Origin of the sequence: Nonomuraea sp. NPDC003560 (assembly GCF_042878785.1) — a bacterium.
In the GTDB taxonomy this organism is placed as follows: Bacteria; Actinomycetota; Actinomycetes; order Streptosporangiales; family Streptosporangiaceae; genus Nonomuraea.
Genome location: NZ_JBIAOF010000016.1, coordinates 1 through 111,328, shown reverse-complemented (window position 1 = coordinate 111,328; position 111,328 = coordinate 1). Strand labels below are relative to the sequence as shown.

Sequence of the window (111,328 nt, the reverse complement as noted above, 5' to 3'; positions counted from 1 at the left end):
ATCTACTGCCTGACCGGGGTGCCGCGACACCGGCTGATGAACGTCCCGCCGATGCCGTCGGGACACCTGTTCGTCAACCTGGGCGACCCCGCCCGCCTGTGGGACTCCGACCCTTCCGTGCCGCCCGCGGTGTTCGCCGACGGCTGGTTCATGGGGATGTGGACCAGACGGTTCCGCTACGAGTACCCCGCCCGGGTGCGGCTGGTCGGGGTGCACTTCAAGCCGTGGGGGATGACGCCGTTCGTCGGCGTGCCGGCGGGCGAGCTGCGCGACCGGTGGGTGCCGGCCGACGCCCTCTGGCAGCGGTCCCTGGACCGGATCCGCGACCGGGCCGGCGACCTCGCCTCGGCCGCCGGTGTCCTGCGGGTGGTGGAGGAGGAGCTGCGGGCGCGGTTCGAGGGGACATCGTCGCGCAATCTCGACCTGGTCCGGCACGCGGGCGGCCGCCTGGCGGCCACGTACGGCGCGGTCCCGGTCGGCGCGCTGGCCGACGCCGCCGGGGTGAGCGGCAACCACCTGGCCGCGCAGTTCAAGTCCCATGTCGGCGTCACCCCGAAGCGGGTGGCCCGGATCTACCGCTTCGCCCGGCTGATCCTGTCCGTGGACGCGTCGCGCCCGGTCGACTGGACGGCGCTCGCCCACACGGCGGGCTACTTCGACCAGGCCCACTTCAGCAGGGAGTTCAAGGACTTCACCGGCCACACCCCGACCGGGTACCTGGCCCTGCGGCGCCGGTTCCCCGCCGAGCCGGGCTTCCCGCCGGACGACGGCCCGATGCCCGCCGATTGATTTTCTACAAGCCCGGCAGCCCTCCGGGACGGCAGGATCGCAGGCGTACTTCTGACGAGGACCGAGGAGACCCCGTGGGCGCAGTGATCATGAACAGCGCGGTGTCGGTGGACGGCTTCATCGCCGACGGCAACGACGACGTCGGCCCCCTGCACGACTGGTACTGGAACGGCGACACCCCGCTCACGCCGGGCGACGACCCGGACTACGACCATTCCGGCGCCGGCGGCCGCTTCAGGGTGTCCAAGGCGTCGGCGGAGTACGTCCGGCCGATCTGGGAGTCGGTCGGCGTGATCATCATGGGCCGCACGCTGTTCGACCTGGTGAACGGCTGGGAAGGACGGCCGCCGGCGGGGGAGCACGTGGTCGTGGTGTCCCACCGGCCCAAGCCCGAGGGCTGGCACCCCGAGGCGTCCTACCATTTCGCCGCCGACGTGACGGCCGCCGTCGCCCGGGCCCAGGAGCTGGCCGGGGACCGGGTCGTCAGCGTGAACGCCGGCGACGTCGGCGGCCAGCTGCTCGCGGCCGGTCTGGTGGACGAGGTGGCGATGGACGTCGTGCCGGTGGTGTTCGGCTCCGGCAAGCCCTACTTCGGCCGCGTCGCCGGGCAGCACCTCCTGGCGGACCCGCACATGGTCGTCCAGGGCGAGGGGGTGCTGCACGTGCGGTACAAGGTGCGCCGCTAGTCGCGGCCGACGATCCGCGCGAGGTCCCTCCGGAACGCCGACCCGTCCAGCGACGGGTGGCTCATCCGCCGGTCGGCCAGGATCGCGGCCGAGCCGCGGAAGCTAGCCTGACGCCGTGAGCTCCGTTCTGCTGTGGTGCGCGCTCGTCGGCGTCGCCCTCCTGTACGGCGCGGCCGTCCGCGGCACGGCCGGGGTCACGATCGCGGCCGTCGCGGCCCTGGTGGCGGCGGCGACGGCCGTCGCGGCGGCCCGCGGCTGGCCGCCGCAGGCGCTGGCGGGCGTGGCGCTGGTGGCGGGCGGCGTGGGCGCGGTCGTCTGGGCGTTCGGGCGGGCGCACCGGCGGGGCCGGACGCGGCGGGCGGCCCTGGCCGAGCACCGGGCGGCGCGATCGCGGGCGGCCGCGGCCGTGGCGGACACCGTGCGCCTCAGGATGGCCGCCGAACTGCACGACACCGCTGCCCACCGGCTCACCGGCATCGCGGTGGCCGCGGCGTCCGCGCTGCACGTGGCCGACCCGGCGATGCGGGAGTCCGCCCTGCGCCACGCCGGGGACGCCGCCCGTCTGGCCCGCGCCGAACTGGCGGGCGCGCGGGAGGCCGTCTGCGACCTGCCGGCGATCGACGCCCTGGTCGCCGGCCGGCCCGGCCCCGGCGCGGACCCCGGCCGGGTCGGCTACCGCAGGACGGCCGCCGCCGCCCCGCCCGAGGTCGCGGCGGCCGCCTACCGGGTGGTCCAGGAGGGCCTCACCAACGCCGCGCGGTACGCGGGCGGCGCCCGGGTGGACGTCGCCGTCCTCGGCGAACCCGGCCGGCTGACCGTCGAGGTGCGCGACACCGGCGGCGCGCGGGAGCACGACGACCTGGGCACCGGCCACGGCCTGTCCGGGCTGGCCACGACCGTGGCGGCCTGCGGCGGCACGCTCACGGCGGGCCCGGACGCCGGCGGCTGGACGGTCCGGGCCGCCTTCCCCGCCCCCGCCGGGCCGCCCCCGTTCCGGCGGGCGTGGTGGCGCGGGCGGCGGGCCTGGGACGCGGCGCTGGCCGGGCTCGCCGTCGCGTTGACGATGGGGGCGAGCCTGCTGCCGGGAGGCACTCCGGCGCCGCGCGAGTTCCTCGTGCTCGGCCCCCTCTTCGTCCTGCACGCCCTGCCTCTGTGGTGGCGGGTGCGGCGGCCCGCGTGGAGCCTGGCCGCGATGTTGTCGATCCATCCGGTGGCGATGGCCGGCCTGACCCCGACCCCCGCGGGCGACCTGTTCCTCTGGGCGTGGTGGGTGGAGCTGGCCCAGCTCTACGCCTTCGGCGCCCACCACCCCAGGCGCCGGGGCGTGCTCGCGATCCTCGCCGTCGGCCTGGTGGGCGGCCTCGCGCTGGCCCTCGGGCCGGGCATCGCCGGCGACCGGACGGCCGCCTGGGCGGTGCTCGCCACGGCCGTGGCGCTCCTGTCGGCTCCGGCGTGGGCGGCGGGCGTCCTGGTCGGCCGGGCGCGGGCGCGGCGGCGGGCGGCCGCGACCGCCGAACGCGACCTGCTGGCCGGCCGGCTGGCGGACGTGGCGCGCGGCGAACGCGAGCGGATCGTCGAGGGCCTGCGCACCACGGCCGCCCGGCACGCGGACGCGGTCGTCGCGGCGGCCGGGAAGGGCGACCTGGCGGCGGTGCGCGACGCCGCCCGCGCCGCGATCGACGCGCTCCGGCGGCTGCTGGACGAGCTGCGCCGCCCCGCCGGATCCGACGGCCCGCCGCCGACGCTCGCCGGGCTGGAGCTGCTGGCCGCCCGGCGTCAGGCGGGCGTCCGCCATGTCGGCGACCCTGACGGCCTGACGCCGGAGCTGGAGGTCGGCGTGTTCCGGGCCGTCGAGGAGCTGGCCGGGGACCGGATCACCGTGTCGTACCTGCCCGACGGCGTGCTCGTCGAGGGCACGGCGGCCCGGCGCGCCCGCCGCCGGCTGCACACCCTGGCCGACGGGTACGGCGGGACGCTGGCCACCGGCGGCCCGGACGACGTGCGGGTATGGTTGCCCGGATGATCAGGGTGATCGTCGTCGACGACCAGGCGGTGGTCCGGGTCGGGATCGCCGCGGTGCTGGCCGCCGAACCCGACCTCGACGTGGTCGGGCAGGCCGCCGACGGCGAGTCCGCCGTGGCGCTCGCCGCCGAGCTGCGCCCGGACGTGGCGCTCATGGACGTCCGGATGCCCGGCCTCGACGGGCTCGCCGCCACCGCCCGGATCACCGCCGGCACGCCGGGCACCCGGATCGTCGTGCTGACCACGTTCGGCCTGGAGGAGTACGTGTTCGGCGCGCTGCGCGCGGGCGCGTCCGGGTTCCTGCTCAAGGACGCCGAGCCGGCGCGGGTCGTGGACGCGGTGCGGGTGATCGCGCGAGGCGACGCGCTGCTCGACCCGGTGATCACCCGGCGGCTGCTCGAACGCTTCGCCGCGGCCGCCGACCCCGGCCCGCCCGCGCGGCCCGACGGGCTCACCGCCCGCGAGCGCGAGGTGCTCGGGCACGTCGCGCGCGGGCTGTCCAACGCCGAGATCGCCGCCGTCCTGGCGCTCAGCCCGGCCACGGTCAAGGATCACGTGGCGGCGATCCTGGCCAAGCTGGGCGTGCGCGACCGGCTGCACGCGACCATCCACGCCTACGAGTCCGGCCTGATCCGTCCCGGGGCCGGCTGACCCCCGCCGCGTGGCGGGGGCACGGTTCGGTCGCCGGCAGGAGGAGACGCGGCGCGCGCGTTCCTAACGTTGTGGCACATGAAACGTGTGTCAGGCGCGATCCTGCTGGTGGTCGCCGAGATCGCCGCGGTCGCCGCCGGGGCTGTGGTCTTCCTGCTCGTGGCGGCCGTGACGGCCGCCGTGCCGCTGTTCGCGGGGGCGGGGGTGCTCGCCGTCGCCGCCGTCTCCTGGCTGCTCGGACGTCCCGCGCTCCGCCTGCTGGGGCTGCCCCGGCTGGTGCCGCCCTACGTGGTGGTGAACACCGTGGCGGTTACCGCCCTCGCCGGGCTGGCGGTCTTCCGGCCCTTCCCCGTCCCGCCGCCGGCCGCGACGCCCGCCGGGGTCGCGTACTGGCAGCTCCCGACGGGCTCCCGGCTCGCCTACGTCAAGCTCGCCGGATCCGGCACGGCCGGCCGCCCGCCCGTGATCTTCCTGCACGGCGGCCCGGGCACGCCAGGGGAGGGGCTGCCGGAGGGCGGCGAGGAGCTGGCCGCCGCCGGGTTCGACGTCTACGCCTACGACCAGCTCGGCGCCGGCCGCTCGACCCGGCTGGCCGACCCGTCCGGGTACACGGTCGCCCGCCACGTCGCCGACCTGGAGGCCGTCCGCCAGGCCATCGGCGCCCCGAAGATCGTCCTGGTGGGCAGGTCGTGGGGCGGCACCCTGTCGGCCGCCTACCTCGCCGCCCACCCCGACCGGGTGGCCAAGGCCGTGCTCACCTCGCCGGGCGCGATCTGGGAGCCCGCCTTCCCCGGCGGCGTCGGCAGCCCGTGGGACGGCCTGCCCGCCCCCCTCCAGGCCCAGGCCGACGCGCTGACGAGCTCCCCGCGCATGCTGGTCCAGTCGTTGCTCCTGGGGGTGAACCCGGCCGCGGCGCGGGCGCTGGTGCCCGACGCCGAGGCCGACGCCCGGATGCGCGCGCTGCTGCTGGTGGCCAAGGACGCCACGGGCTGCGCGGACGCGAAACCCGCCCCCGTGCACGGGAACCTGCCCGGCTTCTACAGCAACCAGGTCACCGCCGAGGACGCCGCCGCCGTGCCCGACCCGCGGCCCCGGTTGCGCGGGGTACGGGTGCCGGTGCTCATCATGCGCGGGCAGTGCGACTACCTCAAGTGGGAGGTCACCTACGACTACCGGCGCACCCTGCCGGACTCGACCCTGGTGTACGTCCCGGGCGCCGGCCACTCGATCGCCAACGGCCGTCCCGACCTCTACCGCGGCCTGATCCGCGCCTTCCTCCTCGACCGCCCGCTGCCCGTCCCCGCCTACACCGGCGCCACGGATCCCGCCCGCTCCTAGACGCCGCCGCGCGTTCCGGGATCGGTGATCTTAGGATGCGGGTGACTTCAGGGGCTCCGCCGGGCGGCGGGGCGGGAGAGGAGAGCGCGTGGAGCCGGACGAACGGCTACGTCACAGCTCGTCATTCGGAGCCGCGGCGGCCGCGTACGCCGAGCACCGGCCGGACTACGCGCACGCCGCCGTGCGCTGGGCGCTGGAGACGGCGCCCGGGCTTCGGGTGCTCGACCTCGGGGCCGGCACCGGCAAGCTGACCGCGACGCTGGTCGAGCTGGGCGTCGAGGTCGTCGCGGTCGAGCCCGACCCGGCGATGCTGGCCGAGCTGCGCCGGGCGCTGCCGGACGTCCGCGCCCTGCCGGGCAGTGCCGAGGCGATCCCGCTGCCGGCCGCGTCCGTCGACGCGGTGCTGGCCGGCAACGCCATGCACTGGTTCGACATGGCCGTCGCGGGGCCCGAGATCGCCAGGGTCCTGGCTCCCGGCGGCGTCCTGGCCGGCCTGTGGAACGTGCTCGACGACGGCGTCGACTGGGTGGCCGGGCTCGCGCGGGCCGGCGGCGGCGAGGCGGTCGGCCCGCGCGACACGCCCGCCGCCTGGCGCGTAGAGACGGCCGGGATGCACCTGCCCAGGTCGGGCGCGCCGCGGTTCGGGACGCCGGAGCAGGACCAGTTCCCGCACGGCCAGCGCCGCACCGCGGACTCCCTCGCCGAGACGCTCGCGACCAGGGCGGGCATGCTCGTCATGCCCGAAGGGGAACGCGCGGCCCGGCTCGGCCGGATCCGCGCCTACCTCGCCGGCCGGCCCGAGACCGCCGACGGCGAGTTCACCCTGCCGATGCTGACCGCCGTGTTGCGCGTCCGGCGGTTGTGAGGGCGTCCGAGCCAGGGCCGTGAAGAGGTTTCACCTGCCGATAGATGCGAAAACAACGATCAAGCGGCCTCCCGTCGGACGGTGACGGCCGGGAAGGCGGTGCCGAATGTCCGGAGCGCCGTTGTACGACACCATCGGAGCGGCCTACACCACGACGCGGCGCACCGATCCGCGCATCGCCGCGCGCATCTGGGCCGCGCTCGGCGACGCCCGGACCGTGCTGAACGTCGGCGCGGGCACCGGGTCCTACGAGCCGCCCGATCGTTACGTCCTGGCCGTGGAGCCGTCGGCGCTCATGCGCTCGCAGCGCCCGGCGGAGGCGGCGCCGTGCCTGGCCGGGTCCGCCGAGCGCCTGCCGTTCGACGACCGGTCCTTCGACGCCGCCATGGCCGTCTCGTCGGTCCACCACTGGCCGGACGTGCTCGGCGGGCTGCGCGAGATGCGGCGGGTCGCCCGGCGCGTGGTGGTGTTCACCCACGACACCGGCGACGCCGGCTGGCGCGACCGGTTCTGGCTGTCCCGCGACTACCTGCCCGAGGTCGCCGGCCTCGTGGCAGGCCGGCCCTCGGTGACCGAGCTGGCGGCGGCGATCGGGGCCCGGCTGGAAGCCGTGCCCATCCCGTGGGACTGCGCCGACGGCCTGTTCGAGGCCTTCTGGCGCCGGCCGGAGGCGTACCTGGAGGAGGACGTCCGCCGCGGGATGTCGGTCTGGGCCAGGCTCGGGCCGGACGTCGAGCGGCGCGCGGTGCGCGACCTGCGTGCCGACCTCGCCTCCGGCCGGTGGGCCGCACGCAACCGGGACCTGCTCGAACTCGACGAGGCCGAGCTCGGCCTGCGCCTGCTGATCGCGTAGCCCGGACCGGCGGCCTTCCTCGGCGGTCGCGGAATGCGTGAGAGGTCTTCGTCCGTTGTCGCCGCCGTGGACGATCTCACCCCCGCGGAACTGCGCGTCCTGGTCGCCGTCGACGGCGAGGGCAGCGTCACGGCGGCCGGCGTACGGCTGGGGCTGACCCAGTCGGCCGTCTCGCACGCCCTGCGCGCCGCCGAGCGGAAGATGGGAGCCGTGCTGTTCCGGCGGGGCCGCGCCGGCGCGCGGGCCACCGCGGCGGGGCGGGCCGCGGTCGGGCACGCCCGGCACATCCTGCGGCTCATGGAGGTCATGCGGGCCGACACGCGCACCGCCGCCCGCGGCGAGGCCACCGGGACCATCCGGCTGGCCGCCTTCCGCAGCGCCGCCTTCCACCTGCTGCCGCGCGTGCTGGTCCGGTTCGGCCGGCGGCACCCCAAGGTCACCGTGGACGTGCGCGTCGTCCCGGACCTGGGCAGGGGCATCGCCGGCGAGGTGGCCGACGGCCGGGCCGACGTGGGCGTCCTGACCCTGCCGATGTACGTGGACGGCCTGGTCTGCAAGGAGCTGTACGAGGAGCCGTACGTGCTGGCCCATCCGCTGGGGCATCCGGACCCGCGGTCGCTCCCCATGATCGACTGGCACGAGAACTGCTCGGGCGAGACCCGGCGCTGGCTGGCCGCGCAGGAGTGGATCCCGCCCGGCGACATCACGGTCGAGGACGACGGCGTCGTCATGTCGATGGTCGGGCACGGGCTCGGCGCGGCGATCGTGCCCCGCCTGTCCACGGTGGACGCCCCGGCCAGGGTCGCCACGGCCGGGCTCGGCGAGGGCGCCCCCCGCCGCCGGGTGGGCTACGTCACCACCCGCGAACTGGCCGGTTCCGCGCTGATCCGCGACCTGCTCGGGGAGCTGCGCACCCTCCGGACGCCCGCCGCCCCGGCGGCGGCCACCCATCCATGAGCCGCTGCTGACGACCGTTTGGCGGTGCGCTGCCCTGGTCCGGGTACGGTCCCTGGCATGGAAGAGGTGCCGTCGCCGACGGACGACATCGTGCGCCGGCTGATCGGCGCCGCCAACGCGCACGACGTCGAGGCGGTGTCGCGGTGTTACGCGCCGGACGCGGTCGTCGTGAGCCCCGAGATGGAGGCGGGCGGTCATGAGGAGATCGCCTCCTATTTCACCCAGATCTGGGACGGCTTTCCCGACCTGCACTTCACGCTGTGGGAGACCGTCGCCCTGGGCGACACGATCGCCACCGAGCTGACGGCGACCGGGACGCACTCCGGCCCCTACCTGACGGTCGGGGGCGAGGTGCTGGCCGCGACCGGCCGCCAGATCACCGTGCGGGCCTGCTGGTTCTGGGACCTGCGCGACGGGCTCGTCTCCAGCCAGCGCCTCTACTACGACCAGCTGGAGATCTACTCCCAGATCGGCCTGTGCCTGCCCCTGGCCTTCGAGCCCCCGGACACCGGGGCCACGGAGGAGGCCGGGGACGCCAGGTGACCCGCCGGACAATGGCGCAGGCCCTCACGGCCTGATGCGGCTGTGAGGGCCTGCGCACGTCCGGACGGGCGTCAGCCGGAGCGGTGTCCGCCCACCTGGCGGGCCTGCTCGCGGGCCTGGTCGGCGGTGGCGGCGGCCGCCTCCGACGCGCTGTCCTTGACCTGCTGGACGGCCTGCCCCGCCAGCTCCTTGGCGTCCTGGCCGAGCTGCTGCGCCGACTCGCGGCCGGCTTCCACGACCGGCTCCAGCACGTCGCCGACCTGCTCGCGGAGCTGGCCGACGGCCTGCTCCTCCGCCTCGGTGGCGGGGATGAGCGTGGCGGCCAGCAGACCGGCGCCGAAGGCGATCAGTCCGGCCGCCAGGGGGTTGCCCTGGGTGCTCCGCCTGGCCTGCTCCGGCGCGGCCCGTACGGTCTCGGCCGCGACGTGGGCGCCGTGCCGCACGGTGCCGGCCGCCTGGTGGGCGCCCTCCATCACCGCGTGGCCGGCCTGGTGCGCCCCCTCGCCCACCGAGCCGGCGGTGGCGGCGACGCTGTGCCGCGCCCGTCCGGCGGCATGGGACGCGCCGTGGGAGGGGGTTCCCATCACCCGCTCCCGCAACGAGCGCGCCGCCTCCCGCACCCGTTCGGTACGGCGGCGCGCGATCCGCGCCGGGCTGGTCCGGTCGGCCAGCCGGTCCACGTCGGCCGCGAGTTCGGCCCTCGTGGCGGCGATCTCGTTTCTCACTTCCTCAGGTCGCGTGCCCATTGCGCGTCCTCCTTGAGCGTCTCGATGGTCTGCTCGGGTCTGGGGTTGATCTCGCGCAGCCGGTTGCGCCCGTTGACGTACAGCACTCCGCCGATGACCGCCCAGACGACCGCGAGAACGAGCGCGGCCCAGCCCAGGCCCATCACCTCGCCCAGGCCGAACATGACGGCCAGGGTCACCAGCAGCGCGATCATGTAGCCGGCGAAGCCGGCGCCGCCGAGCATCCCGGCCGCCTTGCCCGCCTTGGTCGCCTCCTGGCGGAGCTCGATCTTGGCCAGCTCCACCTCCTGGCGGAACAGTTTGGAGATGTCCTCGCCGATCTCGCCGACCAGCTGGCCGAGCGTCGGTTCCTCGGGCTGCGCGGTCATGGCAGGTCACTCCCGGCGCCGTAGGCGGGAGCGGCCGGGGCGGCCGGTGGCGTGGTGAGCGGCGGCACCGGGCGGGTGTCGTCCTGCCCGAGGGGGTCGCCGAGCGGCCGGTGCAGCGGTTGCGGCGGCGCCGTGCCGGGTTGCGCGACGCTCGGCAGGGTGGGGTCGGCGGGCGGCGGTGGGACCGCGGGCTGGGAGGCCGTCCCTGAGCCGTCGCCGGAGGCCTTGATGACGCGGCCCACCAGGAAGCCCGCGGCCAGGGCGCCGGCCAGGAACGCGGCCGGGCGGCGGCGGGCGAAGCTCTGCACCTCGCCGACCACCCCGGCCAGGCCGTGCCTGTCGAGGTAGTCGGCCGCGCGCCTGCCCTGGTCGGCGGCCTGGCGTACGACGTTGGTCACCGGCGAGTCGGGCTTGGCCTGCTCGTGCATGGCCGACAGGTCCTCCGACCACTCCCGCAGGCTCTGCGCGGCACGCCTGCTCTGCTGCTCGGACTGGGCGCGCACCCGGTCGCGCAGCTCGTCGACGGCGTTCCTGGCCTGGGCCCTGGCCTCGCCGGCCACCTGGACGCCGGCCTCCCTGGCGGTCCCGGCGACCTCCTGCGCGGCGGCCTTGCCCTGATGGAGCGTTCCCTCCTGGCCGGTCCCCGTCGGGTATTCACTCATGGGTGCCCTCCTCGTGGGATTGATGCCGCCTGTGGCTACCCGGACGGCCTTCGCCAAACCAAAAACACCCCAACGCAGGGCAAAGAACGTGAAAAGGGGATCGGCGTCCCGCGCTGCTCCGATGGCGCTCCGAGCGTGTTCGTGCGGGGTCGCGAACCGCCCTGAAGTGCGACTATTCGCGTTACACGGCTGAGCATGGGTAGGGAGGCGCCAGACCTGGTCAATCCGTTGTGGCCCTTCCTAAGGAACCAAGCATGAACGAGTCGCACCCGCTCAAGTCCGCCGTGGAGAAGGTCGTCGGCGCCGTCACCGATCACGGCGCGGTGCAGCCGGCCGAGATCCCCGGCGTGCCCAACAGCCTGCCGCCCGAGCTTGAGGAGCCGACCGAACCGCGGGAGCCGCTGCCGCCCAAGCCGGACCAGACCGGGCCCGAGACCGTCTCGCCCACCGGGCAGCCGACCGGCGCCTCGCAGGACCAGATGGCGCAGGGTGGCGAGTACCTGACCACCGCCCAGGGGCTGCGGCTGCGTGACACCGACCACTCGCTGAAGGCCGGCCCGCGCGGCCCGGTGCTGCTGCAGGACCACCACCTGCGCGAGAAGGTCATGCACTTCGACCACGAGCGCATCCCCGAGCGGGTGGTGCACGCCCGCGGCGCCGCCGCGCACGGCGTGTTCCAGGCGTACGGCACCGCCTCGAACATCACCAAGGCGGCCTTCCTCGCCGAGGGCGCCAAGACCCAGGTCTTCGTCCGCTTCTCCACCGTGCTCGGCTCGCGCGGCTCGGCCGACACCGTCCGCGACACCCGCGGCTTCGCCACCAAGTTCTACACCGCCGAGGGCGTGTTCGACCTGGTCGGCAACAACATCCCGGTCTTCTTCATCCAGGACGGCATCAAGTTCCCCGACGTCATCCACGCCGGCAAGCCGCATCCCGACCGGGAGATCCCGCAGGCGCAGAGCGCGCACGACACGTTCTGGGACTTCGTCTCCCTGCACACCGAGGCCACCTTCCACACGATGTGGAACATGTCCGACCGCGGCATCCCGCGCTCGTTCCGCATGATGGAAGGCTTCGGCGTGCACACCTTCCGCCTGGTCAACGCGGCGGGGGAGACGACGCTGGCCAAGTGGCACTGGAAGCCCAAGCTCGGCGTGCACTCGCTGACCTGGGAGGAGGCCCAGATCGCCGGCGGCGTCGACCCCGACTTCCACCGGCGCGACCTCGCCGACGCCATCGAGGCCGGCGCGCACCCGCAGTGGGAGCTGGGCATCCAGGTCTTCCCGGACACGCCGGAGCAGATGTTCGAGGGCATCGACCTGCTGGACCCGACGAAGATCGTGCCCGAGGAGCTGGCCCCCGTGCACCCGGTCGGCCTGATGACGCTCAACGCCAACCCGTCGAACTTCTTCGCCGAGACCGAGCAGGTCGCCTTCCACGTCGGGCACCTCGTGCCGGGCATCGACATCACCGACGACCCGCTGCTGGCGGCGCGGCTGTTCTCCTACCTCGACACGCAGATCACCCGCCTGGGCGGCCCGAACTTCGCGCAGATCCCCATCAACCGGCCGCACGCGCCGGTCAACGACATGCTGCGCGACGGCTTCCACCAGACGGCCGTCCACCGCGGGGTGGCCCCGTACCGGCCGAACTCCCTGGACGGCGGCTGCCCCTTCCAGGCCGGCGCCGAGCAGGGCGCCTACGTCGAGGTGCCGCTGGAGGTCGCCGGACGCAAGGTGCGCGAGGCGCCCGCGACCTTCTCCGACCACTACAGCCAGCCGCGGCTGTTCTGGCTGAGCCTGTCCCCGGTCGAGCGCGAGCACCTGATCAGCGCCTACACCTTCGAGCTGGGCAAGTGTTACGAGCAGGCGGTCAAGGAACGCCAGCTCCGGGTGCTGGCCAACATCGACCCGGTCCTGTGCCGGGAGGTCGCCGACGGCCTCGGGCTGCCCGCCCCCGAGCCCACCGTGCCGCTCGCCGACCCGGCGCCGAGCCCGGCGCTGTCGCAGGTCGGCCGGGAGTGGCCGCTGGACGGCCGGATCATCGGCATCGTCGCGGACGAGACCAGCGACCTCGGCGTCGTGGGCGCCGTCCGCCAGGCCGTGCTCGACGGCGGGATGACGCCGCTCGTCATCGCGCCCAAGGGCGGCATGCTGGGCGGCACGCTGGCCGTCCAGCGCACCTTCGCCACGGCCCGCTCCGTCGAGTTCGACGCCGTGCTGCTGGCCGGGGCGCCCGCCCCGGGCGACGACGCGTACGGCGCCCGCGACGCCAAGGCCGGCGACGGCGGCACCCCGGTCGACCCGCGCGTGCTGCTCCTGGTCGGCGAGGCGTACCGGCACGCCAAGGCGGTGGGCGGCTGGGGCACGGCCGCGCAGGCGCTGCAGGCCGCCGGGATCCCCGCGCAGGCGCCGGGCGTCGTCACCGGCCAGGACGGCGAGGGGGTGCTGCGCGACGTGCTCGCCCTGCTGCCCCTGCACCGGGTCTGGGACCGCTTCCGCGTCCACCCCGACGTGGCCTGAGCCGGCAGAACCGCCCTCCCATCGCGCGCCGCGACGCCAGGTCGCGGCGCGCGACGCGTGTTCCGGCCGGGCGCGATGCCGCCGCCCCGGCCGTGAAAGCAGATCGCCCCACCGGTGGAGTAGGGGTGTGACTGCCCATTCGACGGCCCGTCCGACGGTCCGGAACCGCACCGGCCCGCCGGCGGCGATCAGCGACGAGGCCCTGCTGGAGCTCTCGCGCCGCCGCCCCGAGCGGTTCGGCGAGCTCTACGACCGGTACGTCGGCGAGATCCACGCCTACCTGGGCCGCCGGCTCGACCGGCAGGCCGCCGACGACCTGACCGCCGAGGTCTTCCTGGCCGCCTTCAGCAAACGCGCGACGTTCGACCCCCGGCGCGGCATGGTCCGCCCCTGGCTGTACGGCTTCGCCGGCAACCTGATCGCCCTGCACCGGCGCACCGAGGCCCGGCGGCTGGCCGCGTTGCAACGCAGCGCGGGCGCGCACGAGGAGCCCGAGCACGGCCACGAGGAGCGCGTCGTCATCCGCGTGGACGCCCAGAGCGAACAGGGCCGGCTCGCCGCCGAGCTGCGCGCGCTGCCCGACGGCGACCGGGACGTGCTGCTGCTCAGCGCGCTGGCCGAGCTGAGCCATGAAGAGGTCGCCCAGGCCCTCGACATCCCGTACGGAACCGTCGGCTCGCGCCTGTCGCGGGTGCGCAGAAAACTTCGGGCCGCCCTCGGCGGCGTCAACCCTTTGCACGGAGGCTCGGATGGATGACTACCGGGCGGTCCGGGACCTGCTGCCCGCACCGCCGCTGCGACCCGAGATCGAGCGGGCCGGCCGCGCCCGGCTGGACGCCGCCGTCGCCCGGGAACGCCGCCGTCCGGCGGGCCGGACCACGAGGCGGCGCGCGTGGGCGGTGCTCCTGGCCGCGGCCGCCGCCGCGATCGCCGTCCCGCGGCTCATGCCCCCGCCGGACGGGCCCGCCCGCCCGGCCGCGCTCACCCAGGCGGACGGCAAAAGGTTCCTGCTGGTCGCGGCGGACTCGGTCGCCGCGCTGCCGGACGCGGGCGCCTGGTGGGGCGGCACGGAGGTGCGCGGCCGCCTGTTCCGCGAGCCCGGCGGCCGGTACGTGCTGCGGGAGAGCGAGTCGGTCGAGACGTGGATCCCGGCCGACCCCGAGGGCCTGACCTGGCACCGGAAGGTCCCGCAGGGCATCGTGCCGGCGACACCGCAGGACGAGGCCGCCTGGGCCGCCGACGGCTCGCCCACGTCCTGGACCTTCGACCAGCCGGCGGAGGACGGCCGGACCGGGGTCGTGCGGGCCCGGCCCGGCCCGCCGCGCACCTGGTCCACCGAGGACTGGGACTTCCGCGTCCTGACCGCGGGCAGGCCGCTGACCAAGGCCGGCGAGGTGCCCGACACGCCGGAGGCGCTGCGGGCCTACCTCGGTTCCGACGACCGCGCGACCATCGACGCGGCGGCGCGGCTGCTGCTGTTCGCGCCGGTGACGAGCCGGACCAGGGCCGCCGCCTACCGGCTGCTCGCCTCCCTGCCCGGCGTCACCGCCGTCGGGCCGGTGACCGACGTGCTGGGCCGCGCCGGTCAGGCGGTCGAGTACGACGCCGGCGAGTTCGCCCCGACCGCCCGGCCGGGCGCGGCCAGGACCCGGCTGGTGATCGACCCGGTCTCCGGCAGCCCGCTTTCCGTCGAAACCCGTTCCGCCGCCGACGGCCTGCTCCTGACGTACATCGCGATCAAGGACAGCCGCTGGGCGGACGTCAACCCCTTGAAGGAGAACCGATGAGACACACCCGTGCCCTCGCCGCCGCCGGTCTGGCGCTGGCCGCCGGCATCGCCGGCATCGCCGGTACCGCCGCCACCGCCGTCCCGGCCTCGGCCGACGCGCCCGAGGGGGCGTACTGGCGGGTCGAGTCGATCCGCACCAGCGTCCATCCCCGCGCGGTCGGCAGCGGCTACCACCTGACCCAGCGCAACGTCAGCACCCACTGGTCGTCGCCCGATGGCAAGGGCTGGAGCGGGTACCGCGACCTGGGCGCCAGGCCCGCGACCGCGAAGGACGAGGCGGCCTGGCGCGCCGACGGCTCGCCGACGAGCTGGGCGTACCGGACGGAGGGCATGAAGATCCGCCTGTCCACCGCCCCCGGCAAGGGCACCCTCGTGGCCGAGAAGCGCCCGCCCGGCTTCCGGCTGGGCGACGAGAAGTACGTGAGCCCCCAGCAGCTCCAGTCCCTGCCCGCGGACGCCGACGGGCTGCGCACGTACCTCACCGCCGACGTCGACGCCTGGATCGACAAGGCGGCGCGGGAGGCCACGACCACCGACCCGAAGGCGCGCAAGCAGGACTGGCTGGACCGTCGCGACCGGTACGTCGCCGAGGAGGCCGTCACCCTGCTGTACGCGGTCCCGGCTCCCGACAAGGTCAGGGCCGCCGCCTACCAGGTGCTCAGGACCACCAAGGGCGTGGACGACCTCGGCGACGCCAAGGACCCGCTCGGCCGCTCCGGCCGGAAGCTGGCGCTGCCGGTCCTCGCGGGCAAGGGCGCCGTGCTGCGGCAGCAGTACGTCGTGGACACCACGGCCATGACGGTGCTGGCTGAGTACACCGACCTCAAGGACGGCGGCAAGCCCGTGCTCGGCAAGACCGGCGTCACGACGATCACGGCGGCCTGGACCGACGACCGGCTCGCGGCCCCGCGGATTCCCTAGCCGCCCTGCCGGCCCGCGGGAAATCCGGATGCGGACGGCGGGCGGGGTGGTGTGTGATCGGGGGATGACGATCGAGACGGGCAGGCCGGGAATCGACGGACTCGGCGACGTGGTGCGGCTGCTGGGGGAGTGGCAGCGCGAAGGAGAGCCCGTGCAACTGCATCCGGGCGACCTGGGATGGTTCTGGCGGTTCGGCCCGGGGCGCACGGCGGCGGCCACCCTGACCTGGAGCCGGGCCGGGCAGGTCGTCGCGGCCGGTCTGCTGGACGGCGCCGACCTGCTGCGGCTGGCGTTCGCGCCGGGGGCGGCGCAGGACGAGGAGCTGGCCCGCCGGGTGGCCGGCGACGTGTCGGAGCCCGCACGCGGGGTGCTGCCCGAGGGGCGGGCGTACGTCGAGTCGCCGCCGGGCGCGCTGGTGCGGGACCTGTTGCTGAAGGACGGCTGGGCGGCCGACGACCCGTGGACGGTGCTCGGGCGCGACCTCGGCGCGCCTGTCCCGGATCCCGGCGTGCACGTCGAGGCGGTGGGGCCGGAGCAGGCGCCCGAGTGGGCCGCCGTCATCCGGGCGTCGTTCGACGGCTCGACCTTCACCGAGGAGCGCTGGCACGCGATGGCGGCGGGCGTCCCGTACGCCGGCGCGCGGTGCCTGCTCGCCCGCGACGACCAGGGCGCGGCGGTGGCGGCCGTGGCGGTCTGGTCGGCCGGTGCGGGCAGGCCGGGGCTGATCGAGCCGATGGGGGTGCACCGGGACCACCGGGGGCGCGGGCACGGCCGGGCGATCACGGTCGCCGCGGCGCGCGCGCTGCGGGAGGCCGGCTCGTCCAGCGTGCTCGTGTGCTGCCCGAGCTCCAACGCCGGTGCCGTCGCCACCTACCGGTCGGCCGGCCTCGAACGGCTGACGGAGAGGCACGACGTGTCCCGCCACCCCTCCTGAGGCGTCCCGCGCGGCGGTCAGGCGGTGTGCAGGGTGCGGAAGCGCGCCGGGTTCGCCGGGTCGCGGTCGGCGACCTGGATCGGGGGCCAGGCCCACTGCCAGACGCCGATGCCCGGCGCGCGGGAGAACCGGATCGGCCCCCGGGTGCCCTCGACCGCGACGTGCGGCCAGGATCCGGCGACGGCCACCCGGTCCACGCCGTGCGACCGCAGTGCCTCGGCCACCACGGTGACCGTGTCGTAGCCCTCGAAGGCGACGAACGACGGCGTCGCGGCCAGCCGCTCGCGAAGGGCCGCCGCCACCCGCACGCCCAGAGGGCTCAGGCTCTCGGGCAGGTAGCGCAGGAACGGGATCGCGGCGCCGTCGTCGCCCAGCGACTCGGCCCACCCCGGGAACTCCGGCTGCCCGGCCGGGGCGCCGATCAGGGTCCCGGCCAGACGCCGGTCGCGGCGCACGGCCCGCACGATCGGCACCGCCGGCTCCGGGTGGCCGACCAGGAGAAGCAGCGCCGTCGCGCCGTCGCGGGCGAGTTCGTCGCACACGGCCGCGGGGGTGAGCGCGGTCAGGTCCAGCTCGGTGACCGTGCCGCCGCGGGCGGCGAGGTGGTCGCGCAGGACGCCGAGCCCCGACGCCCAGTAGACGCTCGGCTGCGTCGCCACCGCGACGCGCTCGTGGCCCGCGCCGAGGAGGAAGTCGGCGAAGATCCGCCACCCGCGCGACTGCGCGGGGGCCAGGCGCGCGACCCACGTCGCGGGCTCTTCGGTGAGCGCGTCGAGGACCGCCGAGGAGCAGAGGAACGGCAGGCCGACGGCCTCGGCGCGGGCGGCGGCGGTCCGGGCGACCACGCTGTGGTACTCGCCGGTCAGCGCGGCCACCCCGAGCCGGGCCAGCTCGTCCACGGCCGCCGCCGCCTTCTGCGGGTCGGCGGCGGTGTCCCGGACCACCAGCTCCAAAGGCCGGCCGCCGATGCCGCCGGCGTCGTTGACGTCCCGCACGGCCAGCTCCAGCCCGGCGAGCAGGTGGCGGCCCGCCTCGACCCAGCCGGGCGGGGTGAGCGGGACGAGCGCGCCGATCCGGACGGACGGCCCGCCGGCCCGCTCGGCCCCCGGCTGCGACGACGGCGTGCTCATGCGCATGATCTCCCTGAACGTGATGATCCGATGGCCCAGTATGCCGGGATCGCGGCGTCGCGACGACGCCGGGGCCGGGGTGCGGGCCGTCCCCGGCCGGAGTACGGCGATCTTGAACCGCCCGACGCGCGTGGCGTCGTCCCTCTACGGTGACTCTCCGTTATTTTGCGAGATGGATGAGGGGGATCCGTAGTGACTGATTCGCGTGGGACCGTGTCCCGCAGGTTGTTCGTCAGCGGCATGTTCGCCGCCCTGGGCGCCGTTCCGTCGGCCGCCGCCGGAGCGTCCGCGGGGCCGTCCGCGGGGCCGTCGGCGGGGAGGGCCGCCGAGACGGCCGGCAGGAGGGTGCTGCGGGCCGCGCCCGCCACCGTGTCCCTCGGCGGACGGACGGTGTCCACCTGGGCCTACGACGGCCTGCTGCCCGGCCCGACCATCCGCGCCACGGCCGGCGGCACCGTACGGGCCAGGCTCGTCAACGACCTGCCCGCGCCGACCACCGTGCACTGGCACGGCATCAGGATCGCCGCCGACATGGACGGCGCGCCCGGCCTCTCGCAACGGCCGACCCGGCCCGGCGGGACGTTCGACTACGTGTTCACCGTCCCCGACCCGGGCACCTACTTCTACCACTCCCACGTGGGCATGCAGAGCGACCGCGGCCTGTACGGCCCGCTGATCGTGGAGGACCCGTACGAGCCGCTCGGGTACGACCAGGAGTTCACCGTCGTCCTCGACGACTGGCAGGACGGCGTCGACGGCACGCCCGACGACACGCTGCGCGCGCTGAGCACCACCCCGCACGACGACACCCTGAGCAGCCACGTCCTCGGCGGCACGTCCGGGCACGCGCGCTACCCGTACTACCTGGTCAACGGCCGTACCGCCGACGAGCCCACCATCTTCATGAGCCGTCCCCGCGTGCGCGCCAGGTTCCGGGTGATCAACGCGGCCGCCGACACCGCCTTCCGGGTGGCGCTCGGCGGCCACCGCCTGACCATCACCCACACCGACGGTTTCCCGGTCAAGCCGGTCACCGTGGACACGGTCGTGATCGGCATGGGGGAGCGCTACGACTTCGTCGTCACGCTCGACGCGGGGGCGTTCCCGCTGATGGCGATGGCGGAGGGCAAGGCCGGGCGGGCGTTCGCGGTGGTGCGCACCTCGCCCGGCGCCCGCACGCCGTCACCGGACGGCGCCGTGCCGGAGCTCCAGCGGCGGCAGCTCGCCTACCAGGACCTCCAGGCGCGCCGCCGCGACCAGCTGCGCCCGCCGTCCAGGACGGTCACCGTCACGCTCGGCTGGCGTCAGGGCACCTCGGGCAGCGAGTGGCCGCTCAACGGGCACCTCGCCGACGACCCGCTGCGCCTGCGGGTCGAGCGGGGCGAGACGATCAGGATCGTCATGCACAACGACACGCACATGTGGCACCCGATGCACCTGCACGGCCACACCTTCCAGGTCCGGACCACCGAGCGCGGCGGACCGCGGAAGGACACCGTGAACGTCATGCCGTACAAGCGGATCAGCATCGACGTGCACGCCGACAACCCCGGCGAGTGGATGTTCCACTGCCACAACCTCTACCACCAGGAGCAGGGCATGATGGGCCTGCTCGGCTACGGCAGGCCCCCGAAGCGCCGGCACGTCATGAGCCACTGACCGGCGTCCGCGCGGTCGTGTGCAGGTATCCGGCGGCGGCGGCCAGCAGCGAGGTCCCCCAGAGCAGGAAGACCGGGTAGGTCCCGGCGAATCCCCAGCTCCCGTCCAGGACCTCGGCGCCGCCGCCGGGCGCGCACCCGCGGGTGACGCCGAACGCGAGGCAGCTCGTCATCATCGCGCCGTACTGGCCGACCAGCATGCCCACGGCCGCCGCCGGGACCGCCGCGAGCGCGCGCGGCACCCGCCGTCCTCCCGCCAGGGGCACCCAGCGCGGGACGATCTGTCCCCATCGGGCGATCAGTCCCAGGGTGAGCAGGCCCCCGGCCACCGGCCCGGCGACGAGCAGCACCCAGAACACCGCCGAGCCGCCCAGCTCCGCCAGGCCCGCGCGGGAGCCCTCCGCCACGCCCAGCGGCAGGCCCAGCCCCCACAGCAGGTGCGGCACCGAGAAGCCCAGCATCGGCAGGACGGCCGCCGTCCAGGTCGCCGCCCTGGCCCAGCGGGCGGGCCGGACCGTCCCGTCGGCCCGCCGCCGGTGCGGCCGCGCGGCGGTACGCGTCCCGAAGCGGACGGCCGCCAGCGCCAGCAGCACCCCCAGCGCGGCGGACAGCGACTGCCGGGCCAGCGCGGGGTCGTCGAGCTTGCCGAACGCCAGCCGCATGACCAGGTTCCCCGGCGCCACCAGCACGAGCGCGGCCGCCGCCGTCCAGCCTGCGGCCAGCAGCGCGGGCCGTGTGAGTGATCTCATGGCCGCCCACGGTAGGCCGCGCGGCCCGCCCCCGATCTCCCTCCCGAGGGGGAACCGCCTCCCCCTCGCGGGCCGGCGCCCGGCGGATCAGCCGGCGCCCTCCTGCGGGGCGCCGGAGGCGCGCAGGCGCTCGCTGTTCTCCTGGAGCTCGTCGATCAACCGGGACGCCTCGGCCTTGCTCAGCCCGCCGGGCACCTCCCTGCCCACCTCCCTGGCCAGGGTGTGCAGGTAGGACTCCTGCGGGCCGGTCATGGGCTCGTCGCCGGTCGTCCACTCGTCGGGGTCCTTCTCCGCCGGTCCGTGACTCATGCTGACTCTCCTCGAACTCACGTTCTCCTGGGTCAGCACGCCATGCCCGAACAAGCGCGCCGCAAACGCGAGGTCGCCCGCCGGTGGTCCGGCGGCTCTGTCCGGGCAGTGCGGGCACTCACCTGACCGCGCGGCGGAAATGCCCGGGTCCGGGAAGTTCCTGCCATACTGGCGGGCGTGATGCGCAGGGTCGCGGCCGTGGTCGGGGACCTGGTCGCCGCGTTCGAGCTCGGGATCGTCTGCCAGGTGTTCGGGCTGGACCGCACCGACGACGGGCTGCCCGTGCACGACTTCGCGGTCTGCGCGGCGGAGCCCGGCGCCATCCCCACGACCTCGGGGTTCGCCGTCCACGTCGAGCACGGGCTCGACCGGCTCGCCGAGGCGGACCTGGTGGCCGTCCCGGCCTGGCCGCGGCTCGACGCGCCCGTCCCCGCCGCCCTGCTGGCGGCGCTGCGGGAGGCGGTCGGGCGCGGCGCCAGGGTGCTGACCGTCTGCACCGGCGCGTTCCTGCCGGCCGCCGCCGGGCTGCTCGACGGCCGGCGCGCCACCACCCACTGGCAGTTCGCCGACCTGCTCGCCCGCCGCCATCCCCGGATCACCGTCGAGCCCGGCATCCTGTACGTCGAGGACGGCCCCGTGCTCAGCAGCGCCGGAGCCGCGGCCGGGATCGACGCCTGCCTGCACCTCATCCGGCTGGAGTACGGAGCCGCCATGGCCAACGCCCTGGCCCGGCGCCTGGTCGTGCCGGCCCATCGCGCCGGCGGGCAGGCCCAGTACGTCGAGGCGCCCATGCCGCCGCGGCGCACCCCGTACGAACTGGCGGAGCTGCTCGACTGGATCCAGGAGCACCTCGACCGGCCACTGACGGTGGAGGCGCTCGCGACGCGCGCGGCCATGTCGCCGCGCACGTTCGCCCGGCGGTTCAAGGACCTGACCGGCACCACCCCGCACCGCTGGCTGCTCGAACGCCGCCTCCAGCTGGCCGAGGAGCTGCTGGAGACCACCGATCTGAGCGTGGACGCCGTGGCCGTCCGAGCCGGGTTCGGTGGCGCCGACACCCTGCGCCACCATTTCGCCGCCCGGCGCCGCGTCGCCCCCGCCGCCTACCGCCGCGCCTTCCGCCGCCTTCCGTGACGCCGGTCCCTACAGGCGCGCCACGGGCCCGTCCGGCGCGCGGGCGGGGGAGAAGGGGCCGCTCAACGCCGCCCACTGCAGCAGCATGATGGTTTTGGCGTCGGCGATCTCGCCCCGCTCGATCAGGTCGAGGGCGTGGTCGAAGTCGAGCTCCACGACCTCGATGTCCTCGCCCTCCGCCGCGACCCCGCCGCCCGCCGAGGTGCGGGTCGCGGCGCTGTACGGCGCGGCGTAGAAGTGCAGGCGTTCGGTCACCGACCCCGGGCTCATGTAGACGGAGAAGACCAGCTCGACCTCGCCGACGGTGTGGCCGGTCTCCTCGGCGGCCTCGCGCCGGATCGCCTCCTCCGGCGCGTCGTCGTCCAGCAGCCCGGCCGCGGTCTCCAGGAGCATCCCGTCGGGGTGCCCGTTGACGTAGGCGGGGTAGCGGAACTGCCGGGTCAGCAGGACGGTGCGGCGGGCGGGGTCGTACAGCAGCACGGTGGCGCCGTTGCCGCGGTCGTAGGTCTCCCGCTGCTGGGTGCTCCAGCGGCCGTCGGCGTGCTGGTAGTCGAAGGTGGTGGTGCGCAGGACGTACCAGTCGCAGGCCAGCAGCCGCACGTCGCGCACCCGCACCCGGGGGTTGCCGGTCAGGTCGCGTCCCGCCTGGTCCAGGCCGGTACGGCCACGCCGGTCGGGCGCGTCGAGGCCCGCGGTCACGACGACCGTCCGCGCCGGGCGGACGCGCCCGCCGTGGGGAGGTGGCAGCCGGGCGGAACCGGCCTGTCCGCCGCTCTGCCCGCGCAGGCCGGAGCGGGCTGTCGTGCCGATCGTGCCGTCATGTCGCCCTTTCGTCAGGGGTGCCGGATCCCGGTCACCGAGTATGGCAGGAAATTCCCGTATATGAGCAGTACTGCCACTGCCTCGCGATCCCCCTCCCGCGCAGACTCGGACCATGACCGCAAGCACGTACCCCCGTTCCCCGCTCGTGCCCTCCTTCCCGCTGCCCGGCCAGGGGAAGGAGCGTCACGCCGTCGCCGTTCCGGCGCCCGGCCGCGGGCCGCAGCACTGGGCCGGCGCGCCGAGCGCCACGCTCGACGCCGACGGCACGTACGTCCTGGCCTACCGCGTACGCGCCGGCGGCGAGGACCACAACGCGGTGGCCCGCTCCGCGGACGGCGAACGGTTCACCACGGTCGCCGTCCTGCCGCGCGGCCGCTTCGGCGCCGCGATGGTGGAGCGCCCCGCCCTGGTACGCCTGCCGTCCGGCCGGTGGCGGTTGTACGTCAGCTGCGCCACGCCGGGGACCAGGCACTGGTGGATCGGCGTCGTCGAGGCGGCGTCCCCGGAGGGCCTGGCCGGGGCGGACGTCCGGCCGGTGCTCACCGGCGACGCCCGCACCGGCGTCAAGGACCCGGTGATCCGGTACGACGGCACCGGATGGCGGGCCTGGATCTGCTGCCACCCGCTGGAGACGCCCGGCGGGGAGGACCGGATGAGCACCGCGTACGCCACCAGCCACGACGGGCTGAACTGGCGGCCGCACGGCACCGTCCTCACCGGCCGCCCCGGCTCGTGGGACGCCCGCGGCGCCCGGCTGACCAGCGTCCTGCCCGACGGCCGGGCCTGCTACGACGGGCGGGCCTCGGCGGCGGAGAACTGGCGCGAACGCACCGGCCTCGCCACGCCCGCCGGCGCGACCGGGGCCGGCGGAGCGCCGCTGCTGACGCCGGTGGACGGGCCGCCGGTGGCCGACGTCCGCTACCTCGACGTGCTCCCGCTCCCCGACGGCGCCCACCGCGTCTTCTACGAGGCCCGGCTCCCCGACGACAGCCACGAACTGCGCACCGAACTCGTGACGTGACAGGCCCGGCCGTCGCCCCGGCGGCCGCTCCCTACAATGGCCGGGTGAATCTGGATCGGGCCGTGTGCGGCACGTGCTGAGCGCGGCGGGGCTGGGCGCGGAGGAGGAGGCCGCCTACCGGCTGCTGGTCAGGACCACCGAGGTGGAGTCCGACGCCCTGGCCGAGGAGCTGGGCGTGCCGGTCGAGGTGGCGCGGCAGGCGCTCGGCTCACTGCTGGCCAAGGGCCTGGCGCGCGCCGTTCCCGGCGAGCCCGGCCGGTTCACGGCGGTCGCCCCCGACGTCGCGCTCGCGGCCCGGCTGCACCGGCGGCAGGCCGAGGTCGACCGGGCGCGGCACGCCATGGAGCAGCTCACGGGGGAGTACCTGGCGCACGCCAGGCGGCGCGAGGCCGCGCAGCTCATCGAGGTGATCACCAGCCGGGCGGCGCTGCGCGAGCAGCTCCGGCTGCTCCAGGACGGCGCCCGGCACGAGGTGCTCAGCCTCTGCCGGGCCGGGCACGTGGCGATGAGCTCGCAGGAGAACGGCGAGGAGCTCGCGGCGCTGCGGCGTGGCGTCGGCTACCGCGTCATCTACGAAGGGGCGTTGCTGGAGGAACCCGGCATGCTGGTCAACCTCGCCGACGGCATCACGCTGGGGGAGCAGGCCCGCGCGCTGCCCGTCCTGCCGGTACGGATGATCATCGCGGACGGCGAGCTCGGCGTGCTCCCGCTCATCCAGCACACCGACGGCCTGACCCAGCTCACCGCCGCGCTGATCCGGCCCAGCAGCCTGCTCGACGCCCTCAAGGCCCTGTTCGAGAGCCTGTGGGAGCGGGCCACCCCGGTCAGCATCACCAACCCGGGCAGCCCGCTCGACGCCGACCATCTCTACCTGCTGTCGCTGCTGGTCGCCGGCGTTCCGGACAAGTCGATCGCCACCCAGCTCAAGATCTCCCAGCGGACGGTGCAGCGCAGGATCGCCTACCTGATGGAGCGGGCGGGTGCGCAGACCCGGATGCAACTGGCCTGGCACGCCGCCCGCGAGAACTGGCTCTGACCGATCAGTAGGCCCTGATCACCGTCTGCTGGACCGTGTTGCCGGCCGAGTCGGTGGCGGTGACCCGCAGCGACGGGTGCGGGCGCAGCACGATCGCGTCGTAGCGGCCGCCGCCGAGCGGGATCACCGGCTGCCGCCGCCACGTCGCGCCGTCGTCGTAGGACAGCTCCAGCTTCAGGTCCTTCGCGCGCACCCCGGTCACGCCCTCCTGATGCCGTACGGCGAAGCCCACCAGACCGGGACGCTCCGGGCGCACGTCATAGTCGACCTGGAGCAGCGGCAGCACCCGGTCACCCGGCTTGGAGCGGAACGTCCAGGCCGTCTCGGTCGCGGTGGCCGTGGTCCACTCCTCCGAGGTGCGCCTGGTGGACAGCTCCAGCCGGTAGGCGGCCTCCTGCGGCGCCGCGGGGAACGCGCCCCAGGCGGCGTCGCGCTCGGCCACCAGCGTGCCGTCGCGGAAGAACCGGGCCGAGGCGGTGTCGTTGTCGACGCCCGCACGGGAGACGTGCCCGGAGGAGTCCACGAACTCGGGGACGCGGATCTCCATCGTGTCGCCCTCCCGGGTGGACGGCTTGAGCCAGCCGGGGATCGCCGGGCGGACCACCGGGGCGTGCCAGCTCTCGCTGATCCGCGCGCCGGGCTGGTAGGTGCGCGGCTGCTCGGTCATGCCGTCGAGCAGCCGGCCCATCTCGTCCCAGACGTACTGGTGGTTGACGAGGTGCTGCCAGTAGGAGCCGTCGGCGCTGACGTACTCGGTGCGGCGCAGCGGCGTCCTGACGATCCGCTGGGTCTCCATCTGCTGGCCCAGCGCGTACGACTGCCAGGGACGCCAGCCGAAGCGCTGCTCCTTGGCCCAGCCGAAACCGCCGTTGTCGGCATAGGTCGTGGTGACCCGGGCGGTGTTGCCGTCGTTCACCTCATGCACGATCTTGTCCGGCACCCGGCCGTCGGAGACCTGCATGACGTCGTAGAGGTAGGGCGAGTCCATCTGCCCCGTGACCTCCAGCTTGGCGTTGCCCTTCTGCATCCGCTCCAGCATCCGCTGCCCGTCGTCGCCGGCGACCACCAGCGCCGGGATCGGCAGGTCGGCGCCGACCGGCTTCCAGTCGTGGCCGAACGCGTCGTCGGGGGAGAGCACCAGGATCACGGCGACCGCGCCCGCCCTGATCGCGGCCCCGGACGGGTCGGACCAGTCGATGTCCTGGCTGCGGATGACCGCGGCCTTGCCCTTGGACCCGGCGGCCCCGTCGGCGAGCCGCCACATGTGCCGCCCGTCCACGCCCGGCGACCGGCCCAGGAAGCCCATCGGGTACGGCTCGCCCGAGCCGGGCACGCGGGCGGTGAGCTTCGGCGCGACGAGCTGCCAGCGCGAGGCGAACTCGAACGAGCCGTCCCGCACGGGCTGGGTCGGCGAGACGTTGAGCCCCTCGATGACGTCGAAGTTCATGACGCCCTGGGAGATCTTGCGCGAGCCGAACGCGCGATGGGTGAAGTAGGTGTAGATGCCCACCTGTTCGGCGGGTTCCTTGGTCCTGATGGTCACCGGGGTGGTCCTGCGGAAGTCGAGCACCACGTCCAGGTCGCGGTCGACCTTGAGCTCGGGGATGACGACCATGCCGTCCCGCGGGTGGGTGCGGCCCCAGCCGCCGCCCAGGTTGAGCGACTGCGTCATGTAGGTGCCCTCGGACACCTCCACGGTCAGCCCTTCCTGGGGCAGCCAGGTGAACAGGTCGTCCTGCTGGGAGGCGCCGAACATCGACAGCGTGTCGGCGCCGGTCGGCCTGCCCGCGGCGTCGACGGCGGTGAAGCGGACCTTGTGCTGCGGTCCCTTCCAGGTCAGCGCCAGCGTGGTGTGCACCTGCTCCGTGCCCGCCGTGGCGGTGACCAGCCCGCCGTACCGGCCGAAGGAGAGCTCGGCCAGGTCCACCGTGACCTTGACGTCGGCGGTGCCGCCCGCCGGGACCGTCACGGACGCGGCGCTGAGCTCGGCCTTGTCCAGGGTGGTGGCCAGCTGCAGCGTGACCGGGGCGGCCGTGCCGTTGGCGTAGGTGATGGTGCCCTCGGCCGTGGCCGGGCCCTGGTCCTTCTGATGCTTGCCGAGGTCGACCACGCCGGTCGCGGTCACGCCCTGGCGCACCGCGCGGGCCACGTCCAGGCGGCCGGCGCCGGCGTCGTCGATCTGCTGGCCGGGGATGGGCTTGGCCGAGCCGATCAGCGCGTCCTTGATCTGCCTGGCCGTCCAGGCGGGGTGGCGCTGCTTGACGATCGCGGCGGCCCCGGCCACGTGCGGCGTGGCCATCGAGGTGCCGGAGGCGGCCGTGTAACGCTCGTCCACCGGCTCGCCCATGCTGGTGCCCGCCGCGCGGGCCGCGACGATGGCCACGCCGGGCGCGGTCAGGTCGGGCTTGGGCGCGTCGTCCAGGCGCGGGCCGCGGCTGGAGAACTCCGCGAGGGCGTCCTTGCCGTCGACCGCGCCGACGGTCAGCGCCGAGGTCGCCGCGCCGGGCGTGCCGATGGAGTAGGCCGCGCCGTCGTTGCCCGCCGCCACCACGAACAGGGCGCCGGTGCGCTCGGTGAGGGTGTTCACGGCCTCGCTGAGCGGGTCGGTGCCGTCGGTCGGGCTGCCGCCGAGGCTCATGCTGATCACCGACGCGCCTTCGGCGGCGGCCCACTCCATGCCCTCGATGACGCCGGACAGGGTGCCCGAGCCGTCGTCGCCGAGCACCTTGCCGACCATCAGCTCGGCGCCGGGGGCGACGCCCTTCCTGCCGTCGCCGCCGGCGATGGTGGCGGCGACGTGGGTGCCGTGCCCGTTGCCGTCCTGGACGCTCGGCTCGCCGGTGAACACCTTGCTCTGCTTGACGCGTCCGGCCAGGTCGGGGTGGGTGGCGTCGACGCCGGTGTCCAGCACGGCGACCTTGACGCCCTTGCCGTCGAACCCAGCCTGCCACGCCTCCGGCGCGCCCACCTGCGGGACGCTGTGGTCGAGGGTGGCCTTGACCTTGGCGTCCAGCCAGATCTTCGACACGCCCTGAGACAGCGTGGCCCGCTGCCCGTCGAGCGACTTCCACAACCCGCCGATCGTGCGTTTGTCGGCGGCGACCACCCGGCCGTTGACGCTCTTCAGCTCGGGCGCGGACGCGCTCTTCGGCGCGGCGCCGTCGTAGAGGAACAGCAGCGGCAGCTTGTCCGACCTGGCGTCGTCGTACCCCTGGGCGATCAGCCGGGTGACCGAGAACAGGGCCGGGTCCAGCCGCCTGGCCGCCAGGAGGGGCACGACGTCCTTGGGCAGGACGCGCAGCTCGCCGTTCTCCTCGGTGGTGCTGAACGCCATCCGCTCACGGCCCGGCCCCGGCTTCACCTCCACCGCCTGCCTGCCCGGCTCGGCCTGCCTGACGGTCACCACGTCCCCGGTGATCAGTGTGACGCGGTGGACGCTCCCGCCGGCGGGCTCGGCCGCGGCCGTGGCCGCCGATAACGGGGAGCTCAACAGGGCGGCGGTGGTGACTCCTGCCACCGTCACATGGGCGGACCAGTGCATGGGGGTGAAACCTCTCGTAGCAACAACCAGTGCACACGAGAGTGGGTGATCGGACACGCGGCGCGCCAGGTGTCACCCGTGCCGTTTGTCTGCCATGTCGTGATTACGACACAGCGCCGGCGGTGCGGTTAGCATGGAACGGGATCGGGGATCGTGGCGACACTCGGCGACGAAGCGAGATCTGTGCATGCCTACGCCCCCGCGCAAGCTCCGCAACACCCTGAGCTGGTACGCCTTCGGCCTCTCCTGCGCGGTGACGCTGCTCGCCGCGGTCCTCATGGTGTTCCCCGACCCGGCCCTCACCAGGGCGGCGGTGCTCTCCTCGATCGGCCTCAACCTGATCGCGTCCGTCGCCTTCGCCGTCGTGTTCTCCGTCCTGAGCTCCCAGGTGCAGCAGCGCGGCATGGAGGAGAACATCGCCCAGCACCTGGGCGACCTGGCCACGGGGCTGCGCGCCGAGGTGGCCTCGATGCACAAGGGGTTCATGCCGACGGCCGTCTACCCGTCCTTCGACCCGGTGGACGGCACGTACGGGGACGCCTTCAACAAGGACGTGACCGCGAGCCTGGAGGCCACCGGGTTCTACGCCTTCTGCGGCCCGAGCGCCCGCTACGTGTCGGCCCGGCTGGCCAGGTCCCGCCACTTCCCCCACCAGGTCCGGGTCGCGATGCTCAACCCCGGCGACAAGCTGGCCATCTCGCGCCGCGCCACCGACCGCACCAGCTGGGCCAGGCTGGCGGGCAAGGACAACTCCACCCTGTCGGAGGAGCTGCGCGAGGAGCTCGTCATGAGCACGGTCGCGCTGTTCGACTACCGGCACATCTGCCCGGTGGACCTGGCCTACATCGAGGACACCGCGACCTACCGGTTCGAGATCTTCGACGACGCCATCTACCTGTCCTGGTACCACGGCCCGCAGTCGATCTCCAAGGAGATGCCGGAGTCGCTCAGGTTCGCCGCCGAGTCCTTCCTCTACCAGTTGCTCCGCCTCGACCTCATGCGCAGGTTCGAGATCGTCGAGAGCCGGGTGCGGTTCGAGGCGGGCCAGGACGACACCTTCCTCATCGCCCACCTGACGGCGGTGCTCGGCTCCTCGGTGTCGGCCGCCGACCTGGAGCGCTGGCGGAGACGGTACCGGGAGTACACGGCGGACTTCACCGGCTACCTCGACACCGTCTACGCCGAGCTCAGGATCTGACAGGGCTCACAGGGCTCAAAGGGCTCACAGGGCTCCGGCGCGGGCCGCGGCCAGCGCCGCCGCGGCGGCCCGGTCGGCGGCGGCCTCGTCGAGGGCCTCCCCGGTGTTGAGCAGCGCGTAGTACAGGGGCGCGGACACGGCGGCGATCACCCGGCGCGGGTCGGTGCCGGGCGGCAGCTCGCCGCGCCCGATCGCGTCGGTGACGCAGCCGGCCCACTCCTCGATGCGGACGGCGTAGAAGCAGTGCAGCGCCCGGGCGGCCTCCCCGTCGCAGAGCGAGGCGGCGATCAGCGCCTTGAACAGGCGTCCCTGGCGGGGGTCGGTGAGGGTCTTGACGACCAGGCGGGCGTTGTCGCGCAGGTCCGCCCGCACGTCGCCGTTGCGGGCGCGGGGCAGCGAGGTCTCCGCCATGTCCTTGAGGAGGTCGGCGGCGAGCGCGCCGGGCGTGCCCCAGCGGCGGTAGACGGTGGTCTTGCCGACCTCCGCGAGGCGGGCGATGTCGGCGAGGTCGAGCCCGGCGAAGCCCTTCTCGACCAGGGTGTCGCCGGCGGCCCGCAGAACGGCCTCGCGGACGCGGGCGGTACGCCCACCAGGACGGACGGCACCCGGCGGTGGCACGGCGGCCATACGGACTCCTCCTCGTTCGAACCCTTATCGGAACCGTAGTTCCCTTAACGCTGATTCCGGTGCTACTGTTCTCGCATCTTAACGGAACTAAAGAACCGTTTGCGGCGGCATGTCCGACCGGCACGCCCGAGAGAAAGCCCTGCCATGACCACCACCACACCCCTGCCCACGTCCGCCGCCCAGGCCCCGCCACGGCGCCTGACCGGCCGCCTGCGCCTCGTCCTCGCGGTGCTCCTGGTCGCCCAGTTCATGCTGGCCGTCGACTTCTCGATCCTCAACGTGGCCCTGCCCGCCATCGGCGACGACCTCGGCTTCTCCCTGTCCGGCCTCCAGTGGATCGCCACCGCCTTCGCCCTGTGCGCGGCCGGCTTCACGCTCTTCTTCGGCCGCATCGGCGACCTGGTCGGCCGCAAGCGCATCTTCCTCGGCAGCCTGGCGCTGCTCGGCGCGGCCTCGCTCGCCGGCGGGCTCGCCCCCACCCCCGACGTCCTCATCGTGGCCCGCATCGCCCAGGGCCTCGCGACGGCCGCGGCCACCCCGGCCGGGCTCGCCCTGCTCACCACGTCCTTCCCCGAAGGGCCGCTGCGGCAGAAGGCGCTCGGCCTCAACGGAGCCCTGATGTCCGCCGGGTTCACCGCGGGGGCCGTGCTCGGCGGCGTCCTGACCGACCTGCTCTCCTGGCGCTGGGCGTTCTTCGTCAACGTGCCCGTCGCCCTCGCCGTGCTCATCGTCGCGCCCGCGGTCATCGCCGAGTCCCGGCCCGCCGACCGTCCCCGGCTCGACCTGCCCGGCGCGCTCAGCGTGACCCTGGGGCTGCTCGGCGTCGTCTACGGCCTGACGCAGGCCGGCGAGCACGGCTGGACCCACCCCCTCGCCCTGGCCGGGCTGCTGGGCGGAGCCGTCCTGCTCGGCCTGTTCCACCTGGTCGAGCGGCGCGCCGCCGCGCCGCTCGTGCCGCTGCACGTGCTGCGCAAGCCGACCGTGGCCTGGGGCAACCTGCTCGGCCTGCTGGCCTTCGTCACCGAGACGTCCCTGGTGTACCTGCTCACCCTCTACCTGCAGAAGACCCTCGGCTTCACCGCCCTGGCGGCCGGGCTGTCGTTCGGCGTGCTCGGTCTCGGCACCGTGGCCGGCGGCCTGCTCGCCCCCAAGGCGATCGCCCGCACCTCCACCGTGACCGTGCTGGTCGGCGGCGGGCTGCTGCAGGCGGTCAGCACCGGCGCGCTGCTGCTCCTCGGCGGCACCTCGGGCTCGATGGCGTTGCTGCTGCCCGCCACCTTCCTGGGCGGCGTGGGGAACATGCTGGTCATCGTCGGCTTCATGGTCACCGCCACCACCGGCCTGCCCGACCGCGAGCAGGGCCTGGCCACCGGTCTGGCCTCGATGTCCCAGCAGATCGGCATCACCATGGGCACCCCGATCATGTCCGCGATCGTCACCGCCGCGACGGCCGGGGCCGTGACGGGCGCGGCCGTCCTGCACGGCGTCACCGTCGCGATCGCGGTCAACGCCGCGCTCGTGCTGCTCGGCGTCCTGGTCGCGGTGATCTTCCTGCGCGGCCGGCGCGACCGCGCGCACGCCTGACCCGCCCTCCCTCTCTCGTCGCGGAGCACCTCATGGATCCTCAGCCCAGTGGCGCGGTGATCGCCGTGACCGGCGGACGCCGGGAGCCGTCGTTCGCCGTGACCGGCGGACGCCGGGAGCCGTCGTGGTCACGTCTCGTCCTGCCCGGCTCGCCTCCCGTGCCGGTCCGCGTCCATCGGCCGCGGGGCCTGCCGCCCGCCGGGCTGCTGGTCTGGGCGCACGGCGGCAGCTGGCAGCGCGGCTCGGCCGCCGGCTGGCACGACGCCACCGCGGCCCTGGCCGCCTGGTCCGGCTGGGCGGTGATCAGCGTCGACTACCGGCTCGCGCCGCGCCACCGCCATCCCGGCGCCGTGCGGGACGTCCTCGCCGCCCTCGCCTGGGCCCACGGCCGGGCGGCCGGGATGCCGCTCGCGGTGGGCGGCGACAGCGCGGGCGGCACGCTCGCCGCCGTCGCCGCCCTGGCCGCCCGCGACCGCGGGCTGCCGCTGGCCGCGCAGGTGCTGGCCTACCCGCCGTTCGACCCGGCCTGCGCCGGCGCCTCCTACCACCGCTCGCCGTCGGCGTTCCCGCAGGCGGAGCCGCTGCGCCGGGCCTGGCGCGCCTGGCGCGGCGACCGGCCGGCCGCCGTCCGCGACGCCGACGGCACCCGCCTGTACACCACGCACTGGGAGGCGCCCACCCTGGCCGGGGCGGCCCCCGCCGTGCTCGCCGTCGGCCGCGACGACCCCGTGCACGACGACGTCGAGTCCTACGCGCGGCGGCTGCGCGCCGACGGCGTCCCGGCGCGGCTGCTCCGCCCGCCGGGCGCCGTCCACGGCGACGTGCTGCGCCCCGGCCGTCCCCTTCTCCGGCTGCTCGCGCGGGCCCTGCGCGGGCCGGACCCGTCCGACCATCGAGAGGACCACCGATGAACGTTCCCCCCGCCCCCCTTGAGGCGCTCGTCCGCCACTTCGCCGACCTGCGCGACGGCACCCACGCCGGGCACGTCACCCGCCGTGGCAAGCAGGACGCCTTCCGGCGGGCCTCGCGCCGATCACCCTGACCGCCCACTATGGCGCCGGATTCCACCATCCGCACCTGCGGGGCGCCGTCCCCGCCGTCCACCCCTGACGTACCCCGTGCCGCCGTCAGGGCCGCATGTCCCCGCGCCCGGCCTCCCGTACGGCGTCCATGAAGGCGTCGTACGGCATGCCCCCCGCGCCGCTCCACATCTTCTGGGCCAGCACGGCGAAGGTGGGCTCGACCAGGTCGCGCACGTCGTCCTCGGTGTAGGGCGCCGCGGTGATGTCGTTCCACACCGCCGACATGGCGCCCAGCAGCCGCGGATCGCCGGGGGCCACGCTCTGGCCGTCGGGGAAGACGTGCGGCGCCCAGTGGTCGTACAGGTACTCGCCGTCCAGGCCGTCGGGGTGGTAGTAGGTGGCGGCCGGGACGATGTAGAGCAGGGAGTCGCTGGTGTTGACGAAGGAGTAGCCGTCCCGCCCGGCCTCGTGCGGGCCGTACCAGACGGTGGCCCAGCAGTTGATCACCACGTCCCGGTCGTAGCCCTCGGGGACGCCGCCCGCCATCCTGGTCAGGCTGCCCCACGCGCGCGGACGTTTGCCCAGCGCCCGCAGGTGGGCCGCCATCGCGTTGAAGAACTCCCGGTAGCGCGGCTCGTCGGCCAGGTACTCGTCGGCGCCGAAGTGCGCGTGCGGGCCGCGGAACCAGGGGACGAACTCGGTGAACACGTCCTTGACGAACTGCGTGGCCGCCGGCTTCGACAGGTCCAGGTGGTCGTCGCCCAGCCCGAGCGAGGGACGGAACCGGACGAACGCCAGAGAGTGGGCGGGCGCGTCGATCTCGGGGACCAGGGTGACGCCCTCGGCCGCCGCTGCCTCCTCGAAGGAGTCCCAGTCGCCTCGGTCGTAGGCGCCGTCGGCCGAGGCCAGCCCGGCCAGCGCGGGGTCTTCCGGCACCAGGCGGAAGCCCGCCTGCACCTCCGCCCAGGTTCCGTCCGGGGCCAGGAAGCCGTTGTCGTTGAGGTGGAGCTGCAGCTCGTTGAGCTTGAACCAGCCCATGACGGCCAGCTGCTCGCGGATGAAGCCCGGCGTGAAGAAGCGGCGGCCCACGTCCAGCATGAAGCCGCGCACCGGGTAGTCGGGCCAGTCGGCGGCGGCGCCCACCGGCAGCTCGACGGTGGTGCGCAGGATCTGCAGCAGGCTGCGCGTGCCGTAGAACAGGCCGGTGGGCGTGGGCGCGGAGATCCGGACCTGCTCGCCGGTGACGGTGAGCAGGTAGCCCTCCTCGGCGAAGCGGGCGCCGCCCGCCTCGCACGTCAGCGCCGGGTCGAGGGTCAGGACGACGTCACCGGCGCCCGCCGGCCCGCCGGCCGCGGCCAGGGTCAGGCCGGTGACCTGCCCGATCTCCCGGACGAGCCGGTCACGCAGGGCGTTCTCGCCGCTCACGACCCTGGCCAGCGCGGTGCGGGGGAGCACGCCGGCGCCGCCGTCCCACTGCTGCAGGCGGGGCACGACGACCGGGCACGGGTTAGCCAAGGCCGGCCTCCTCGCGGATCTCCACGACCGGCTCCCGGCAGCCGTCCAGTTCGAGGACGACGAGCTCGTTGCCGCCCGCCCGCAGCAGCGGCCACGGCAGGTAGAGGGTGCGCTGGGGGCCCCGGTCCCAGTAGCGGCCCAGGCAGAACCCGTTGACCCAGACGTACCCCTTGGTCCAGCCGGGCAGGGCCAGGTAGGCGTCGCGCGGCTCGGCCACGGTGAGCGTGCCGCGGTGGAAGACCGGCCCGGTCGTCGCGCCGGTACGGCCCCACGGCAGCCCGGACACGTCGTCCAGCGGGATGGGCACGGCCTCCCAGTCGTGCACGTACTGCCGCTCGTGCCGCACGCCGCCGACGATGCCCTTGCGGTCGCCCAGCCGGGGGCCGTAGTTGACCCGGCCCATCGACTCGACCAGCAGCTCCACCACCGCCGACGGGCCGGGCACCGCGACGGGCACGCCGGTCAGCCGGTCCCGTTCGAGCACCGCCACCGGCTCGCCGTCCACGAACAGGTGGGCCCGGTCGGCCAGACCGTCGACGTGCAGCTCGTACGGCCCCCGCGGCCCGTGCACGGTGGCCCGGTACAGCACCAGGCCGTGGGCCAGCCCGAGCTCCTCGAACGTCGGCGGGCGCGCCGAGCGGGCCGCGACCGGCGGGAGCGCGTCGAACAGCCGCAACGACTGCGTCAGCTCGACGGCGCCGGGCGGCAGCGTCGGCGGCAGCGGCTCCGGCTCGGGCACCTGGCCCTCCCGGTGGGCGGCCAGCACCTTCCTGAAGGCCCAGAACTTCTCGGTCGGCGCGCCCCGCTCGTCGATCGGGGCGTCGTAGTCGTAGGAGGTGACGGTCGGCTGGTACTCGCCGTCCTGCAGGTCGCCGCCCAGGTTGGCGCCGGCCCAGGTGCCGAAGTTGGTGCCGCCGTGGGCCATGTAGAGGTTGACCGACGCGCCCGCGGCGAGCATGCGTTCCAGGATGCCGGCCACCTCGGCGGCGTCCCGGGTGGTGTGGGTGTCGCCCCAGTGGTCGAACCAGCCGTTCCAGAACTCCATGCACGCCGGCGGGTCCTCGGGCCGGAAGCGGGCCAGCTCGGCGAAGGAGCCTTCGGGGTCGGAGCCGAAGTTCACCGTCGCCCGCACGCCCGGCAGGGTGCCGCCGGTGAGCATGTGGTCGATCGCGCCGTCGGAGGTGAACAGCGGGACGTCCAGGCCGCGCTCGCGCAGCCCGTCGGCCAGCCAGGCCAGGTAGCGCCGGTCGGAGCCGTAGGAGCCGTACTCGTTCTCGACCTGGACCATGATCACGTTGCCGCCGCGGGTGGCCTGCCGGGCGGCGACGATCGGGATCACCTCGTCGAAGAAGCGCCCGACGTGGCCGAGGAAGGTCTCGTCGTGGCAGCGCAGCGCGGCGTCCCGGTCGGCGAGCAGCCACCAGGGCAGGCCGCCGTTGTCCCATTCCGCGCAGATGTAGGGCCCCGGCCGCACGATCGCCCGCAGCCCCTCCTCGGCCGCCAGGTCCAGGAAGCGGCCCAGGTCGGCCCGGCCGGTGAAGTCGAAGTGGCCGGGCCGCGGCTCGTGCAGGTTCCAGGCCGCGTACGTCTCGACGGTGTCCAGGCCCATGGCCCGCAGCATGGCCAGGCGCTGCCGCCACTGCTCCGGAAGGACCCGGAAGTAATGCATCGCTCCCGACAGCACCTGAGTCATGCCTTCATTCTCCTGATCCGGTCAGCGGGTGACGATCTCGTAGAGGGCGAGGTTGCCCCATTCGAGGTTCGCCTTGTGGACGATCAGCCGGATCTTCTGCGTGGACACCGGCGCGGGCAGCCGCATCGTGCTGGTCTCGACGGTGGCGCTGCTGGACGGCCAGTCGATGAGATGGTGGTCGACCCGGGTGACCCAGGAGTCGCCGTCCCAGGTCTGGAGCGAGACGTCCGTGATGCCCTGGCCCCCCGCCCAGGCGGTGTGCAGGGTGACCTCGGAGAAGGTCCGCGGCGTGCGGTAGTCGACGGTGATGTCGCCGGGGAAGGTCACCCCGGTCGAGGCCGAGGCCCACGGCGTGCCGGGGTCGCCGTCGATCAGGTTCTCCAGCGCGGACGCCGACACGAACGACGAGGTGGCCACCGGCACGCCGCCGGGCGGCAGGTACGGCTCGGCGGCGGCGGGCACGCTCAGCCGCACCTCGCCGATCCGGAAGCGGCCCTCGCCGGTGACGACCAGCCGCACCCGGCGCGTGGTGACCTCCTCGGGCAGCGTCACCGCCTGCTTGGCGCCGCTCGCCCTGGTCTGCCAGGTACGGCCGTCCGCGGAGGTCTGGACGTCGAACACGATGTCCGGCGAGCCGCTCACCTCGACGCGGCCGAAGGTGCGCGGCACGGCGTAGGTCAGGTCGACAGTGCCGGGGAACCGCGGCTTGGGCACGCTCTGCCAGAAGGTGTCCGGGTCACGGTCGGCCAGCCGCTCCAGCTGGCCCTTGGGCGTGAACGTGCTGCTCACCTCGGGGAGCGGGACGGCCCGCTGGTAGGCCCCGAGGTCGGGCGCCGCGTCCGGGACGGGCGTGCCGGCCAGGTCGGAGACGGCGGGCACGCTCACGCCCGCGTCGAACACCGGTGAGCCGTCGAGCGGGCGGTATCCGGCCAGGCCGCCGGAGCCGGGCGAGGCCAGCCGGGGGTCGGCCACGATCGCCTTGTGGTCGGGCCCCGTCGGCGGCTGCGGCGTGCCCCAGTACAGGTTGTGGTCGTAGATCGCGCCGTTCTTGCCGTCGAACCCGGCGCCGGCCGCGTTGAGGAACACGTTGTCGCGCACCGTGACGCCCGCGGCGTCGTTGTAGATCCGCACGACCTTGCCCAGGGGGTACTTGCCGGCCCCGGCCAGCGGCGGCTTCACCTCGACCACCCGGCCGTCGGCGTAGACGGTGTTGTGGTGGATGTCGGTGCCGTGGGTGGCCGTGGACAGCCCGAACACCTCGTAGCCGTCGCTCTCGCTGACGTTGTAGCGGACCACGGTGTCGCGGGTGGGCGCGCCGGCGAAGGACACCGCGATGAAGAAGCCGCCGTCGTTGTGGTGGCTGTAGTTGTACTGCACGATGCTGCGGTTGTTGTCGGCGTCGGAGTCGAAGCCGTGCCCGTCGGAGCCCGGCCCGTTGAACCCGGTGCCGCTGACCTCGTTGCGCTGGACGACGAGGTCGTCGTTGCCCTGCCACCAGATGCCGACGTTGCCGCCGGTCGGCTTGGTGCGGCCGGTCACCGCCCGCTCGACCTTGTTGCCCTCGACCAGCGCGCCCTTGGTGTGCATCGGGGTGATGCCGCCGCCGGTCACGTCATGGACGTGGTTGCCGCGGATGGCGACGCCCGTGCTCGGCGTCCAGGCGACCACCTCGCTGTCGGGGATGCCGGTCTCGACCGGGTAGAGGCTGGTCATGCCGTTGCGGCGGGACCAGGTGGACCACATGATGATCCCGTAGGAGCCGATCTCGGAGATCTCGTTGTCCTCGATGACCAGCCGGTCGAACCAGGTCGGCGTGCGGTTGCCCCTGATCGAGATCAGCAGCCCGGCGGTGGCGACGCTGTGGCCGCCGGCGCCGTCCACGTCGTGGATGTCGAGGTTGCGCAGGGTGACGTTCGCCAGCTTGCCGGAGTCCTTGGCGTACAGGTTGACGCCGGTGCGGTAGACGGCCCGGCCGTCGCTGTTGGTCACCTGGAGGCCGTCCACGACGAAGTCGTGCACGTCGGCGATCGTGACGGCGGCGCCGTCGAGCCCGCCGCCCTCGATCAGCGGCTTGGCGCCCTGGCCGTAGGAGCCGACCGTCGCCGGGTCGCCGGGCGCGCCGGCGCCCTTCAGGGTGAGCCGGCCGGTCCAGCGCTGCCCGGCCCGGAACAGCAGCCGGTCGCCGGGGCCGAGCCGCAGCTCGCTCGCCTTGTCCAGGCTCCGCCAGGCGGTGGCCGGGCTCGACCCGTCGGCGGCGTCGTCGCCGGCCGAGGCGTCGACGTAGTAGGTGGTGCCGGTCGCGGCCTGCGCGGGGGTGGCGGCCAGGAGTCCGGCGAACAGCGTTAAAGCGGTGACGATGACGCGCAAGAGCGGGCGTCCTTTCCAGGTCATTTGCCGATACCGGCCGTCATGCCTTCGACGACCCGCCGGCCGAGCCAGATGTAGAGGATGACCATCGGATAGATGAGGATCACGATCCCGGCGAACAGGCCGCCCCAGTCGGAGCTGTACTGCATGGTCGAGTACAGGTTGAGCAGGGCCGCCGGGAGCGTGCGCTCCTCGGGCAGCGGGGTGATGAGCAGGACCAGCAGGGTGGAGTTCCACAGGCCGATCACGTTGAGCACGAGCACGGTGGTCAGGCCCGGCCGGGCCAGCGGCGCGATCACGCGGACGAACGCCGTCAGCGGCCCGGCGCCGTCGAGCTCGGCGGCCTCCTCGACCTCCCTGGGCAGCGACCGGAAGTAGCCGGTCAGGACGAACACCGCGAACGGCAGCGACAGGACGACCTCGAACACCAGCAGCGTGATGCGGTTGTCCCACCAGCCGGTGACCCAGTCCTCCATGAACGTGTAGACCGACAGCTTGGCCACCACGATCGGGATCGCCATGGTCTGCAGCGGGATGCTCAGCCCGACGGCGAAGAACCCGGTGATCGGCCCGGCGATCCGCCGCGACGACCGTGACAGCGCGTAGGCGGCGGGCGCCGCGATGGCGACGATGAGGAACGCGCCGAGCGCGGTCAGCACGACGCTGTTGAGCGCGGCGATCGAGAACTGGCCGGCCTGCCAGGCCGAGTCGTAGTTCTCCCAGGCGGGGGAGTCGGGCAGCGCGAACGGGTGCAGCCACACCTCGCCGGAGGACTTCAGCGACTGCAGGCCGACCCAGGCGACCAGGGCCAGGTTGAAGACCACCCACGCCCACAGGGCGACGGCGGTCAGCCGGGGCAGCAGCAGGTCGCCCAGCAGCCGGGCCAGCGGACGCCTCACCGGGACGGTCGTCATGACAGCTCCACGCTCTCTCGGCGGGTGATGCGGCGCACCAGGACGATCAGCACGATGGTGATCAGGGTCACCACCACCCCCATCGCGGCGCCGGACCCCAGTTCGGGCACGCCGCCCCCGGTGATCACCGTGTACTGCTGCACGGCCACGGTCCTGGCCTGCAGCGGCGGGGCGCCGGGCGTGCCGCCGGTGGTGAAGGCGATCACGATCTCGAACACCTTGAGGCTGTTGACCACCCACAACACGGCGGCGACCGCGAACACGTCCCAGGTGAGCGGCAGCGTGATGTGGCGGAACTGCTCCCACTTGGTCGCGCCGCCGAGCACCGCGTCCTCGTACAGGTGGGGCGGGATGCCGTCCACGGCGGACATCATCAGCGCGATGTAGAAGCCGGTGGAGGACCAGACCAGCCCGCCGATGACGCACCGGAAGACCAGGTCGGGGCCGAGCCAGGGGAGCCCGTCGATGCCCGCCCAGCCCAGCACCTGGTTGACGACGCCGCCGGGGTTGAGCAGGAACCCGACCGCGGCGCCGACCGCGATCGCCGAGATGATCATCGGGAGGAAGACGACGGACCGGATGAAGGCCCGTCCCTTCAGGTGGCGCAGCGCCATCATCGACAGGAACGTGATCCCGAAGACCAGCGCGCCGCCCGCGACCGCCAGCAGGAAGGTGTTGGCGAACGACTGCAGGAACGCGTCGTTGCGCAGCAGCGCCTGGTAGTTGCGCAGGCCGCGCCACTCCATCTCGGCGCCCGGCCCGGCCCAGCGGTACAGGCTGACCCACACGCCGTAGAAGGAGGGCAGCACGAACAGCAGCGTGTAGAGCGCGAGCGCGGGCAGCAGGAAGGGCCAGAAGGCCCGTTCCCGCGCCGGCCGCAGGATCTTGCCGCGGTACGGATCCCGCGACGGGAGCGCCGTCTCCGCAACGAGGGAGCCGTATGCCATGTCAGCCCTTGTTCGCGAGGTAGTCGGCGGTCTTCTTCTTGCCCTGCGCGACGAACTCGGCGGCGTCGATCTTGCCCGCGAGGAGCTGGTCGTCCAGGGGCAGCAGGAGGTCCACCCAGTACGCCTTGTCGGCGGCCAGGGTGTCGTAGGTCTTGTGCACGGCGGGCGCCTCGGCGATCGCCTTCTGCACGTCGGCGAGGAAGTCGGGGGCGGGGATGTCGGGGCGCGAGGGGATGTTGAGCGCCTCGGTGGAGATACGGCTCAGGTACTTGCTCTGCAGCGCGAAGGCCAGGAACTCCTTGGCCGTCTCGACGTTCTTGCCCTTGACGTTGACGCCCCAGCCGAGCGCGCCGACCTCGACGGAGTCCTTGCCGCCGGCCGGGAGCTGGAAGGAACGGATCTTGGCGCCGGCCGGGGTCTTCGCCTTGACCTCGCTGGCCAGCCAGGTGCCGTTGATGTTCAGGGCCGAGTTGCCCTGGGCCCAGTCGTCCTGCGCGGCCGGGTACTTCGTGGCCATGTGGTCCTTCTGGAAGTAGCCGCCCTTGGTGAGCTGCTCGACCTGCTTGGCGGCGGCCAGCACCTCGGGCTTGTCCCAGGCGGCGGCGTCCTTCGACAGCGCCAGCAGGCTGCCGGCGCCGTTGGCGCGGACCAGGGCCGAGTAGAACCAGTAGACGTTGTAGAAGGGGATGGTGCCGTCCTGGCCGATGCCGGTCCGGCCGGCGGCCTTCTCCTTGTCGAGGAAGGCGATCAGGTCCGCCCAGCTGCGCGGCGGGTTGGCGGCCAGCTCGGGGCGCTTGGCGGCGTCGTACCAGACGGCGGTGGAGATCACGGTGTGCGGGAGGAAGCCCAGCCCCTTGTCGTCGGAGGCGGCCTGCCGGACCGAGTCGGGCAGCACGTCGCCGACGGTCTTGCCCTCGCCGGGCACCTGCTTGGTGAGCAGGTCGTCCAGCGGGGCGTTCAGGTTCTGGGCCCGCCAGCCGGGCAGGTTGTCGGTCGCGACGTCGAACAGGTCGGGGCCCTGGCCGGCGGCCATCTCGGTGGGCAGGTTCTCGGTGCCCTTGCGGCCGACGAACTTCGCGTCCACCTTGACGTTGTTCTGCTTGGCGAAGTCGTCCAGAATCGCCTTGAAGATCTTGGCCTGCGGCTCCTGCTCGCCCCAGGAGGAGCGGTAGACGAGGGACTTCTGCTCGGCCTGCCCGGCCGGGCCGCCGCTGTTCTTGTTGCCGCACGCGGTCACACCGAACGCGAGCGCGCCGACCGCCACCAGCGCGGCCGTCCGGGAGAGGACGTTGGTCATGGTTGTCACCTTTCAAGGGGGGAGGGCTCGGCGAGAGTGATCACCGTGCCGGACAGGCGGGCGCGCTCGGCCGCCCAGACCACGCGGTGCGTGGCCAAACTCTCGTGACCGCTGGAACGGATCATCGCCGGGTCGCCGCAGGCCACGGCGTCGAGGAAGGCGTCCATCAGGCCGTCGTCGCCGCCTCCGTGGCCGCCGGCCATCGAGGCCCCGGCGCCGGTCCGGGTGTCGATCTCGGTGATCCGGTCGGTGAGGAAGTCGTGCAGGCGCAGTCGCACGCCGTCGCCCTCGATGGAGCCGTGCGTGCCGAAGATCCGGGTCTTGCGGTGCTCCAGGGCGGCGAAGGCGGTGACGGTGAACGAGGCGGTCGCGCCGTCGGCGAACTCCAGGTTCACCACCTGGCTGTCGACCACGTCGTTGTCGCAGCCGAACACGCACCGGCCGTACGGGCCCTCGCGCAGGGCGGTCAGCACGCCCCGCTCCGTGTGGTCGGCGGTGACCGCCGACAGCGGCCACCACTCCTTGTCCGGGTCGCCCAGGCAGCCCAGGTAGAGCCGCTTGGCCGAGTACGGGCAGGTGGCCTCCACCGGGCAGTCGAGGCAGTTGGCCGTGGCGCCGGCCGGGGTCTGCTCCTCGCGGAAATAGACGAGATCGCCGAAGGAGGACACCCGGTGCGGCAGACTGCCCTTGATGTAGGCCATCCAGTCGAGGTCGTGGCAGGCCTTGGCCAGCAGCAGCGGAGCCGACTCCGCCTCGTTGCGCCAGTTCCCGCGGACGAAGGAGTGCGCCTGGTGCCACCAGCCGACCTGCTCCAGGTGCTGGATGTTCATGATCTGGCCGACGGCGCCCCGGTCGACGAGCGCCTTGAGGGTCCGCGTGTAGTCGGTGTACCGCATGACGTGGCAGACGGCCAGGATGACCCCGTTGCGCTCGGCGGCCTCGGTGATGCGCGCGGCCTCCTCCTCGGTCGGGGCCATCGGCTTCTCCAGCAGGATGTGGTAGCCGAGGTCGGCCGCGGCGACGGCGGGCTCGGCGTGCATCCGGTCCTGGGTGCCGATGATCATGGCGTCGGCCAGCCGGCCCGCCGCGACGAGGTCGGCCCAGTCGGCGAAGACGTTGCCGGGCGCGATGCCGTGCTCGGCGGCGAAGGCGGCGCGGCGTCGCGGATCAGGCTCGGCGACGGCCACGATCCTCGCGCGGCCGGTCGTCAGGGCCCGGCGGGCGTACAGCGTGCTCCGCAGCCCCGCGCCCGCGACGGCGAGCGTGACGACGGGTTCCGACATCGATGTCCTTCCGGTTTGCCACTTAGTAATTAAAGCTGTTTTTATTAGTCCCTGTTTGTATTGGTCGCCAGGCAGCACTGTCAAGGGGGGTCCATGCGGAAGGTCGCGCTCCAAGGAAGCGACGCACATCGCTTGCGGCGGATCAACATGATCGCGACGCTGCGGGCGATCCGCGCGGCGGGCGTCGTCCCGCTCACCGACCTGGCCCGCCGCGCCGGGCTGTCCAGGCCGACCGTGGAGGGCCTGGTCGAGGAGCTGCACGGGCACGGATGGCTGGAGGAGGTCGCCCCCGAGGCCGGCCAGATGGGCCGCCCGGCCCGCCTCTACCGGTTCCGGGCCACGACCGGCTACGTCGTCGGCGTCGACATCGGCTCCTCCAGCGTCCGCGCCCAGGTGACCGACCTGGAGGGCGAGCCCGTCGGCCTCGGCTTCACCCGCGTGCAGGCCGATTACGGCAGGGCCGAGCGGCTGGCGGCCGTCCGCGCGACGATGGCGGCCGCGCTGGGGGAGGCCGGCGTCACCGCCGACCAGGTGTTGTCGGTGGCCGTGGGCACCACCGGCGTGGTGAGCCCGTCCGGGACGGTCCGCCTGTGCGTGGGGCTGCCCGAGTGGACGGGCCTGGACCTGGCGGCGGAGGTGGGCCGCGACTACCCCTGCCGGATCCTGGTGGAGAACGACTGCAACCTGGCCGCCCTGGCCGAACGGTGGGCCGGGGTGGCCCGCGAGGTGGACGACGTGGTGTTCGTGCTGTCGGGCGTGCGCACCGGCGCCGGCATCCTGGTGCGCGGCGAGCTGCACCGCGGCGGCCGCGGCATGGCGGGCGAGATCGGCGCGCTGCACCTGGTCGGCTGGCACCGCGCCCCCGACCACCTGGCGCGCTTCGCCCCCGGCGCCGCGCCGGAGGAGGTGGCCGGGCTGGTCTTCGCCGCGGCCAGGGACGGCGACCCCGCCGCCCGGTGGGCGGTCGAGCAGTACGCGCACGACCTGGCCGAGGGCATCGCCGCCATCGTGCTGACCGTGGACCCCGACCTGGTGGTGGTGGGCGGCGGCGTCTCGCGCTCGGGCGACGTGCTCATGGAGCCGCTGCGCCGGCACCTGGACCCGCTCTGCCTCGAACCGCCCGCCCTGGAGATCTCCACCCTCGCCGACCAGGCCGTCGTGCTCGGCGCCGTACGGCACGCGCTCAACCACGTGGACGAGCTCCTCTACGACGTGGATCTCCCTCTTGACCTGACCCTCTTCAGGCAAGATATTAAACCTTGATTAATTAGTAACTCGGGCGCCCGACCGTCACCTTCTCCCCAGGAGTTGCCGTGTTCCGAGTTCTCTTACCGTGCGCCGCGCTGGTCCTGACCTTCGTGGCCGCGCCCGCCCCGGCCTACGCCGCCACCTCCTACTACGTCGACCCCGCAGGGAACGACGCGGCCGACGGGCACTCACCGTCCACCGCGTGGCGGACCCTGGACAAGGTCAACGCCCAGACCTTCCAGCCCGGCGACACCGTCCGCTTCAAGGCGGGCGGGCAGTGGACCGGACGGCTCGCGCCGCGCGGCTCGGGCTCGGCCGGCAGCCCGGTCACCTTCACCTCCTACGGCGCCGGCGCCCGGCCGTCCATCGCCGGCGGCGGCGTCGTGGACGCGGCCGTCAAGCTCGCCGACCTGCACGACGTCGTCCTGGACGGCTTCGAGGTGACCAACACCGGGTCGGGGAGCACGCCGCGCATCGGCATCGCGGTCACCGCGACCGACCTCGGCGCCGTCCCCCGGATCACCGTGCGCGGCAACTACGTGCACGCCATCCAGGGCGCCGCCTCCGGCTCGCAGTCCTCCAACCCGTCGGCGGGCGGGATCATCGTCAGCGCGCTGGGCAAGAACACCGCCACCTACTACCAGGACCTGCTCATCGAGGGCAACGAGGTCGCCGACTCCCGCTCGTACGGGATCGTCACCTGGTCGCAGTGGATGCAGCGCGAAGGCTGGACGTCCCTGTGGAGCGACCTCATGGGCATCCCCGCCGCCGACTACCGGCCCTGGACGCCGAGCACGGGCGTCGTCGTCCGCGGCAACGACGTGCACGACATCTCGGCGGGCGGCATCACCGTCATGCAGGCCCAAGGCGCGCTCATCGAACGCAACCGGGTCGCCAGAACCGCCCAGAACCACGGCAACGTCGGCATCTGGTGGGCCGGGGCCGACGACACCGTCGTCCAGTTCAACGAGGTGTCCGGGACGAAGTACTGGGGCCTGGCCAGCGACGGCAACGCCTTCGACGCCGACGCCTCCGTCCACCGCAGCCTGGTCCAGTACAACTTCAGCCACGACAACGAGGGCGGCTTCTTCATCGCCGTCTCGACCGGCACCGGACCGGCCGAGGCGACCATCCGCTACAACGTCAGCCAGAACGACGCCAACCAGGTCTTCGCCTTCTCCACCAACACCAGGAACATCGACGCCTACAACAACACCATCTGGGTCCCGCTGACGCCCTTCATCCAGAACCATCCGGACCGGGCCTCGTTCAGCCTGGTGAAGGTGTGGAGCAGCTCGGTGAGCAACGTCCGGCTGCGCAACAACGTCATCCACAACGGCGCCAACCTGCCCTACAACGACGGCGGCGCCGTGCAGTACGACCGCAACCTCTACTACTCCGGGCCGGTCCCCGGCGGCGACCGGGCGGCCCTGTCCGGCAACCCGCTGCTGACCGCCCCCGGCGCCGCCGCCGCGCTCGCCGACCTGTCCGGCTACCTCCCGACGGCGTCGTCCCCGGTCCTGCGGCAGGGCCTGGAGATCGCCTCCGACGGGGGCCGCGACGTCTCCGGCACGGCCCTGCCCTCGGGCATGCCCGACCTCGGCGCCGTCCAGCGGACGGCGGGCGCGGGCCTGTCCGAGCCGGCCGCGACCGTGACCACCTCCTTCGGCGACGGCCAGAGCACCACCCCCGCCGCCCTCACCGACGGCTGGGACTACACGACCTGGGCCAGCCCGTCCTCCGGCGTCACCTATCCGGGCACCGTCACGCTCACCTTCCCCAACCCCAGGACGGTCGGCGAGGTCGTGCTGGCCACCCACTTCGGCCAGGGCCAGGGCATCACCTCCCTCGACGTCCAGACCTGGGACGGCGCGGCCTGGGTGACCCGGACGGCCGGCGCGGCGATCAGCTGGGCGAGCAACACCGCCACGGTCGAGCGGCGGTCGGTGCCGCTGCCCGCGCCGGTCACCACCACCCAGGTGCGCCTGGTCGTCAAGGCCGCCAACCACACCTGGGGCAACCTGTCCGTCAGCGAGATCACGACCCGCTGAACCGTCTCTCGTCGAAGGCCGCGCCGGGACTTCCGGCGCGGCCTCCCGCCGCCGGGTTGACCTCAAGCGCGGTTGAGATTGCACGATGTCCTGGCCCCCGACCGCTTTCCCGATCAGGACAGGACGTTCATGAAGCTCGAGATCTACGCCGACGTGCTGTGCCCCTGGTGCTACATCGGCAAGCGACGCCTGTCCCGCGCGCTGGCCGGGCACCCCGCCCGCGACGGCGTCGAGGTCGTCTGGCGCAGCCGCGAACTCGCGCCCGACGAGGGCCGGACCCCCGGCCCGACCGCCGCCGAGGCCATGGCGGGCTGGTGGGGGGAGCAGGCTCCCGCCCGCGTCGCCCACATCCGGGAGGTGGGCGACGCCGAGGGCCTGGAGCTGAACCTGCACCTGGCCCGGCCGGTGAACACCTTCGACGCCCACCGGCTGGTCAAGCTGGCTGCCGCCCGCGGCCGGGCCGAGGAGATGCTGGAGGCGCTGCTGCACGCGTACCACACCGAAGGGCTCAACGTGGCCGACGCGGAGGTCCTGCGGCGGCTGGCCGCTCAGGCCGGGCTGGACGGCGCGGAGGCGCGCGCCGTCCTGGCCGGCGACGAGTACGCCGAGCAGGTGCGCGCGGACCGCCGCCGCGCGGCCGAGCACGGCGTCACCGGGGTGCCCAGCCTGGTGATCGACGGCCGTCCGCCGGTCTCCGGGGTCCAGCCGGTCGCCGACCTGCGACGGCTGCTGGGCGACTCGACCGGCTGACGCCGTCCTGGCCGTCAGGCGCTGTGCTCCAGGGCCGGTTCGTTCTCCTTGCGGCGAGTCGTCCAGAGGAAGATCAGCGCACCGGCGAACAGCACGATCGAGGTCCACTGGTTGATCCGCAGGCCCAGCAGCGTCACCGCGTGGTCCACGCCGCCGACCGGGTCGATGCGCAGCCCCTCGATCCAGAACCGTCCGGCGGTGTAACCGGCGACGTAGAGGGCGAACAGCCGGCCGCGGTCCGTCCGCAGCCGCCGGCCGGCCAGGATCAGCGCGAAGCCGAGGGCCACGTCCCACAGGGACTCGTACAGGAACGTGGGGTGGTAGAGCGTGCCCGGCAGGCCGCCGTGCGCCTGGTCGATCTCCAGGCCCCACGGCAGGGTGGTCGGGCTGCCGTACAGCTCCTGGTTGAACCAGTTGCCCCACCGGGCGATGGCCTGCCCGAACGCGATGCCGGGCGCGATCGTGTCGGCCACCGGCCCGAGCGGCACCCCCCGGCGGCGGCAGGCCAGCCACACGCCCACGCCGCCCAGGGCGACCGCGCCCCAGATGCCGAGCCCGCCCTCCCAGACGAACAGCGCCTGGTACGGCTCCTTGATCGCGCGCGGGCCGAAGTAGGTCTGCCAGTCGACGAGGACGTGGTACAGACGGCCGCCGACCAGCCCGAAGATCACCGCGGGCATCGCGATGTCGCCGATCGTGCCCCGCTCGCCGCCGCGGGCGCGCCAGCGGCGCTCGCTCAGCCAGATGCCGAACCCGCTGGCGACGATGAAGCACAACGCGTAGGCCCGGATCGGCACGAACCCGAGATACCAGACCCCCTGGGAAGGGCTGGGAATCGAGGCGAGGGGCATGCCGGTGACGCTAACCGACGAACGGCCTCCCGAGCGGGCCCGTGACCTGATCGCTAGCCATCCGGACGGCCGGCGTGACCTGGCGGAGGTAAGAATCTACTTTGTAAAGGCGGCGGGTCGTATCAGAAGCGGCTCAGGGCTTCTCCAGGACAGGGCAGGCACCCGGCGCAGGGTGCGGGGATCAGGAGGAGAGACCCCATGCCGATCGATTACACGTTCGTGGAGCTGAAGGAACTGGGACTGCCGCGGCCCCTGAACGCCGACGTCGCCGCGGCCGCGGTCAAGTACCGCGGCCTCGCCTCGGCGACCGTCGCCTTCCCCGACGGGCGGCTGACCGATGAGGAGCGTCACGCCCTGACGTGGCTGCTGGCCTCGTACGCTCCCGCGGACAGCGAGCCCCAGACCAACCACCAGATCATGCCCCTCACGGCCACCACCGTCGGCCAGGTGATCCTCGCCTACGGTAAGGGCCGCCACGCCACCGCGACCCTGGTCGGACGCGGCCTGCCGGCCGGCGCCGAGCCGCCGAGCCGCGACCTGGACCAGCTGAGGCAGTCGCTCACCACCACCTACGAGCTGGCCGGGATCACCGGCGTCTGGACCGTCGACCACCTGGTCAAGCTGCATGAGGCGCTGCGGCTCGTGCCCGCCGCCGACCGCTCCGCGCTGCGCGGCGTCGAGATCGAGCGGGTTCGGGAGTTCGAGGGCGCGGGCGGTCACAACAAGGCGAAGTTCGTCTACGAAAGAGGCCCCTGGTCCGGATCGCTCGGCACGCTCAAGATCACCGACGCGATCTTCCGGGACGACGCGATCGGCTTCTACGGCGGCGCCTCCGCCCGCGCCTGCTCGCCGAGCGTGCGTGACATCCTGCACGAGGTCGGCCACGTCGTGGAGAGCGCAGCGTGCCGGACCGCCTCCAGGAGCAACGCGGCCTGGGCCGTCCAGAGCGTCGGCGGGCGGGGGTACGGCCCGCTCGAACGCGTCCCGAAGGACGCGGTGACCGAGGCCGTCCAGCTCAGGACGGACAACGACGCGCTGAACGAGCTCGGCCCCACGCTCTCGGGCGCCGAGGCCAAGGCCCAGTACAACGCCCTGCTCGACGCGATCGAGAAGGTCCAGGCGTGGATCACGGCCAGTGACGAGAAGGGCGTCTACCCGCAGGAGAACGCGCTCGCGCAGCTCAAGAGCGACGTGACGACCAAGCTGACCCAGGAGACCTGGAAGACCTACCGGGACGAGATCGTCCGATGGTGCGACGCGCAGATCCTGGAGGTCCGCTGGCGGGCCAAGTTCAAGACGCCGCAGGGGAACGACATCACCCCGTGCCTGCGCAACTTCGTCGTGTTCGTGAACGAGGAGAAAGTGGGCCAGGACCTCACCCCGTACGCGCTGACCTCGGCGGGGGAGCTGTTCGCGGAGACGTACGCGTTCTGGATCGTCGATCCCGACGCCGTGGGGCGGCACCACCAGAAGCTCCGCGCCTACTTCGACGACTTCCGCTACCGCCGCGCGGACTGAGCCCGCCGCCGTCCGGCCGCCACGACGGGCGGTCACGGGGGTGGCGCGGCCCGGGTCACGCGCGGCTGCCGCCTCTGGCGCGAGGTCCCATGACCTGCCGGCTGAAGGCGGCCAGGGCGGCGTCGATCGGATGGGGCCGGGGCCTGCCCGACGCGTCCGGCCTGTTCCATCTCGCCAGGTTCGTCGTGATGGACATCTGCCGCCTGCCGTCGTCGCGGGTCAGCGACATCGTCGTGGCCCCCCAGACCGTGCCGCCGTGGCCCCAGCAGGTGCCGCCTCCCGGGATCTCGACCTTCTGCAGGCCGAGGCCGTAGTCGATGATCTCCCCGGTGTGGGCGCGGACCGGGACCGTGCGGTGCATCTCCGCCAGCATGGACAGGCCGACGATCTCGCCGCAGAGCAGCAGGCCGTAGAAGGTGTTGAGGTCCTCCATGGTGGACACCAGGGAGGCCGCCGTCCGCACCCAGGACATGTCGTACACGCTGTAGTCGCGGGGCGGGTCGATCATGCCGAAGAACGACTCGTAGATCCGCGGGTGCGGTTGCTCGATCCTCGGCCCGCCGGGGAAGGCGGTGTTGCGCAGCCCGGCGCGTTCGATGACGTGCCGGGTGACGTACCCCTCGGCCGTGGCGCCGGTCACGTGCTCCAGAAGCCGGCCGAGGATCATGTAGTTGGTGTTGGAGTAGACGCCGGGAGAGCCGCCGGGCTCGCCGGTCGGAGGCGCCGCGAGCCCCATCCTGATCAGCTCGGCCGGCGGGAAGTACGTGAACCGGTTGCCGTCCAGGCTCTCCGGCGAGACGTCCGGCAGGGACGGAAACCCGCCCAGTGACGGGAACGCGGCGGGAAGGTACTCGGCGATGCCGCTGGTGTGGTTGAGCAGCATCCGGACGGTGATCCGCTGCCCGCGCCCGCCCGGCACCAGCCGGGGCAGGTAGCGGCCGATCGGCGCGTCGAGCTGGAGGTCGCCCCGCTCGGCCCGCTGCAGGACGGCGGCCGCGACGAAGGTCTTGGTGATGCTGCCCACCCGTTGCGCCATCCCGGGCTCGACGGGACGGCCGGTCTCCAGGTCGGCGACCCCGGCGGCGCCCTGCCACACCCGGCCGGCGTCGCGCACCTCGGCGTACACGCCCGGCACGCCCGCGCGGCGCACGCCGTCCAGCGCGGAACTCAGGACCTCCGACCTCTCCCGGTCATTCACTGCTGATCTCATGCCCGCCATGATGGTCGCGCCGCCGTCCGGGGGCGTCCTGCCGGCGGAGTGACCTGCCGGTACCGCCAGGGGACCAGTGCGCGGCCGGCTACGACGCCGGGAGTAGTCCGGGCCGGTCCACGGGGTCCGTCACCAGGTGACGGGCAGCCTCTCCAGGCCCGATCCGCGCGTGGTGGTCAGTTCGCCGGCCGGTGCGGCCAGGGTGAGCGTGGGGATGCGGGTGAACAGGGCGCGGAAGGCCGTCTCCAGCTCGGCGCGGGCCAGGTTCTGCCCGAGACACTGGTGGGCGCCGTGGCCGAAGGTGAGGTGTCGTCCGGCGGGCCGCCGCACGTCCAGCTCCAGGGGGCGGTCGAGCAGCGCCTCGTCGCGGTTGGCGACGGAGGTGACGATCAGCACGCCGTCGCCTTCGAGGATGAGCTGCCCGCCGATCTCGACGTCCTCGATCGCCACCCGGGGGAGTGTGCCCTCGCCGGCGACGTACCGCAGGAGCTCCTCCACGACGCCGGGCCACGCGGGCGTGCCGTCGCGTACGGCGGCGAGCTGCTCGGGGTGTTCGAGCAGCGCGAGTGTGCCCAGCGAGATCATGCTGGAGGTGGTGACGTGGCCGGCGATCAGCAGGACGAGCGCCAGCCCGGTGACCTCGTCCAGGTCGGTCGCGCCCTGCTCGGCCTGATGGGCGAGCAGGGCGTCGATCAGGCCGTCGCCGGGGGCCGACTGCTTGGCCCGCACCAGGGCTTCGAGGTAGCGGCCGAGTTCCGCCATGGCCGCCGGGGCCTGCTCGGCGTCGTGCCGGAGCCTGGCCTGTCGCTCGAAGAAGGCATGGTCCTCGTACGGGACGCCGAGGAGCTCGCAGATCGCCAGCGAGGGCACCGGCAGGGCGAAGCCGGCCACCAGGTCGGCGGGCGGCCCGGCGGCCAGCAGGGCGTCGAGCCGCTCGTGCACGAGGTGTTCGAGCCGGGGACGCAGCGCCGTGACGCGCCTGACGGTGAACGCGGAGATCAGCGCTCTGCGCTGTCGCTGGTGCTCCTTCCCTTCGGCGCCGAGCAACATCGGCCGGGTGCGCGGGCCGGGTGGGAACGGAAGCGGCAGGGGCGAGCCGGGGTGCGCGCGGTCGGCGGTCAGCCGGGGGTCGGCCAGCAGGGCGCGGCCCTGGGCGTAGCCGGTCACCGCCCATGCCTGGCGCCCGTCGGGCAGCCGGACCTTCGTGACAGGGCCGGGGCCGTGGCCGTCGGCCGGGAGGTACGGGCAGGACTTGGCGGTCGGCAGGCCAGGGGGGTCGCCGGTGGCGGGTTCCGTCATGATCTGCTGATCCTCCATAAGATGCACAACGTATCTAATTGCATCCTTGCACGCTAGCACAGATAAGATCCGAAGTGCATCTTAAGGAGTGGTCCGATGACGCCCACGCGCCGACGGGGACAGCGACTGGACGACGCCATCCTCGACGCGACCTGGCAGATCCTGCACGAGGCCGGATACGCCAGGCTGACGTTCGAGGCGGTCGCGGCGGCGGCCGGCACCAGCCGCCCGGTGCTCAGCCGGCGCTGGCCCACCCGGGCCGAGCTCGCGCTCGCGGCCATGGAACGCGCCGCGCCGCCCGTCGCCGCGGTGCCGGACACCGGCGGCCTGCGCCCGGACCTGATCGACCTGCTGCGGGAGGCCGTCAACGGGTTCGGCGCCGTCCGCGGCGAGGTGCTGGCCGGGTTGCTCGCGGAAACGGCCCGCGACCCGGACGCCGCCGCCGCGGTGCGCGCGTGGATCGCACGCTCCACGGCCGGGCACGCGATGGCCGCCGTCCTGGCGCGCGCCGCGGAGCGCGGCGAGATCCCCACCGCCGACCTTCCTGCCCGGGTGCTCCGGCTGCCCTTCGACCTGGCACGCAACGAGGTGGTCCTGGGCGGCCTGCCGCTCGCCGACGACGTGATCGCCTCCATCGTCGACGACGTCGTCCTCCCGCTCGTCGGCGCGGCCGGGCGGGAGCGGCCGGCGTCCGCGACCGCGAGCGGGTCACCGGATTCCTGATCGGCTGGTTCCAGCGGCCCCTGACGCGGCCCCCTGCCCGACCGGTACGAACCTGCCCGCATCCGGTCGGCTTCCGGTCCACGTCAGGGGGTGCCGAGCCAGGTGGAGAGTGCTTCGTGCAACGCCGGTACGGCGGTGTCGGCGGGTTCGTCGACGGACGCGGCCCAGGCGACGTGCGCGTCGGGGCGGATCAGCAGGGCGTCGGACGGTCGCCGGTCGGTCCTGGCGGTGTGGACGTCGACGCGCTGCCCCCAGGCGCGGGCGGCCTCGCGAAGGTCGGCGCGGTCGGCGAGGTCGAGGAGGACGGGCCTGGCGGGGTGCAGGAGTTCGGCGACGCGGGTGGTTCCCTGGCCGGTGTGCAGCGGGAGGTCGGGTGCGAACGTCCCGGCCAGGGGGTGGGGGTTCGGGCCGGGCATCGGGTAGCGGATGTCGGCGCCGGCGATCATGGATCCCATGCGCCGCAACGGCTGCTCGTCGGTGAGCAGCTCCTGGACCATCTCACGGAGCGCTTCGGCGGCTGCGTCGTGCCCGCGTCGCAGCGCGACCTGGGCGCGGGTGTGCAGCATGGTGCGGGCACCGGCGAGGTGGCGTTCGGCGTGGTAGGTGTCCAGCAGGCCGTCCGGCGCCCGGCCGTGCAGGTCGGCGGCCAGTTTCCAGGCCAGGTTGACCGCGTCCAGCAGGCCGGCGTTGAGCGCCACGCCGGTGGCGGGGAACAGGTGCGCCGCGTCCCCGGCCAGCAGGATGCGCCCGGCCCGGTAGCGCTCGGCCTGACGGGCCTTGAAGGTGAAGCGCGACAGCCGGGTCGATCCCGCCAGTGGCAGGTGCACGCCGAGCACGCGGCGCATGCTGTCCTGCAGTTCGGTCAGGGTCATCGGGACGTCGTCGTCGTAGTCGGTGGTCTCGTCCTCGATGGTGTAGAGGGAGACGCTCGGGGCGCCGGGTGAGGAGCCGAGGCCGAACAGGCCGTGGTCGGTGCGGGTGAAACCGGCGCGGATCACGCCGAAGCCGGGGACGTCGAGATCGCCGTTGCCGAGCACGGTGACCTCGTCGGTCAGGGTGACCTGGGCCAGCCGGTTGACCTCGGGGTAGACGGTGCCGGGGAAGCCGATGCCGGCCCAGTCCCGGACGCGGCTGCGCGCGCCGTCGCAGCCGACCAGGTAGCGGGCGCTGACCCGGTACGGTCCGTCCGGGCCCCGCACGTCCACCCTCACCCCGGCGTCGTCCTGGTTCACGCCGGTCACCTCGTGCCCGCGGTGTACGTCCACGCCGAGCTCGCCGGCGCGTTCGTCGAGCAGCCGTTCCAGGTGCTGCTGCGGGAGCGGCAGCGCGTGCAGCGGCGGGTCCGCCAGCCGGGTGAAGTCCAGATGCACCCCGCCGAACGGGAACCGGGGTGCCGGGGCGGGGCCGGGGCAGGCAGCCTGGAAGCGCTCCAGCAGGCCCCGGTAGCGCAGCAGCTCCAGGATCTGGCCGCCGAGGCCGCCGGCCTTGGGGGTGTCGCGGCGGTTCGGGTGCCGCTCCAGCACCAGCGGCCGCACCCCGGCCAGGCTCAGTTCGATCGCCAGCATGAGGCCGGCCGGTCCGGCCCCCGCAATGATCACGTCGGCGTTCTTCATCGGTCACTTTCCTTACGATCTGTCGCGTGTCGGGTTTCAGAGGTCGGCGACGGTGGAGGTCGGGGTGTTGAGGACGCCGTCGAACGCCTCCAGGACGGGGGTGTGCACGTAGGCGCTCTGGATCCGGATGCGGTCGGGACCGGCGATCCCGTGCGCCTGGCGCAGGTCGGCGATGCTGAGCCCGAGCCCGGCCTCGGCGAAGGCGGCCTCGACGCTGCCCGGCTCGGGCGGCTGCAGCGCGGTGTCGTCGACGGCGAAGCCGAAGCGCGCGTTCTCGTCGGGGCGCATGTCGGCGGTGTGTCCGGCGGGGCTGGTCAGGGCGAGGGCGACGTAGTCATCGCCCAGGCGGTTGTGCAGGTGCTGCCCCATGGGCAGCCCCGTGAGCCGGCCGTTGAAGGAGACCGGCGTCTTCTGGATGTGGGCGTTGTGGGCGGCCAGCACGATGCGGGCCTCAGGGCCGGAACGTTCCAGGTGCCACTGGACCGACCCGGCCATGTAGACGTCCCTGGCCGAGGTGTCGGCGGTCAGGCCGGTGCCGGCGTACAGACCGGCCATGGCGCGAAAGCCGTAGTCGGCGCTGCAGGCGGCCTCAAGGCGGCGCAGGGCGAGGTCGTAGCCGGGCCGGTCGGCACGGGAGAGGTACAACACCTCCACGGCACGAAAGCGCATGAGCAGCCGCATCAGGATCGCGCTGAGAGCGTCCTGCTCGGCGGTTGCCAGGCGGGTCCAGGCCGGCGCGGCCGAGGCCGCGGAGGCGCCGGCGAACGACCCGGCGATCCGCATCGCCTCCTCGATCACCGGGAGGGTCTCGGGATCGACCTGGCGCAGGTAGTCGGCGACCGGGGCCAGGGCGGGAAGCAGGGACCCGCCGGCCGCCGGGATGTCGATCCCGGCGAAACGCACCGGCTCGGCCACTGAGGCGTTGTGCCGGCGCATCCAGCGCAGCGGCTCGTCGACCCCCACGGGGATCGCCGTCGCGAGCCGGGCCGCCAGCTCGTCGTCCGTGCCTTCGCCCTGCGCCCAGGCGTCCAGGGGGACGCCCTCGCTGAATCCGTACTCGAAGGCCAGGACGGTGAAGCCGCAGCGCTCGGCCAGGAACCGCAGGATGCGCCGGCGCATGACCGAGAACTCGGTGATGAAGTGGGAGTTCTCGCCGACCGCGACGACGCGCGCATCGCCGACGAGGTCGCGCAACGGCTCCAGGTCGTCGAGCGGAGCCTCGGGATCGAGGTGGGTGAGCGGGACGGCGTGGCCGCGAAGCCAGTCGGCGAACGGGTCGGGGCGGGACGAAGCGGGCATGAGGACAGCTCGATTCTGATCGTGGAATGGTGAAGGAACGACGAATGGAGGCGCGTGACACCGTGGGCGGAGGCGTCACCGGAGCCCGGTGGCGCGTCCTAGCGCCCGCGGGCCGCCGCTTCCTCCAGCTCCGCGACGCTGCCGGACATGATCGTGGCGACGTGCCGGGTGAGGTGCTGCAGCGGCCAGTCCCACCAGGCCAGCGCGAGGAGGCGGGCGATGTCGGCGTCGCTGTGGCGACGTCGGATGAGACTGGCCGGGCAGGCCGGTGACGAGGCCGAAGTGCTCGGCCCAGGAACCGCCCATGATGGGGAAGGGGAAGGTCGAGGGGCCGTCCATGCGGTGGTTGGCGCCGTTCATGATGAACCGCACGCCCTCACCGAGCGCGCAGAACTTGCCGATGATCAGTTTCTCCGGGCCGTAGTGGTACAGCACGTTGCGGGTCTCGAAGGCGGTCGGATCATCGGCGTCGTCGTAGTAGGAGAACTCGCCGACGTCGATCAGCGGTGAGGTGACCAGGGGCTTGAGCAGCACGACCCGGGGCTGATCGGGCATGGGGTGCAGCGCGGTCGGGTCAGGGGGGACGGGCATCACGCGATCGTCTTCTTCTCGTGAGGTGGTGGCGGTGTGGTCTGCTCTGCTTATGTGTACGGAACGTTCCGTACCGATAGGATGATGTCCAAGGTGGACGTCCGCTGTCAAGTACGGAACGTTCCGTACCGATATGGTGTCGGCGGAACCGGCACGCCGGGTGCGGGACGACCGAGATGTCCCGCACCGAACGGGCGCCCACCGGGTCCGCTTCCACTTTCTGGAGGATCTGTGATTTTTCGTCCCGCGGTCGAGGGCGATCTCGACCGTCTGCTCGGCTGCGTCGTCGATGAGGGCATCAGCTGGGCCCATCCTGACCGGCTGCTGTCCTTCCTCGAATCCGGCGACTACCGCCACGCGTGGATCTGGATCGCCGAGGAGAACGGCGAGATCCTGGCCCGCGCCGTGTGGTGGGGTTCGCCCGACGCCGGCAAGCCTCTCGCGCTGGACTGCCTCTACGTCCACCCCTCGGTCGACGACCCCATCGGCCTGGCCGCCGACCTGCTCGGCCACGCCCACGCCGCCTACGACGACAAGCCCGCCTACCACGTGTTCGTCTCCAACGGCTGGCGCGACGACCCCACGTCCGCGGCCGCGATCGCCTGGCGCCGGACGGCCGCGGGCCGCGCGGGGCTGACCGAGGAACTGGAACGACTGCGCTACGAGTGGACCGCCGAAGCCGGGGCGCCCAAGCCGTCGGGCCGGCTGGAGTTCCGCGGCGAGGACGACGACGAGCTGTTCGTCGCGGCGTTCCGCCGGGTGGCCGTCGGCACGCTCGACCACCACACCCGCGAAGCCCTGGTCACCATGGACCCGGACGCGCAGGCGCGCCAGGACGTCGCCGGCTACCGCTCCATGCCCGGTGAGCGCTCCTGGTGGCGCCTGGCCTACACCGCGGACGGCGAGCTGGCCGGGGTCGCGCTGCCGTCGGCGAACGGTGGCGGCCCGGTGGTCGGCTACCTCGGGGTGGTGCCCGAGCACCGCGGCCGGGGCTACGTGAACGACCTGCTCGGCGAGATCACCCGCAACCACGCGGCACGCGGCGTGCAGCGGATCGTCGCCGACACGGACGCGGGCAATGTCCCGATGGCCCGCGCCTTCGAACGCGCCGGCTACCGCAATTTCGCCATCCGCCTGGTCCTGTCCCCACCCCCGTCCCATACCTGATCGGCCGCTCGGCGCCGGACAGGGCGGGTACGCGCCCAGCCGGACCCCGCGCCGGAGTCCGGGCCCCCGCAGTCCTCCGCCCGTACGGAACGCGCCGTACCGATAAGGTGTCGGCATGACCGACACGCCCCACCGTCGCGGTGCCGACCGGACCGAGGCCATCATGCGGGCCACGCTGGAGCTCGGCCAGGAGATCGGCTACGCCAAACTGAGCATGGAGGCGGTCGCCGCCCGAGCGGGCGCCAGCAAGCAGACCATCTACCGCCGATGGCCGTCCAAGGCAGCCCTGTTGTTCGACTCGCTGTTGTCGGTGAACGGGCCTGCCCTGGACTACCCCGACAGCGGCGACATCGTGGCCGACCTGCGCGCCCAGATCCACTCGGCCGTTGACCTGCTGGCCGGGCCACCCGTCGGCCCGTTGTTCAAGGCCCTGATCGGCGAGGCCCAGCACGATCCCCAGATCGCCGCCGCGCTCAACGAACGCTTCGTCGCCCCACAGGCGGACAAGACCGTCGCCCGCCTGAAGGCGGCCCGCGACCAGGGGCAGCTGTCGCCCGCCTTCGACCTCACCCTGGCGATGGCGATCCTGTCCGGCCCGCTGTACTTCCAGCTCCTGATCACACAGGAACCGCTGACTCATGAGTACGTCGACCGGATCCTCGACGCCCTCTTCACCGGCATCGGCCCCACCCGCGCCCATTGACGTCCCACGTCATCCCGGCGACCTGCCCGGTTCTCCCCGCGGAGTGCAGGGCGGAGAGGAGCAGCCGACGCGGTCCATCTGCCGTCCGCCGGACGCGGGCTCAGGCGCAGCCTTTCCGCTTCACCGTCTTGGACCAGGCCGGGAGGGCGTCGGTGAGCTGCGGACGGGTGACGGACCACACTTCACGGCCTTGCCCCGGTACGAAGTCCTGCCCGCCCACAAGGACGTAGGAGGTCTTGTCGAAGATGAGCGATTCCCGGGAGACGGTACCCCCGGGCCCCAGGTTGTCCACCCGGGTCACCGCGATGCCCGGCTTGCCGGTGGCGTCCTTGAGCTCCTCCATCTCGATGCCCGGCAGGGTCGCGGCGATCTCGAAGATGGCCGCCTGCTGCCTGGGCGGGACCGGGCTGCCGAGGACGGAGCGGACGCCGTACCAGGTCCGGGTCGCCGGGTCCTTGCCGGCGACCATCTCGTTGCCGAGTTCGGCCAGCTTGCGCCGGAGCTGCTCCCGGTCCACCGGCCACTCGCGCAGGTCGGCGTAGGTGGGACGCCCGAAGCCGCGTTCGGGGCACCGGATCAGGAGCTCCTTGTACTCGCCCCCTCGGGGGACGGTCTTCGCCGGCTTGTGCCAGTGGAGCCCTGTGCGGGAGCCGTCCACGGACTCCCAGACCTCACCCGTGTTGTGCCGCGGAACGACGTTGCGGACCCCCTTCTCGCTGTACGACTCCGCGATGCGCTCGTAGTGGAGGTACTGGTCGTCGCGGGGTTGCGGCCAGGGCGCGGCGGTCGCGGCCGCGGCCGCCAGCCGCAGGACCTCGGCGGCGCTCGCGGGCGCGGAGGAATTGACCGTCTGGACGACGATCACCCCTGCGGCCATCGCCGCGACCAGGCCCGCCGCCGGCACCAGACGACGCGGCCCGGCCGGCCGGAACCGGCGCTTCGTACGGGCTTCGGCCAGGAGCGCGGTACGGGCGGGGGCGAGGCGATCCGCCGTCGGGTACGGCTTGTCGGCGAACAGGTCACGCAGCTCGGTCAGGTCGGTCTGGTCGTTCATGAGGTCTGCTCCATCGTGGGGTCGATGCTGCCGAGGACGTCGCGGACGATGGCCCGCGCGCGGCTGAGGCGGGAACGAACCGTTCCGATCGGGATGGACAGGGCGTCGGCCACCTCCTCGTAGGTGAGGTCGGCCCAGGCCACGAGTAAGAGGACGTCCCGGTCGCGGGCCTTCAGCGAGGCCAGCGCCCGGGCGAGCGGACGGCGTACGGCCTGTGCGCTCGCCCGCTCAAGTGCTTGTTCGGCGGCGTCGTCCGCGTCGGGCAGCGCGCCCACCTTCGAGTACGCCTTGTAACGATTGATCTCTGCGCGCTGGTGCCGGCGGACGAAGTTGGTCGCGAAGCCGTACAACCAGGGGAGAGCCTCCGGACGGGCGGTGTCGTAATCCCGGCGCTGCCTGAACGCCGCGAGGAACGTCTCGGAGACGACGTCGTCGGCCGTGTCGTCGCCGAGCCGGCGGGCCACATAACGGTGGATGTGTCCTGCGTGCCGGTCGAACAGCAAGGCGAAGTCCTCGGGATCTCGCCACGACCGTTCGATCAGGGCGGCGTCGGACAGCGTTGTACTGGGCGGCATGTGGTTGAGCCTTTGCAAGGAAGTGGTGTCGCCCGTCTTTCACCCGAGCCGGCGATCGAGTTCACGCGAGGCGGCCGTTCGCGGGCACCCCGGAGTGCACTCGCGACGGCCCTGGAACCGGTCTGTAAGGGCGGCTACGACCTCGACCGGGCATGACCATGCCCCCGCTCGAAGCCGAGCCGCCCGCACCCACCGCCTCAGAGCGGCCGCCTCCCCGTCACCCGGGCAGGCCGCCCGCGAAGATCGGCGGAACCCGGTCCCGCCACGGCATCGCCCGTTCCAGGAACGCGGCAACCTGGAACAGCAGGTCCTCGCGTCCGTAGGCGGCGGCGACCTGCACGCCGATGGGCAGCCCGCCCGCGCTCTGCCCCAGCGGCAGGCTGATCGCCGGCTGCCCGGTGGTGTTGAACAACTGCGTGAACGGCCCGAACCCGGACAACGTCTCCAGCCATCCCCGCAGTGTCTGACCGGGATCGTCGTACCGCAACGTGCCGTGCGGCACCGGCAGACGGCCCAGGGTGGGCGTGACGAGCAGGTCGTACCCGGCGAAGAAGGCCGCCGCCGATCGGGTGATCCGGTTCTGGGCGTCGAAGGCGGCCAGCATGTCCAGCGCGGTGGCCTGCCTGGCCGCCTTCAGGAACTCCCGCGAGACCGCCTCCATCCTGGCCTCGTCGGGCTGCCGTGGCGCGAGCAGGCACGGGGAGGCGACCCCGACGGCCTCGATGATCCACGCCCTCATGGCGTCCTCCCGGTCGACCGCCGGGCTCGCCTCCTCCACGACGTGCCCCGCCTGCTCCAGCAAGCGGGCCGTCGCGACCGCCGCCGCGGCGACCTCCGGGTCCACGTCCGTGCCCATCCAGGAGGTGGTGGTCAGCGCCACCTGCAACCGGCCCGGATCCGTCACGAGCTCCCGTGCGTACGGCCCGCGCGGGGGAGGCGCGGTGTACTTGTCGCCGATCCCCGGCCCGTGGACCGCGTCCAGCAGGCCCGCGGCGTCGCGGACCGTGCGCGTGAGCACGAACTCGTCCGCCATGCCGAGCACCGGTTCGCCGGCGTCCGGGCCGCAGGGGCCGCGCCCACGGCTCAGCTTGAGCCCGACCAGCCCGCAGCAGGCGGCCGGGACGCGGGTCGAGCCGGCGCCGTCGCTGGCGTGCGCGACCGGCACAGCACCGGCCGCCACCAGCGCCGCGGCGCCGCCGCTCGACCCGCCCGCGGTCCGGCCGAGGTCCCAGGGGTTGCGTACGGGCCCGTAGCGCACGGGCTCGGTGGTGAAGCTGACGCACAGCTCGGGCACCGTGGTCAGGCCCAGCGTGACCAGTCCGGCGGCGCGGAACCGCGTCATCAGGTCGGTGTCGCGCCGGGCGAGGACGCCGGGATATGCCCGGCTGCCCAGCGTGAACGGCACCCCTTCGGCCACCGGCCCGTGGTCCTTGATGAGGAACGGCACCCCCGCGAAGGGGCCGTCGGCTGCGTGGTCGAGCGCCGGCGAGAACACCGGCAGCGCCAGCCCGTTCACGTGTTCGTCGACCTGCGCCAGCGCCTGGCGGGCCGCCGCCTCGACCTCGCCGGCGTCGGCCTCGCCCGTCCTGATCAGGTCGCGGAGGCCGGTGGCGTCGTACCTGGCGTACTCATGGATGTCCATGGAAAGTCCTTCTCCGGGCGCGCTCGGGCGCCCGTACGTCGATCGTCTGAGGGAAGAGTCAGAGAGCTGCCGACAAGGGAGCGACGGCTCCTGGGCCGTCCCCCTGCCGGTGATCGACGTGTTCCTACGCTCGGTACATCACCAGCCATGCTCGCAGCGACCGTCCGTCCGGTCCACCGAGTTTTCACCAGGGACTCATGGCCTCCCTGCACCTCACCCAAGACGATGACGCCCGCACCGGAAACCAGGACGGCCTGCACAGTTGCCCGCCCCCACCGAGCAGCACCCTCATGTACTACGACGGGAACCACAAACTACGGGCGGCCCTGCTGCACGGCCGTTCGGGAACCGGAGACCAGGACGGCGGCCCCAACTGCCCGTCCACGCCGAGCAGCACCCGGCACCCCCTGGACTACGACCGGAAACCACAAACTACGGGCCCCGCGGCACGCCCCTGGCCCGCCATCTCCACGGCCGCTCCCGAATCGGAGACCGAGGAGCGGGTCAGCTTCTGGGGGATCGGGAGCGGGGTTGTCCTTGTGCTCCAGGAATGGGTTTGCCCCTGGGGCGCAGGAGTGGTTCGCCCCTGAGGGGGCCGGGGCGGTTCCCATGGTCCTGACATGATGTGGATCATTTCCTGAAATATCGCCCATTTGGAGGAAAGCTGTGCGCATCGCGCTCGCCGGGCTCGCCACCAGCCATCCGTACACCGACGCCCGCACCCTCACCCGCCACGCCGAGCTGACCGTCTGGGAGCCCGACGCCGAGCGGCTGCGGCGCTTCACCGAGGAGCATCCCGCGGCGAAGGCCGCGGGCGACCTCGACGAGCTGCTGACGGGAAACCCGGACGGCGTCGTGCTGACGCTGCCCAACCCGCACGTGCCCGCCGCCCTCGCCCGGGTGCTGGAGACCGGCGTGCCGTGTTTCGTGAACAAGCCCGCCGCCGCGACCAGGGAGCAGCTCGACGCCCTGCGCCGGCTGCCGGTGCACGATCGGGTGATGTCAGGCTCGGTGCTGCGCTTCGCGCCCGCACTCGCCGAGTTCCGCGCCGACGCGCAGGACGTGCTGTCGGTACGGGCGACGGTCCGGCACGACGTGGGCCAGTGGGCCGACGGCTACAACGCCTGGCAGGACACTCCCGGCGAGGGCGGCGGGACGATGGTGACCATGGGCATCCACGGCGTCGAACCGCTGGTCGCCCTGCTGGGCCCGGACGTACGCCTGGTCGGCGCAGCCGGCACCAGACGCCACTACCGGACACTCAGGTCGGAGGACACCGGCGTCCTGGCACTGCAGTGGGCGAACGGGATAGTCGGAACGGTCGAGATCCTGGGCGTCTCGGACGACAACGCCTACACGGTGACCCTCCACGGCCGGCACGGCAGCGAGTCGATCGTGATCGAAAGCGGCCCCGACCCGGTCCACAGCCTGGGATACATCCGGACGATGGAGGCGTTCCTCAGCATGGTGGACGGCGCCCCGAACCCAGTGCCATGGGCCGAAACCCTCGCGATCCTGGACATCCTAATCTCAGCCCGAGAACACGCCCCCACCACCTGAGCACCACCCCGCCCATCAACCGCCCCCAGACACCAACCCCCACACCCGCCCCCAGACACCAACCCCCACACCCGCCCCCAGACACCAACCCCCACACCCGCCCCCAGACACCAACCACCAAGCCCCGCCACCGAGCCGAACCAGCGCCCCGACCCTGAGCCGAACCAGCGCCCCGACAGTCACACATGGCACCATTCGCGGCCCCGCCCCCTGGACCGCCCCGCGCTCCGACCGTTCGCGATCGCCACCAGTCGGGCAGCCAAGGGGGCCTCGCCGTCTGTTCGCACCTGGCCCGGAAGCCGGCCGTCAGCAGTCGCGGAACGTGGGGACGGAGACGCCCAAGACGTGGCTCTGTCGTGGTTTGTCGGCGAACACCCAGCGGTTGGTGGCCAAGGCGTCGTCCGGTTCGGGGAGGGGGCCTCGACCGTGCTGACGGGTGAAGTCGAAGGGCGTGCGGACGGTGGCGGACCAGCCCCGCCCCCTCAGCAGCCCGATGGAGTCAGGACGCGGCTTCCGGTCGAACAACGCGAGCAGATCCACGCCGATCTGCGCCTTGGTCGCCGCGTAGACCGGGTTGGCGCGGACCGCCGGCGACCCCAGCCCGAGCTTCGCCTCGAACGCCAGGACGCTTCCCTCGGCGCTCAGGACGTCGATGGTCCGCTGAAGCCGCCGCTCGACCTCCGGATCCAGGTAGAGCAGCAGCCCCTCGGCCAGCCAGGCGGTCGGCGCGTTCGCGTCGAAGCCCGCGGCCAGCAGCGCGCCGGCCCAGTCGTCGCCGACGTCGGCCGCGACCACCCGGCGCCGTGCCGCCGGGACGCCCCGAACCGGGGAAGACGGCTCGACGGCGAGCGAGGCGAGGACGTGTTCCTTGAACGCCAGCACACCCGGCCGGTCGATCTCGTACACGACCTGTCCCCGAGGCCAGCCGAGCCGCAGAGCCCGGCTGTCGAGCCCCGCGCCGAGCAGGACGACCTGCCGGATGCCCGCCTTGGCCGCACGCAGCAGGAAGTCGTCGAGGACCCGGGTACGCAGACCGAAGTAGCGCCCGAGCCTGCCCCACAGAGGGTTGGCGTCGCCGCCGGGCACGTCCTGCGGACGGGTCGGCCAGGCGGCCGAGGCGGCGGAGGCGCGGACGAAGTGCTCGGCGTAGGGGTCGGCGGCCAGGGAGTCGGGGCGGTGGGTCTCGATCGCCCGCGCGGCGGCGACCATGAGCGCGGTCAGGCCGACGCCGCTGTCGATCTCGAGCTGTCGGTTGTCCGGCACGTGCGCTCCTCTCGGGCCGGTCGACCGTCCGCTGACACCGCGGCGGTCTCCTGTTCCGGGATCCACGAGCCGGGGACGTCGTGGGAGGTGAGATGGGCGCCGTAGAGGGCGGCCATGAAGCGCAGGATCTCCGAGTCGGGCAGGTAGCGGCTGGCGGTGCAGTCGGTCAGCACCGTGATGTGGAAGCCCTTCTGGAACGCGGTGCGGGCGGTGCTGTCCACGCAGACGTCGGTGTACAGGCCGGCGAACACCAGGCGGACGATGCCGCGTCCGCGCAGGTGCCGCTCGAAGCCCTCGCTGAGGAAGGCGTCGAAGCAGGCCCACTTGGTGAAGACCGGCTCGCCGGGCGCGGGCTCGACCTTGTGGAACTGCGCGCCCCAGGTGCCTTCGAGGCATTTGAGGGGTTTGCCCTGGGTGAGGTCGCGCCGCCGCCAGCTCGGCCCCTGATGCTCGGCGTCACCGACGAACCGGACGAACACCACGTCCATGCCGCGGGCTCGCGCCGATGCGAGGGCTCTGGCCGTGTTGGCCGCGGCCGTCTCCAGAGCCGCCGGGTCACCGGCGTAACGAGCACGGGCGGTGGAGCCGGTACAGAAGTCGTTCTGCAGATCGACGACGACCAGAGCCGCACGCTCGGTGACGGGCGGGTGCTCCTCGGCGGCCAGGCCGGCACGTTCCTGGACGGGCGGGCGCTCCTCGGCGGCCGGGACGGTGGCACGTTCCTGGTGTTGCCCGCTGACGAGAATGGAACGTTCCTTCTGGGGCTGTGGCTGCTCGTCGGTCATGAGTCCGCCATCGAGACCGGCCGGGCCACGGGCTCCAGGGCGTCGAGGAGGGCGTCGACCACGCCGGTGGTGGAGTGGCGTCCGCCGGCGTCAGGGGTGGCGACGCCGTGCCGGTCGAGCGTCATCAGGGCGCGTTCGACCATCCGCACCGCTCCGGCGCACCCCGCGTGCCGCTCGGCGATGGCCGCCGCGGCCCGGACGGTGGCCACCGGGTTGACCCTCCCGGTGCCCGCCAGATCGTCGGCGGAGCCGTGCACGGTCTGGTACTCGACCAGGCCGCGCGCGTCGGGATGCAGGTAGACGTTCTCGGTGCAGCGGTTCTCCTGCCGCTCGGAGCCGAGGCGGTCGAGCAGCACCACGTGCATGATGTCGGCCCACTCGTTGCCCGCGATGATCACCGTGCGGGGGCGGGGGCCGCGTTCGATGAGATTGCGGTTGACGGTGTCGGGCTGGAACAGGCCGATCTGCACGCCGTGGCGGGCGGCGCTCTCGGCCACCCACTCGTCGAGCGCCCCGTCGAGCAGGTGGAACTTGTAGGCCATGACGATCTCGTCGATGCGGCCGTCGGGCCACTCCTGGCGCGCCCGGCGCACGGCCAGCGCGATGACCTTCTCGGTGATCTCCCTGCTGAAGGTCATCGTGCGGACGAGCGCGCCGGGAAGGTGCACGTTCTCGCCGGTGTAGAAGCCCTGGGCCTGGTCTCTGACCAGCAGCAGCGATGCCCCGGCCGTGGTGATGGCGTCGATCTTCACCGCCTGCAGGCGCTGGCGGACCAGGTAGAGCGACTGGGCGTTGATCGCCGTACGGAAGACGGCGGGGACGCCGGCGGCCGCCAGCGAGCGGCAGAAGCGCGTGTAGTGGTCGGCGTCCTGCCGCGTGCTCTCGCGGATCTCCTCGGCCTCCGCGCCGGCCTTCAAGGACACGTAGGAGTGATAGATCCGCTCAGAGCGGGTGAGGGCCACCTTCGTGCCGCAGACGTCGGCGATCCCGGCCAGCACCCGCTCGAAGACGGCCGCGAGCTCGGGGCCCGTTCCCCGGCCGATGGCAAGTCCGATGACTGGTTCCACTACTGCTCCCTTTTCGTCGTCGAAGGCCGGACGCGCCGGCTCGTGGCGGCCGTCAGCTGGACTCTCCGAGCAGGAGGTCGCCCGCGATGTCCGCCTTCTCGGGGCTGTAGTACTCCTTGATGCCCTCGGCCCAGACCGGAACCTTGACCTGGTCGTCCTGGGAGGGGCCGAACGCGTCGAAGAGGGTGTTGACATTGCGCCGCTTGAAGCCGATGGCGGTCATGAGCGCCATGAAATCGGTGCGGTGGATGAGGCCGTCGCCGTCGGGGTCACCCAGCTCTGCCAGCGCCTCGGCGAAGTCGGTCAGCGCGTCGTCGAAGCGTTCGGGGGACAGGACGCACGCGCTGTACTCCTCGAAGCTGATGCGGCCGTCTTTGTCTGAATCGAGTTCCTCGACAAGAGTTGTCCAGTAACGGCGGAAAGCGTCACTGATCGCGCTCTTGGCGGCTTCCGTGGAACGAGGGGACGCCGCCAATACACGGTTGGCCATACGGTCGAAGTCTTCGGCCTCAAGGTAACCGGTGCCGTCGGCGTCGAACAGGGTGAAGATGAGTTTTACTCGGTCGATGGCCGCGTCTTGCATGCCTGTCACCTTTCTTCGGCGGGGTCCGGGTGCAGACTCTATAACGGAACCTGACGCGTGGGTGACCAGCTCTTTGGCGGCGAGGGAAACGCAAAATCCCGCATTTGGAATAATTCGCCAGAAAGCCTCGCTGGGTGACAAAGGCGGAGAACTCGTGTGATTCCCGAACCCGTTACGCGCAGGGAGCGCCGGGAAGCTGGGGATATTTCCCGTTATATGGGGATTTGCGACTCCCGCTTCGAGGGCGCTGTGCTTCCGTATCCCGGACGCTAGTTTTTCATGTCTCTGGGTGATGGTGGGGGGAGGGGCGTCCCGGATGGGGGTAGCCTTATCGGCTTTTTGGTGATTGTGCGCGCTAGGGCGTGTCGCCACCGTCTCGTCCCGGCGCGCTACTATTGATCTACAACGTAAAGGCGCTGCCCAGGTGCGAATGTAATCTTGGATCGAACGGCCCGTTGGACGGGCCGGGATCGGCGGTCGGGCACGATGCTGGGGAAACGTCCCCTCACTTTCACTTTATAGCGGATCCACGCCCCTCATGAGACCTCGAAAAGTCCTTCATACTGCCCGTTGCGAACCAACCCCGACGAAGGATGGAGCGACGGAATTGGGTTACGTGCTGGAGTTCGGGCAGATCAACGCGGCGAACCTCGCGGACGTCGGCGGGAAGGGCGTCGCCCTGGGCGAGCTCTCGCGGATCGACGGCGTCCGCGTGCCGGACGGCTTCTGCGTCACGACCGACGCCTTCCAGCGGGTCGTCGCCGCGGTGCCGTCGTTCGACGCCCAGCTCGACCTGCTGTCGAAGGTGGACCCGGACGACCGTGCGGCGGTCCGCGCGCTGAGCGCGGAGATCCGCGCCGTCGTCGAGGGCGCGCCGGTGCCCGACGACGTGGTGGCGGCGATCGGGGAGTCGCTGGCCCGGCTCGGCGAGCAGGCCGCCTGCGCGGTGCGGTCGAGCGCGACGGCCGAGGACCTGCCGACGGCGTCCTTCGCCGGGCAGCAGGATTCGTACCTGAACGTCGTGGGGCCGGCGGAGGTGCTCCGGCACGTGCGGCGGTGCTGGGCGTCGCTGTTCACGGAGCGGGCGGTGGTCTATCGGCGTCGCAACGGGTTCGATCACCGTGGGGTGCGGATGGCGGTGGTCGTGCAGCGGATGGTGTTCCCGGAGGCGGCGGGGGTCCTGTTCACCGCCGATCCGGTGACGTCGGACCGCAAGACCGCCGTCGTGGAGGCGGTGTGGGGGCTGGGCGAGGCGCTGGTCTCGGGCGTGGTCGCGGGGGACGTCTACACGGTGCGGGACGACCGGGTCGTGGACGTGTCGGTCGGGGCCAAGGCGCGGGTGGTGCGGGCGTCGCCGGCGGGCGGCACCGAGGAGGGGCCGGTCGAGGCCGAGCGGTCGGTCCGGCGGGCTCTGACCGATGAGCAGGCGGTTCGTCTGGTGGGGTTGGGGCGGCGGATCGAGGCGTGGTTCGGCCGGCCGCAGGACATCGAATGGTGTCTGGCCGGTGAGGAGTTCCATGTCGTCCAGAGCCGGCCGATCACGACGTTGTTCCCGGTTCCGGTCGCCGGCGACCAGGACAACCACGTCTATGTCTCCGTGGGGCATCAGCAGATGATGACCGACGCGATGAAGCCGCTGGGGTTGTCCTTCTGGCAGCTGACGACGTCGCGGCCGATGGCGGAGGCGGGCGGGCGGCTGTTCGTGGACGTGGCCCCGGTCCTGGCGACGGCGGCGGGCCGGGCGAACCTCATCGGGACGCTGGGGAAGTCCGATCCGCTCATCCGGGACGCGTTGCAGACGGTGGTGGATCGTGGCGACTTCATCCGCGCGGTGCCGGAGGAGGAGTCGGGTGTCGCGCCCGCGGCTGCTCCGCCCGCGCCGATCGAGACCGATCCGGAGCTGGTCGCCGAGCTCGTCCGGGACGGCCGGGAGTCGGTGGCGGCGTTGCGGCGCCGCATCGAGGAGCTGTCCGGGCCGGAGCTGTTCGAGTTCATCCTGGCGGACATCGCGGAGCTGCGGCGTCTGCTGTTCGGCCCGCGGAGCTTCCAGGCGATCATGGCGGGGATGGAGGCGGCCTGGTGGCTGAACGATCATCTGGAGGAGTGGCTGGGGGAGCGGAACGCGGCCGATGTGCTGACGCAGTCCGTCCCGCACAACGTGACGTCGGAGATGGGGCTGGCGCTGCTGGACGTGGCGGACGTGATCCGTCCGCACGCGGAGGTGGTGGCGTTCCTGCAGCGGGTGGCGGCGGAGGAGCGGGAGGGCGACGGTTTCCTGGAGGAGCTGGGCGAGCTGCCCGGCGGCCGGGAGGCCGCCGAGGCCGTCCGGGGCTTCCTGGAGCAGTACGGCATGCGTTGCGCGGGGGAGATCGACATCACCCGGACGCGCTGGAGTGAGCGGCCCGCCATGCTCGTTCCGGCGATTCTCGGTAATGTCCGGAATTTCGAGGCGGGTGCCGGTGCGCGGCGTTTCGAGCAGGGACGTCAGGAGGCCCTGCGCAAGGAGCGGGAGGTGCTGGCGCGCCTGCGGACCCTGCCCGACGGGGAGCGGAAGGCGGCGGAGACCGAGCGGATGATCGCCCGGGTGCGCACGTTCGCGGGCTATCGGGAGTTCCCCAAGTACGGCATGGTCTGCCGTTACCTGGCCTACAAGCAGGCGTTGTGGCGGGAGGCCGATCGGCTCGTCCGGGCGGGCGTGTTGCGGGACCGGGAGGACGTCTTCTTCCTGCGGTTCCAGGAACTGCAGGAGGTCGTGCGCACGGGCGAGGCGGACGGCGAGCTCGTCCTGCGGCGTCGGGAGGACTTCCGGTGGCACGAGACGCTGCGCCCGCCGCGCGTGCTCACGTCGGACGGCGAGGTGCTCGCCGGCCGGTACCAGCGCGAGGACGTGCCGCCGGGGGCGCTGGCCGGTCTGGCGGTGTCGGCGGGGACGGTCGAGGGACGTGCCCGGGTGGTGCTGGACATGGCGCGGGCCGATCTGGCGGCGGGTGACATCCTGGTCACCGCCTTCACCGACCCGAGCTGGACCCCGTTGTTCGTGGGCATCGCCGGGCTGGTGACGGAGGTGGGCGGCCTGATGACGCATGGAGCGGTGATCGCGCGGGAGTACGGGCTGCCGGCGGTGGTGGGGGTGGAGGGGGCCACCCGGCTGATCCGGGACGGGCAGCGGATCCGCGTTCACGGGACCGACGGGTACGTGGAGCTCCTTGACTGAGCGGCGGCGGCCCGGTCTCGTGTGCCTGGGTCGTCTCGTGTGCCGGGGTCAGAGTGCCGGCGCCGGGACGTTGAGCGGCTGCCGGGTGCCGTGGTCGGCGGGTGCGGGGTGTTCCGGGAGGTGTTCCGCGGGGGCCTGGAGGCGGGGCCGCTGTTCGGGGGCCGGGCAGTGGCCCTGGCAGTAGCCGTTGACGACGACGAGGCGTCCGCGGGCGGCCGTGTAGTCGCTGGGCTGCCGGCCGGGGAGGACTCCCTTGCAGGTGGGGCAGCAGATGGGCTGGTCGGCTGTCATCAGGGCCTTCCGACGTCGTGGATGTCGTGGGCGCGGGTGCTCCGGGCCGACGGCGGCTCCGGAGCACCGGGTCGGCGGGAGGTGCCGTGGTGGTCTGTGCTCAGGCCACCAGGGGGCTCTTCACCGTGCGCCTTCTGCAGTATGGCGACCGCGCGCGGGGGAGGGACGGGCGGGGTGGCCTGGCGGGCTGAGGATCGTTCCTCGCGGGGTTGTTTCCTTCCTCCCGCTTGGCAGCGGCTTCGCCCGCGGGTGGTGTTCCGGCGTGGCCGGCGCCTCGGGTGAGCTTCGACAGATCAGAGCTTGATGAGGACTTTGAGGCTTTTGCGGTCGGCCATGTCCCGGTAGCCGGCCGGGACGCCGGCCAGGCGCGTTGTGGCGGGACAGGCTGCCCATGCCATTCGGGGCGTCGTCGTACTGGGGGACGCCGACGCGGCTGATGACGCCGCCCTGCCGGACGACCCCGAGTGCCTGCCGGTAGGCGGGCATGGCGCCGACGGCCTCCAGGACGACATGGGTGCCGTCGCCGCCGGTGAGGTCGCGTACCTGCTCGTCGCCCTCCGCGCCGCGGGCGGCCACGACGTCGGTGGCGCCGAACTCGCGGCCGAGGTCGGTGCGGGCCGGGTGACGTCCGATCGGGATGATCTGCTCGGCGCCCAGGCGCCGTGCCGACAGCATCGGCCGGCCCCGATACGATCCGCCGTGTGAGCGCGGGCCGAACTCTCCAGGAGCGGGTCACCGTTGTGCGTGGTGAGCTGCCGTGCCCGGGGGTCCGGGTGGGGCGGGTGGCGGCGTACGAGTTCGACATCCCGCAGGGCAGGTACGTGCGTCCCGGTGCGGGGCGCCGGCAACGGGCGTTCCTGCTGCTGGACGAGTCGGTGCAACTCCACCAGCCCGTGGTGTTCGGGCCGGAGCGCGCCGGCTGGTGGTACATCGACCTGGTCGGGATCCGGGAGAGCGGTGACACGGTCCGGGTGGCCGACCACTACGTGGACTTCGTCGTCGGCCCGCCCGGGCTTCCGTACCGGGTGCTGGATCTGCACGAGCTGGGGGAGGCGCTGACGTCCGGGAGGCTCACCGCGCGGCAGGTCGCGGACGTGCTGGCCGCCGCACAGGCGTTCGCCGACAAGCACCTCCAAGGCGAGGGGCATCACGGGGCGCACTGGCCGGACTTCCCGCCGGCCGCGCTGTCGGCCGTGCGCGAGGTGGAGATCCCCCGCCTCTGACCGGCGAAGGGCGGTTCACCTGGCGGCGGGCCGCTTGGTCTTCGTTCCGACGCCGCCGAACAGGGCCAGGCCGCTGACGACGATCCGCGGCGCTCCTTGCCTCCTGTTGACGGCGCTCCGGTCGAACGCGCCGAACAGCCCGAGGCCCTTGACCTCCACCTCGACGTCGTCGGGGACGACGACCTCGGTGTACCCCCACAGGGCGAAGGCGCGGACCCGGATCTCCCGGCCGGCGAAGCGGGCGTCGCGCAGGTCGATCTCGCCGCCGCCGAAGACCGACAGGGAGGTGAACACGTCCGGGGCGATCCAGCGGCCCTTGCGGCTGAACCAGCCGAACACGCTGAAGGCGAAGCGCGAGTGGGGCTCGTCCCGGACCACCAGTGAGTCCGTCCGGGCCGGTTCGGGGAGGTCGCGGCCCGCGTGCGCGAGCTCTCCCTGGGTGCGGGCCGTGTAGATCTCGCCGAGCCGCTGGTCCAGCTCGGCCAGCTCGATCCGGCCCGCGGCGGCGGCCTCCTGGAGTCGCCGGGCCGCCTGCTCGCGGTCCTCGTCGGAGGGGCGTACCGGCCGGGCGGGGATGAGGTCGGGGTGCTCGGGCATGGGCGGTCCTGTCCGTGTGGTCGAGATGACGGGACCATCCTATTCTCCAAGTGGAGAACAAGTCAGCCGGACGGCTCCAGCCCGGACTCCTCCACCATGTGGGCGCCCATCATCCGCGCGAGCTGGACGCGGAACTCCGCCTCGCGGGCCGGGTCGTCGGGATCGTGGCCCAGGCCCGCCAGCCACGACCGGCCGCCGATCGCGAACCCGTACGCGGCCGACAGTCCCACCAGGACGACCGCCTCGATGCGCGACCGGCTGGGCGCGGGCCGTCCGGCGAGCGCGGCGCGGATCCCGGCCTCCATCGTGTCGATCAGCTCCACCAGCTCCGGCCGCGCGGCGCCCCGGTAGTCGGCGTGCATCTCGGTCCAGACGAAAAGGCGCAGATAACGTTCGTCGGCCAGGGTGTCGAAGAGCACGTCCATCATTCCCGCCGCGGTGGGCACGCCGTCCTCGGCCTGGATGCGCTCGCGTACGCGGGCCTCGATCCGGTCGTTCTCGGCCCGCAGCACCTCCCGGACCAGGACGGCGTACGTGCCGAAATAGTGGGAGACGAGCCCGTGGGCGACCCCGGCGGCCTCGGCGATCTGCCGCAGGCTGACGTTGTCCGGACCTCGTTCCCTGATCAGCTCGGCCGCGGCGGCCAGCAGCTCGGCACGTGATTCCGCAGGGCTGCGCCTGCGTCTGGGTGGCATGACCGGCAGTGTATGGTCCGCCGGCCCACAGAGCCGGTCCACGGGTGCCGGTTCGCGTGCCTGCCTGCTGAGCTGCGGGAATACCGGCGCGGCGGGACGCGTCCGATATGTTCTTGTTTGTCAGGTCTTTGCGTTGTCTTGGGGGAGTTGTCGGTGCGCGCACTACCGCTGATCGTGGCTCTCGTGCTGAGCCTGGCCGGCTGCGGTGCGATCCCGGGACTGCCCTATCGCCCCGCCGACCCGCCGACGCCGAGCCGGGCCGCCTCGCGGGCCGCCACGCCGTCTCAGTCGCCGGACGCCACGCCGGACGCCACGCCGTCCGCGAGCGCCACCCCCGCTCCCTCGGCGACCGCGCCGGACCTGACCGTCGCCCAGGCCCGGACGGCCATGCGCACGTGGGTGGCCGCGTACAACGCGGCGATCAAGAAGCGCAAGTGGTGGCGGTCGAACGCCCGGCTCGACGCGCTGTTCGTCGAAGGCGCCCTGTACGAGGGCGTCCTGGAACGCAGTCGTGAAGGCTTCGGATGGAAGCCGGCGCACAAACCGATCAACCCGACCGGCACCCCGACGATCTATGTGCCCCGGCCGGAGCGGCAGCCACCGGCCGGGGACTGGTTCATCGCGAAGGCGACCTACCGGGACACCAAGGGCCACAGCCGCCCGCACGTGCTGGCGTTCCTGCGCTCTCCCGGGCAGTCCTTCCGGCTGGCCGTCGCGACCCCGCTGCACTGGGGACAGCAGATGCCCAAGCCGCTGCTCGACGCCGACGGCTACATCACGGACATGGACGACGCGATGGCGGCCGCCGTGGCCGAGGAGTACCGCAACTTCTGGAACGGGGACAGGAAGAAGGAGGGCGACTCCGGCTACCGCCTGGCCAGGGACAGCTACAGCCGCAAGGCGTTCCCCCAGGTCAACAAGGGGATGTACGTCGGGTTCGCCGGCCGCGGCTCCGTCTTCGGCTTCCGTACGGCGAGTGGCGGCATGTTCTTTCTGTTCGCCCTGCTCAACGACGCCAAGAGCGTCAACAACGTGCTGAGCGAGGCGGTGCTGGTGCCCAAGGGCAGCAAGGCCGTCCAGGAACTCGGCGGAAGCTGGTTCTCCTAGGGACGCTCCTGTCCGGCGGGCGAGGCCAGGCAGGGGGGCGACGCGGCCCGGCGCCGATGACCGCCCCCCGGTACGGCGGCCGAGCTCGGGCAGCAGGGACACCACTCCGAGCACGGCCGGCCCGGCGCCCAGCCAGAGGGGAGCGCGCAGCCCGAAGCCGTCGATGACCAGCCCGCCGACCGACGAGCCGGGCACGCTCAGGTGGGCGAACAGCGCGAACCCGGCCAGGAAGATCGTGTTGAGGACCAGCCCCGACAGCAGGACGCGGACGGTGTGCCGGTCGGCCAGGCGTCCGACGACGTGGTTGCCGACCACGGTGGCCGCGCCGTACGCGACCAGCAGCAGCGGGACGGCTCCGGAGGCGAAGCCGACGAGCTCCATCGTGGTGTTGACGGTCAGGCAGCCGAGGCCGTGGCCGTCGCGCCGGTTCTCCGCCTCGGTCCGCAGGATCCTGGCGAACAGCGCGCGGACGCGCTCGATCGCCGGCAGCTCCTGGTCGTCGAGGATGCGCAGCTGGTCGGCGGTGGTGGCGTCCATGTAGCGGGTCAGGGCGCGCTTGAACAGCTCGCGCTTGTTGGTGAAGGCGTTGTAAGCGCTGCTGCGGTCGAGGCGTCGAGCGATCTCGGCCTCGCGATACGGGCGCGCTACCGGTTTTGCGTCGATTGGTGCAATACGTCGGGCGCGCCGGCCGTGGTTCCGCGGGTGAAGGCCGCCCGGTAGGCGGTGGGCGTGAGGCCGGTGCGGTGGGAGATGTGCTGGCGCAGCGAGTCCGTGGTGACCAGGCCGCTGAGCTGGGCCACCTGGCCCATGGGCAGGTCCGTGCTCTCCAGCAGTTCCCTGGCCTGCTCCACCCGCTGATGGAGCAGCCATTGCAGCGGGCTGTGGCCGGTCTCGGCGTGGAAGCGGCGGGTCAGCGTGCGCACGCTGGTGCGGGCGTGGGCGGCCAGGTCGGCGCGGGTGAGGGGCTCGTGCAGCCGCTCCAGCGCCCATGCCCGGGTGGCGGCGAGGGAGAGCCCGGTCTCGGGCGGCAGCGGGGAGGCGATGAACTGGGCCTGCCCGCCGGGACGCACCGGCGCGGCCACGACCAGCCGGGCCACGGCGTTGGCCGCGGCGGCGCCGTAGTCGCCGCGCACCATGTGCAGGCACAGGTCGATGCCGGCGGACAGGCCGGCGGAGGTCCAGATGTTGCCGTCCTCGACGTAGAGCACGTCAGGACGCAGGTCGACGGACGGGAAGCGGCGGCGGAACTCCTCCGACCTGGCCCAGTACGTGGTGGCGCTGCGGCCCGCCAGCAATCCCGCCCGCGCCAGGACGAAGGCCCCGGTGCAGATCGAGGCGACGCGCCTGCCGGTCTCCGCCGCCCGGCGCAGGGCCCGCAGGACCCGGGGGTCGACGTCGTCGCGGGAGCCCGTCCCGGTGACGATGACGGTGTCGGCGTCCTCGACGATCTCCAGCCCGTGCATGACGGTGACGTGGAGGCTGCCGCCGGTGGCGACGGGGCCGGGGTCGGCGGTGCAGATCCGGACGTCGTAGCCGGGCCGGCCGTCCACGGTCATCTCGCCGAGCACCAGCTCCGGAATGGACAGGTCGAACGTCGTGGCCGGCGGGACGGCGATGACGGCCACCCGGTGCATGGCCCGAACCTCCAGATACTTGGCATTCGGGCCACTATCGTACTGATCGCCGTCGGTACAGGGTGGACAACCGGTGTCACTGTCCCCCGTCTTTGGAGAAGATCGTGTCTCTTCATGTCGTCGTCGGCGCCGGAGCCACCGGGTCGGCCACCGCGCGGTTGCTGGCCGAATCCGGGCAGCAGGTCCGCCTGGTCACCCGGAGCGGCAGTGGCCCGGTCCATCCCCGGATCCAACGTGTGCCCGCCGACGCCGGCGACGCCGACCGGCTGGCGGAGCTGGCCGAGGGAGCCGCCGTCCTGTTCAACTGCGCGATGCCGCCCTACGACCGCTGGCCGGCCGAGTGGCCGCCGCTGGCCGCCGCGTTGCTGGCCGCCGCCGGGCGCAGCGGCGCCGATTACGTCATGCTGGGCAACACCTACGGGTACGGGCCGGTCGAGGGGCCCGTCGCCGACGGGGCGCCGATGGCGCCGACCAGCCGCAAGGGGCAGGTCCGGGCGCGGATGTGGCAGGAAGCCCTCGCCGCCCACCAGGCGGGCCGGGTGCGGGTGACCGAGGTCAGGGCCGCCGACTTCCTCGGCGCCGGCGCGTACTCGCCGTTCACGCTCATGGTCGGGGCGCAGGTGCTGGCCGGCGCGCCGGTCTCCTATCCCGGTGATCTGGACGCGCCGCACAGCTGGTCCTACACCGGCGACACGGCCCGCACGCTCGTCGCCGCCGCGGGGAACGAGGCGTCCTGGGGACGGGCCTGGCACGTGCCCTCCACCAGCGAGCTCCCGGTGCGCGGGCTCGCCCGGCGCCTGGCCGGAGCCGCCCAGGCGCCCGCGCCGCGGCTGGGACGCATGTCCCTGCGCGAGCTGGCGGAGATCGGGCGCACCGACTCGATCATGGCCGAGTTCCCCGAGATGTTGTACCTGTACGACCGGCCCAACGTGCTCGACGCGTCCTCGACGGTCGAGATCCTCGGCGTCGTGGCGACACCGGTGGACGACGTCCTGACGGAGATGGCCGCCGCGGCGAGGAGCGTGCAGACCGCGCGTTGACCCGGCCCGCGAACCGCGCGGTCAGCGGGGGAGTTCCTCCAGTGCGGCGGTGGCGAAGCCGTGGTCCTGCTCGGGAGCGCCGCCGCCGAGACCGATCGCGCCGATCAGGCGGCCGTCGCGGTGGATCGGCAGGCCGCCACCGATGAACAGCAGCGGCCGGTCGAGCGCGGTCGGCAGGGAGTGGAACGGTCCGTCGGGCTTGACCAGGTCGACCAGGTCGGCGGTCGGGGCGTTCAGCTGGAGGGCGGTGTAGGCCTTGCGGGTGCTGGTCTCGCCGGAGATCAGCACGGCGCGGTCGTCGCGGCGGAAGGCCAGCAGGTGACCACCGGCGTCGAGGACGGTGACGCTGACCGCGACCCCGGCCGTCTCGGCGGCGGCGCGGGCGGCCGAGATCAGGGCCTCGGCGTCGGCGGTGGTCAGCGGGGTGAGGGTGGTGGCGTTCATGATGATTCTCCTAGGGTGAGACGGACGCGCAGTCAGGCGGTCAGTCGTGGACGAGGGCGGGAACCGGGACGGCGGCGCCGGCCGGTTCACGCGCGGGCGCGCGGCGCTCCAGGGCGGCGGACCAGAAAGCCAGGGCGAGGGCCGCGGCGGCGAGCAGGGCGCCGACCCAGTTCGGCGCGGTGTAGCCCAGGCCCGCGGCGATGACGAGGCCGCCCAGCCAGGCCGCGAGCGCGTTGCCGAGGTTGAACGCGCCGATGTTGACCGCGGAGGCCAGCGTCGGCGCGCCGTGCGCCTGGTCGAGGACGCGCTTCTGCAGCGGCGGCACGGTGGCGAAGCCCAGCGCCCCGACCAGGAAGATGCTCGCCGCGGCGGCGACCTTGTCGTGCGCGGTCAGGGTGAACAGCGCCAGCACGACCGCGAGGCCGCCGAGGGTGGTGTAGAGCAGCGGCATCAGGGCGCGGTCGGCGAACCGGCCGCCGAGCAGGTTGCCGAGGAACATGCCGGCGCCGAACAGCACGAGCAGCCAGGTGACGGCGTCGGCGGAGTAGCCGGCCACCTGCGTCATCATCGGCGCGACGTAGGTGATCGCGGCGAAGACGCCGCCGAAGCCGAGCACGGTCATCGCCATCGCGAGCAGCACCTGCGGGTTGCGGAACGCCGTCAGCTCCGGGCGCAGGCGGGTGCCTTCGGGCCGGGGCATGGCGGGCACGAGCACGGCGATGCCGAGCAGGCCGACCAGGCCCAGCCCCGCGACGATCGCGAAGGTGGTGCGCCAGCCCACCGCCTGCCCGATGAAGGTGCCCAGCGGCACGCCCACGACGTTCGCGACGGTCAGGCCGGTGAACATGGTGGCGATGGCGCCGGCCTTCTTGTGCGGGGCGACCAGGCCGGCGGCGGCCACCGAGCCGATGCCGAAGAACGCGCCGTGGGCCATCGAGGCCACGATCCGGCCGCCGAGCATCACGCCGAACCCGGGCGCCAGCGCGGACAGCAGGTTGCCGATCACGAACAGGCCCATCAGCACGAGCAGCATCGTCTTGCGGCTGATCCTGGCGCCGAGCACCGTCATCAGCGGCGCGCCGATGACCACGCCGATCGCGTAGCCGGTGACCAGCAGGCCGGCGGTGGGGATGGAGACACCGTAGTCGCCGGCGATCTCGGGCAGCAGGCCCATGATCACGAACTCGGTGGTGCCGATCCCGAAGGCCCCGATGGCCAGGGCGAGGAGTGCGAGAGGCATCGCGCGACCCTTCTTGCTATTGCTACTGCTTCTTGCAGGCTTCGACAATAGTTGCACACGCGCTATAAAGGCAAACGCTGGCATTCAGCTTGGGCGCGTTGACCTCGCGGGGCCGCGGCGCCTGGGGGTGCCGCCGGTCGGGGGCCCCGGGCGTCTCGGTCCGGGGTCACCCGACCGGCCACGCCCGGAGAAGGGGCGACGGGGGCTGGACTGCCTCGCGAGTCAGAGTCTTTTCGGGGAAGGCCGACCGAGCGGCGGTCGGGCGCGGCCGGGGCGATGTGCCAGCTGAGGATCCGTTCGGGATAGCTGCGGATGATCTCTGGCGCGGCCGTTCCCTGCGGGCCGGGTGGGTTGTCGACGGCGAGGGTTTCCGTCCGGCCGCGGATCTCCACGCCCCGGCCCATACTCGGTTTGATCGCATCGGGGTCGTCGGGCGTCATGTCGTCCACGACGAGGCTCACTCGCGGGTTGGTCTGGATGTTGCGCCGGCGCTGCGTGCGGGCCACCCATGGTCCACCGGGATCGATGGTTCCGTCACATTCTTCCGGCAACTCGGCGGCACCGCCGGAACCGCGATCTACCTGTCGCTCCTGTTCGCTCTCACCGAGGACCGCATCACCGCCGCCTTCCGCCGGACAGAAAACACCCCGGCGTCCCAATCAGCCCTGCACGACCCCGCGGTGACCGCAGATCCCAGTGCACAGCATCTGATCGCCGGCCTGCACGATGGATCCGGCGTCGACCTGAACGACACCTCCTACCTCGACCATCTCGACCCCCGCCTGGCCCGGCCCGTGCTGGACGGCATGGCCGGCGCGATGGACACCGTCTTCGTCGTGGTCGGCTGCGTCATGGCCAGCCGCCGACCCCTGGCGCCACCCTGGCCGAGATGACGGCGCACCGCTTCGACCTCGGCGCACCGGCACCTCTGTGACCAGGGCCATGTCGCTGGTGGGCGGCTGGGGCCACCTCCGGGAGAAGGACGCCGTCGAGGAGTTCCGGCGAGGGGGCGGCGACGTCGTCCCCCAACCACGTAACCTCGCGCGCGGCGACATCGACGGCGACGAGGCCGTCATCCTGGGCATCGTCGTGTCGGGACTGCGACCGGCCGCCCGGCGAGCGCCGGGCGGCCGGTCCCGGGCCGCGCCGAGATCACGGGAACTCCGGCCGTGGGTGGATTCTGAGCGCTCTGACGTGCTGCAACGCCGAGGGGTTCGAGGTCCGCCGTACGACTCGGGGCCTCGAACAGCTGCCGGCCTCCGCTCAGTGCTTCCGCTCAGTGCTTCCGCTCAGTGCTTCCGCTCACCCAGGACGCAGAACTCGTTGCCCTCAGGGTCGAGGAGGGTCACCCAGTGCTGCTCGTCCTGCACGGCGTCGACGCGCCGGGCGCCGAGGGAGAGCAGCCGGGCGACCTCGGCCTCCTGGTCGTCGGGGCGGAAGTCGGGGTGGAGCCGGTTCTTCGACGTCTTGCCCTCGGGGACAGGCACGAAGAGCAGCCCCGGCATCCGGTCCGGCTCAGGCCGGATCTCGATGATTTCCTCAGTTTCGTCGACCACGACCCAGCCGAGAGCCTCGACCCACCAGCGCCCGAGAGCGACAGGGTCGGCGGCGTCGACGATGATCTGTTCCCATTCCAGTGCCATGGGCTTGAGCATAGACAGGACCGGCGGCCCGGCCTCGGAGGGGGCGAGTGGCGGGTTGTCGGAGTTCACCGACGAGGTCGCGATGATCGCCGAGCCGGGCCGCATGTGCGGCACGGTGGCCTTGGCCAGGTGGCAGAACGCGGACGGCTTGGTCGCCAGGGGTGGTCCCATTCCTCGTCCGGTATCGCCTCCAGTGACCCGCGGGTCATCTGGTACGCGGCGTTGCTGCCGCCCGTGATGATCGTCGCCTTGCCGGTCAGGCGTCCCGAGCCCCGATGGCTCCGCTCACCGTGATCGGGCGTCGGATTCATCTTGCCCGTGCTGCCGGGAGGCTGCTGTTGCTGCGCGGGCTGTGTCATGACGTCGCCAGGGGACGGCTATGAAATGCGCTCCAGCCCGGCAAGCCGCGCCACCTGCTACGGCTCTCAGAATGCCTACCCCTGCCGCGCGCGGGAACGGCGCTGTTGATGCTCGCTTGGGCGTATTCACACCCGATTGCGGCCCGGTTTCCGTCCGCATGATGTAGATCACGCCGATACCCGGCGTCGTCACGAGTCTGGGCCGGGCCGGGGTTTGTCATTCGCCGGAAGAGTGACCGTGGCTTGCGAGAGTGCATCCAAGGGCTCGTTGCCCGTCCCGATGATTGAGGGCATGACTGCGGACCTGGTGATTGGGGGGTCCTGGTGCTGGGGCGGTACGGCCGTCCGGGGTTCAGGATCCGGGCGGCCGTGCTCCGCGTGGACGGATCGGTTCCGTTCGGGTCAGCCGCAGTTGCCCCACGTGGAGCGTCCGCCGATGGCGCGGGCGCCGCTGGGGGCCTCGATGACGGCCGAGTACTTCACGCAGGCGCCCTTGGCGCTGGCATAGACCGGGCCGCCGTAGTACTTGACGGTCTCGCTCACGCCGTAGCTGCTACCGCCCTGGACGGTGAGCGTGACGTTGGTCCAGGTGCTGGTGCCGACGTAGTTGCTCTTGACGACCGTCACGCAGTTCTTGCCGGTGCTGCTGTTGTAGGTCAGGTACACCGTTCCCCAGACCTTGGTGTAGTTGTGCATCTCGCTCTGGTGAACGACCTTGTAGCCGTCGCCGCAGTAGACGTCCGCGCTGGCGGCCGTCGGGATCGCCATGAGGGAGGTGGCGGCGACGAGGGTGAACGCGGCGGCCGTGAGGGTCTTCCTGAGCACAGGCATCCTTCAATCTGCTGGCGTTTCGGTCATGATCTAACTCCCTTTTTTACCATATGTTCGAATGTCTCAAGATCCATAAGCGGCGGGGGAGGGGCAGAACTCGGCGGCCAGGGCGTCGTTGAAGACGCTCAGGGGCGCCCAGTCGCCGTTGACCTGCGTGGTGAGGCGGTGCTTGCCGTCACGGGTGCCCATGCTGTAGCTCCACGATCCGTACGTGGCGCCGCCGTTGCCCCACACGCTGGTGCCACAGGGCAGCTTCTGTTCGAAAACGCCCAGGCCGTACCGGGTGTCGGGGATCCAGCCCGCCCCCTCGGTGGGGACGGTCGTGAGCATCTCGCGCAACTGCGCGCCCGGCAGGACGCGCCCGCCGAACAGGGCGGCGAAGAACCGGTTGAGGTCGGTGGTGGTGGAGATGAGGCCGCCGGCGGCCCAGGCGAAGGACTGGTTCATCCGGGTGGCGTCGTGGACGGTCGGCTGCGGGTCGCGGGAGAACAGGATGGAGTAGTGCACGGGGTGCGGGCCCCGGATCCCGGGGTCGGCGCCGGGCAGGGAGGTGCCGTTCAGCCGGAGGGGGCGGATGACGGTCCGGTTGAGTTCCTGCTCGAACGTCCGGCCCGTCGCCTTCTCGACGATCATCGCGGCCAGGATGTAGTTGGTGTTGGAGTACTTGAAACGCCGGCCCGGCTCGCCGGTGGGCGGGTGGGCCAGGGCGATCTTCACCAGCTGCTCGGGGGTGTAGGTGTCGAAGCGGTGCTTGAACCACTCGGCGCCGCCGCCCGTGCCGAAGAACTTCTCGTCGTCGGTGTAGGCGAAGATGCCGCTGGTCTGGTTGAGCAGCTGCCGGATGGTGATCTCGCCCGGCTCGTAGGCGCTGCCGTCGAACAGGCCGGGCAGGTGCCTGTCCAGGGTGTCGTCGAGGCTCAGCTTCCCCTCGGCCGCGAGCTTGAGCACCACGGTGGCGGTGAACGCCTTGGAGGCGCTGCCGATGCGGAACCGCTCGTTCTGCCGGCGCTCGCGTCCGGTCTCGGTGTCGGACACGCCTGCCGAGCCGAACCAGGAGCGGCGGCCGTCGCGGACGTCGGCGACCATGCCGGGCGCGAGCTTGGCGGCCACCGTCCGGTCGAGCACCTGCTGCACCCCGGCATGCCCGGGAGCGGGGGACGCGGCGGCGGGCAGGGCCGTGGCGGCCAGGGTCGCGGCGGTGAGCACCGCCGCTTTTGCGGACTGGGATGCGGTCACGTCGGTTCCTTGTCTAGGGATGGGCGGCGCGATTCCTGACGTTCGCGACAGTGGAAAAGCTAACTTGCATTCGCAAAGTCGTCAACCAAAAAGTGCCTGTTCATCAGGTATTTAGCGGTAATTGCAATGGTGTGATGATGAATGCAAGTCGGTTCAGTTGCAATGAGATGGCGGCGAATGCAAGACTGCAGCCGTCCGTTGCGCGTACGACCAGGAAGGCGCCGCCGATGCCCGGAGGCAGGCTGACCCACCAGGACCGCCGGCAGATCGCCGAGGGGCTGGCCGAAGGGCTGACCCAGACCGAGATCGCCGCCCGCCTCAACCGGCCGCTGTCCACCGTCACGCGCGAGGTGGCCCGCAACGGCGGCCCCGACGGCTACCAGGCCGACCAGGCGCACCAGGCCACCCGCGACCGGGCCCGCAGGCGTCCGGCGGCCTCCGGGACGCGCGACCGCAAGGCGGTCACCGATCTGGAGGAGGAGTTCACCACGGTGATGATCGGCACCGGGTTGTCGCGGATGACCGCCCGCGTCCTGGCCAGCCTCTACCTCACCGACAGCGGCAGCCTCACCGCGGCCGAGCTCACCCGCAGGCTCCAGGTCAGCCCCGCCTCGGTCTCCAAGGCGATCGGCGAGCTCGAACGGCAGGAGCTGATCCGGCGCGAACGCGACCCGCGCCGGCGGCGCGACCGTTACGTCATCGACGCCGACGCCTGGTTCCGCGGCTGGACGGCCAGCGCCCGCCAGAACGCGCTGCTGGCCGACGTCGCCCGCCAAGGCGCGGCGATGCTCGGAGCCGCCTCGCCCGCCGCGACCCGGCTGCAGGACATCGGCGACTTCTTCGACCACGTCGGCCACGCCATGCTGCGGGCGGCCGAGGAGTGGCGGCAGGCGTACGCCGCCAAGCAGGCGTCCGGCCGGGGCTGAGCGGCGGCCGCACCGGGGCGACGGCGGTGCCGGTGTCCGTGGTCGGATCCACCGACGTCCGCGCCGGGCTCGGCCCCGGGGCCGGCCGGGTCGCCATCTCGTCCCGCCGGAAGAACTCGACATCGCGGTGGTGACTCCCATGGCCGCCGCCGCGTCGGTGAGGGCTCGGTGCGCTCCAGCATGCGGTGGGGGCGGCACGGATCAGGCGTGCGGGCTGCGAAGCGCGAGCACGGCAGGGGCCCGTCTCGTTCCTGCGCGCGCCAGGCTCGCCTCCCTCGACGGGAGCGCGAGCCTGGCCTGGCTCGAAGTCCGCGACCTCAGGGTCCTACGTCGCGCGGCCCGGGGCGGGCATCGCCGCGGCTGCCGCTCTTCCGGCCGGGTCAGTTCTTGCGGATGCGCCAGTCCTGCTCAGGGGCGTTGCCCCCGTAGCAGCGCCACTGAATGGCGATGGCTCCCTTGGCCTTGCTGCCCTCGCCGATCGCCAGGCATCCGCCGGAGGCCAGATTCCTGATTCGCGCGGCCTTCGTCCGCCAGACCTGCTCCGGCGCCTTGCCCCGGTAACACGGCCACTGAATGGCCCGCTTGCCTTCCCTGGTGGTTCCATGGGCGATCGCCATGCATTGCCCGGACACCGCGTTCCGGAAATTCACGCCGCCCTCGGAATCCTTGACGACGTACCAGCGCTGGCGCCTGGAACCGTCGCAGGGCCACTGGATGATCGGGGCGCCGTTCTTCTTCACTTCGGTCGCGGCCACGGTGAGACACTGGCCGGACGCGCCGTTGACGAGCTTCACCCCCTTCACGGACGCGGCGTGAGCGGGAGAGGGAAGCAGAACGGCTCCCGCGACGACGGTTAGCGCTAACGCGCGGAGACGAGACATGTCATCCTCCATCTTCTTGATCAAGAATGAGGGAGACAGTTTAGTGTGATCATCCTGAGCCTGCCGAGCGATTATTCGCGTCCCGACCAGGGCGCCGAAGCCGCGCTTCGCCACCGAACCGGAGGACAGGAAACAGCGCGGCGGCGTCTTCGCCGGGCCGGTCAGGACGTCTCTTGCCGGGCCTGGTTCGCCTTCGCGTTGGACTGCCGCATCAGCAGATCGGTCGCCAGTTCCACCTCCACCTCGACCCGCCGCAACGCCCGCAGCGCGTCGCCCAGGTCGGTGAGGTCTTCGCCCAGGGCCGCGGCGGCGTCCCGTACGGGGCGGAGAACGTCGGGGATGCTCTGGCGGTGCTCGTCCATGATGTGACGGTATGACACCGGTGGCCGGGTCGTCACCAGCGACCTCGGCCCCGGTCGTCAGCGCATCGCGCTCAGGGCACGTTCGATCTTCTCGCTCGGATAGGGCGTCGTCCTGCTGGTGCCCCACAGGTGCCAGTGGAAGTCGTTCACGGCCGCCGCCACGGGAGCGTACCGGCGGATCATCGCGGCCACGGCCGGGGGCGCGCCGGCGGGGTCCGCGCCCTCGGCGCACGCGCGGATGTAGGCGTTGCGCTCCTCGACGGCGCCGCTCGGCGCCTGCACCCCGCAGACGTCGATGACCAGCCAGTTGACCAGCCGCGCCAGCGCGTACGCGGTGTCGTGGCTGCGGTTGCGCTCCAGGAACTCGATCTCCGGCTTGGCCAGGTCGAACCGGGAGGAGGTCGCCAGCCCCAGGTCGGCGAGGTAGAGGCGTTCGCCGTCGGTCAGGATGTTGCCGAAGTGGCCGTCGAAGTGCATCAGGTGCCGGTCGTTCATGAACGCCACGTCGCGCGGCAGGCACGACTCCAGCATGACGGCCGCCGCCGTCGCCGCCTCCTGGCCGGCGGCGACCTGGGCGGCGAGCCAGTGGTTCAGGTCGTGGGGGATGAACTCCTGGAACAGCACGATGCCGGCCGAGGCGCGGGCGAGGGCGTGCAGGCGCTCCCGTACCGCGGGCGACCCGTCCCAGTACTCCACGGCCGCCTCGACGTCGGCGTGCTCGGCGGCCGGCGGCGGCGCGCCCGGCAGCACCCGCCAGTGGTACAGCAGCGGGAAGGCGGCGCTGTGCCCGGCCAGCACCCAGCCGGTCGTCATGGCGGCGGCGGCGAGCTCCCGCCACGCGCCGAAGCCGGGCGTGCCGATGGCGGCGACCCCGTACTGGCAGAACGGCGGCAGCCCGAACAGGTTCGCGGTGGACATCACGTTGGCAGGCCGGCGTTCCAGGTCGGTCAGCGGGATGCGCTTGGCGAAGACCGGCACGCCCTCGACGTCCAGCAGCACCGACGTGCCGCCGATGCCCGCGCCCAGAACCCGCGCCTGCTCCAGAGCCTGGCCGAGCTGCCGGTCGCTGTGCAACGCCAGCGCGCTCGCGACGTCGCCGTATCTTCGGGCCCGCTCGCCCCGGGACATGTCCATGCGCGTGTCTGGCAGTTCCACCGCCGGTCCCCCTTGATCGACTTCGTGGGGCAGACCCTACCCGGCGGAGGACGGCCGCGCGGTGCCGGATCCGGGGCGTCGCTCGCGGTGCCTGGCCAGCAGCTGCCCGCCGACGTCGACATAACCGGCGAACAACCCGATCACGTCCTGCAACCGCTCCTGCGCGGGCCCGGCGTTCACCAGGGCCTCGCCCTCGCGCAGGGCGGCGATCAGGGTCCTGGCCCGCGCCTGGCTGGCCTCCAGCAGCGACTCGATCCCCCCGGTGGCCTCCACCAGAAGCCGCCGGCTGCCGGGCTGCGGGATCACCCTGGCCAGCCCCCAGGAGCCGAGCTGCCGTACCGCGGTGCTCACCGCGCCCTTGCTCAGCTCCAGCTCGGCGGCGATGGTGTCGAGCGAGATCGGCTCCTCGGTGAGGAGCAGCAGCCCGTAGACGCGCCCGGTCGCGTGCGGCAGGTTCCACGAGGCCAGCAGGTCGCCCACCGAGGTGACGAACGTGTGCCGCGCGCTCATCGCCGCGCCCGCCCCGGCGCCGGGAGCGTGCACAGGAACGCGTCGATCGCCTCGTTGACCGCCTGCGGGTCGTCCTGGTTGGCGATGTGGCCCGCTCCGGGGACGACGACCTCCTCGACGCCTTCGGCGCGGGCCCAGCCGGGCATGGCCGAGGCGATGTCGCCGGTGGTGTCCCGCTCGCCGCGGATCAGGCACAGGGGGACCGGCGTGCGGTAGCCGGGGTCGGGGGAGAGGAACTCGACGGTGGCCCGCCACACCTGCACGAACTCCTTCTTCGGCACCTGGCCGAAGGCCCGCCGGGCGTCGTCCCTGGCGGCCCGGGTGGTCGCGGAGGCGTCGGCCATCAGCCGCGGAAGCCTTCTGGCGGGGATCATCGTCAGCATCGGCGCGGCCGCCCTCAGCAGCAGGCGGTCCCGCCAGGACAACGGCGCCGTGTTCGGCGTGGCGCCGATGACGACCAGGGCGCGGGCGAGGCCGGGATGCCGCCGCACGACGGCCTGGCTGAGGTTGCCGCCGAGGGACTGCCCCACGAGCACCGGCCGGTCCAGCGCCAGGTGCTCGACCAGCGCGCACAGGTCGGCGATCGCCTGCTCGGCGGTGAAGCGCCCGCCGGCCGGGCGGGAGAGGCCGTGGCCGCGCAGGTCCCAGGTGACCACGCGGTACCCCCGGGCCCGCAGGTGGCGGGCCTGGGCGTCGAACATCACGTGGTCGGCCCCGGCGCCGTGCGAGAACACCACCGGCACGCCGCCGCCCCCGCTGTCGGCGTAACGCAGGTCGCAACCCCGCAGGGAGAGGACGGACGGTAGATTCACCATATTCTGAATATAGCGAACGTCAGGCGGGGCGGGCGACGTACAGGATGCGGTCGTGGGCCTCCTCGTCGGCCGGGGCGCGCACCGAGGTGCCCACCAGTCCGTGCGCGGCCACCACGCGCAGCCCGGCCAGCTCGGCGGCCCGGCGTACCGTGCGGTCGGAGTGGTGGCGCTGCACGTGCCGCATCGACAGCCGCTGCCAGCCCGTGCCGACCCGTTCGAACAGGTCGAACTGGCTGATCACCATCTCGTCGGCCTCGATCCGCGGCGAGTGCGCGAACCAGGCCACGTATCGGTCACCGCGGTCGGCGACCACCGGGACGCCGAACGTGCGCCGGTAGTAGCCGATGGTGTTCAGGTCGAAGACCACCAGCCCGCCCGGGGCGAGCCGGTCGCGCGCCGCCGCCAGCGCCTGCCGCAGCCGGCCGGCGCTCGTCAGGTACGTCAGGGGCACGTCCACGCAGGCGACCACGTCGAAGCCGGACAGTTCCGGCGGAGGGCGCAGGAGTGATCCGACCAGGAACGGGATGCCGTCGGCGCCCGGCCGCCGCCGCGCGGCCGCCACCATCGCCGGGGACAGGTCGTAGCCGGTCACCGCGAATCCCCGCCTGCTGAAGGCCGTGCTGCTGCGGCCGGTGCCGCAACCGGCGTCCAGCAGCCGCCGCCCCCCGTTGCCGTGCCGCTCCACGGCCTCGGCGAAGCGGTCCACCAGCGCCTCGGTGTCCATCTGCGCGTTCAGCTCGTCGTAGCGGGCGGCGACGCCTTCGTAGGCCGCCAGGGTCTCCTCGACATGCGACATGCGTGCCTCCTGAACGGCCGGCGGGCCGGGTGACCGCGCCGGGCCCTCGGCCCGGCGCGGCCGCTCGGACTCGGTTACCAGATGTACCAGGCCTGCCGGTTGACCCGGCGGCCGGTGACGCGGCGCAGCAGCTTCCTCATGGGAGATCACCTCCTTCCTCGACGAACCGCTGGTGGTCAGGTCTGGCGTGGCGTGCGGCGCAGCTGGAAGGTCGGCGGCGTGATGATGCCCTCGACGTGCGGCCGCCCGGCGCCGCCACGCACCTCCAGGCGGGCGCCGTCGGTCAGGGCGGCCAGCAGGTCGGTGGCCAGCGCCTGGGCGACGCCCGCGCCGGCGCAGGTGAACGGGCCGCCGCCGAAGGGCAGGTAGGGGCCGCGCGGCTCGGGACCGTCCCAGCGGCCGGGGCGGAACGTGGTGGCTTGCGGCCAGTGCCGCTCGTCGCGGTGGAGCAGGTAGGGGCAGACGGACACGCTGTCGCCCGGCTCCAGCGGCACGCCGCCGACCTGGTGGGCCCTGCGTACCGGGCGGCCGAGCAGCCAGGCCACCGGCCACAGCCGCAGCGACTCGCGGACGGCCGACTCGGGCGGCACGGCGGCCAGGTCGACGCCGTGGGCCGCCGCCGACAGCAGCGCCCAGGCCACCGCGTGGCCCACCGGCGCGATCGAGGTGCGGAAGAGCAGCAGGTACACCTGCGCCACGTGCTCGTGGGGCGTCCCGGGCGGGGTGGCGCCCAGGACGGCGTCCAGCAGGTCGCCGGGCCGCGTCTCGCTTCCCGGTTCGCTCCGCCGGGCGCGGGCCTCGGCGGCGAGCGCCCGCACCACGCGGGCCCACAGGGCGCGCCGCGACAACCGCGCGAGCCGGCCGGCGGGACGGATCAGCACCTCGCGCCGCACGACGTACGCCATCAGCTCCCGCAGGGCGGGCGGGCTGTCCGGCCGCAGCAGGGCTTCGGCCAGGAATCGGTGCACGGCGGCCCGCCCGGCCGACGGCCACTCGCTGACCTCGCCCAGCTCCGCCACGACGGCGGGCAGCCGCTCGCGCCGGGCGGCCACGTGGGCGCGCAACGTCGTACGGGCCGCCCGGCCGATCGCCACCTGCGTCGCCCGCGGCCCGAGCAGCCCGCCGCCGACGTGGAAGAACCCGGACACGTCGTCGTAGTCGCCCGCCTCGTCGTGCAGGATGCGCAGGGCCTGCGCCGGGTCGGCCACGCACAGCGACCCGTCGTCGGGCAGGCGGAACACCGGCCCGCGCGCGGCCGCCGCCCGCTCCACGAACCCCAGCGGATCGCGGCGGTAGTGCCCCGCCGCGCCGCGCGGCCACGGCCGCCCCTGTCCGGGCACGACCCGATCCGGTTTCCCGACCGTCGTCATCCCACCTGCCCCATGCCATCCGTGAATCGGGTGTACACGCAGGCGGCGCAGGTGCGCCCCCCAGGAGAACGGTGCCGCACGGCCGCGACGGGCCGGGCGCCACGAAAACCAGGAACAGCGGCAGTGTATAGGCCGGGTCCCGGCACGCCGGTGGCCGAGTGATCAATGGGATCAGTGTGATCACATTGACCAATGTCACCGGCGTGCCGGGCCCGGGCGCTCTCAGGCGGCCTGGTCGCGCAGGCTGTTGATCAGGCCGGCTGCGGTGGGGGCGTCACGGCAGGACACCAGGAAGTCGGTGCCGTCGGCCAGGCGCAGGGCCAGCGCGGGCCCGGGCAGCAGCAACATGCCCGCCCCGGCGCCGTGCAGGGCCCCGTTCAGCAGCCACCGATCCGCCGGGACGTCGACCGCGTCGGCCCGGCGCACGCTGCCGACCGCGACCTCCCGGCTGATCGGGCCGAGCGCGACGGTCACCGCGCGCTCGTCGATGGCCAGCCGGTAGGAGCGCATCGGCAGCAGCACCACGGCGACGACCACGACGGCGGCCCCGGCCCAGCCCGCGGGGCCGACGGTGAGGACCAGCGCCGCCGTCATGGCCGCCCCGGTCAGCGTGAGAGCGGCCACGCCCAGGTCGACGGCCCGGATGACGCGGCGTTCCTGCCAGGAGACCTTCTCCTGGCCGCGCAGCGGCAGCCGGGGAGCGTCGGGGGCGGGGGCGCCGGTGGCCCGGCCGGCGGGGGTGCGGCGGCCGGCCAGCAGGAAGGCGGCGAACGCGCCGGCGAGCGTGGCCACGGGGACGAGCACGCCCATCACCGCCGGCGAGGGCGCAGCCGCCTGGGCCGCGGTGGGGGCGTCGAGTGCCGCGTGCAGGATGACCAGCAGGGACGTGGCCGGCGCGACGGCGATCGTGACGACCGCGACCAGGATCGCCGTCCGGATCGCATGGGCGCGCGAGGCCGGCGCGCGACCGGCCAGGACGAACCCGGCCAGCCCGGCCAGCCAGACGGCCGCCGGGACGCCGAGCAGCAGGGTGGACAACTGCTCGACCGTGACGGTGGAGCCGTGGGCCGCGCCGCTCCGGCCGGGTAACGCGGCGGGCAGCCGCTGACGCCAGGCGAGCACGGTCAGCACGGCGCCGCCCAGAACCGTCGCGGGCAGGGCGACCGCGCCCGTCAGCCATCGGACCTTACCGATCATGTGAATTCCTTCCCCACCAGCGACATCAGTTCGTCGCGGTTCAGGCCCGCGCGGCGGGCCACGGTGACAAGGTGCCGGACGGTCTGCACGAGCTGTGCCCGCTCGCGCGGGTTCGTCCTGGTGACGGTGGCGCCGCGGCCGGGACGCAGCTCGATCAGTCCTTCGTCGCGCAGGTCGGCGTAGGCGCGCAGCACGGTGTGCATGTTGACCTCCAGGGAGGAGGCCAGGTCGCGGCCGGAGGGCAGCCGGTCGCCGGGGGTCAGCAGCCCGTCGGCGATGCCGCGGCGGACGCATCCGGCGATCTGCTCGCTCAACGGCGTGCTGCTGCTCGGGTCGACGCGATAGAGCATGTTCTAATCCTGATAGAACAATGCGAGTTTCACAAGCCCGATCCGCCCGGCGCGCGCGGATCGGGGGAGAGGGCCTTCCCGGCTCAGATCCAGCCGAGCTTGGCGGCGCGGACGCCCGCCTGGAAGCGGCTGTCGGCGCCGAGCTGGGCGGTCAGCTCGGCCACGACCCTGGTCACCGTGCGGTTCGAGACGCCCAGGGCGCGGGCGATGGCGTCGTCCTTGGCGCCCGTGGCCAGCAGGCGCAGCACCGCCCGCTGCTGGTCGTTGAGCTCTTCGCCGTCGGCCGCCCTGGGCACGTCGCCCGGTTCGGAGGCGGTCATCCAGCAGTAGTCGAACAGCGCGGCGTAGGAGGCGACCAGCCCGCGTCCCTCGATGAGCATCGCACCCGCCATGAGGTCGCCGGGCATCACCTCGGCCACGGCCAGCTCGCGGTCCAGCATGATCAGCCGTACCGGGACGAACGGCATGGTGCGCACCTCGACCCCGCCCTCCAGCATGCCCTGGACGTGCTCGCGCATCGCCGGCTGGGCCAGCTGGCTCTGGGCGTGCATGATGCGCACCCGCACGCCGCGGGCCACCGCGCGCACGTCCTCGGCGCGGGAGTCCCGCAGCCGCTCCGGCTCCCAGGCGTGCGGCATGTGCATGCCCATGACCTCCTCGCGGGCCAGGTCCGTCGCCGCCCGCAGCTTCACCCGCAGGGCCTCCACGTTGGACCGGGGGAAGAACTCGACGCGGGCGTCCTGGGGGTCGCCGTCCAGGCGCAGGTAGTGCTCGGTGAGCTCCCTGGAGGCCGCCCGCTGCTCGGCGAGCATCCCGAGCAGCTCCTCGCCGCCGAGCAGCATGCGGTTGAGCGCCGCCATCGCGTCGACGGCGATCTCGGCGCCGGGGTTGAGCAGGCCGAGCCTGGTCAGCCGGTCGCGGGCCCGCTCGACCTCGGCGCCGCGCAATCCCAGCCCGGTGGCCGCCGCGCCGAACGACTCCCGATGCCGGCGCATCCGCGTGTACACCCGCCTGGCGGTGGCCTCGTCGCTCACGTCCCTCTCCTGTCCCCTTCCCGCCATGGCGGGAAGGGGAAGTCGTATCCGCTGTCGTCGCCGCTCTCCTTGCGGCAAGCTCAGAAAAGGGTACGGCGTGGTGAAACGGACCCCATACCCAACCCCTGTACGGCACTTCGGAGGACCTTATGATCACCCTTGTCCACAGCCTCGTCACCTACGGCATCCCCGACCTGAACACCGGGAGCTGCGCCACCTGCGTGGAGGCGGTGAAGCGGGAGCTGGCCCTGATCCCGGGGGTGGTGGGCGTGGACGTGAACCTGGCGGCCGGCCGGGTGAGCGTGCTCACCGAGGGCCCGGTCGAGGAGAGTTTCATCGTGGCGGCCATCGAGGACGCCGGCTGCGAGACCGACCGCCTGCCCGGCTGGCGTTCCTAGGGTGTGGGTGAGAACCCTGTCGCGTTGATCGCGCTGCACCGGGATGATCTCGGTGCAGCGCGTGGGGACTTGAGTGATGCGCGATTCGGGTGCCCGTCTGGGGGCCGGCCGTTCCCGCTTCCGCCCGGATCGGGTGCGGGCCGCGCCTACTCGAAGTCGATCTGGGCGGTCGGGTGTGCGGCGATGATCCGGTCGCGGACCGCCCCTGGGAACAGGTTGCCGTACAAGTTGGCCACCGCCAGATCGGGGAGCGTGTCGAAATCCGCCGGCAGGTCGTTGAGCTGATTGAACCTCAGGTCGACGATCCGCAGCCGACGAAACGTCCCGATCCCGGCGAAGTGCTCGGGCTTGAGCTTCAGGCGCTTGGTGTTCCGCTGCCACCGGCTGATCCGGAGCTCCTCCAGTCCGGGCAGCTCCATGGCGAACAGCTCCCGCAGGAAAACGTGCGACGGCAGGGGCGTGCCGGCGCGGCGGCTTTCTCCGCCGAAGCCGAGGACCCGCAGCGCGGGCAGGCGGCCGAGGTCGGGCAGCGGGTCGCGCAGCAGACCGAGGCTGTCGCCGAGGTCGAGCTCTTCGAGGCGGGTCAACCGCAGCAGGCTGTCGGGGACGGTGTCGAAGTAGTTGCCGCTCAGGTCGAGCCGGCGCAGGTTCGGGAAGGTGGTGACGGCCTCGGGGAAGGTCCGCAGGAAGTAATGGCTCCCGCCGGTCATGGACACCTCCTCGACGGCGGCCAGCCCGTGCGCGGAGTCGGGGAACACGACGTCGGTCCCGTCGGCGACCAGCTTGCGCAGCGCGACCAGGTCGCCGAAGGCGTCCGGCAGGACGAACCGCGTCACCTCCGGCAGGTTCCACTCCGACCCCGACTCCGTGTCGACGGAGACGGACAGGTAGGAGATGTCGAGTTCCTCCAGAGCGGTGAGCCGGCCGATGGCGGCCGGCAGGGTGAACTCGACCGTGTCCAGGTCCGGGTCCCGGTTGCCGGCGACGCACAGCACCCGGAGCGCGGCCAGGTCGCCGATCGATTCCGGCAGGGCGGTCAGCTCGCATTTGCGCACCGACAGGTGCTCCAGCCGGGTGAGCGTCCCGAGCGCCTCGGGCAGCTCGCCGATCGGGTTGCCGTCCAGGACCAGGGTACGAAGCCACGGCATCTGGAGCACCTCGGCGGGAAACTCCTTGAGGTTGCGACCGGTCAGGTCGAGGTGCTCCACCCGGTCGGCCCGGGCCCGGGACACGTCGGCTTCGGCCGACTCGGCCGCCGTCCGGGCTCCGGGCCGCAGGACCGGCAGCCCGGCCCGCAGCCGATCCAGGAACGCATCGATGTCCAGACAGCGGTGCTCCGCGTCGACGACCTCGGGCACGAACGCCTCGACGATTCCCGGCTTGGTGTAGTCGGCGTTCTTGGCGTCGCCGAAGTTGTCCACCCAGCGCCCGCCGACGGCGTGCACGTCCATGGCGTGATCGAAGTCGATCACCCAAGGGGTCTCGACGGTCCCGGTCCGTAGCCGGCCGTGGTTGTAACAGCCGTGGACGAGGTGCGTGAAGGCGCCGTCGTGGATGTAGATCTCGCAGTCGCCGGCCTCCAGGGTCTCGGCCTCGGTGCGACCGCCGACGTAGAGTCCGGGCTGGTCCTCATAGAGCGCGATCGGGCCGTTGACCGTCAGATCGCCGGTGATCACGATCAGCTCGACGTCGTCCTCGTCGTCCCCGCTTCGCAGGGCATTGGCGGCGTCCAGGAAGTCCCCGTCGACCGCGAGATCGCCGTCGAAGAACAGCACGCTGTCATGGTCGGACGACTCTCCTTCACTCTCGAACGCGGCGGACAACGCGCCGCTCAGACGGGCGTCGGCGTCGGCGTAGGACAGGGAGGCGGGGGTGGCGGATGTCGACATGGCGACGAGCATAGGTCCGCGCTGTGACAGCCCTACGGGAAAGTCCAGCTCCGTCGTGAGGCCGCCGGCGGGGGCGGCCCGTCCGGACCGTTCAGGGCGGGCCGCGCCGGCCGGTCAGGGGGCGGCCACGACGGACTGCCTCTGGCGGCCCAGGCCGTCGATGCCGAGCTCCATCCGGTCGCCCGGCCGCAGGTAGACGGGCGGGTCGAAGCCCATGCCGACGCCCGCGGGCGTGCCGGTGTTGATCAGGTCGCCGGGTTCGAGCGCCATGAACCGGCTCAGGTAACGCACGACGAAGACGGGGTCGAACAACATGTGGGCCGTCGAGCCGGTCTGACGGCGCCGCCCGTTGACGTCGAGCCACATGCCCAGGCCGGACACCTCGCCCAGCTCGTCCGGCGTGACCAGCCAGGGGCCGCACGGGTTGAACGTCGGGGCCGACTTGCCCTTGACCCACTGGCCGCCGTGGCGCAGCTGGAAGTCGCGCTCGCTGACGTCGTTGACCAGCACGTACCCCGCGATCGCGGCGCGCGCCTCCTCGTCGCTCTCCAGGTAGTGGGCCCGCGCGCCGATCACGACGCCGAGCTCCACCTCCCAGTCGGTGGCCGAGGAGCCGCGCGGGATGTGCACGTCGTCGTCGGGCCCGACCAGCGTGTTCGGCGCCTTGGTGAACACGATCGGCTCGGCCGGCGGCTCCTGGCCCGACTCGGCGGCGTGGTCGGCGTAGTTGAGGCCGACGCACAGGATCTGGTGCGGACGGGCGATCGGCGCGCCGACGCGTTCACCGGCGAAGCGGCGGGCCGCGCCGGCGGCCACCCGGTCGGCGACGGTCGCGGCGAGCCCGTCCAGGCCGGCGGCGAAGAAGGAGCCGTCGAAGTCGGCGACCACGTCGGACACGTCGATGTAGGTCTCGTCGTCGATCGCGACGACCGGACGTTCGGCGCCGGCGGCGCCGATGCGCATGAGTCTCATGGGGAGGTCCAGATTCTGCTGTGGGGGCGGATCAGAGCTGCGCGCCGGCCGGGACGGTGACGGTCTTCCCGGACTGGATGGACTCGTAGGCGGCCTCGACGACGCGCATGGCGTACACGGTGTCGCCGGAGTCGATCAGCGGCGGGCGTCCCTCCACCAGGGCGCGCACGTAGTCGGTGACCTCGGTGATGACGGACTCGTAGTGCCAGCCGCCGGGGTGCCAGGCGTCGGGGCCGAAGGGCACGCCGGCGACCGCCTCGCCCTGGTAGTCGTGCTGGCCGCGGAAGATCTTGACCACCGGGTCGGACATCTGGTCCACCAGGATGCCCCCTTCGGTGCCGTAGAGCTCCAGGCGCTCGCTGTGGGGGACCTCCGACACGGAGGTGAAGCCGCACGAGAAGTGGGCGCCGCTGCGCATGCGGCCGTACACCTCGGCGGTGTCCTCGATCTCGTTGTCGAGCGGGAACACCTTCCTGGAGACGCCGGTCAGCTCCTCGAACTCGCCGAGCAGCCACTTGAGCAGGTAGAACGAGTGCGCGCCGGTGTCCATGACCAGGCCGCCGCCGAGCTTGTACTGGGTCCGCCAGTAGCCGGGCATCGACAGGTGGGCCTTCTCGTTGGAGCGCAGGTACGTCCTGGCGTGGATGACCTCGTCGATGGCGCCCTCGCTCAGCAGCCGGTGCACGGCCTGGTAGGCCGCGATGTACCGGCTGTTCTCCGCGACCATGAAGTGCACGCCGGCCTCGGCCGCCCGGCGCTGGATGGCCACCGACTGCTCGTACGTCGGCGCGACGGGCTTCTCCAGGATCAGGTGCTTGCCGGCGTCCAGCACCGCCATCGCGGCGTCGTGGTGCAGGTGGTGGGGGAGGATCAGGTCCACCACGTCGACCCGCGGGTCCTCGATCAGGTTCTGGAGGCCGGTGTAGGTCTTGGCGCCGAACTCGGCGGTGAAGGCCGACGCCGCCCCGGGGTCGACGTCGCAGCCGGCCACGAGATCGACCACGTCGGACATGCGCTGGTAGGCCGCCGCGTGCGTCTTCGAGATCAGCCCGAGACCCGCGATGCCGACGCCCGGCTTCGACACTGACATGTGATTCTCCTGTAGAGATGTGACGAATGGATGGTTGGTGGGCGCCGGGCCTCAGCCCTTGAGGGAGCCGGCGAGCACGTCGGCGCCGTACCGGCGCTGGAGGAGGTAGTAGACGATCATCACCGGCAGCGCGACCATGATCGCGGCGGCGCAGGTGATCTGGTAGTTGCTGCCGTACTGCAGGCCGACGAAGAAGTTGAGCGCGGCGGGCACCATGCGCAGCTCCGGCTGGGAGATCATCACGACCGCGAGCAGCAGGTTGTTCCAGGTCCAGATGAACAGGATGGTGGCCAGGGCGAAGATCGGCGAGCTGGCCGTGGGCACGACCACCCGCCACAGCGTCTGCCACCGGTTCGACCCGTCCGTCCGCGCAGCCTCCAGCAGCTCGCGGGGGAAGGACGTGAAGAACGACGTCATCCAGTACGTGCCGAAGGCCATCGAGCCGCCGATGCACGGCAGCATCATCGACCAGTAGGTGTCGATGAGGTCGTAGGCCCTGAACTGGTAGTAGAGCGGGATGACGGTCGCCTCGTACGGCACGATCAGCCCGAGCACGAACAGCGGGAACAGCAGCGACGAGCCGCGGAACCGCATCGTCCCGAACGCGTAGCCGGTCAGGATCGAGAAGAAGACCGACACGCTCACCACCACCCCGGACAGCAGGACGCTGTTGAGCAGCGAGCGCCCGATGCCGGCGTCCGGGTTGTCCCAGGCGCTGACGAAGCTGTCCAGGGACCACCGGCTCGGCCAGGCCAGCCCGCTCACGGACGCGTCCGGCGGGTTGAAGGCGACGAGCGTCGTGGAGATGAAGGGGTAGATCGCGAAGGCCGCGAACAGGAGCAGGACCACGTAGGACATGGTGTTGCTGCGGCGGGAGACCATCGTGTCATTCCGATCTGACGAGCCGGTTGACCAGGCCGACGCCGATGAAGATGACCAGGGTGAGGAGCACGGCGATGGCCGCTCCCGGACCGATCTGCCCGTTGACGAAGACGTCGCGGTACATCATCAGCGACGGCGTGGTGGTGGCGTAGCCGGGGCCGCCCTGCGTCGCCATCAGGGGCAGGTCGAAGATGCGCAGGGACAGGGTGAGGATCATCACCAGCGACACGCGCAGCTCGTGGCGGATGCCGGGCAGGGTCACGGTGAAGAACTCGCGCACCGGTCCGGCGCCGTCGATGCGCGCGGCCTCGTACAGCTCCTTCGGGATGTGCTGCGTGCCGGACAGCAGCATGACCACGACGAAGCCGAACGTCGCCCACAACGCGACGACGCCCAGGGCGGGCAGCGCCAGGCCGGCGTCGCCGAGGAACGGCCGCACCAGGTCGGCGCCGAAGACGGTCTTGATGATCGCGTTGAGCGAGCCGTCCAGCGAGTAGAGCCAGCGCCAGGCGATCGCGACGACCGCCAGGGCGATCGTGTACGGCAGGAAGAACACGAACCGGAAGAAGCTCAGCCCGCGGATCCTGGTCCGCGCGATGATGCCGACGAGCAGCAGGGCGAGCGTCACCGGCAGCACGCAGCCGAAGACGACGAAGACGAGCGAGACCCGCAACGAGGTCCAGGTGTTCGGATCGGTCAGCACCTGGAGGTAGTTGTCGAGCCCGACCCACGTCTGCGGCGAGAGCCCGTCCCATTCGAGGAACGACAGGCGGACCGTGTCGGCGATGGGCACGAGGACGAACAGCGCGTAGAAGATGAATCCGGGCAGGATGAGCGATCCGGCCGATGCACTGCTCGGCGCTGGGGAAGGCCTACCTGTCGGCCCTCGATCCCGAGGCCCTCGACACCCACCTGGCCCGCCTGTCCTACGCGGGCGGCACGGAGAACGCCGCCAAGGGCCCCATCGAGTTGCGGCGCCGGGTGGAGGAGTCCCGCGAGGCCCGCTACGCGGTCGACCGGGACGAGACCTTCGACGGCGTCCGGTGCGTCGCGGTGCCGGTGCGGATCCGCGGCTCCCTGATCGGCGCGGCCGGCATCTCCGGCCCGTCCAGCCGCCTGTCCGACGCGCGGATCCCGCAGCTCGGGCAGTACCTGGCCGCGTCCATGTCGGGGTTGTGAGCCCCAACGGGCGCGGCCGGGCGCGCCGCGCGGCCGTCGCCCACTCTGGACGGTCGTAAGGCTGTAAACCGTATTTCTCACTACGATGTCCGGATGCTTCGTGCTCCCCTCGCGGTCGAAGGTGCGGCCTCGCCGAATGCCGGGCGGCTCGCCTGGCTGGACGCGTTACGCGGGCTCGCCGCGATGGTGGTGGTCTTCGAGCACGCGCTCGAACCGCTGTGGCCGGAGGCGCGGGCGCAGATCAAGGCCGTCTTCGATCCCGGCTGGTTCGGCGTGCTGGTGTTCTTCCTGGTCAGCGGCTACATCGTGCCCGCGTCACTGGAACGCCGGGGCAGTGTGCGGGCCTTCTGGATCTCGCGGTTCTTCCGGTTGTGGCCGCTGTTCGCCGTGTGCGTGGCCGGCATGCTGCTGCTCGCCGCGCTCGGCTGGGACGACCTGCACGTCTGGTGGGACACCCGGCCGCTGGCCATGGCCCTGGCCCACGCCGGCATGCTGCAGAACCTGCTGTACGCGCCGAACGTGGCCAACGTGCTGTGGACGCTGTCCTACGAGATGGCCTTCTACCTCCTGCTGACCGCGATGTTCGCCCTCGGCGTGCACCGGCGCAGCACGGCCGCCGCGCTCGGGTTCGCGGCGGCCGCCGTGCTCGGCGCCGGGCTGCTGCCGGTGACGCTGCTGTCGGCGGGCGGCGCGGGCCGGATGCTCACGGTCGTGGTCGTGGTGACCGTCGTGCTGGGCGCCGGGCTGGCCGCCGTCCTGCGCGGCGGCAGGCGCGTCCGGCAGGCGGGCGCCGTGGCCGTCGCGGGCACGGTCCTGCTGCTGCTGGCGGTCAACCAGAGCTACCCCGGGCCCTGGCAGGGGCTGTTCATCCTGGCGACCATGTTCGCCGGCACCGTGCTCTACCGCGTCGAGGCCGGCCTGCTCGGTCACCGGCATCTCGTCTGGGTGGCGCTGATCCCGCTGGCGGGGTTGTGGCCGGCGCGCGCCGAGCTCGGGACGCAGGTGGCGACCGTGGCGGCCTGGCTGACCTTCGCCGTCGCGATGACGCTGCGCCGCCGCGCGATGCCGTCGTGGCTGACCTGGCTGGGGCTGGTGTCGTACTCGATCTACCTGCTGCACCCGCTGCTGCTGGAGAGCGTCGAGTTCTTCCTGCCGGAGCCGTCGGGCGTGCCGCTCGCGGCGCGACTGACGCTCCTGGCCGCGGTGTGCGCGGCGCTGCTCGGTCTGTGCGCGCTGACGTGGCGGTGGGTGGAGGCGCCGGCGCAGCGGCTGGGCAGACGCCTGATCCGCCGGGCCGAGCCCGCCCCTCAGAAGCGGTAGTGCTGGACGGCGGTGCCCTTGCGGGACAGGGACGTGCTCCAGGAAGTGAGCCGGCTCGCCAGCCGGGTCGTCCACGGGTAGCGGGCGACCTCGGGCTCGCGGGTCAGGAAGATCTCGCGCACCAGCTTCAGCCGGGGCTCCAGGCGTTCGATGTCCTGCGGCGTGTCGAATCCGGGCGACTTCAGGAAGGGCGCGACGGATTGGGTGCCGGGGTACTTCCTGGCCGCCCACACGTGGAACCTCGTGTAGCCGTTGAAGCAGATCTCGCCCGCGGGGAAGTGGCGGATGAGCCGGTCGAGGAGGCCGGCCAGCTCCTCCCGTGACAGGAACCCGATCAGGCCGTCGGCGACGATCACGGCAGGACGGTCGGAGGGCACCCCGTCCAGCCAGCCGGGGTCGTTGAGGTCGCGGCCGATGACGTGGGCGTGCGGACGCTCCGGCAGCAGCAGGCGCCGGGCCTCGGCCACGCCGGGCAGGTCGACGTCGTACCAGTCGACGGTGGGGGGCGGGTCGACGCGGTGGACGCGGGTGTCGAGCCCGGCGCCCAGGTCGAGCCCGACCGCGTCGGGACGGCCGGCGACGAACCGCCGCACGATGTCGTCCATGACCAGGGACCGGTGGGCGATGCCCACGACCGGGCTGGCGGAGAGCTTGAACCGGGCGGTGTCGAGGTCGAGCTTCGCGGCCAGGTCGTAGGCCGTCCGGTCGCGCAGGATCGGGTGCTCGGCCCGGTAGTCGAGCGCCTTGCCGGCCAGGGTGAGCCAGAGCGTGTTCTCCAGCGGGGTGAGGTCGGGGAGGGGGATGGTCATCGTGTCAGTCCTCTTCCTGGGGTGAGTCGTCGAGGGCGGCCCGGGCCGCCTTGAGGGCGGCGTCGTCGGTGAACAGCCCGTGGGTGTAGAGCTCCAGCGTGGGCAGCGCGAGGCGGCGCAGCACGTCGGGCCCGAACTGCTCGTGGCCCAGCGCGCGCGCCAGCGACGGCGGCATGGTCAGCGTGGCCACGCTGTTGAGCACGGTCAGCACCGCCAGCGCCCGCACGTCGGAGGTCGGCCGCATCGAGCCGTCGGCGATCCCGGCCCGCAGGACCTGCTCCGACTCCTCCACCAGCGTCTCGACGAACGTGGCCGCGGCCGGTGTGTCCTCCTCGATCGCGCGCAGCATGTACCGCACCTGGAGGCGGTACTCCTCCGGGTTGGACAGGTACTCGCGGAAGAGGTCCTGCATGCCGCTCGGGCGGGCGCCGCCGGCCCGCCGGACCAGGATGCCCAGGACGTGCTCGTCGCAGGCGCTCCGGAGCTTCTCCTTGCTGCCGAAGTGGTGGATGACCAGGGCGGGGCTCACCCCGGCGGTCGCCGCCACGGCGCGCAGGTTGGTCTTGCCGAAGCCGTCACGGGCGAAGTGCGCGATGGCCGCGTTGCGGATCTTGGCCTGAGCGGTCAGGTCTGAACACATGTTCAGTAGACTAAACACATGTTCAGCCCCTGGCAAGTGGCACGGGAAAGCCCCGTGCCGGAGACGGCACGGGGCTCGGGGCGTGCGCCGGACCTAGTTCCGGCGGGTGAGCACCCACTGCCAGGTCTCCTCGCCGCCGCGGTCGCGGCTGCCGGTGAGCTGGATCATCCGCTCGCCGTCGGCGCTCGCCAGCGCAAGGCCGTTGTCGAACTCGTTCTTGCACGCGCCCGCGCAGCCCAGCACCACCACGTTCTCGTTGTCGGCCCAGGCCAGGTGCTGCAGCACCAGCTGCCGGCCGGGCACCGACGGCGGCAGGTCGCGGTCCAGCGTCAGCCTGCCGTCGGGCGAGACCTTCGACCAGCCCGAGTAGTCGATGTACCGGTCGCCGGCCGGGCCGTCCCGGCGGGCGCCGTCGAGGCCGAGCCACAACCTGTCGGGCATGGTGTCGGTGGGCTCCCAGAGCATGGACCCGTCCAGGCTCCAGCCGAGGTCCTGGCGCGCGTTCATGTTCCCGGGGCTGCCGTCGCGGTCCAGCGACGGCAGCGGGTGGTAGGCGGCCTGGCCGGTGGCGACGTCGATGACGTAGAAGCCGATCCTGGGCTGGACGAACTCCTCGACGGTGTAGGAGTCCTTGCCCATCTGCTTCCGGCTCTGCTCCGGATACTGCGAGTACGCCGTGGCCAGCACCCTGGTGCCGTCCGGCGACCAGACCAGCGAGCCGACGTCGTGCTCCAGGTCGATCCAGGCGAGGGCCTGCCGGGTGTTCATGTCGACGATCCCCACCCGCCTGCCGATCCGCTCGCCCTGGAGCACCGCCGCGAGCTGGAGCCCCGGCGCCACGTCCAGCCAGGCCCACGGCGTCTTCTCGTAGCCGTCGGAGCGGGGGTCGTACAGGTGCCAGGTGCGCCGCACGCGCTCGCCGCCGCCGGGCGTCTTCTCCAGCCAGGTGGTGAAGTAGGCGGAGACGGCCACGTCCCCCGCCGCCACGAACCTCTTCGGCGGCGCGTTCTCGACGTCGGCCCGCACGTCCGTGGACGTCACCGAGGGACGCACGGGCACGGGGACCCCGTTCGCCGGGCGCACCGTCGTGCTCCGGCCGTGCAGCCCGACGGCCAGCACCGCCACGACGACGGCCATCCCGGCGGCCAGCACCACCGCCATGACCGGCGGCCGGGCACGCCGCCGTAGCGCCCGGTCGGCCAGGTCGTGCGGCAGCCGCACCTCGTCGGCCCACTCCTCCATGGTGTCGCGAAGCAGCCGGTTCATGTGGTGACCTCCAGTTCCGCAGCCAGTTCCGGGGCGATCTGCCGCAGCCGGGCGAGCGACCGGAACGTGGTGCTCCGCACCGTGCCGACCGAGCAGGACAGCATGGCGGCGATCCGGTCCTCCGGCAGGTCCTCGAAGTAGCGCAGCACCAGCACGGCGCGCTGCCTCGGGGTGAGCCGGGCCAGGGCGGCGCGCAGCACCATGCGCAGGTCGCTCTGGTGCGTGCCGTCGGCCCCCGGCCGGTCGGGCGGCTCGGCCTGGACCACCTCGCCGCGCCGCCCGATCGCGCGCCACCAGTTCACCTGCTGCCGGTACATGATCTGCCGGACGTACGCCTCGGGGGCGTCCACCTGCCGCCACCGGGCCGCCAGCTTGGCCAGCGCGGCCTGCACGAGATCCTCGGCCGCGTGCTGGTCGCCGCCGCTGAGCATGAACCCGAGCCGCATCAGGGCAGGAGAGCGCGCAGAGACGAACTCGCGGAAGCCTTGCTCGTCCGCAGGGTCCACGACCACCTCCAAACGTGTGAATGACACCCCTGAGACGCGCGCGGGGCACTCCCGCTATGCCTGTCCGGCCGGACGATTCTGCGGCCGGCCCCCGGTCAGCGGCCGGCCGCCTTCAGGTCGATCACCACCTGGGTGCCCTGCGCCGTCCGGAACCAGACCACGCCCTCCTGGGTGTGCAGCGTGGGCGGGGCCTTGTCGCCCCTGCGCGTCGGCACGGGGAACAGCCGGCCGGTGCGCTTGGCGGCGACGTCGTGCAGGGCCAGAACCTTGCCGCCGGCGTCCTTCTGGTTGAGCAGGACGAAGCGGCCGGAGATGAGCGTGCCCATGGCGGTCCCGGGCAGGTCGCGGCGGTCCGTCCCGTCGCGTCGCCAGGCCGTCGTCCCGTTGAGGCACCACACCTGGGCGCAGTCGGTCCACGACGAGCGCTTGTTGGCCGCGTCGGCGTTCCTGGACCGGCCGGTGATCACGTTCTTCAGGTGCTCCAGAGGCCGCGCGACGGGATGGTCGACCGTCCGGTCGTGCGCCGGCCAGCCGGCCCAGGGCCACTCGACCAGGTAGAAGCCCCTCGTCCCGTTGATCAGGGACACGTTCCCGCCCTTGAGCGGGGCCCGGTAGACGCCGCCGTCGGCGGGCGACCACACGGCCATGCCGCCGGCGATGGCCAGCTTCTTGAGCCCGCTGTAGGCGTTGTCGCTGGACAGCACGGCCCGCAGCGCCGCGATCCGCTGCGGGACGCCCCCGGTGACGGGCACCGCCCAGATCTCCGACCGGTCGTCCCGGAACGCCGACCAGGCCAGGTGGCCGTCGCCGAAGACCAGCGGCTCGTTGTTGACCATGACGTCCTGCAGCGGCGCGACCTGGGTGAACGCGCGCTTGTCGAGGTCGTACGACCAGATGCCGTCGAGCCGGTTGTCAGTGAGCCCCCGGCCGGCCACCACCCGGTCGGAGACGAACACGTCCGGCACGAAGACCCGGCCGCCGGGGCCGGTCGCCGGGATCTCGTGCACCGCGCCCGGCCACACCTGCTCGACCGGCGGCGACAGGCGGCCGGCGGCCGCCGGCGGGGCCGCGGCGGACGGCGGCGCGGAGCCGATCGTCCGGGTCCCCAGGACGGTGACGCCCACCACGGCGGCGGTCGCGGTCGCCACCGCCACCGGCGCCCACCACCACCGGGCCGCCGTCGCTCTCCGGCGCGGCGACGGCGCGACCCGCGGCCGCCCGTCGTCCTGAACCGTCTCGGCCCTGGCCGCCATGGCGTCCCTGAGCCGGTCCTCGATCGTGGTCATGCCCGGCCTCCCAGCTCGCGCTCAAGCCGCTCCAGGGCTCTGGAGACGGTGGACCGTACCGTGCTCTGCCGCAGGCGCGTCGCCTCGGCGATGTCGGCGTCGGACAGGTCGAGGTAGTAACGCAGGACGAGAACCTCGCGCTGCCGCCGGGGCAACCGGCCGAGCGCCGCGAGCATCTCCTGTCGCGACTCGCCCAGCAGCGCGATCGTCTCGGCCGAGTCCACCGGGTCGTCGCGCCGCCGCAGGATCGCCCTGGCGGCGACACTCCGCCTGCGCAGCAGCGAGCGCGAGGCGTTCAGCACGCAGACCCGCACGTACGCCAGGGTGAGGGTCGCCGGGCTCCGGCCGGGCAACCTGGAGAAGACGTCCTGGACGACGTCCTCCGCGCTCTCCCGGTCGCCCACGAGCAGCAGGGCCAGGCGGACGAGGGCGAGCCGGTGCTCCCGGTACAGGCCGGCCACCGCGTCGGCGGCGCCGGCCGGCGGCGGGGACGCGCGAGCGACGATATCGACATTCATGCACAGGGAACGCGCACCTGCCCCGATCCGCTGCGTGCCGGGCACGCCTTCGTTCAGGCCGGGGCGGAGCGGCCCGGCAGGTACGGCCCGACCAGCTCGGCGAGCCCGGCGGACTGGCGGCGTCCCTCCAGGTACACCCGCCCCCACCGGCTCCGGTCGCCGAGGTCCGGCCCGAACGCCTCCAGCGCCGCCTGGTCGGGCAGGATCCGCAGGCCCCGCTCGACCGCCGGGCCCGGGAACAGGTGCCCGAGCGGCTCGACGAGGACGATCGCGCCCGCGCCCGCGGCGAGGTGCACGTTGGACCCGCCGCCGAGCGCGCCGTCCATGTACCGGCGTGCGCCGATGGTGATCGGGACGGCGTGGCCGGGGGCGGCGCTGCTGGCGGCGACGGCGGCGGGCAGCGGGACGCCGCTGTCGCCGCTCCAGACCACCGGCTCGCCGCTGACGGCGTCCACGGCGGTGATCAGCAGCGGGCGGCCGGGCCAGGAGCCGGTGCCGACGAGCCGGCGCATGGCGGTCAGATGGTCCTCCTCCGGCAGCGCGTCCGCCTCCAGGGCGAGCGCGCCGGCCTGGCGCAGCGCCTCGCGCGGGTCGGCGCCGGGCGCGTTGAGGATCTGCAGGACGCGCGGCATCACGGTCGGGTCCCCGCGCCGCCGGTCCGGGGGCGCGGGCGGCAGGTCGGCGAGCTCGTCCAGGTCGCGTCCGGCGGCCAGGGCGGCGGCGGCGATCGCGCCCGCCGAGGTGCCGACGAGCAGATCGGCGTCCGCGAGCTCCACGCCCGCCGCGCGCAGGCCCGCCGCCAGGCCGAGCAGCCAGGCCGTGCCCACCGGACCGCCCGGCCCCAGGACGACGGCGACGTCGGCGGTGCTCGCTGTGAAGATCATGCCCCGATGCTACAAGGCGGCGTCCGGCACGGGTCGTGCCGATTGTCCGGACCGGTGCGGGGGACTGCCGGACAATCGGCCGGTCACCGAGACTGGGACCCCGCCGACGCTGTGACCTGCGTGTTCCCGCTCAGGCCGGAACAGGGTGACGGGCGGCGGCCCCGGGTTGTGCACTGGATCCCGTGCCCGGCCGGAGAACACGCATCGGACTGACGAGAGGCGACGGCATGACCAAGACGACACTCGGACTGGCCTCGATCGGCCTGCTGGCCGCGACCGGACTCGCCCTGGCCGCCGGCCCGGCCGCCGCGAAGGACGACTACTACCCCGGCGCGGGCGGGATCGCCCCCATGAGCGAGGACTTCTACCCCGGCGCGGGCGGGTGAGTGCCGGGCCGGTCTTGCGGTCCGGGCCTTGAGGGAGGCCAGGCCCGCGCGGCCACGGGGGCCGCGGGCCTGGTGGGCGGGGGCATGAGCGGCCCCGCCTGGCTCCGCGAGGCCGGCTTCCACTCCTGGACCAGGAGCCCGAGCAGCACCTGGTCCAGGAACTCGCCCATCACCCACGCGGAGGAGCGCAGCACGCCCTCGCGGACGAAGCCGTTGCGCTCGGCCGCGCGCAGCATCGCGACGTTGTCGGCCAGCGTCTCGATCTGCAACCGCTGCAGGCCGCGCAGGACGAAGCCGTAATGGCACAGCACCGCGACCACGTCGGTGCCGTAACCCTTGCCGCGGCAGGACGGCAGCAGCCCCAGCCCGATGTGCGCGGACCGGTGGTGGGTGTCGATGCCCCACAGCGTCGCCGCGCCGACGAGCGCGCCGCCGTCGAGGTCCACCACGGAGAACGGGACGACCGCCTCCACGGTGTCGTCCACCACGAGCCGCGAGTCCGTGGTGCCGGGCGTGACCGGCCGCCACGGACGGTTTCCGGCCCGCGAGGAGTAGACCGGGTCGTCGTAGAGCTCGGCCCGCAGGATCGGGATGTCGTCCTCGTGGCGGGCCCGGAGCCCGACCTTGCCGCCCTTAAGCACCCCAGCTTCCTATCCGTCCGGATCGGGCGGCCGCAAACGATTTTGCGCGGGCGGTCAGGCGTCCGGGTCGCACCAGCCGCGGCGCGCCGCCAGCAGGCCGGCCTGGAAGCGGGTGCGGGCGCCGAGCCGGTCCATCAGCTCGCTGACCCTGCGATGCACCGTGCGCAGGCTCACCCCGAGCTGACGGGCGACCGCCTCGTCCTTGAGCCCGGCCGCGAGCAGCGTGAACAGCTCGGGGTCCGGCAGGTCCGCCGGGCGGGAGCGCGCGTCGTAGAGCGGGAGCGGCAGCGCCGCCCGCCACAGGACCTCGAACAGGGCGACCAGCGCGTCGAGCAGCGACGAGGAGTGCACGATGACCGCGCTGCCGGAGTGGGCCGAGGCGTCGGCGTTCAGCGGCAGGATGGCGGTCCTGCGATCGGCGATGGCCAGCTTCATCGGCACCTCGGGGCTCACCCTGGCCTGCTCCCCGGCCGCCGCCGACTCCTGGGCGAGACGGAGCTTGCCGGGGATCTCCAGGGCCGAGGCGTCGTAGATGCCGCGCACCACGAGGCCGTGCGCGAGGCGTTCCATCTCGGGCGCGTTCTGCTGGGACGGATCCTGGGCGTACGGGGGCCGGTCGAGGACCAGGAGCTCCTCGGTCGCGGTCTGCTGCAACTGGGTGAACCGCTGCACCACGGCCGCCTGCCCCTGGACGACCTCCACCAGCTCCTCGGGAGCCAGGTTCTCCGTCCGCGGCGTCTCGGCCAGCAGCGCGAGCGCGGCCAGCCTGGCCTGGGCCAGCCCCTCCTCGCGGCGGGAGATGAGGGCGGCCACCGCCACGTCGGGCCTGGTCGGCACGTACCGGACCGGGCGGCCGGCCATGCGGCTGACCAGGCCGAGCGCCTCCAGCCGGGAGCACGCCCGGCGCAGGGCCACGGTGGTGCGGCCGGTGTGCGCGGCCAGCTCGGGCAGCGTGGTGCGCGGCCGGCGCAGCAGGGTGCGGTAGATCTGCTCGTCCTCGGCGTCCACGCCGACGGCGGCGAGGGCGTTGTCGTCCGCGTTCATGATCGAACAGTTTGACAGATACCTGCCATGGCGTGAACCAGCCGCGGGCAGACCTAGCCTGAGCATCGCATCCACCGATAGGAACGAACGCGTACCAGATTCCTGTCGGGGAGGCAGTGTTGAAGAAGGCGTTCACCATCGGGCTCGCGACCGCGCTGACGGTCTTGTCCGCCGCCACGCCCGCCATGGCGAGGACCTCCAGCGAGGGTTTCGACGGCTCGGGCTGGAGCCGGCCGGTCTGCCAGACGGTCGCCGGTGACGGCTCTGTGACGTACGCGTGGAACGACGGCAAGAAGATCGCGTCCACCAGCGAGGTGCTCGGCCCGGTCGTCTACACCACCGGGCTGGTCGCGCTCGACCGCCCGAACCAGTTGCTGGCCATGTCCAACAGGCGGTTGCTGGCCTCCAAGGACGCGGGCTGCACCTGGAGCGCGGCCGGCGAGGTCAAGGGCTCCTTCGTCGAGCTGGTCGCCGCCCAGGGCGGCCGGGCCTACGCCTGGGACCGCGACGGCAACCTGGCGCTCGCCACGCCCGAGGGCGTCACGCCGCTCACCGGGCCGGGCGGCGACCTGATCGGGATCGGCGTGGACCGGGGCGACGGCGACCGCCTGCGGGCGTCCGACCTGCTGGGCCAGCTGCACGAGTCGCGGGACGGCGGGCGCACCTGGCAGCCCGTCGGGGTGCCGGCCTGGTCACCGAGCGACACCCGCATGTCCTACACGGCGGTGTTCGACCCGCACGACCTGGACCACGTGGTGCTCGGCGCCTCCGACACCGGCGCCCGCGTCACCTTCGACGGCGGCCGCACCTGGACCTCGGCCGCGGGGCTGGCCGGGGACGGCGACCGGGTCAACGTGTTCAGCGCCGCGATCTCCCCGGCCGCCGGGAACGTCGTGTGGGCGATGGGGCTCAACCTGGCGGAGCTGGAGGCCGGCGTGCCGTCCGGCGGCCGGCACATCTACCGCTCGGACGACGGCGGCCGGAACTTCACCCCCGCCGTGGACCAGGACGCGGTGGTGACGATCCCCAACGGGCCGCTGCTCGCCCCGCACCCGAAGGACGCCGACGTCCTCTACTTCGACTTCGGGACCGGCTGGTCGGCGATCGGCACGGACATCTACAAGTACGAGTCCCGCAAGGACCGCGTCACCGTCAACCACAACGCCTACGACCGGGTCACCTCGATCGCCTTCAACCCCGCGTACCCGAGCGTGATGTACCTGGGGGTCTCCGAAGAGGCGTAGCGGCCGTCCCCGCCCCTCGCGTCCCATGGTGGTTCCGCGCCATGGGACGCGAGGGCGGCGTCACTCCGCCTGCCGGGCCGCCGGCTGGAGGGCGGGCGCCACGTTGCCGCCGGAGACGATCGCCACCACCGGCCCGTCGGGCAGAAGCGCCTGATGGGCCAGGTAGGCGGCGGTGGTCACGGCCCCGCTTGGCTCGGCGCGCTCGCCCAGCCGGTCCCACAGCAGGTCGGCGGCGGCGTCGATGTCGTCCTCGCGGACGGTCAGCATGTCGTCGACGTGCCGCCGGATGTGCTCCCAGGCCAGCTCGCCGAGGACGGGGCCGCGCAACCCGTCGGCCCGGGTGCGGTAGGTCAGCTCCACCGGCCAGGCCGTCCGGGTGCCGCTGCGGAAGCTGGCCGCGCCGTCGGCGGCGAGCTCGGGCTCGACGCCGATCACGGTGATCGCGGGGTCGGCGGCCTTGGCCGCCACCGCGACGCCGGCCAGCAGACCGCCGTTGCAGACGGGCACCAGGATCGTGCCCGCCTCCGGCAGGTCCAGGACGATCTCCGCCCCGGCGCTGCCGTGCCCGGCGATCACGTCGAAGTCGTCGGAACGCACGACGGTCGCCCCGAGATGGTCGGCCAGCGCCAGGCAGGTGATCTCGCGCAGCGCCGGCGGCACGATGACCACCTCGGCGCCGAGCCCGCGGGCCGCCTCCACCTTGAGCTCCGGCGCGGTGTCGGGCAGGACGACGGTGGCCCGCACCCCGTGTTCGGCGGCGGCGTAGGCGATGGCCTGGGCGTGGTTGCCCGAGGACTGGGCCACGACGTGCGTGATGCCCCGACCGGCCAGCCGGCCCACGGCGTTGGCCGCGCCGCGCACCTTGAAGGAGCGGGTGGGCTGCCGGTTCTCCGGCTTGAGCCAGAGGCGTTCGCCGGGCAGTCGCAGCAGCGGCGTGCGCCGGACGAACGGGGCGATGCGGGCCGCGGCGGCCCGCACGTCGGACGCGGATACCAAGATCATCCGTTCAGCACCTTCTCCTGGATCGCGTTCAGGTCGGCGGCTGCCTCCGAGGGCGGCGCCGCGTCGGGAATGAGGTCCTCGATGTGGTGCAGCGGCCGGTGACGCAGCCCGAGCAGACCCCAGATCACCAGCAGGACGCCGCTGGCCAGCAGCACCGCCGCGGCGCCGCCGCCCGGCCGGGAGGTCAGCGGCTCCGCCCATTCGGCCAGCGGCCCGGCCGACAGGAAGCCCAGCGGCTGCATGGCCGTGGCCAGCATGACGTTCACCGCCAGCACCCGGCCCTGCAGGTCCGGCCCCACCTTGGTCTGGATGATCGACAGCCAGTGCGCGTTGCCGATGCTCATGCAGGCCAGCCGGACGAACAGGCCCACCGCGACCAGCCCCACGACCGGCCACGCGCCCATCAGCACGACACCGATCCCGGACCCGATCACGAAGGCGATCATGCCGGTCGCCCGGCGGCGGCTGCCGCCCCACACCAGGATCACGCCCGTGCCCACCGCCACGCCGAGACCGCCGGCGGCCGTCACCACGCCCAGGTCGGCCGAGCTGCCGATGGACAACACGATCGGGGTGATGAGCACCCACATCAGCGCGGTGCAGAAGTTGACCACCGCGAAGAAGACCGCCATCACCAGCAGCGGCCGCCGCCGGCGGATGAAGCGCCATCCGCCGCTCAGCGCCGCCCGGAAGCTCTCCTCCCGCCGGTGGAAGAGCCGGTTCGGGAACCGGACCGCGAGCAGCGTCCCCACGCCGATCGCGAAGGTGGCCACGTCGATGGAGATCACCGCCGACAGCCCGAACAGGCCGATCAGCGCCCCGCCCGCCAGCGGGGCCACCACGTTGCCCGCGCCGAACCCCAGGTTGGCCATGGCGTTGGCCTGCGGCAGGTACGGCTTGGGCACCAGCTGCGCGATCGCGGCCAGGTAGGCAGGCTGATGGAACGCCGTGACCATCGAGGTGACGGCGACGATGAGACAGACGTTCCACAACTCCAGCCGGCCGGTCGCCATCAGCAGCACCAGCGCCCCCATCGCCAGCCCGGACAGGGCGTCGCAGGCGAGCATGATCCGCCGCCGGTCCACCCGGTCGGCCAGCGCGCCGCCCAGCGGGGTGAGCAGCACGGCCGGGATCTGCGCCAGCATCGTGACCAGCGCGAGGTCCAGGATCTCGCCGCTGCGCTGGTAGGCCCAGATGCCCAGCGCGAAGGCGCTGAGCGCGTTGCCCACCGCCGACGCGAACTGCCCGCCGGCGACGGTGTAGAAGGAGCGCAGGCCGGTCCGGTCAGGCGGGCGCACGGGATCCGGGAGCTCACCGTCCGACCAGCGCCGTAGCTGGCCGAACACCAGCGCGGCCAGCGGCTCGGCCTGATGGCGCAGGAAGTAGTGACCGGCCCTGGGCAGCACGGCGTGCCCCACCCTCGACGCGAAGGCGCCCCATTCGGCGTAGCGCTCCTCGTGCAGCTGGGTGGCCCGGTCCCGCTCGCCCACCAGGCACAGGATCGGCGCCGCCAGCCGCGGGCCGTCGGCGGCCAGCTCCCGGGTGAACCACTCCTGCGCCTGCGTGGAGTCGTGGCGCATGGCGCGCACCGCGGTCGCCTTGGCGGCCTCGTCCATGTCGTCGAGCAGGCCGCCCGACGCCCGCAGCGCGTCGCGGAACAGCCGGTCGGAGACCAGGCGGTCGCCGCGGAACAGCTTCCTGGCCAGGCCGGGCAGCCGTGCGGCCGGGAAGCTGGCGGCGGCGATCACGCCCAGCACGGGCACGCCGTCGGCCTCCAGCTTCCGCGCGAGCGCGACGGCGGGCGCGGAGCCCACGCAGTGGCCGTAGATCGCGACCGGGCCGGACGCGGTCGCCGCCACTTCGGCGGCCAGCACGTCCACCAGCTCCGCCAGCGGCAGCGGCAGCTCGTCGGGTCTGGCGGGGTCGTGGCCGGGCAGCTCGGCCGAGAGCACCTCGACCCGGTCGCCCAGCGCCTGGGCCAGCGGCTGGTAGACCGCCGCGGAACCGCCGCCGTACGGCACGCACACCAGCGTGAATTCACTGGCTCGGCCGCCGCCCAGGCGGTGCAGCAGCCCGCCGCCGTCCTCCTGGCCGAGGAAGGCGGCCAGCTGGGCGACGGTGGGCCGGGTGAACAGGTCGATCACGCGCAGCCCGCGGCCGATCTCCTTGACCGCGCGGACGGCGGCGAAGGAGTCGCCGCCGAGGGCGAAGAAGTCGTCGCCCGCGCCGACCCGCTCCACGCCGAGCACCCGGGCGAAGGCCCCGGCGACCAGCTCCTCGTTCGGCGTCGAGGGCGCCGCGTACGCGGCCTGCTCGGCCACCGGCTCGGGCAGGGCCGCCCGGTCGATCTTCCCGTTCGGGTTGAGCGGAAGCCGGT

General features: G+C 73.0%; 107 protein-coding genes (1 of these 107 cut by a window edge). 42 read left to right on the top strand and 65 right to left on the bottom strand.

Translation table 11 applies throughout. The features are described 5' to 3' along the window. The 9 genes from ACFYUV_RS44885 to ACFYUV_RS44845 all read left to right on the top strand — a co-directional run. A protein-coding gene (locus ACFYUV_RS44885) for a helix-turn-helix domain-containing protein (RefSeq protein ID WP_387680632.1) crosses the window boundary here: on the top strand, positions 1–789 show its 3' portion. 54 nt of this gene lie to the left of the window's left edge; 789 of the gene's 843 nt are visible here — the last part of the coding sequence; its start codon lies beyond the left edge, outside the window; the stop codon is at positions 787–789. Between the two features lie 74 nt (positions 790–863). Next, the gene (locus tag ACFYUV_RS44880; protein WP_387680629.1) at positions 864–1,475 is read left to right on the top strand and encodes a dihydrofolate reductase family protein; all 612 of its coding nucleotides are present in this window, start codon (positions 864–866) and stop codon (positions 1,473–1,475) included. A 115-nt stretch (positions 1,476–1,590) separates the two neighbouring features. Beyond that, complete coding sequence (locus ACFYUV_RS44875; RefSeq protein WP_387680626.1) at positions 1,591–3,498, top strand: sensor histidine kinase; 1,908 nt, start codon at positions 1,591–1,593, stop codon at positions 3,496–3,498. Then, positions 3,495–4,148 (top strand): response regulator transcription factor, encoded by a 654-nt coding sequence (locus ACFYUV_RS44870; RefSeq protein WP_357977843.1) that lies wholly within the window; start codon positions 3,495–3,497, stop codon positions 4,146–4,148. The genes ACFYUV_RS44875 and ACFYUV_RS44870 overlap by 4 nt, the downstream gene beginning before the upstream one ends. Positions 4,149–4,226: 78 nt before the next feature. Next, a complete protein-coding gene (locus tag ACFYUV_RS44865) occupies positions 4,227–5,486 on the top strand; it encodes an alpha/beta fold hydrolase (RefSeq protein ID WP_387680623.1) in 1,260 nt (419 codons plus the stop codon). An 88-nt stretch (positions 5,487–5,574) separates the two neighbouring features. Continuing rightward, the gene (locus ACFYUV_RS44860; RefSeq protein ID WP_387680620.1) at positions 5,575–6,351 is read left to right on the top strand and encodes a class I SAM-dependent methyltransferase; all 777 of its coding nucleotides are present in this window, start codon (positions 5,575–5,577) and stop codon (positions 6,349–6,351) included. Between the two features lie 121 nt (positions 6,352–6,472). Then, positions 6,473–7,204 carry a class I SAM-dependent methyltransferase gene (locus ACFYUV_RS44855; protein WP_387680617.1) on the top strand — a complete coding sequence of 244 codons (732 nt, stop codon included), beginning with the start codon at positions 6,473–6,475 and terminating at the stop codon, positions 7,202–7,204. 66 nt (positions 7,205–7,270) lie between these two features. Next, entirely contained in the window at positions 7,271–8,161 is an 891-nt protein-coding gene (locus ACFYUV_RS44850; RefSeq protein ID WP_387680614.1) for a LysR family transcriptional regulator, read from the top strand. 57 nt (positions 8,162–8,218) lie between these two features. Beyond that, on the top strand, positions 8,219–8,704 hold the full coding sequence (locus ACFYUV_RS44845; protein ID WP_387680612.1) for an ester cyclase: 486 nt from the start codon (positions 8,219–8,221) through the stop codon (positions 8,702–8,704). A gap of 71 nt (positions 8,705–8,775) precedes the next feature. On the opposite strand, the gene ACFYUV_RS44840 is transcribed toward ACFYUV_RS44845, so the two are convergent. The 3 genes from ACFYUV_RS44840 to ACFYUV_RS44830 are packed head-to-tail and all read right to left on the bottom strand — an operon-like array spanning position 8,776 to position 10,480. Beyond that, the gene (locus ACFYUV_RS44840; RefSeq protein ID WP_387680609.1) at positions 8,776–9,429 is read right to left on the bottom strand and encodes a DUF3618 domain-containing protein; all 654 of its coding nucleotides are present in this window, start codon (positions 9,427–9,429) and stop codon (positions 8,776–8,778) included. Beyond that, positions 9,426–9,818 carry a phage holin family protein gene (locus tag ACFYUV_RS44835; RefSeq protein ID WP_358012454.1) on the bottom strand — a complete coding sequence of 131 codons (393 nt, stop codon included), beginning with the start codon at positions 9,816–9,818 and terminating at the stop codon, positions 9,426–9,428. Before ACFYUV_RS44835 ends, ACFYUV_RS44840 begins: the two co-directional genes overlap by 4 nt. Beyond that, entirely contained in the window at positions 9,815–10,480 is a 666-nt protein-coding gene (locus ACFYUV_RS44830) for a hypothetical protein (protein ID WP_387680606.1), read from the bottom strand. The genes ACFYUV_RS44835 and ACFYUV_RS44830 overlap by 4 nt, the downstream gene beginning before the upstream one ends. Positions 10,481–10,734: 254 nt before the next feature. Here ACFYUV_RS44830 and ACFYUV_RS44825 point away from each other — a divergent pair, with 254 nt between their 5' ends. The 5 genes from ACFYUV_RS44825 to ACFYUV_RS44805 all read left to right on the top strand — a co-directional run bounded on the left by ACFYUV_RS44825 (position 10,735) and on the right by ACFYUV_RS44805 (position 16,646). Next, positions 10,735–13,002 (top strand): catalase, encoded by a 2,268-nt coding sequence (locus ACFYUV_RS44825; RefSeq protein ID WP_387680603.1) that lies wholly within the window; start codon positions 10,735–10,737, stop codon positions 13,000–13,002. Between the two features lie 127 nt (positions 13,003–13,129). Continuing rightward, on the top strand, positions 13,130–13,759 hold the full coding sequence (locus tag ACFYUV_RS44820) for an RNA polymerase sigma factor (RefSeq protein ID WP_387680601.1): 630 nt from the start codon (positions 13,130–13,132) through the stop codon (positions 13,757–13,759). Then, positions 13,752–14,789, top strand: a complete 1,038-nt coding sequence (locus ACFYUV_RS44815) for a hypothetical protein (protein WP_387680598.1) — start codon at positions 13,752–13,754, stop codon at positions 14,787–14,789. Before ACFYUV_RS44820 ends, ACFYUV_RS44815 begins: the two co-directional genes overlap by 8 nt. Beyond that, entirely contained in the window at positions 14,786–15,712 is a 927-nt protein-coding gene (locus tag ACFYUV_RS44810; RefSeq protein ID WP_387680595.1) for a hypothetical protein, read from the top strand. Before ACFYUV_RS44815 ends, ACFYUV_RS44810 begins: the two co-directional genes overlap by 4 nt. Before the next feature lie 64 nt (positions 15,713–15,776). Further along, the gene (locus tag ACFYUV_RS44805; RefSeq protein WP_387680593.1) at positions 15,777–16,646 is read left to right on the top strand and encodes a GNAT family N-acetyltransferase; all 870 of its coding nucleotides are present in this window, start codon (positions 15,777–15,779) and stop codon (positions 16,644–16,646) included. A 17-nt stretch (positions 16,647–16,663) separates the two neighbouring features. Here ACFYUV_RS44805 and ACFYUV_RS44800 read toward each other — a convergent pair whose 3' ends face one another. Further along, positions 16,664–17,776 (bottom strand): ABC transporter substrate-binding protein, encoded by a 1,113-nt coding sequence (locus ACFYUV_RS44800; RefSeq protein WP_387680590.1) that lies wholly within the window; start codon positions 17,774–17,776, stop codon positions 16,664–16,666. A 213-nt stretch (positions 17,777–17,989) separates the two neighbouring features. Between ACFYUV_RS44800 and ACFYUV_RS44795 the strand changes: the two genes are divergently transcribed. Then, on the top strand, positions 17,990–19,435 hold the full coding sequence (locus ACFYUV_RS44795; protein ID WP_387680587.1) for a multicopper oxidase family protein: 1,446 nt from the start codon (positions 17,990–17,992) through the stop codon (positions 19,433–19,435). Here the strand turns inward: ACFYUV_RS44795 and ACFYUV_RS44790 are convergent. Beyond that, the gene (locus tag ACFYUV_RS44790; protein WP_387680585.1) at positions 19,422–20,183 is read right to left on the bottom strand and encodes a hypothetical protein; all 762 of its coding nucleotides are present in this window, start codon (positions 20,181–20,183) and stop codon (positions 19,422–19,424) included. The genes ACFYUV_RS44795 and ACFYUV_RS44790 overlap by 14 nt on opposite strands. Before the next feature lie 87 nt (positions 20,184–20,270). Next, positions 20,271–20,492 carry a DUF3072 domain-containing protein gene (locus tag ACFYUV_RS44785; RefSeq protein WP_387680582.1) on the bottom strand — a complete coding sequence of 74 codons (222 nt, stop codon included), beginning with the start codon at positions 20,490–20,492 and terminating at the stop codon, positions 20,271–20,273. 180 nt (positions 20,493–20,672) lie between these two features. Between ACFYUV_RS44785 and ACFYUV_RS44780 the strand changes: the two genes are divergently transcribed. After that, complete coding sequence (locus ACFYUV_RS44780) at positions 20,673–21,626, top strand: helix-turn-helix domain-containing protein (protein WP_387680993.1); 954 nt, start codon at positions 20,673–20,675, stop codon at positions 21,624–21,626. Positions 21,627–21,635: 9 nt separating this feature from the next. Here the strand turns inward: ACFYUV_RS44780 and ACFYUV_RS44775 are convergent, their stop codons facing one another. Next, positions 21,636–22,325, bottom strand: a complete 690-nt coding sequence (locus ACFYUV_RS44775) for an NUDIX domain-containing protein (protein WP_387680580.1) — start codon at positions 22,323–22,325, stop codon at positions 21,636–21,638. Between the two features lie 235 nt (positions 22,326–22,560). Here ACFYUV_RS44775 and ACFYUV_RS44770 point away from each other — a divergent pair, with 235 nt between their 5' ends. Beyond that, the gene (locus ACFYUV_RS44770) at positions 22,561–23,469 is read left to right on the top strand and encodes a hypothetical protein (protein WP_387680577.1); all 909 of its coding nucleotides are present in this window, start codon (positions 22,561–22,563) and stop codon (positions 23,467–23,469) included. A gap of 64 nt (positions 23,470–23,533) precedes the next feature. Beyond that, positions 23,534–24,505: a helix-turn-helix domain-containing protein gene (locus ACFYUV_RS44765; RefSeq protein WP_387680575.1), complete on the top strand. Its 972-nt coding sequence runs from the start codon at positions 23,534–23,536 to the stop codon at positions 24,503–24,505. 4 nt (positions 24,506–24,509) lie between these two features. Here the strand turns inward: ACFYUV_RS44765 and ACFYUV_RS44760 are convergent, their stop codons facing one another. Beyond that, positions 24,510–27,995, bottom strand: a complete 3,486-nt coding sequence (locus tag ACFYUV_RS44760; protein ID WP_387680573.1) for a S8 family serine peptidase — start codon at positions 27,993–27,995, stop codon at positions 24,510–24,512. Positions 27,996–28,233: 238 nt separating this feature from the next. Between ACFYUV_RS44760 and ACFYUV_RS44755 the strand changes: the two genes are divergently transcribed. Beyond that, positions 28,234–29,244, top strand: a complete 1,011-nt coding sequence (locus ACFYUV_RS44755; protein WP_387680570.1) for a hypothetical protein — start codon at positions 28,234–28,236, stop codon at positions 29,242–29,244. Positions 29,245–29,268: 24 nt separating this feature from the next. On the opposite strand, the gene ACFYUV_RS44750 is transcribed toward ACFYUV_RS44755, so the two are convergent. Continuing rightward, on the bottom strand, positions 29,269–29,871 hold the full coding sequence (locus ACFYUV_RS44750; RefSeq protein ID WP_387680567.1) for a TetR/AcrR family transcriptional regulator C-terminal ligand-binding domain-containing protein: 603 nt from the start codon (positions 29,869–29,871) through the stop codon (positions 29,269–29,271). Between the two features lie 144 nt (positions 29,872–30,015). Here ACFYUV_RS44750 and ACFYUV_RS44745 point away from each other — a divergent pair, with 144 nt between their 5' ends. Genes ACFYUV_RS44745 through ACFYUV_RS44735 form a run of 3 tightly spaced genes read left to right on the top strand, consistent with a single transcriptional unit; the run spans position 30,016 to position 32,497 of the window. Beyond that, positions 30,016–31,455, top strand: a complete 1,440-nt coding sequence (locus ACFYUV_RS44745; protein ID WP_387680564.1) for an MFS transporter — start codon at positions 30,016–30,018, stop codon at positions 31,453–31,455. A gap of 32 nt (positions 31,456–31,487) precedes the next feature. Next, entirely contained in the window at positions 31,488–32,366 is an 879-nt protein-coding gene (locus tag ACFYUV_RS44740) for an alpha/beta hydrolase (protein ID WP_387680561.1), read from the top strand. Continuing rightward, positions 32,363–32,497, top strand: coding sequence for a hypothetical protein (locus ACFYUV_RS44735; RefSeq protein ID WP_387680559.1), 135 nt, complete (start codon positions 32,363–32,365; stop codon positions 32,495–32,497). Before ACFYUV_RS44740 ends, ACFYUV_RS44735 begins: the two co-directional genes overlap by 4 nt. 85 nt (positions 32,498–32,582) lie before the next feature. Here the strand turns inward: ACFYUV_RS44735 and ACFYUV_RS44730 are convergent, their stop codons facing one another. From ACFYUV_RS44730 to ACFYUV_RS44700, 7 genes are read right to left on the bottom strand one after another with little or no spacing between them, the layout of a single operon-like run. Continuing rightward, positions 32,583–33,992 carry a glycoside hydrolase family 20 protein gene (locus ACFYUV_RS44730; protein WP_387680557.1) on the bottom strand — a complete coding sequence of 470 codons (1,410 nt, stop codon included), beginning with the start codon at positions 33,990–33,992 and terminating at the stop codon, positions 32,583–32,585. Next, positions 33,985–35,685: a beta-galactosidase family protein gene (locus tag ACFYUV_RS44725; protein ID WP_387680554.1), complete on the bottom strand. Its 1,701-nt coding sequence runs from the start codon at positions 35,683–35,685 to the stop codon at positions 33,985–33,987. The genes ACFYUV_RS44730 and ACFYUV_RS44725 overlap by 8 nt, the downstream gene beginning before the upstream one ends. A gap of 21 nt (positions 35,686–35,706) precedes the next feature. Further along, a complete protein-coding gene (locus ACFYUV_RS44720; protein ID WP_387680551.1) occupies positions 35,707–38,052 on the bottom strand; it encodes a discoidin domain-containing protein in 2,346 nt (781 codons plus the stop codon). A gap of 20 nt (positions 38,053–38,072) precedes the next feature. Beyond that, entirely contained in the window at positions 38,073–38,966 is an 894-nt protein-coding gene (locus tag ACFYUV_RS44715; RefSeq protein WP_358296950.1) for a carbohydrate ABC transporter permease, read from the bottom strand. Beyond that, a complete protein-coding gene (locus tag ACFYUV_RS44710; protein WP_352360126.1) occupies positions 38,963–39,913 on the bottom strand; it encodes a sugar ABC transporter permease in 951 nt (316 codons plus the stop codon). The genes ACFYUV_RS44715 and ACFYUV_RS44710 overlap by 4 nt, the downstream gene beginning before the upstream one ends. A 1-nt stretch (position 39,914) precedes the next feature. Further along, on the bottom strand, positions 39,915–41,210 hold the full coding sequence (locus ACFYUV_RS44705; protein ID WP_387680548.1) for an ABC transporter substrate-binding protein: 1,296 nt from the start codon (positions 41,208–41,210) through the stop codon (positions 39,915–39,917). Positions 41,211–41,215: 5 nt separating this feature from the next. Continuing rightward, a complete protein-coding gene (locus ACFYUV_RS44700; RefSeq protein WP_387680546.1) occupies positions 41,216–42,493 on the bottom strand; it encodes a Gfo/Idh/MocA family protein in 1,278 nt (425 codons plus the stop codon). 147 nt (positions 42,494–42,640) lie between these two features. Here ACFYUV_RS44700 and ACFYUV_RS44695 point away from each other — a divergent pair, with 147 nt between their 5' ends. The 3 genes from ACFYUV_RS44695 (at position 42,641) to ACFYUV_RS44685 (ending at position 46,542) form a co-directional block, all read left to right on the top strand. Continuing rightward, positions 42,641–43,756: an ROK family protein gene (locus ACFYUV_RS44695; RefSeq protein ID WP_387680544.1), complete on the top strand. Its 1,116-nt coding sequence runs from the start codon at positions 42,641–42,643 to the stop codon at positions 43,754–43,756. Between the two features lie 50 nt (positions 43,757–43,806). Beyond that, on the top strand, positions 43,807–45,792 hold the full coding sequence (locus ACFYUV_RS44690; protein WP_387680541.1) for a right-handed parallel beta-helix repeat-containing protein: 1,986 nt from the start codon (positions 43,807–43,809) through the stop codon (positions 45,790–45,792). 129 nt (positions 45,793–45,921) lie between these two features. Beyond that, positions 45,922–46,542, top strand: a complete 621-nt coding sequence (locus ACFYUV_RS44685) for a DsbA family protein (RefSeq protein WP_387680538.1) — start codon at positions 45,922–45,924, stop codon at positions 46,540–46,542. Positions 46,543–46,556: 14 nt separating this feature from the next. On the opposite strand, the gene lgt is transcribed toward ACFYUV_RS44685, so the two are convergent. Further along, positions 46,557–47,393 carry a prolipoprotein diacylglyceryl transferase gene (lgt, locus tag ACFYUV_RS44680; RefSeq protein WP_387680535.1) on the bottom strand — a complete coding sequence of 279 codons (837 nt, stop codon included), beginning with the start codon at positions 47,391–47,393 and terminating at the stop codon, positions 46,557–46,559. Between the two features lie 198 nt (positions 47,394–47,591). Between lgt and ACFYUV_RS44675 the strand changes: the two genes are divergently transcribed. Next, on the top strand, positions 47,592–48,911 hold the full coding sequence (locus ACFYUV_RS44675) for a hypothetical protein (protein WP_387680532.1): 1,320 nt from the start codon (positions 47,592–47,594) through the stop codon (positions 48,909–48,911). A gap of 55 nt (positions 48,912–48,966) precedes the next feature. Here the strand turns inward: ACFYUV_RS44675 and ACFYUV_RS44670 are convergent, their stop codons facing one another. Both ACFYUV_RS44670 and ACFYUV_RS44665 read right to left on the bottom strand, forming a co-directional pair. After that, a complete protein-coding gene (locus ACFYUV_RS44670; protein WP_387680530.1) occupies positions 48,967–50,121 on the bottom strand; it encodes a serine hydrolase domain-containing protein in 1,155 nt (384 codons plus the stop codon). A gap of 129 nt (positions 50,122–50,250) precedes the next feature. Continuing rightward, entirely contained in the window at positions 50,251–51,420 is a 1,170-nt protein-coding gene (locus ACFYUV_RS44665; RefSeq protein WP_387680527.1) for a cytochrome P450, read from the bottom strand. 96 nt (positions 51,421–51,516) lie between these two features. Between ACFYUV_RS44665 and ACFYUV_RS44660 the strand changes: the two genes are divergently transcribed. Continuing rightward, positions 51,517–52,143, top strand: coding sequence for a TetR/AcrR family transcriptional regulator (locus ACFYUV_RS44660; protein ID WP_387680525.1), 627 nt, complete (start codon positions 51,517–51,519; stop codon positions 52,141–52,143). 83 nt (positions 52,144–52,226) lie between these two features. Here the strand turns inward: ACFYUV_RS44660 and ACFYUV_RS44655 are convergent, their stop codons facing one another. The 3 genes from ACFYUV_RS44655 to ACFYUV_RS44645 form a co-directional block, all read right to left on the bottom strand. Next, on the bottom strand, positions 52,227–53,756 hold the full coding sequence (locus tag ACFYUV_RS44655; RefSeq protein WP_387680522.1) for an FAD-dependent monooxygenase: 1,530 nt from the start codon (positions 53,754–53,756) through the stop codon (positions 52,227–52,229). A 36-nt stretch (positions 53,757–53,792) separates the two neighbouring features. Continuing rightward, entirely contained in the window at positions 53,793–55,055 is a 1,263-nt protein-coding gene (locus tag ACFYUV_RS44650) for an erythromycin esterase family protein (RefSeq protein WP_387680520.1), read from the bottom strand. Positions 55,056–55,130: 75 nt separating this feature from the next. Further along, entirely contained in the window at positions 55,131–55,646 is a 516-nt protein-coding gene (locus ACFYUV_RS44645; RefSeq protein ID WP_387680517.1) for a hypothetical protein, read from the bottom strand. A 231-nt stretch (positions 55,647–55,877) separates the two neighbouring features. Here ACFYUV_RS44645 and ACFYUV_RS44640 point away from each other — a divergent pair, with 231 nt between their 5' ends. Then, on the top strand, positions 55,878–56,813 hold the full coding sequence (locus ACFYUV_RS44640) for a GNAT family N-acetyltransferase (RefSeq protein WP_387680514.1): 936 nt from the start codon (positions 55,878–55,880) through the stop codon (positions 56,811–56,813). A gap of 115 nt (positions 56,814–56,928) precedes the next feature. After that, on the top strand, positions 56,929–57,516 hold the full coding sequence (locus ACFYUV_RS44635; RefSeq protein WP_387680512.1) for a TetR/AcrR family transcriptional regulator: 588 nt from the start codon (positions 56,929–56,931) through the stop codon (positions 57,514–57,516). Between the two features lie 100 nt (positions 57,517–57,616). Here the strand turns inward: ACFYUV_RS44635 and ACFYUV_RS44630 are convergent, their stop codons facing one another. The 3 genes from ACFYUV_RS44630 to ACFYUV_RS44620 form a co-directional block, all read right to left on the bottom strand. Next, positions 57,617–58,570 (bottom strand): CU044_5270 family protein, encoded by a 954-nt coding sequence (locus ACFYUV_RS44630; RefSeq protein ID WP_387680510.1) that lies wholly within the window; start codon positions 58,568–58,570, stop codon positions 57,617–57,619. Next, positions 58,567–59,145, bottom strand: coding sequence for an RNA polymerase sigma factor (locus tag ACFYUV_RS44625; protein WP_387680507.1), 579 nt, complete (start codon positions 59,143–59,145; stop codon positions 58,567–58,569). The genes ACFYUV_RS44630 and ACFYUV_RS44625 overlap by 4 nt, the downstream gene beginning before the upstream one ends. Positions 59,146–59,362: 217 nt before the next feature. Beyond that, positions 59,363–60,787: an amidase gene (locus tag ACFYUV_RS44620; protein WP_387680504.1), complete on the bottom strand. Its 1,425-nt coding sequence runs from the start codon at positions 60,785–60,787 to the stop codon at positions 59,363–59,365. Between the two features lie 666 nt (positions 60,788–61,453). On the opposite strand from ACFYUV_RS44620, the gene ACFYUV_RS44615 reads away from it, so the two are divergent. Further along, on the top strand, positions 61,454–62,347 hold the full coding sequence (locus ACFYUV_RS44615; RefSeq protein WP_387680501.1) for a Gfo/Idh/MocA family protein: 894 nt from the start codon (positions 61,454–61,456) through the stop codon (positions 62,345–62,347). A 306-nt stretch (positions 62,348–62,653) separates the two neighbouring features. Here the strand turns inward: ACFYUV_RS44615 and ACFYUV_RS44610 are convergent, their stop codons facing one another. The 4 genes from ACFYUV_RS44610 to ACFYUV_RS44595 are packed head-to-tail and all read right to left on the bottom strand — an operon-like array spanning position 62,654 to position 66,045. Then, positions 62,654–63,610, bottom strand: coding sequence for a class I SAM-dependent methyltransferase (locus ACFYUV_RS44610; protein ID WP_387680499.1), 957 nt, complete (start codon positions 63,608–63,610; stop codon positions 62,654–62,656). Beyond that, positions 63,565–64,395 carry a cysteine hydrolase family protein gene (locus ACFYUV_RS44605; protein WP_387680497.1) on the bottom strand — a complete coding sequence of 277 codons (831 nt, stop codon included), beginning with the start codon at positions 64,393–64,395 and terminating at the stop codon, positions 63,565–63,567. The genes ACFYUV_RS44610 and ACFYUV_RS44605 overlap by 46 nt, the downstream gene beginning before the upstream one ends. After that, positions 64,392–65,462, bottom strand: a complete 1,071-nt coding sequence (locus ACFYUV_RS44600) for an isocitrate/isopropylmalate family dehydrogenase (RefSeq protein ID WP_387680494.1) — start codon at positions 65,460–65,462, stop codon at positions 64,392–64,394. Before ACFYUV_RS44600 ends, ACFYUV_RS44605 begins: the two co-directional genes overlap by 4 nt. A 52-nt stretch (positions 65,463–65,514) precedes the next feature. Then, positions 65,515–66,045, bottom strand: a complete 531-nt coding sequence (locus ACFYUV_RS44595) for an EF-hand domain-containing protein (protein WP_387680491.1) — start codon at positions 66,043–66,045, stop codon at positions 65,515–65,517. 616 nt (positions 66,046–66,661) lie between these two features. Between ACFYUV_RS44595 and rph the strand changes: the two genes are divergently transcribed. Continuing rightward, the gene (gene rph / locus ACFYUV_RS44590; RefSeq protein WP_387680990.1) at positions 66,662–69,259 is read left to right on the top strand and encodes a rifamycin-inactivating phosphotransferase; all 2,598 of its coding nucleotides are present in this window, start codon (positions 66,662–66,664) and stop codon (positions 69,257–69,259) included. A 48-nt stretch (positions 69,260–69,307) separates the two neighbouring features. Here rph and ACFYUV_RS44585 read toward each other — a convergent pair whose 3' ends face one another. Beyond that, the gene (locus tag ACFYUV_RS44585) at positions 69,308–69,550 is read right to left on the bottom strand and encodes a hypothetical protein (protein ID WP_387680488.1); all 243 of its coding nucleotides are present in this window, start codon (positions 69,548–69,550) and stop codon (positions 69,308–69,310) included. A gap of 120 nt (positions 69,551–69,670) precedes the next feature. Further along, positions 69,671–70,225: a zinc-binding dehydrogenase gene (locus ACFYUV_RS44580; protein WP_387680485.1), complete on the bottom strand. Its 555-nt coding sequence runs from the start codon at positions 70,223–70,225 to the stop codon at positions 69,671–69,673. Between the two features lie 26 nt (positions 70,226–70,251). On the opposite strand from ACFYUV_RS44580, the gene ACFYUV_RS44575 reads away from it, so the two are divergent. Then, positions 70,252–70,773 (top strand): hypothetical protein, encoded by a 522-nt coding sequence (locus tag ACFYUV_RS44575; protein WP_387680483.1) that lies wholly within the window; start codon positions 70,252–70,254, stop codon positions 70,771–70,773. Between the two features lie 15 nt (positions 70,774–70,788). Here ACFYUV_RS44575 and ACFYUV_RS44570 read toward each other — a convergent pair whose 3' ends face one another. Both ACFYUV_RS44570 and ACFYUV_RS44565 read right to left on the bottom strand, forming a co-directional pair. Beyond that, positions 70,789–71,370: a DUF1707 domain-containing protein gene (locus ACFYUV_RS44570; protein WP_387680480.1), complete on the bottom strand. Its 582-nt coding sequence runs from the start codon at positions 71,368–71,370 to the stop codon at positions 70,789–70,791. A 62-nt stretch (positions 71,371–71,432) separates the two neighbouring features. After that, the gene (locus ACFYUV_RS44565) at positions 71,433–72,065 is read right to left on the bottom strand and encodes a TetR/AcrR family transcriptional regulator (protein WP_358297017.1); all 633 of its coding nucleotides are present in this window, start codon (positions 72,063–72,065) and stop codon (positions 71,433–71,435) included. A gap of 153 nt (positions 72,066–72,218) precedes the next feature. On the opposite strand from ACFYUV_RS44565, the gene ACFYUV_RS44560 reads away from it, so the two are divergent. Beyond that, on the top strand, positions 72,219–73,172 hold the full coding sequence (locus ACFYUV_RS44560; RefSeq protein WP_387680477.1) for a hypothetical protein: 954 nt from the start codon (positions 72,219–72,221) through the stop codon (positions 73,170–73,172). A gap of 201 nt (positions 73,173–73,373) precedes the next feature. Then, on the top strand, positions 73,374–73,892 hold the full coding sequence (locus ACFYUV_RS44555) for a hypothetical protein (protein ID WP_387680474.1): 519 nt from the start codon (positions 73,374–73,376) through the stop codon (positions 73,890–73,892). On the opposite strand, the gene ACFYUV_RS44550 is transcribed toward ACFYUV_RS44555, so the two are convergent. Beyond that, positions 73,817–74,806: a GlxA family transcriptional regulator gene (locus ACFYUV_RS44550; protein ID WP_387680471.1), complete on the bottom strand. Its 990-nt coding sequence runs from the start codon at positions 74,804–74,806 to the stop codon at positions 73,817–73,819. The genes ACFYUV_RS44555 and ACFYUV_RS44550 overlap by 76 nt on opposite strands. A gap of 104 nt (positions 74,807–74,910) precedes the next feature. Between ACFYUV_RS44550 and ACFYUV_RS44545 the strand changes: the two genes are divergently transcribed. Next, entirely contained in the window at positions 74,911–75,846 is a 936-nt protein-coding gene (locus tag ACFYUV_RS44545) for an NAD-dependent epimerase/dehydratase family protein (protein WP_387680469.1), read from the top strand. A 21-nt stretch (positions 75,847–75,867) separates the two neighbouring features. Here the strand turns inward: ACFYUV_RS44545 and ACFYUV_RS44540 are convergent, their stop codons facing one another. Together ACFYUV_RS44540 and ACFYUV_RS44535 are read right to left on the bottom strand one after the other, a co-directional pair. After that, a complete protein-coding gene (locus ACFYUV_RS44540) occupies positions 75,868–76,290 on the bottom strand; it encodes a heme-binding protein (RefSeq protein WP_387680466.1) in 423 nt (140 codons plus the stop codon). Between the two features lie 40 nt (positions 76,291–76,330). Then, positions 76,331–77,530 (bottom strand): MFS transporter, encoded by a 1,200-nt coding sequence (locus ACFYUV_RS44535; protein ID WP_387680463.1) that lies wholly within the window; start codon positions 77,528–77,530, stop codon positions 76,331–76,333. 278 nt (positions 77,531–77,808) lie between these two features. Here ACFYUV_RS44535 and ACFYUV_RS44530 point away from each other — a divergent pair, with 278 nt between their 5' ends. After that, positions 77,809–78,423, top strand: a complete 615-nt coding sequence (locus ACFYUV_RS44530; RefSeq protein ID WP_387680461.1) for a hypothetical protein — start codon at positions 77,809–77,811, stop codon at positions 78,421–78,423. A 396-nt stretch (positions 78,424–78,819) separates the two neighbouring features. Here the strand turns inward: ACFYUV_RS44530 and ACFYUV_RS44525 are convergent, their stop codons facing one another. From ACFYUV_RS44525 to ACFYUV_RS44515, 3 genes are all read right to left on the bottom strand, one after another. Continuing rightward, entirely contained in the window at positions 78,820–79,344 is a 525-nt protein-coding gene (locus ACFYUV_RS44525; RefSeq protein ID WP_387680458.1) for a VOC family protein, read from the bottom strand. Between the two features lie 590 nt (positions 79,345–79,934). Next, the gene (locus ACFYUV_RS44520; RefSeq protein WP_387680455.1) at positions 79,935–80,357 is read right to left on the bottom strand and encodes a spore-associated protein A; all 423 of its coding nucleotides are present in this window, start codon (positions 80,355–80,357) and stop codon (positions 79,935–79,937) included. Positions 80,358–80,426: 69 nt separating this feature from the next. Then, entirely contained in the window at positions 80,427–81,599 is a 1,173-nt protein-coding gene (locus ACFYUV_RS44515; protein ID WP_387680452.1) for a serine hydrolase domain-containing protein, read from the bottom strand. Between the two features lie 227 nt (positions 81,600–81,826). Between ACFYUV_RS44515 and ACFYUV_RS44510 the strand changes: the two genes are divergently transcribed. Then, complete coding sequence (locus ACFYUV_RS44510) at positions 81,827–82,525, top strand: MarR family transcriptional regulator (RefSeq protein ID WP_387680449.1); 699 nt, start codon at positions 81,827–81,829, stop codon at positions 82,523–82,525. Between the two features lie 380 nt (positions 82,526–82,905). On the opposite strand, the gene ACFYUV_RS44505 is transcribed toward ACFYUV_RS44510, so the two are convergent. The 10 genes from ACFYUV_RS44505 to ACFYUV_RS44460 all read right to left on the bottom strand — a co-directional run bounded on the left by ACFYUV_RS44505 (position 82,906) and on the right by ACFYUV_RS44460 (position 90,995). After that, a complete protein-coding gene (locus ACFYUV_RS44505; protein WP_387680446.1) occupies positions 82,906–83,430 on the bottom strand; it encodes an RICIN domain-containing protein in 525 nt (174 codons plus the stop codon). 137 nt (positions 83,431–83,567) lie between these two features. Then, on the bottom strand, positions 83,568–83,768 hold the full coding sequence (locus ACFYUV_RS44500; RefSeq protein WP_358297231.1) for a hypothetical protein: 201 nt from the start codon (positions 83,766–83,768) through the stop codon (positions 83,568–83,570). Between the two features lie 57 nt (positions 83,769–83,825). Further along, positions 83,826–84,923, bottom strand: coding sequence for a serine/threonine protein phosphatase (locus ACFYUV_RS44495; protein WP_387680443.1), 1,098 nt, complete (start codon positions 84,921–84,923; stop codon positions 83,826–83,828). A 36-nt stretch (positions 84,924–84,959) separates the two neighbouring features. Beyond that, on the bottom strand, positions 84,960–85,433 hold the full coding sequence (locus ACFYUV_RS44490) for a GbsR/MarR family transcriptional regulator (RefSeq protein WP_387680440.1): 474 nt from the start codon (positions 85,431–85,433) through the stop codon (positions 84,960–84,962). Then, positions 85,430–86,248, bottom strand: coding sequence for an alpha/beta fold hydrolase (locus ACFYUV_RS44485; protein WP_387680438.1), 819 nt, complete (start codon positions 86,246–86,248; stop codon positions 85,430–85,432). The genes ACFYUV_RS44490 and ACFYUV_RS44485 overlap by 4 nt, the downstream gene beginning before the upstream one ends. A 19-nt stretch (positions 86,249–86,267) precedes the next feature. Beyond that, the gene (locus ACFYUV_RS44480) at positions 86,268–87,044 is read right to left on the bottom strand and encodes a class I SAM-dependent DNA methyltransferase (RefSeq protein WP_387680435.1); all 777 of its coding nucleotides are present in this window, start codon (positions 87,042–87,044) and stop codon (positions 86,268–86,270) included. 176 nt (positions 87,045–87,220) lie between these two features. Continuing rightward, a complete protein-coding gene (locus ACFYUV_RS44475; protein WP_387680432.1) occupies positions 87,221–88,414 on the bottom strand; it encodes a cytochrome P450 in 1,194 nt (397 codons plus the stop codon). A gap of 222 nt (positions 88,415–88,636) precedes the next feature. Continuing rightward, positions 88,637–89,611: a hypothetical protein gene (locus tag ACFYUV_RS44470; protein ID WP_387680428.1), complete on the bottom strand. Its 975-nt coding sequence runs from the start codon at positions 89,609–89,611 to the stop codon at positions 88,637–88,639. Continuing rightward, positions 89,608–89,961 (bottom strand): GntR family transcriptional regulator, encoded by a 354-nt coding sequence (locus ACFYUV_RS44465; protein ID WP_352360048.1) that lies wholly within the window; start codon positions 89,959–89,961, stop codon positions 89,608–89,610. Before ACFYUV_RS44465 ends, ACFYUV_RS44470 begins: the two co-directional genes overlap by 4 nt. A gap of 83 nt (positions 89,962–90,044) precedes the next feature. Beyond that, positions 90,045–90,995: a LuxR C-terminal-related transcriptional regulator gene (locus ACFYUV_RS44460; RefSeq protein ID WP_387680425.1), complete on the bottom strand. Its 951-nt coding sequence runs from the start codon at positions 90,993–90,995 to the stop codon at positions 90,045–90,047. 149 nt (positions 90,996–91,144) lie between these two features. Between ACFYUV_RS44460 and ACFYUV_RS44455 the strand changes: the two genes are divergently transcribed. After that, complete coding sequence (locus tag ACFYUV_RS44455) at positions 91,145–91,393, top strand: heavy metal-associated domain-containing protein (protein WP_352360044.1); 249 nt, start codon at positions 91,145–91,147, stop codon at positions 91,391–91,393. Positions 91,394–91,539: 146 nt separating this feature from the next. Here ACFYUV_RS44455 and ACFYUV_RS44450 read toward each other — a convergent pair whose 3' ends face one another. The 5 genes from ACFYUV_RS44450 to ACFYUV_RS44430 all read right to left on the bottom strand — a co-directional run bounded on the left by ACFYUV_RS44450 (position 91,540) and on the right by ACFYUV_RS44430 (position 97,019). Beyond that, on the bottom strand, positions 91,540–93,282 hold the full coding sequence (locus ACFYUV_RS44450) for a leucine-rich repeat domain-containing protein (protein ID WP_387680422.1): 1,743 nt from the start codon (positions 93,280–93,282) through the stop codon (positions 91,540–91,542). Positions 93,283–93,396: 114 nt separating this feature from the next. Beyond that, positions 93,397–94,254, bottom strand: a complete 858-nt coding sequence (locus tag ACFYUV_RS44445; RefSeq protein ID WP_387680419.1) for a fumarylacetoacetate hydrolase family protein — start codon at positions 94,252–94,254, stop codon at positions 93,397–93,399. A 31-nt stretch (positions 94,255–94,285) separates the two neighbouring features. Beyond that, positions 94,286–95,344 (bottom strand): Gfo/Idh/MocA family protein, encoded by a 1,059-nt coding sequence (locus tag ACFYUV_RS44440; protein ID WP_387680416.1) that lies wholly within the window; start codon positions 95,342–95,344, stop codon positions 94,286–94,288. Positions 95,345–95,395: 51 nt separating this feature from the next. Beyond that, positions 95,396–96,226, bottom strand: a complete 831-nt coding sequence (locus ACFYUV_RS44435; protein ID WP_387655910.1) for a carbohydrate ABC transporter permease — start codon at positions 96,224–96,226, stop codon at positions 95,396–95,398. Between the two features lie 4 nt (positions 96,227–96,230). Continuing rightward, the gene (locus ACFYUV_RS44430) at positions 96,231–97,019 is read right to left on the bottom strand and encodes a carbohydrate ABC transporter permease (protein WP_387680413.1); all 789 of its coding nucleotides are present in this window, start codon (positions 97,017–97,019) and stop codon (positions 96,231–96,233) included. Between the two features lie 53 nt (positions 97,020–97,072). On the opposite strand from ACFYUV_RS44430, the gene ACFYUV_RS44425 reads away from it, so the two are divergent. Continuing rightward, positions 97,073–97,405, top strand: coding sequence for an IclR family transcriptional regulator C-terminal domain-containing protein (locus tag ACFYUV_RS44425; protein ID WP_387680410.1), 333 nt, complete (start codon positions 97,073–97,075; stop codon positions 97,403–97,405). Positions 97,406–97,498: 93 nt separating this feature from the next. Beyond that, positions 97,499–98,725, top strand: coding sequence for an acyltransferase family protein (locus tag ACFYUV_RS44420; RefSeq protein WP_387680407.1), 1,227 nt, complete (start codon positions 97,499–97,501; stop codon positions 98,723–98,725). On the opposite strand, the gene ACFYUV_RS44415 is transcribed toward ACFYUV_RS44420, so the two are convergent. The 7 genes from ACFYUV_RS44415 to ACFYUV_RS44385 form a co-directional block, all read right to left on the bottom strand. After that, positions 98,713–99,534, bottom strand: coding sequence for a class I SAM-dependent methyltransferase (locus ACFYUV_RS44415; protein ID WP_387680404.1), 822 nt, complete (start codon positions 99,532–99,534; stop codon positions 98,713–98,715). The genes ACFYUV_RS44420 and ACFYUV_RS44415 overlap by 13 nt on opposite strands. Positions 99,535–99,538: 4 nt before the next feature. Next, positions 99,539–100,174, bottom strand: a complete 636-nt coding sequence (locus tag ACFYUV_RS44410; protein WP_387680401.1) for a TetR family transcriptional regulator — start codon at positions 100,172–100,174, stop codon at positions 99,539–99,541. Between the two features lie 93 nt (positions 100,175–100,267). Continuing rightward, complete coding sequence (locus ACFYUV_RS44405; RefSeq protein WP_387680398.1) at positions 100,268–101,440, bottom strand: hypothetical protein; 1,173 nt, start codon at positions 101,438–101,440, stop codon at positions 100,268–100,270. After that, positions 101,437–101,946 carry a SigE family RNA polymerase sigma factor gene (locus tag ACFYUV_RS44400; protein ID WP_364341428.1) on the bottom strand — a complete coding sequence of 170 codons (510 nt, stop codon included), beginning with the start codon at positions 101,944–101,946 and terminating at the stop codon, positions 101,437–101,439. The genes ACFYUV_RS44405 and ACFYUV_RS44400 overlap by 4 nt, the downstream gene beginning before the upstream one ends. A gap of 95 nt (positions 101,947–102,041) precedes the next feature. After that, complete coding sequence (locus ACFYUV_RS44395; RefSeq protein ID WP_387680395.1) at positions 102,042–103,232, bottom strand: hypothetical protein; 1,191 nt, start codon at positions 103,230–103,232, stop codon at positions 102,042–102,044. Beyond that, positions 103,229–103,750, bottom strand: a complete 522-nt coding sequence (locus tag ACFYUV_RS44390; RefSeq protein WP_387680392.1) for an RNA polymerase sigma factor — start codon at positions 103,748–103,750, stop codon at positions 103,229–103,231. Before ACFYUV_RS44390 ends, ACFYUV_RS44395 begins: the two co-directional genes overlap by 4 nt. 53 nt (positions 103,751–103,803) lie before the next feature. Further along, the gene (locus tag ACFYUV_RS44385; RefSeq protein WP_387680389.1) at positions 103,804–104,634 is read right to left on the bottom strand and encodes a patatin-like phospholipase family protein; all 831 of its coding nucleotides are present in this window, start codon (positions 104,632–104,634) and stop codon (positions 103,804–103,806) included. A 227-nt stretch (positions 104,635–104,861) separates the two neighbouring features. Here ACFYUV_RS44385 and ACFYUV_RS44380 point away from each other — a divergent pair, with 227 nt between their 5' ends. Further along, positions 104,862–105,020 (top strand): hypothetical protein, encoded by a 159-nt coding sequence (locus tag ACFYUV_RS44380; RefSeq protein ID WP_387680386.1) that lies wholly within the window; start codon positions 104,862–104,864, stop codon positions 105,018–105,020. Here ACFYUV_RS44380 and ACFYUV_RS44375 read toward each other — a convergent pair. Together ACFYUV_RS44375 and ACFYUV_RS44370 are read right to left on the bottom strand one after the other, a co-directional pair. Further along, entirely contained in the window at positions 104,999–105,661 is a 663-nt protein-coding gene (locus ACFYUV_RS44375; RefSeq protein ID WP_387680383.1) for a GNAT family N-acetyltransferase, read from the bottom strand. The genes ACFYUV_RS44380 and ACFYUV_RS44375 overlap by 22 nt on opposite strands. A 54-nt stretch (positions 105,662–105,715) precedes the next feature. Further along, complete coding sequence (locus ACFYUV_RS44370) at positions 105,716–106,705, bottom strand: LuxR C-terminal-related transcriptional regulator (RefSeq protein ID WP_358297283.1); 990 nt, start codon at positions 106,703–106,705, stop codon at positions 105,716–105,718. Between the two features lie 119 nt (positions 106,706–106,824). Here ACFYUV_RS44370 and ACFYUV_RS44365 point away from each other — a divergent pair, with 119 nt between their 5' ends. Beyond that, entirely contained in the window at positions 106,825–107,949 is a 1,125-nt protein-coding gene (locus ACFYUV_RS44365; protein WP_387680380.1) for a WD40/YVTN/BNR-like repeat-containing protein, read from the top strand. A 60-nt stretch (positions 107,950–108,009) separates the two neighbouring features. Here ACFYUV_RS44365 and ACFYUV_RS44360 read toward each other — a convergent pair whose 3' ends face one another. Together ACFYUV_RS44360 and ACFYUV_RS44355 are read right to left on the bottom strand one after the other, a co-directional pair. Continuing rightward, a complete protein-coding gene (locus tag ACFYUV_RS44360; protein WP_387680377.1) occupies positions 108,010–108,951 on the bottom strand; it encodes a threonine/serine dehydratase in 942 nt (313 codons plus the stop codon). Continuing rightward, a partial coding sequence (locus ACFYUV_RS44355; RefSeq protein WP_387680374.1) for an MFS transporter occupies positions 108,948–111,328 on the bottom strand: 2,381 nt, incomplete at its 5' end. The genes ACFYUV_RS44355 and ACFYUV_RS44360, both read right to left, overlap by 4 nt.

What these genes read in the sequence shown, in the direction of transcription:
- ACFYUV_RS44805 (WP_387680593.1), top strand. Translation starts at nt 15,777, where the DNA reads ATGACGATCGAGACGGGCAGGCCGGGAATCGACGGACTCGGCGACGTG.
- ACFYUV_RS44410 (WP_387680401.1), bottom strand. Translation starts at nt 100,174, where the DNA reads ATGTGTTCAGACCTGACCGCTCAGGCCAAGATCCGCAACGCGGCCATC.
- ACFYUV_RS44570 (WP_387680480.1), bottom strand. Translation starts at nt 71,370, where the DNA reads ATGCCCGAGCACCCCGACCTCATCCCCGCCCGGCCGGTACGCCCCTCC.
- ACFYUV_RS44500 (WP_358297231.1), bottom strand. Translation starts at nt 83,768, where the DNA reads ATGGACGAGCACCGCCAGAGCATCCCCGACGTTCTCCGCCCCGTACGG.
- ACFYUV_RS44705 (WP_387680548.1), bottom strand. Translation starts at nt 41,210, where the DNA reads ATGACCAACGTCCTCTCCCGGACGGCCGCGCTGGTGGCGGTCGGCGCG.
- ACFYUV_RS44425 (WP_387680410.1), top strand. Translation starts at nt 97,073, where the DNA reads ATGCACTGCTCGGCGCTGGGGAAGGCCTACCTGTCGGCCCTCGATCCC.
- ACFYUV_RS44450 (WP_387680422.1), bottom strand. Translation starts at nt 93,282, where the DNA reads ATGTCGACATCCGCCACCCCCGCCTCCCTGTCCTACGCCGACGCCGAC.
- ACFYUV_RS44525 (WP_387680458.1), bottom strand. Translation starts at nt 79,344, where the DNA reads ATGGGACCACCCCTGGCGACCAAGCCGTCCGCGTTCTGCCACCTGGCC.
- ACFYUV_RS44465 (WP_352360048.1), bottom strand. Translation starts at nt 89,961, where the DNA reads ATGCTCTATCGCGTCGACCCGAGCAGCAGCACGCCGTTGAGCGAGCAG.
- ACFYUV_RS44625 (WP_387680507.1), bottom strand. Translation starts at nt 59,145, where the DNA reads ATGCCGCCCAGTACAACGCTGTCCGACGCCGCCCTGATCGAACGGTCG.
- ACFYUV_RS44815 (WP_387680598.1), top strand. Translation starts at nt 13,752, where the DNA reads ATGGATGACTACCGGGCGGTCCGGGACCTGCTGCCCGCACCGCCGCTG.
- ACFYUV_RS44360 (WP_387680377.1), bottom strand. Translation starts at nt 108,951, where the DNA reads ATGATCTTGGTATCCGCGTCCGACGTGCGGGCCGCCGCGGCCCGCATC.
- ACFYUV_RS44485 (WP_387680438.1), bottom strand. Translation starts at nt 86,248, where the DNA reads ATGGTGAATCTACCGTCCGTCCTCTCCCTGCGGGGTTGCGACCTGCGT.
- ACFYUV_RS44605 (WP_387680497.1), bottom strand. Translation starts at nt 64,395, where the DNA reads ATGACCGACGAGCAGCCACAGCCCCAGAAGGAACGTTCCATTCTCGTC.
- ACFYUV_RS44415 (WP_387680404.1), bottom strand. Translation starts at nt 99,534, where the DNA reads ATGACCATCCCCCTCCCCGACCTCACCCCGCTGGAGAACACGCTCTGG.
- ACFYUV_RS44845 (WP_387680612.1), top strand. Translation starts at nt 8,219, where the DNA reads ATGGAAGAGGTGCCGTCGCCGACGGACGACATCGTGCGCCGGCTGATC.
- ACFYUV_RS44620 (WP_387680504.1), bottom strand. Translation starts at nt 60,787, where the DNA reads ATGGACATCCATGAGTACGCCAGGTACGACGCCACCGGCCTCCGCGAC.
- ACFYUV_RS44650 (WP_387680520.1), bottom strand. Translation starts at nt 55,055, where the DNA reads ATGCCCGCTTCGTCCCGCCCCGACCCGTTCGCCGACTGGCTTCGCGGC.
- ACFYUV_RS44390 (WP_387680392.1), bottom strand. Translation starts at nt 103,750, where the DNA reads ATGAATGTCGATATCGTCGCTCGCGCGTCCCCGCCGCCGGCCGGCGCC.
- ACFYUV_RS44455 (WP_352360044.1), top strand. Translation starts at nt 91,145, where the DNA reads ATGATCACCCTTGTCCACAGCCTCGTCACCTACGGCATCCCCGACCTG.
- ACFYUV_RS44405 (WP_387680398.1), bottom strand. Translation starts at nt 101,440, where the DNA reads ATGAACCGGCTGCTTCGCGACACCATGGAGGAGTGGGCCGACGAGGTG.
- ACFYUV_RS44540 (WP_387680466.1), bottom strand. Translation starts at nt 76,290, where the DNA reads ATGAACGCCACCACCCTCACCCCGCTGACCACCGCCGACGCCGAGGCC.
- ACFYUV_RS44645 (WP_387680517.1), bottom strand. Translation starts at nt 55,646, where the DNA reads ATGCCCGTCCCCCCTGACCCGACCGCGCTGCACCCCATGCCCGATCAG.
- ACFYUV_RS44825 (WP_387680603.1), top strand. Translation starts at nt 10,735, where the DNA reads ATGAACGAGTCGCACCCGCTCAAGTCCGCCGTGGAGAAGGTCGTCGGC.
- ACFYUV_RS44870 (WP_357977843.1), top strand. Translation starts at nt 3,495, where the DNA reads ATGATCAGGGTGATCGTCGTCGACGACCAGGCGGTGGTCCGGGTCGGG.
- ACFYUV_RS44445 (WP_387680419.1), bottom strand. Translation starts at nt 94,254, where the DNA reads ATGAGACTCATGCGCATCGGCGCCGCCGGCGCCGAACGTCCGGTCGTC.
- ACFYUV_RS44585 (WP_387680488.1), bottom strand. Translation starts at nt 69,550, where the DNA reads ATGACAGCCGACCAGCCCATCTGCTGCCCCACCTGCAAGGGAGTCCTC.
- ACFYUV_RS44655 (WP_387680522.1), bottom strand. Translation starts at nt 53,756, where the DNA reads ATGAAGAACGCCGACGTGATCATTGCGGGGGCCGGACCGGCCGGCCTC.
- ACFYUV_RS44780 (WP_387680993.1), top strand. Translation starts at nt 20,673, where the DNA reads ATGCGCAGGGTCGCGGCCGTGGTCGGGGACCTGGTCGCCGCGTTCGAG.
- ACFYUV_RS44735 (WP_387680559.1), top strand. Translation starts at nt 32,363, where the DNA reads ATGAACGTTCCCCCCGCCCCCCTTGAGGCGCTCGTCCGCCACTTCGCC.
- ACFYUV_RS44675 (WP_387680532.1), top strand. Translation starts at nt 47,592, where the DNA reads ATGCCGATCGATTACACGTTCGTGGAGCTGAAGGAACTGGGACTGCCG.
- ACFYUV_RS44475 (WP_387680432.1), bottom strand. Translation starts at nt 88,414, where the DNA reads ATGACGACGGTCGGGAAACCGGATCGGGTCGTGCCCGGACAGGGGCGG.
- ACFYUV_RS44660 (WP_387680525.1), top strand. Translation starts at nt 51,517, where the DNA reads ATGACGCCCACGCGCCGACGGGGACAGCGACTGGACGACGCCATCCTC.
- ACFYUV_RS44830 (WP_387680606.1), bottom strand. Translation starts at nt 10,480, where the DNA reads ATGAGTGAATACCCGACGGGGACCGGCCAGGAGGGAACGCTCCATCAG.
- ACFYUV_RS44745 (WP_387680564.1), top strand. Translation starts at nt 30,016, where the DNA reads ATGACCACCACCACACCCCTGCCCACGTCCGCCGCCCAGGCCCCGCCA.
- ACFYUV_RS44420 (WP_387680407.1), top strand. Translation starts at nt 97,499, where the DNA reads ATGCTTCGTGCTCCCCTCGCGGTCGAAGGTGCGGCCTCGCCGAATGCC.
- ACFYUV_RS44510 (WP_387680449.1), top strand. Translation starts at nt 81,827, where the DNA reads ATGCCCGGAGGCAGGCTGACCCACCAGGACCGCCGGCAGATCGCCGAG.
- ACFYUV_RS44635 (WP_387680512.1), top strand. Translation starts at nt 56,929, where the DNA reads ATGACCGACACGCCCCACCGTCGCGGTGCCGACCGGACCGAGGCCATC.
- ACFYUV_RS44755 (WP_387680570.1), top strand. Translation starts at nt 28,234, where the DNA reads ATGCCTACGCCCCCGCGCAAGCTCCGCAACACCCTGAGCTGGTACGCC.
- ACFYUV_RS44695 (WP_387680544.1), top strand. Translation starts at nt 42,641, where the DNA reads ATGATCGCGACGCTGCGGGCGATCCGCGCGGCGGGCGTCGTCCCGCTC.
- ACFYUV_RS44565 (WP_358297017.1), bottom strand. Translation starts at nt 72,065, where the DNA reads ATGCCACCCAGACGCAGGCGCAGCCCTGCGGAATCACGTGCCGAGCTG.
- ACFYUV_RS44380 (WP_387680386.1), top strand. Translation starts at nt 104,862, where the DNA reads ATGACCAAGACGACACTCGGACTGGCCTCGATCGGCCTGCTGGCCGCG.
- ACFYUV_RS44770 (WP_387680577.1), top strand. Translation starts at nt 22,561, where the DNA reads ATGACCGCAAGCACGTACCCCCGTTCCCCGCTCGTGCCCTCCTTCCCG.
- ACFYUV_RS44685 (WP_387680538.1), top strand. Translation starts at nt 45,922, where the DNA reads ATGAAGCTCGAGATCTACGCCGACGTGCTGTGCCCCTGGTGCTACATC.
- ACFYUV_RS44665 (WP_387680527.1), bottom strand. Translation starts at nt 51,420, where the DNA reads ATGACGGAACCCGCCACCGGCGACCCCCCTGGCCTGCCGACCGCCAAG.
- ACFYUV_RS44480 (WP_387680435.1), bottom strand. Translation starts at nt 87,044, where the DNA reads ATGTCGCATGTCGAGGAGACCCTGGCGGCCTACGAAGGCGTCGCCGCC.
- ACFYUV_RS44715 (WP_358296950.1), bottom strand. Translation starts at nt 38,966, where the DNA reads ATGACGACCGTCCCGGTGAGGCGTCCGCTGGCCCGGCTGCTGGGCGAC.
- ACFYUV_RS44550 (WP_387680471.1), bottom strand. Translation starts at nt 74,806, where the DNA reads ATGCACCGGGTGGCCGTCATCGCCGTCCCGCCGGCCACGACGTTCGAC.
- ACFYUV_RS44470 (WP_387680428.1), bottom strand. Translation starts at nt 89,611, where the DNA reads ATGATCGGTAAGGTCCGATGGCTGACGGGCGCGGTCGCCCTGCCCGCG.
- ACFYUV_RS44395 (WP_387680395.1), bottom strand. Translation starts at nt 103,232, where the DNA reads ATGACCACGATCGAGGACCGGCTCAGGGACGCCATGGCGGCCAGGGCC.
- ACFYUV_RS44370 (WP_358297283.1), bottom strand. Translation starts at nt 106,705, where the DNA reads ATGAACGCGGACGACAACGCCCTCGCCGCCGTCGGCGTGGACGCCGAG.
- ACFYUV_RS44790 (WP_387680585.1), bottom strand. Translation starts at nt 20,183, where the DNA reads ATGAGATCACTCACACGGCCCGCGCTGCTGGCCGCAGGCTGGACGGCG.
- ACFYUV_RS44785 (WP_387680582.1), bottom strand. Translation starts at nt 20,492, where the DNA reads ATGAGTCACGGACCGGCGGAGAAGGACCCCGACGAGTGGACGACCGGC.
- ACFYUV_RS44440 (WP_387680416.1), bottom strand. Translation starts at nt 95,344, where the DNA reads ATGTCAGTGTCGAAGCCGGGCGTCGGCATCGCGGGTCTCGGGCTGATC.
- ACFYUV_RS44865 (WP_387680623.1), top strand. Translation starts at nt 4,227, where the DNA reads ATGAAACGTGTGTCAGGCGCGATCCTGCTGGTGGTCGCCGAGATCGCC.
- ACFYUV_RS44710 (WP_352360126.1), bottom strand. Translation starts at nt 39,913, where the DNA reads ATGGCATACGGCTCCCTCGTTGCGGAGACGGCGCTCCCGTCGCGGGAT.
- ACFYUV_RS44750 (WP_387680567.1), bottom strand. Translation starts at nt 29,871, where the DNA reads ATGGCCGCCGTGCCACCGCCGGGTGCCGTCCGTCCTGGTGGGCGTACC.
- ACFYUV_RS44385 (WP_387680389.1), bottom strand. Translation starts at nt 104,634, where the DNA reads ATGATCTTCACAGCGAGCACCGCCGACGTCGCCGTCGTCCTGGGGCCG.
- ACFYUV_RS44740 (WP_387680561.1), top strand. Translation starts at nt 31,488, where the DNA reads ATGGATCCTCAGCCCAGTGGCGCGGTGATCGCCGTGACCGGCGGACGC.
- ACFYUV_RS44835 (WP_358012454.1), bottom strand. Translation starts at nt 9,818, where the DNA reads ATGACCGCGCAGCCCGAGGAACCGACGCTCGGCCAGCTGGTCGGCGAG.
- lgt (WP_387680535.1), bottom strand. Translation starts at nt 47,393, where the DNA reads ATGCCCCTCGCCTCGATTCCCAGCCCTTCCCAGGGGGTCTGGTATCTC.
- ACFYUV_RS44700 (WP_387680546.1), bottom strand. Translation starts at nt 42,493, where the DNA reads ATGTCGGAACCCGTCGTCACGCTCGCCGTCGCGGGCGCGGGGCTGCGG.
- ACFYUV_RS44810 (WP_387680595.1), top strand. Translation starts at nt 14,786, where the DNA reads ATGAGACACACCCGTGCCCTCGCCGCCGCCGGTCTGGCGCTGGCCGCC.
- ACFYUV_RS44435 (WP_387655910.1), bottom strand. Translation starts at nt 96,226, where the DNA reads ATGGTCTCCCGCCGCAGCAACACCATGTCCTACGTGGTCCTGCTCCTG.
- ACFYUV_RS44670 (WP_387680530.1), bottom strand. Translation starts at nt 50,121, where the DNA reads ATGAGATCAGCAGTGAATGACCGGGAGAGGTCGGAGGTCCTGAGTTCC.
- ACFYUV_RS44580 (WP_387680485.1), bottom strand. Translation starts at nt 70,225, where the DNA reads ATGCTGTCGGCACGGCGCCTGGGCGCCGAGCAGATCATCCCGATCGGA.
- ACFYUV_RS44595 (WP_387680491.1), bottom strand. Translation starts at nt 66,045, where the DNA reads ATGCAAGACGCGGCCATCGACCGAGTAAAACTCATCTTCACCCTGTTC.
- ACFYUV_RS44535 (WP_387680463.1), bottom strand. Translation starts at nt 77,530, where the DNA reads ATGCCTCTCGCACTCCTCGCCCTGGCCATCGGGGCCTTCGGGATCGGC.
- ACFYUV_RS44490 (WP_387680440.1), bottom strand. Translation starts at nt 85,433, where the DNA reads ATGAGCGCGCGGCACACGTTCGTCACCTCGGTGGGCGACCTGCTGGCC.
- ACFYUV_RS44630 (WP_387680510.1), bottom strand. Translation starts at nt 58,570, where the DNA reads ATGAACGACCAGACCGACCTGACCGAGCTGCGTGACCTGTTCGCCGAC.
- ACFYUV_RS44800 (WP_387680590.1), bottom strand. Translation starts at nt 17,776, where the DNA reads ATGAGCACGCCGTCGTCGCAGCCGGGGGCCGAGCGGGCCGGCGGGCCG.
- ACFYUV_RS44725 (WP_387680554.1), bottom strand. Translation starts at nt 35,685, where the DNA reads ATGACTCAGGTGCTGTCGGGAGCGATGCATTACTTCCGGGTCCTTCCG.